This window comes from Arthrobacter sp. P1_H7 (assembly GCF_056405215.1).
Genome location: NZ_JBFUCO010000001.1, coordinates 56596 through 171938, shown reverse-complemented (window position 1 = coordinate 171938; position 115343 = coordinate 56596). Strand labels below are relative to the sequence as shown.

Below are 115343 nucleotides of genomic sequence, written 5' to 3'. Positions count from 1 at the left end.
TTTCGACGGTGAGACCGTGTGCCGGCAGCAGCGCGACCACCGCGGCGTACACCGTGTCCGCGGTCAGGGTTTCCTGCAGGCTCCGCCGCAGCGCCGGCAGCGCCCGGGACATGCCGGCGTCGAGGTCAACGTCGGTCACAATCCGTTCCACACCGAGCCCCTGGCGGGCGGCGCTGTCCGCGACCACCTTGCCAAGGGCGCGCGAGTTGCTGAAGACGGCGATGCCGGGCCCCCCGGGCAGCGGCTGGCTCGAGACGATCTGGGCGACGTCCATGAGCTCTTCGATGGTCTCGACCCGGATCACGCCGGCCTGCCGCATCATGGCGTCCAGCGCTTCCGAGGGAGCCTGGGTGGTGCGGACGGCGTGCCCCGGCGGCAGGTTCAGGCCCATGGCGTCGGACTTGGCCACAATCACGGGCTTGGTGCGGGCCAGCCGGCGGGCCAGCCGGGAGAACTTGCGCGGGTTGCCGATCGATTCCAGGTACAGGCCCACCGCCGTGGTGTCGGCGTCGTCTTCCCAGTACTGCATCATGTCGTTGCCGGAGACGTCGGCGCGGTTTCCGGCCGAGAGGAACGTCGAGATGCCGACCCGGCGCCGGCTGGAGGCCGCGTACAGGGAGACGCCGATCGCGGCCGACTGGCTGAACAGCCCCAGGCCGCCGCGGCGGGCCAGTGCCGGCGCCATCGAGGCGTTGAGGGATACGGACGGGTTGGTGTTGACGATGCCCAGGGATGCCGGGCCGATCACGCGCATGCCGTTGGCGCGGGCCTGCCGGACCAGTTCGCGCTGGCGGGCCAGGCCACGTTCGCCGTCGTCCGCGTACCCAGCGGTGGCCACCACGATTCCCTTGACCCCGGCGGCGGCGCATTCCTGGACCACCTTGGGGACCTCGTCGTACGGGACCGCGATGATGGCGAGCGTGACCGGGCCGGGGACCTCGGAGAGCCGGGCGAAGGAGAGCATGCCGGCGAGCTCCAGGGCCTCCGGGTTGATCGCATAGACCGGGCCGCTGAAGCCGCCTTCGATGATGTGCTCGAGCAGCTGGTAGCCCACGGTGCCCCATTTGCGGCTGGCGCCGATCACGGCCACGGACGCCGGGGCGAGCAGTTCCTGGATGCTGCGGGCCTCGGCGCGGTGTTCGCGGGATTCCATGACGGCCCGGGACTTGTCGGTGGGGTCGATGTTGAATTCGAGGCTGACCACGCCGTCGTCGAAGTGGCGTTTGACGTCGTAGCCGGCGTCGGAGAAGACCATCAGCATCTTGCGGTTCTCCGGGAGCACCTCGGCGCTGAATTTGCGGATCCCGTGCTCGCGGGCGGCGGCGGCGAGGTGTTCGAGCAGGATCGAGCCGATGCCGCGGCCCTGGTGGGCGTCGGCGATGTTGAAGGCGACCTCGGCCTCCGCCGGGTCATCGAGCCGGTCGTAACGGCCGATGCCGAGGATTTCGCCGCCGATGGTGATCACCAGGGCCACCCGGTCCTTGTAGTCCACCTCGGTGAAGCGCTTGAGTTCCTTGCTGGACAGCTTGGACTTGAAGGCGAAGAAGCGCATATAGATGGACTTCTGGGACTGACCCACGTGGAAGGCCTGGACGGCATCCGCGTCGGAGGGGTGGATGGGGCGCACATGCGCTGTGCCGCCGTCGCGCAGGACAACATCGGCTTCCCAATATTCCGGATATACGCCGTCCGCCGGCTGATCCACCATAGGCTTAGCCTAGTCATAAACTTACGCAGTACCCGTTCAGCACCCCTCAGAAGGATCCACCAGCCTTATGGCACGCCGCCAAACCACGCCCCCGGCAGGGGAACCCAGCCAGGATTTCACCGAGAACATCGTCGATATCGATGTCACGTCCGAGATGGAAGGCTCATTCCTCGAATACGCCTATTCGGTGATCTATTCGCGGGCCCTCCCCGACGCCCGTGACGGCCTGAAGCCCGTCCAGCGGCGCATTCTCTACATGATGTCCGACATGGGGCTGCGCCCGGACCGCGGCCACGTCAAGAGCGCCCGCGTGGTGGGCGAGGTCATGGGCAAGCTGCACCCGCACGGTGACGCCGCGATCTACGACGCCATGGTGCGCATGGCCCAGGACTTTTCCCTGCGGCTGCCGCTGATCGACGGACACGGCAACTTCGGCTCGCTCGACGACGGTCCCGCCGCCCCCCGCTACACGGAGGCCCGGCTGGCGGCCGCGGCCCTGACCCTCACCGACCACCTCGACGAGGACGTCGTCGACTTCGTTCCCAACTACGACAACCAGCTGACCCAGCCGGACGTGCTGCCGGCCGCGTTCCCCAACCTGCTGGTCAACGGCGCCACCGGGATCGCCGTCGGCATGGCCACCAACATGGCCCCGCACAACCTGGTGGAGGTCATCGCCGCGGCACGGCACCTGATCGACAACCCGGACGCCACGCTCGAGGACATCATGAGGTTCGTCCCCGGCCCGGACCTGCCCACCGGCGGCCGGATCGTGGGCCTGGACGGCATCCGCGACGCCTATGCCACGGGCCGCGGCTCCTTCAAGACCCGGGCAAAGGTGGACATCGAGCAGCTCTCGGCCCGCCGCACCGGACTGGTGGTCACGGAACTGCCTTACATGGTGGGTCCGGAGAAGGTGATCGAGAAAATCAAGGATGCCGTCAACAGCAAGAAGCTCACTGGCATCAGCGACGTCGTGGACCTCACCGACCGCAAGCACGGCCTGCGCCTGGTCATCGAGCTCAAGAACGGCTTCAATCCCACTGCCGTGCTCCAGCAGCTCTACCGCTACACCCCGATGGAGGATTCCTTCGGTATCAACAACGTCACGCTCGTCGACGGCCAGCCGCAGACCCTCGGGCTGCTGCAGCTGCTCTCGGTCTACGTGGACCACCGGATCAATGTGGTCCGGCGCCGCACCGCCTTCCGGCTGGGCAAGAAGAAAGACCGCCTGCACCTGGTCGAGGGCCTCCTGGTCGCGATCGTGGACATCGACGAGGTCATCCAGATCATCCGGTCCTCCGACGAGGTCGCCGCGGCCCGGACCCGGCTGATGTCCATCTACGATCTCTCCGAGATCCAGGCCAACTACATCCTGGAACTGCGGCTGCGTCAGCTGACCAAATATTCGCGGGTCGAGCTGGAGAAGGAGCAGGAGGAACTCCGCCGGGAGATCGCGGAGCTTGAGGCAATCCTGGGCTCCCCGGTGCTGCTCCGGGCCCTGGTGTCCGACGAACTCGGCGAGATCGCGGAGAAGTACGGCACACCGCGCCGGACCGTCCTGCTGGAATCCGAGGCCGTCTCCCCCACCGTGGCCGCCGCGGTGGGCGCAGCCGCCGGGGCCAAGGGCAAGGCCGCCCCGCTGGCCCTCGAGATCGCGGACGATCCTTGCTGGGCCATCCTTACCGTGTCCGGACAGATCGCCCGCACCGCCAACCAGGACAGCCTGGCCGAGGCCGGACCGCGGACCCGGCATGATGTTTTCTCCTCCGTGGTCAAGACCACCGCCCGCGGGGAGATCGCCGCAGTGACCTCGCAGGGCCGCATGCTGCGCCTGCAGGTCATGGACATGCCTGTGCTGCCGCCGACCTCGGGGACCCCGAACATGGCCGGCGGGGTAGCGGCCAAGGATTTCATCACGCTCCTCAAGGGTGAGTCTCTGGTGGCCTTCGCGCCGCTGGACCAGGTCCTGGCGATCGGAACCGCGCAGGGCGTGGTCAAGCGGGTGCAGCCGGACTATCCGCTGAACCGCGAAGACTGGGAAGCGATCGCGCTCAAGGACAAGGACACCGTGGTGGGCGTTGCCCCCGCCGGGTCCGACGACGACGACCTCGTCTTCATCACGCGCCAGGCCCAGCTGCTGCGCTTCAGTGCCTCCGCGGTCCGCCCGCAGGGCCGAACCGCCGGCGGCATGGCCGGGATCAAGCTGGCCGCCGGGGACCGGGTGATGTTCTTCGGGACCGCCAGCCCCGCTGACGCCGCCGCCGTCGTCGTGACCATCGCCGGGACGGAAGGTGCCCTGCCGGGCACAGCCCCCGGGGCTGCGAAGGTCACCGCCCTGGCCGAGTACCCGGTCAAGGGCCGGGCGACTGCCGGCGTGCGGGCGCACCGCTTCCTGAAGGGCGAGGACACGCTGCTGCTCGGGTGGGCTGGGCACGGTCCGGCCAAGGCTTCCTCCCTGGCGGGCGTGGCGCGCTCACTCCCCGGCGAGCATGGCCGCCGCGACGGCTCCGGAATCCCGCTGTCCCAGGCGATAGACGCCATTGGACCCAGCATGGCGTGGTCAGAGGAACCGGAAGCCGGCACCGACACGTAGGACCGCGGACAAACGAAGCCCGGCCGGCGGCGCTGTCGCGCTCCGGCCGGGCTTCGTGATCGGCATCCTTTCCGGCGACCTCAGTCCCGGCAAGGCCTTGCCTGCATCCTGTGGGCCGGCCCTAGGTCATGTGGTTGAGGCTCAGGATGTTGCCCTCGGTGTCCAGGAACCACGCGGCCGAGCTTCCGTCCGGAGTGGTGGCGATGCCGTCCTCGGTTTTTAGGCCCGGGAAATCGTATTCCTCGAAAACGACTCCCTTGGCTCGGAGTTCCGCAACGGCACCCGGAAGGTCATCGACCAGCCAGCCGATCTGCGTGTTCTTGGCCGTTCCGGCGTTGGGCGTCTGGTACAGGAGGAACCCGGTACCTCCGCCGCACTTGTACTGCAGGTTGTCCTCGGCATCCGCGTTCTCCGGTTCGAGCCCGAGCTTATCGCGGTAGAAATCCCGTGCACGGGCGATGTCCGCTGCCGGTAGCACTGCGCCGACTTGCTTGTCCTTGAGCATGGCTATTCTCTTTCCAGGCCCGCCCCCCGGAAGGAATGATACTCCTCCGCGTCCCCCACGTACCTGAGAAACGGCAACGCTGATTTCCGGGCCGGCGGGCACGGCCGGGCATGCGCGCACTCGATATCCGTGAGTGCGTGTAGCTCGAGGCTCCCGGGCGGGGAGGCCTTCGGACTCTACCGGTCAGCCGAGGCTGGCCAAAGAATCGGAATAGCAATGGTCTGAGGCGAAAGGACGCCTGTCTTGATGTGGGGCTACGGCATGAATATGGGCTGGATGTGGATGTGGGGCATACTCCTGCTCATCGGCATAGCGCTGCTCGTACTGGTCGCGGTGCGCATGTTTGCCGGAAGCGGCAGTCACGGCGGGATGCAGGGACCGCAGGGGCCCTACCCCGGCAGGAGCCGGGCCCGGCAGATCCTCGATGAACGCTTTGCCCGAGGTGAACTGACGGCGGAGCAATACCGCGAGCAGCTAAAGGTTCTCGGCGAGGACCAATAGTGCGCCCAATGAGCCGCCGGAACGCGCTCCTGCTGGGAGGCCTCGGTACGGCAGCCATAGCCGCCGGCGGCGCCGGTCTCTGGTGGACGGTCAGTTCCCGGTTCGCCCCCGTCGCGGGCGGGGATTTCACCGAGCCGAAGCAGCTGCGCAGCAGCAACGGACGGCTGCAGGTCCGGCTCGAAGCGTCCGCCGGCTCGGTGCAGCTCGGCGGCCAACAGGCCTCGGCACTTGGCTACAACGGCGGAGTCCCCGGCCCAACCCTGCGATTGCGGGGTGGGGACGTGCTCGCCGTCGAGCTGGTCAACAGCATGGCCGTCCCGACAAACCTGCATGTCCACGGACTCCACGTCTCACCCCAGGGCAACGGAGACAACGTTTTCAACGTTGTCGAGCCCGGGCACTCGTTCAGCTACGAGTACCGGCTCCCTGCAGACCACCCGCCCGGCGTGTACTGGTACCACCCCCATCATCACGGAATGGTCGCCGATCAGATTTTCGCCGGCCTGTTCGGTGCGATCATCGTCGAGGACGCACAGCCCGTGGATGTCAGCCGCGAGCGGGTCATGGTCGTCTCTGACATCACCCTGGACGGGTCCGGAACCGTCGCCGACGCCTCGCCCATGGACCGGACGCTCGGCCGGGAAGGTGAACTTGTCCTGGTCAACGGACAAAGCAACCCGAAACTTTCCGCCCGGCCGGGCGAGCGTGAGCGGTGGCGGATCGTGAACACCTGCGTGGCCCGCTACCTGCAGCTGCGCCTGGACGGGCAGCAGATGCAGCTCCTCGGCATGGATTCCGGCCGCTTCCCCACACCCCGGAACGCGGACGAGGTGCTGCTCGCGCCCGGCAACCGTGCAGATGTCCTGGTCACAGCCGTCGCGGGCGACGCCACTCTCGGCGCCATCTACTACAACCGTGGCAGCATGGCCGGCATGATGGGGCCGGCAGGGCCAGCCGCCAACGGCGCCCAGGGCACAGGGGATCTCGTGCTGGCGACTCTCTCGGTGTCCGGCGCCCCGGCCGTTCCTCCTCCGGCGGTGCCGTCCCGGCCCGCAGCGGCAGACCTGAGAACCGCGGCCGTTGCCGCGCACAGGCAGCTGACCCTAGCCGTCGGCGGCATGGGGATGGGGATGGGAATGAGTTTCACCATCAACGGCCGTGAATTCAACGCAAGCCGGACGGACACTACCGTGGCCGCGCAGACGGTGGAGGAGTGGACCCTGATCAATCCCAGCCCGATGGACCATCCTTTCCATCTGCACGTCTGGCCGATGCAGATCATCGAGGAGCAGGGTCAGACACCGGGCCCGCCCGTCTGGCGTGACGTCGTCAACATACCCGCCAACGGACAGGTGCGGGTCCGGATCAACTTCAAGGATTTCACGGGCCGCTCCGTGTACCACTGCCACATCCTGGACCACGAGGACCAAGGGATGATGGGCGTCATCGAAGTCCGCTAGCCACTGGCAGCAAGTATCCCGACGCCAGCCCGGCCAACGCTCAGCCTGTAGCCTTAACCTGAGCGACATCCAACACTGCCATCCGGAGGGAGAATGCCATGGCCGCAGCTTTCATGAGCCATGCCGCAAACGCCCTTCGCCGCGGATTCCTGCTGGTGGGCCTGCTGGTGGGCCTGCTGGCCATCGTGGCTGGATTCCTCGGGATGCACATCATGACCGGAATGCATGGCGCCCATACCACGACTGCGGTGACATCCTCCACGGAACCCGCGGGGCCGTCCTCGCGGCCGGAGACCACCCTCGCATCCCATCCGGCTGCCCATGCCCCGCACGCCGGCACAACGGCCCATGACTCCATGGCCCCGGCCGCTACGGCCACAGCGGGTCCCGAGCCGGCGGGCAACACCAAAGCTGCTGCACCGCCGACGTCGTGCGTGTGCCAATCGAGCTGCACCGACGCCGCATCGATGCACTCGGCCTGTGTGCCGTCGGCTGCCGTGACCTCCCTGGCCGCGCCCCCACCCGGCATGGCACCGGCCTCAATGCACAACCCGGCCACGCAAGACGCCGCCGCCGTCCGGGCCTACCCCTATCTCCCCGCAAGTCCTTCGCCGGGCGATCTGTCCATCAGCCGGACGTAAGAACGGATCGCGCCGTGTCGTGCCCGGCGCCCCCACTTACCCGACACGCCCCAACCCGTCCTTCCTGCGGCGCGGGCGTGTCATCCGCAGGCGTGCCACAACGCCATTTTGATGATTGAAGGACTTGCCCCGTGAAGAAAACCCTGACCATTTCTGCCGCAATTTCTGCCTTCGGCATTTCCGCCGCCATCGCCCTTGCCGGCTGCGCCGGCACCTCCGGAAGCACACCCACCAGCACCATGCCGGGCATGGGCAGCGGCGGCATGGGCATGGCATCCAGCTCAGCCCCCGCAACCGCGGACCACAACGCCGCAGACACCATGTTCACCCAAGGGATGATCCCGCACCACGCCCAGGCCGTGGAAATGAGCGACATGATGCTCAAGAAACAGGGCATGGACGCGCGGATCACCGCCCTCGCCACCAAGATCAAGGCCGCACAGGCACCCGAAATCGAAAAGATGACGGGCTGGCTCCAGACCTGGAACGAACCCGCCCAGATGGCGTCCGGCCACGGCATGGATGACGGGATGATGGGCGATGAGAACCTGAAGAAGCTCGACGCCGCCCAGGGCACCGACGCGGCCAAGCTGTTCCTGGCCCAGATGATCGCCCACCACGAGGGCGCGGTGATGATGGCCAAGACTGAAAGCAGCCAAGGCAAGAACCCTGACGCCCTCAGCCTCAGCAAGGCGATCGTGACTGCCCAGGAAGCCGAAATCCAGGAGATGACGGACCTGCTGGCCGGCCTCTAGTAGCGTCCCGGCCCCGGTTCGTCTTCGAACSGGGGCCGTCAACTGGGCGGCCACGGCCGACGCAGTCAAAGCATCGGCCGACGGCGGTGCCACTTTCTCCTCGTACCTGGGCCCCGCACCGGCTGCAGCAACGGGTCGGGATGCCTGGCGGAACAAATGCACCTACACTGCTGGAATGCCTATCATTCCGGATACCAAGGACTGGACTTGGGTCCTGTCGCGGCCCTGCCCCGAGTGCGGTTACGATGCCTCCGCTGCGACCCCGGCCACCGTCCCGGGGATAGTCATCAACATGCTCCCGCGGTGGCGTGCAGCCCTCCGCCGGCCGGACGCGACGGAACGCCCCAACGAGGCCACGTGGTCCGTCCTCGAGTATGGCTGCCACGTCCGGGACGTCTTCACGCTTTTCGATCACCGCCTGTCCCTCATGCTGTCCGAGGACGATGCCCAATTCGATGACTGGGACCAGGACAAGACCGCAATCGAGCAGGACTACGCCAGCGCCGACCCAGCCCGGGTCGGCGCCGAGCTGACGGCCGAGGGCGAGCAGATCGCCGCGTCCTTCGCGCGGGTCCCGGAGGAAGATTGGGACCGCAAAGGAACCCGGAGCAACGGCTCGGTGTTCACTGTCCTGACCTTCGCGCAGTGTTTCCTGCACGACGTCGTCCACCACCTCCACGATGTGGACGGCTGACGCGAAGAACCGGCACGGGGCGGCAGTCGCGCGGACGGCCGGCGCGTAGGCGCCGGGCCTGCGGTTTCCTAAGGCGGCCCCTACGGCGCTGCCGGCTGAAGCTCCTTGTCCCACGCCATGCTCCGGTTGACGGCCACATAGCCCATCTTGATGTAGAGCGCGAGGGCCCCGGTCGGGTTCTCCGAGTCGACGTCCAGTGAGGCCACGTCCATGCCCGCCGCCGCGAAGCGGCGCATGGCATCGGCCAAGAGTGCCTGCGCGATGCCCCGTCCACGGAATTCCCGCCGGACGCCGAGGAGCTCCGTGTAGCCTTCACGGAAGCCCCGGGTCAGGGCGGCCTCGGCGTCGTGGGTGGCCAGCTGGTACCCGGCCACGGTACCGGTGGAACGGTCCAGCACGACGCCGCTAAGGTCCGGCCGGGCCTGCGGATCGTTCACCACAAAGCCCCATCCCTCCTGGTCGCGGGGTTCGCTGCCCCAGTGGTCCCGGAATGCCGCGTTGTGCGCCAGCCGCACCGGTTCGTGCAACTCCGGCCCAAACGTGACGAGCTCCAGCCCGGGGTCCAGAGCGGTTTCAGGCAAGGCCTGGTTCAGTGGCCGGTGCATCTCGTTGTAATAGCGGACAATGCCGTAGCCGGAAGCGGCGAACAATGCGGCCTGGTGCTGGTGCTGCTGCTCCGCGTAGAGCCGCAGCCTCGGGCGAGGGACCGCGGCCCGGGCGCCGGCGGCATCGCCGGCAGTGCCCGCCCCGCCTGTCCCGGCCCCGCCTGCGTCCTCGGCGAAGCGGTCTTTGGTCCGCTGTTCCATCCAGCCCAGCAGTCCGGTGCCGATCCCGCTCCCCTGCCACTGAGGATCGACGCAGCCGGAGCCGTTCGCCTTGTCACCGTCGCGGTTCTTCGTGATCCGGCCGTAGGCCCGGGCAACGCCCTCCGGATCGAAGCCGATGATGGTGTTTGCCGCCACCGGGTTATTCTTCGACTCCAGGATCTGTTCCAGATCCGCCTGGCGCTCAAACCAGACGGGCTGCTCGACGGCGGCCGTGCGGGCGATCAGCCCGGCCCACGCGTCGAGGTCGTGGCGCTCCGCCGGCCGCCAGGACAGCCGGGAATCGAGTGCGGGCCGGGGGTGGAGCTCGCCGTTTCGGGTCATGGCAACAGGCTAATAGGCGGGCTACCCCCGCGCCAGCGCCGCCGCCGTCGCCGGACCCTCGCCAGCGGCGGCAGCGGCGGCTGCTGCGTCCAGGTCCAGCCTGGTGTCGGCGTCGTCGATATCGTTCGGGTTGTGGGTGACCAGGACAACGGTCCGGCCGCGCAGCCCGTCGCGCAATTCGGCGAGCATGCGCCTGCCTGACTCCGCATCGAGGTGCGCCGTCGGTTCATCGAGCAGGATGACATCGGCCCCGGTCATGAGCGTGCGCGCAACGGCCAGGCGCGTACGCTCCCCGCCGCTGAGGAAAGCCCCGCCCGGGCCGATCCGGGTGTCCAGGCCGTCCTCGAGCCGGGCCAGCATCGGGCCGAGTCCGACCGCGTCGAGGGCAGCCCGCATCTGCTCGTCCCCTTTGGCCAACACGGCATCCCCGGGTCCACGCTGCGCACCGTCCGTCCTGGCGGGAGCGGGCTCCGGCCGCGCCAGGAGCAGGTTGCCCCGGATGGTCGAGTCGAACAGGTGCGCCTCCTGCGGGCACCAGGCAGCGCGTCCGCTCAGGTACAGGTGGCCGCTGGCCTCCGGCAGGAAACCCAGGATCGCGGCCAGCAGAGTCGACTTGCCAGAGCCAGAGGCGCCGGTGACGGCCAGCCAGCGCCCGGGGCCGGCCTCGGCCGTGAGTCCACTAAAGACAGTTCCGCTTCCAGGCCACGCGGCAGCGAGGTCCGCGAGTTCAATCCCAGGCCTGCCGCCGGGCCGCGAAGCCACATGCACCAGTCCGCCCGTTGCGGCGTCGCCGTCCGGGTCACCGTTTGCCGCCGGCTCCAGGACTCCTGCCGCGCTGATCCGCCGCATCACGGCGCGCAGCGCCGGGTACTGCCGCACGGCCGTGGTGATGGCCGCGTAGGGGTCCACCAGGGCAAGCTGCACGAGGACGACGACGGCAACAGTCTCCGGTTCGACCGCGCCGCTAAGGGCGAGCGGGGCGGCCAGCAGGGCGCTGGCCAGGGCGGCTCCGGCGCAGGCCAGGACGGTCAGGGCCTGGCCGAGCCCCTCCGCCCATGCCGACCGCTGTGAGGCCGCCGTCGCGGCGCGGTCAGCCCGGGCAATCGCACCAAGCACGGGGGCGCTCACGCCGTTCGCATTCAGTTCTGCGCGGGCGTCCAGGGCGGCGGCAACGTGACGGAGCACGCCGGAACGGAGTTTTTGTTCGGTGCCGGCAGACATGCGGTCGGCGGCCAAGGCCAGCGCGGGGGCGACGACGATGCTCAGCAGCGCTGCCGCTCCCACGGCAGGCAGCGCCGCGGGAAGCAACAGCCCGATCCCTGCCACCGCGGCCGCGGCCACAGCTATGGCAGTCAAGGGCGGCAGCACCACGCGGGGCAAGAGCTCGCGGACCGTGTCGACGTCGTCCACCACCGTTCCCAGTACGTTGCCGCCCTGCAGGAGCCGGCGCAGGGACAGTGCCCGGCGGCTCAGCGATTCCCAGAGCCGGCCCCGGAGCCGGGTCAGGGCGGCGAACACGGCGTCATGGAGCAGCAGCCGCTCGGAGTACCGCAGGCACGCCCGGCCGACGCCGAAAAACCTCACACCGACGATCGCGGTGAGCAGGTACAGGATGGGCGGCTGTTCGCTGGCGCGGATGATGAGCCAGCCGGAAAGCCCCGCGAGGGCGACGGCGAACAGCGCCGCCAAAGTGCCCACGGCTCCGGCGCCGGCAAACCGGCCCCGTACCGGGGCCAGCAGGCGGCGCAGCTGGGCAGGGACCGAACCGGACCAGCCGACCGCGCCGGCGTCGATTGAGCTCACTGAACCCGCCGCGGCAGGTGCGGCGCCGGATTCAGGGCGGCGCGGGGCCAGACCCGGGGCCGGGCTAAGGCCCGGCCTCAGGCCTTGGCTCGGCGCCGCGGCGCCCACGAGGAACGGCGCCTGGACGGCCGCCGCCTGCACGCCCGGGTCTGCCCCGGCGGGTGCCGGCAGCAGCGGAACGGGGGCCGCACAATCACCGCCATGGTGCCCGCCGGCGCCCGGCGCCACGGCGACGAGGACGTCGGCAAGGTCCCGGGTCTGCCGGTCGTGCGCCACGAGCAGCACGGTGACCTGTCCCCGGAGCCCGGCGAGGGCCCGGTTGACCAGTGTGGCCGATCCCCGGTCCAGATGGGCGGTGGGTTCATCCAGGAGCAGTACGCGGGCGCCGGCCTCGATCCTCGCCAGCCCGCGGGCCAGCGCAACCCGCCTCAGCTCCCCCGGGCTCAGCTCGGCCGGGTGCTTGGCGGCCAGGTGCCCCGCGCCCACGGCCGCGAGGCACCGCTGCGCGGCCGCATCGGCTTCCGCGCCCACGGCAGTGCCGGCCGCGGCGGCGTCGGCTTCATCGTCGGGAACGCCGAGATACAGGCGGATCTCGTCCAGCACCGTCGAGGCCACCATGACGGGGTGCTGGGGCACCCAGGCGACCTCCGCCGTCGTGAATCCTCCGAGGCGCCCGGACACGACGGTCCCCGCGCCCGTCCCGATGGTTCCCGCGAGGACCCCGAGCACGGTGCTCTTGCCGGCGCCGCTGGACCCGGCGAGTGCCGTGATCTGGCCGGCCGCGGCGGTGAAGCTCAGCGGCCCGACGGCGGCGTCCGTGCGTCCGCCGAAGCGGACGGTCAGCCCGTCCACGGTGACGGCGGGCGGGCCCCCAGCAGGACCGGGGGCCGGTACCGGAATCAGCGGCGCGGCTCCCGGGTCCGCAAGGACCGCAGTGGTTTCGGCGAGTGCTGCCCGGCCGTCGTCGCTGGCGTGGTGTGCGGTGCCGAGCTCCCGGAGCGGCAGGTAGCAGTCGGGGGCGAGGATGAGCGCAAGCAGCCCCGCCTCAAGCGCCATGTCGCCGTGGACCAGGCGGACGCCGATGAACACGGCGACGACCGCCACGGAAATCGTCGAGATGAGCTCCAGGGCCAGGGCGGAGAGGAAGGCCGTGCGCAGGGTCCCCATGGTCCGGGAACGATATTCCTCGGACATGTCTTCCAGCGCCTGGCGCTGGGCGGAGGCCCGTCCCAGGCCCACGAGGACGGGCAGGCCTTTGGCGAGCTCGAGCATGTGCCCGGAGAGCCGGGCCAGTGCGGACTGGGCCTCCCGGACGCGTTCCTCGGTGTACCGCCCGATCAGGATCATGAACAGCGGCACCAGCGGGACCGTCAGCACGATCACCACCGCGCTGACCCAGTCGGCGAACAGGATGCGCGCCCCCAGCAGCAGCGGAATGGCCGCGCAGTTCACCAGCGCGGGCAGGAACTGGGTGTAGTAGTTATCCAGGGCATCCAGCCCCCGGGTGGCCAGCACGGCGAGGCCGCCGTCGGCGGGCCCGGCCGACCGTGTGCCGTTCCTCAGTGCCTGCTTCAGCAGTTGCGAGCGCAGCTCCTCCTTCACTCCGAGCGCCGCCCGGCGTGAGGCCACGGACTGGGCCCATACGGTCAGTGAGCGCAGCACTGCCCCCGCGGCGCCCAGAACGAGCTGGTCTGCCCAGGCGGGGTCATGAGCGGCGAGCCCGGCAAGCATCGATGCCACAGCCTGAGCCATGAGCACCAGGGAGAGCGCCTTCAGGGCGGCAATCAGTCCCAGCAGGTAGAGGGCGGAACGGGTCGCGGGGCCGGCGGGGAACGGTCTCATCAGGGAAGCTAGTCCTTCGGTGCCAGCGCTTTGGCGGCGATCGCGGGAAGGAAGCTGTGCGCCTCCGGGATGTGCGCCGCGCTCACCCGGCGCCGGAACACCCAGTACGTCCAGGCCTGGTACGCCAGGACCAGCGGCAGCCCGATGCAGGCCACGATGCTCATCAGACCCAGGGTGTAGTCCGAGGACGAGGCGTTGGAGACGGTGAGATTGAACGCGGGATTCAGCGTGGACGGAAGCACCACGGGGAAGGCGGCACCGAAGATGGACGCGCTGCCGAGCAGGAGGAATGTCCCCAGTGACATGAAGGCACGGCCTTCGGCACCCTTGCGGGCAAAATTCCACGCCAGGACTGCGGCGACGACGGCGGCGACGACGGCAGCGATGGTCCAGGCCTCGCCGCTGAGGACCTGGAGGCTCACCGCCCAGCCGGCCATGGGCAGCAGCAGCACGGGCAGCAGCCGGACGAACCAGGCCCGCGCCCGGTGGCGTACCTCGCCGTCGGTCTTCAGCGCCAGGAACCCGAGCCCGTGCAGGAGGGAGAACCCGACGACGGCGAGCCCGCCGAGCACGGCATAGCCGCTGAACCAGGCGAACGGGCCGCCCTCGCGGTCGCCGTTGGCGTCCAGAGGCAGTCCCGTAGTGGTCAGGGCCAGTGCGGCGCCGACGCCGAAGGCTGCCACGAACGACCCTGCCGAGATGGCCCAGTCCCAGCGGGCGCGCCACCGGGGGTTGTCCACCTTGCCGCGGTATTCGAAGGCGACGGCGCGGAAGATGAGCGCCACGAGGACCAGCAGGAGCGGCAGGTACAGGGCGGAGAACAGCGAGGCGTACCAGAGCGGGAAGGCCGCGAAGGTGGCGCCGCCGGCGGTCAGGAGCCAGACCTCGTTGCCGTCCCAGACCGGGCCGATCGTGTTGATCAGGACGCGGCGTTCCGTGTTGTCCCGGGCGAACCCCTTCATCAGCATGCCGACGCCGAGGTCGAAGCCCTCGAGAAAGAGATAGCCCGTCCACAGCACCGCGATGGCAACGAACCAGATGGTGGGTAGCAGTTCCATGCTGAGAATCCTCTGCGCTTTTTCGTGTGGGGTTGCTGGGTGGTCGGTTAGTGGGCGGGCGCCTAGTAGGCGAACGCCAGGACGTCGTCGTCGGGTTTGCCGGGACCGCCCCGGGGGGTGCCGTCTTCGTTTTCGTCAACGGGGGCGTGGGCGAGTTCCGGCATGGCCGAGGCCACGCCGCCGCGGATGTACTTGACCAGGAGCTTGACCTCCACCACCAGCAGCACCGCATAGATCGAGGTCAGGACCACGAGGGAGGTCAGGATCTCTCCGGCCGAGACGCCCGGTGAGACGGCCGCGGCGGTGAACATGAAGACCTGGTCGATGCCGCTGGGGTCCGGGTTGGGGGCGACGACGAACGGCTGGCGGCCCATCTCGGTGAAGATCCAGCCCGCCGCATTGGCACCGAACGGTGCGAGGATGCCGAACACCGCCAGGCGCATGAGGCCGCGGGACGCCGGCACGGTTCCCTTGCGGGTGACCCACAGTGCCAGGAGGGCGGCCAGGGCGGCCACGCCGCCGAAGCCGATCATCATCCGGAAGCCCCAGTAGGTGACCTCCATGACGGGCACGTACTGGATTTGCTGGCCGGCGCGGTCCCCGTAGATGGGGTTGTCCGGCAGCGTCGTGCCGTACTTGGCCTGGTACTCACCCAGCAGGCTGTTGACGCCCTTGACTTCGGTGGTGAAGTCGCCCTTGGCCAGGAAGGACAGGATGCCCGGGACCTCGATCACGGCCACGATGTCGTCGCAGTTCTTCGCGCCGAGGTTGCCGACGCTAAGGACCGAGAAGCCGGTGCCGTCGTGGCAGGCTGCCTCGGCGGCGGCCATCTTCATGGGCTGCTGCTCGAACATGAGCTTGCCCTGCAGATCTCCGGTGAAGGCGGTGCCCGCGAAGGAAATCATGGCGACGACGGCGCCGATCCTCAGCGAGCGGATCCAGACGGTGTGGTCACTGCGGTCCCGGCCGAGGATGCCGGCGGCCTCGCCGGGGATCACCTTGCCGTCGGCGCCGACCGTGTCGATGCCGTCGTGGCGGCGGCGCCACAGGTGGTACCAGGCGATGCCGAGCAGGAACCCTCCGGCGACCGCGAGGGCGCCGAAGAGGGTGTGGGGCACGGCGACCAGGGCGGTGTTGTTGGTGAAGACGGCCCACGCGTCGGTCATGACGGGCCGGCCGTTGACCATTTCGACGCCGACGGGGTGCTGCATCCAACTGTTGGCCACGATGATGAAGTAGGCCGAGAAGACGGAGCCAATGACGGCGACCCAGAGGCAGGCCAGGTGGACGGCGGGCTTGAGCTGTTTCCAGCCGAAGATCCACAGGCCGAGGAAGGTTGACTCGACGAAGAAGGCCAGCAGCGCTTCCATGGCCAGCGGGGCGCCAAAGACGTCACCGACAAAGCGGCTGTACTCGCTCCAGGCCATGCCGAACTGGAACTCCTGCACGATTCCGGTGGCCACGCCCATGATGAAGTTAATCAGGAAGAGCTTGCCCCAGAACTTGGTCATGCGCAGATATTCCGGCTTGCCGGTGCGGTACCAGAGCGTCTGGATCACAGCCACCACCAGCCCGAGGCCGATCGTGAGCGGCACCATCATGAAGTGGTAGACCGTGGTGATTCCGAATTGCCAGCGTGCGATTTCCAAGGCGTCCAAGGCAGTCCCTACTTTTGGCTAGGTCCGAGCAACTTCTACGTGGCGTAGAAGTAATTCTTCTACAGAGTGTAGAACACATCCGCGCCTCCCCGTAACTCAGACTCCCACGGCACGTCACGGCCTGCAATGGAAGTAGGGCCCTGACCCGCCACCCCCGGCCGACGGCCCGACACGCCGGGCGGCCGTGTTCTACTTCATGTAGAAAGAATGCGCAAAACGCGGTAAATTTGTAAACGAAGTATTCACATACACCGCTCCGGCAGGCACCAGCAGTTTCCCAGCATGACGCCGGCGCGGCAGGCATAGAAGGATGTACGCAATGGCAAGTCTCGGTGAACTGGAACGGGCAGTGATGGACCTGCTCTGGGCAGGCCAAGAAGCTGCGACAGCCAACACGTTGCGGGACCTCCTCGCACAAAGCACCCAGCCCCAGGACGGCAGCGCCGGACATGTGGGCAAGGACCTCGCGGTCACCACGGTGCTGACCGTGCTCTCGCGCCTTGAGCGGAAGGGCCTGGTGGAACGCGAACGCGGCACCCGCCCCCACCGCTACCAGGCCGTCTCGAGCCGCGCGGACCACACCGCGGAACTCATGCACGAGGTCCTCGGCTCAGCCCCGGACCGCGAAGCCGTCCTGGCCCGGTTCATTGGTTCCGTCACGGACAACGAGGCAGAAACCCTGCGCAAGCTTTTGGGCCGCAGCTAGCGCCCGATGTTCTGGACCTCATATTTTCTGGCGGTCCTGGCGATAGCATTGGCGTGGCCGGTGCCTATCCTGCTCTCCCGTGCCCAGTGGCCTGCCCGCTCCCCCTTCACAGCGATGCTGCTGTGGCAGGCGATCGCCCTGGCCGGCGGTCTGTCCATGATCGGCGCCATGCTGGTCTACGGGCTCGAGCCGGTCGGGGACAACCTGCTCTCCGGCCTGCGGGCGCTGGGGGGAATGGTCTTCCACAATGCACCCACCACAGAACTGGGCTTCTGGCACATCTTTGCGCTCTCGGCCGCGGCCCTGCTGACGGCGCACCTGGTATTTACCCTGCTGCTGACCTACTACAAGATCCAGCGCCAGCGCCGCCGCCACCGCGAGCTGCTGGACCTTCTGGCCTCACCGTCCTCCGACGGCCCGGGAACCATGGTCCTGAACGTGGAGTCGCCCGTGGCGTACTGCCTGCCCGGCGGCGCACGGTCTGTGACTGTTCTCTCCGACGGCCTCATGGCCGCCCTGGAACCGGATGAATTGCGCGCCGTGCTGATTCACGAGAACGCCCACCTGAGCCAGCGCCACCACCTCCTGCTGTGGGCCTTCGCCGCGTGGCGCCAGGCCCTGCCGTGGCTGCCCACCACCCGGCTGGCGCAGGAGTCGGTCAACTCCCTGATCGAGATGCTGGCCGACGACGTTGCGCTCAAGACGGAGAGCAAGGCGACCCTGATCAGGGCGATTGCCATTGTGGCCAGCGGGTCCCCGGCCACCCCGGCGGTGCGCATGGCGTTCGGCGAGCCTCGCCTGTCCGACGTCGACCCCAGCCAGCCCGGCGCCACCGGAGGCAGCGGCTCGGCGGGTACGACGGCGTCCCGCGTCAGCCGCCTGCTCTCGCCGCAGCCGCCGCTGTCGGAACCGCTGCGCGCCGCCGTCCTGGCCTGCTGCGTGCTCCTGCTGGCCGTGCCGACGGCCCTGTTGCTGGTCCCCGGCCTGCTCGGCTGAGGCCGGCCCCCGCCGACCCGGTCCGCGCGGACCTGATCTTCCCGCCCAGACGCCGGACTGCCCCGCCACAGGAGCGGCGGAGCGGCCCGTTTCGCGGCCGGTTCGGCTGCCGGCGCCGCTATTTCAGCAGCTTGCTGGCCTTGTATTGGAGGTCGACGTTGCCGGATCCGTTGCCCTTGGACGTTCCATTGATCGCCGAGGTGGTCATGGCGAAGGTCAGTGTGGAGTGGGCGATCGCGTCGGCCATTTGCTCCAGCACAGTCCTATTGACGTTGCCGATGGTGTCGCAGGCCTGGTGGTAGCAGGAGTCGTGCGCGACGTTCGGTGTCCCGCCGAACACCGCCGCCTCCTCCGCGGTCTTGAGGTCTTCCGCGCCGGTGAACAGGCCACCCGCCGGAATCCCGTTGTTGATGAACCCGGAGTAGTCCGAGCGCCCGTCGAACTGCGTCGGCGCAGTAGGCAGGTTCTGGGATTTGAAGTAGTCCAGGAAGACCTTCTCGACGAGCCCGGAGCCATTGGGGCCCTTCGTGCCGAAGGAGGAGCCGTCGCCGTCGTAGACGAACCGCACAAAGTTCGGCGAGCCGACCATGTCGAAGTTGAGGTTGACCGCGTGGGCCTTGATCTGGCTCGCCGTCAGCTGGGAGGTGTAGAAGTCGGAGCCGACAAGTCCGGGTTCCTCCCCTCCCCAGAAGGCGAAGCGGACCCTGTTCACGGGGGTCTGGCCCGACGCCTTCAGCCGGATCGCCGTCTCGAGGATGGCGGCTGTCCCGGTGCCGTTGTCGTTGATGCCCGGCCCTTCCGGCACGGAATCCAGATGCGCCCCGACCAGGACGGTGCGGTCCGCCCGTCCGCCGGTGTCGGCCAGGATGTTGAACGAGGTCAGCTTGGTGACGGTGGAGTTCACGGCGAGGTGCATGCTGACACCGGTCAGTCCGGCGAGTTCGGCGCCGGTGGCGAAGCTGGTGCTGACCACGGGGATACCTGCCTGAGGCGCGTCCAGCGTGCCGCCGAAGAGGGCAAAGCGCTCGTCCGCCGGGTCCACATTGCCCTGGTTGAAGATGATGACGCCGGCCGCCCCGGCCGCGGCGGCGTTGTCCGCCTTGATCCGGAAGGTGCAGGTGCCGCGCTGGATCAGGGCGATGTTGCCCGCCGTGAACCCGCCGAAGTCGGCTGCCTCGCAGCCGCTTGTGGAGGCCCGGTCGCCGGCCAGGTTGATGTCGACGGCGCTCAGCGGGGCCGTGACGTTGCCGGAACCGGAATAGTTCATATCGAGGAAGCCGTCCGGGGCGTCATAGGCGTAGGTTCGTGGGGATGGCGAGAGACGCTGCAACGATGCCGAAACGGTGTCGTAGCGCTCGTAGGGGAAGGTTTGGCGGACCGGGGAGTAGCCGGCGGCCCGCAACTTGCGCTCGATGTACCGGGCGGAGGCCTCGTATCCCGGCGTGCTGGCAGCGCGGATACCGCCGTTGGCGTCCGCGACGGCCTGGAGCGCCGCGAGGTGCTTCATGATGTTCGTTGCCGACACGGCGGCACGCAGGGGTGCCGTGTTTGTTCCGTTGTCAGCGAGTGCGGGCGGCGCAAGGCTGGCCGCCAATCCGATCGAGGCGGCGATGGCCGCGCGGCGGATATTCCGGCGTTGCTTCATAGGGATCTCCTGGATTCGGCTGCGGAATCCATTCCGGGCGTCCTTGCCCGCATGGGTGAGATGAAGCTATCGGAAGCACCTTGGGCAAAGGTTGGGAGAACCGGACGCCGGCGAAGCCGCCGCGACGGCAGGGATTTCCGCCGACGGGACTTCCGGCCGCACCCGTGCCGCCGGCGGGGCGTCAGGCGTCGATGCGCTCCCGGTCCAGGTTGGCGGCGCCGGCAATGATGAAGTCCTTGCGGGGCGCCACGTCCGAACCCATCAGCAGGTCGAAAGTCTCTTCGGCCTGCTTGGCGTTCTCGATCCCGACCTTGCGGAGCGTCCGGTGGCGCGGGTCCATGGTGGTTTCGGCCAGCTGCTCGGCATCCATTTCGCCCAGGCCCTTGTACCGCTGGATCGGCTCCTTGTAACGCTTGCCCTCCTTGGCGAGCCGCGCCAGCAGGACGTGGAGCTCAGCTTCGGAGTAGGTGTAGATCATCTCGTTGGCCTTCTGGCCGGCGTTGACAACCTCCACACGGTGCAGCGGCGGCACGGCGGCGAAGACGCGGCCCTCGTCGATCATCGGGCGCATGTAGCGGAAGAAGAGCGTCAGGAGCAAGGTCCGGATGTGGGCGCCGTCGACGTCGGCGTCGGTCATCAGGATCACTTTGCCGTACCGGGCGGCGCTGATGTCGAACGTCCGGCCGGAACCGGCCCCCACCACCTGGATCAGCGCCGCGCACTCGGCGTTGGAGAGCATGTCCCCCACCGAGGCTTTCTGGACGTTGAGGATTTTGCCGCGGATCGGCAGCAGCGCCTGGAAGTCGGAGGACCTCGCCAGTTTGGCGGTGCCGAGCGCGGAATCACCTTCGACGATGAACAATTCGGAGCGTCCGACGTCGTCGGTGCGGCAGTCGGCGAGCTTGGTGGGCATGGAGGAGGTCTCCAGCGCATTCTTGCGGCGCTGGGTTTCCTTGTGGACCCGTGCCGAGATGCGGGACTTCATCTCGCTGACGATCTTTTCCAGCAGCAGCGCGGATTGGGCCTTGTCGTTGCGGTTCGCGGAGGTCAGCTTCGCGGTGATCTCCTGTTCCACCACCTTGGCCACGATGGCCCGGACGGCCGAGGTGCCCAGGATTTCCTTGGTCTGGCCCTCGAACTGCGGTTCGGCCAGCCGGACGGTCAGGACCGCGGTCAGGCCGGCGAAGATGTCGTCTTTTTCGATCTTGTCGTTGCCGGCCTTGAGCTTGCGGGCATTGGTCTCCACGGCCTTGCGGAAGGTCTTGAGCAGGGCCTGTTCGAAACCGGACTGGTGGGTGCCGCCCTTGGGCGTGGAAATGATGTTGACGAAGGTGCGGACCGTGCTGTCGTAGCCGATCCCCCAACGCAGCGCGACGTCGACCTCACAGTCGCGCTCGACCTCCGCGAGCTGGCTGTGGCCCTTTTCGTCGAGGACGGGGACGGTTTCCTTGAATTTCCCGGCACCGTGGAGGCGCCAGATATCCGTGACGGCGGGGTCGGCGGCGAGGAAGTCGACAAATTCGGAGATGCCGCCGTCGTGGTGGAAGACTTCCTCATGCGGGCCCGATTCGCCGGGCGTGCCGGCAATCCTGCGTTCATCCCGGACCGTAAGCTTCAGTCCGGGAACCAGGAACGAGGTCTGGCGGGCACGGGCAGCGAGGTCATCGTAGGAAAATTTGGCGTCGGGCGTGAAGATTTGCCGGTCCGCCCAGTAGCGGATCCGGGTTCCGGTCACGCCGCGCTTGGCTTTCCCCACGACGTCGAGCACAGAGCCGTCGATGAAGGGTTCGAAGAGGGTCGCGGGGTCCGGCTTGGTGCCCGGATCCTTGAACCGGCCCGGCTCCCCCCGGCGGAAGGACATTTTGTACGTCTTGCCGCCGCGGTCGACTTCGACGTCGAGGCGGGCCGAGAGCGCGTTGACCACCGAGGCGCCAACGCCGTGCAGGCCGCCGGAGGCGGTGTAGGAACCGCCGCCAAACTTTCCGCCGGCGTGCAGTTTGGTGAAGACGACCTCGACGCCGGTCAGCCCGGTTTTCGGTTCGACGTCCACGGGGATGCCGCGGCCGTCGTCGTGGATCTCGACCGAGTTGTCCGCGTGGAGGATGATTTTGATGTCGTGGCCGAATCCGGCGAGGGCCTCGTCGACGGAGTTGTCGATGATTTCCCAGAGGCAGTGCATGAGTCCGCGGGAGTCCGTGGAGCCGATGTACATGCCCGGGCGCTTACGGACGGCCTCGAGGCCCTCCAGCACGGAGAGGTGCCGGGCGGTGTAATCAGAACTGGGTGCCACGGGTCGTGAACTCCTTACAGGATCGGGACAGCCACCGCAGCGTGCGCAGGCGGCAGTCACAGAATTTGACGCTCTTCCTAGGTTAGTCGGACTCCGGGTGATCCACCGTTTGCCACTCCCCGCAGCGACTCTCCGGCCACTCGCCGTTACTGAGACGTGATACGCGGACAGCGAAAGTAGGCCATCCGTGCCATGGTTTGGCCCCGAATGCTGGTTATATAGGTATACCGATCTACTAAGGAGGCCGAACATGACAACAGCAGTTGCGGACCGCACACTGACCGCCGCAGACCGGTGCGATCGTTGCGGAGCACAGGCATATGTCCGAGTTGTTCTCGGTGCCTCCGGCGGTGAGCTTCTTTTCTGCGGCCACCACGCACGCGCCGTAGAACCGACACTCAAGCCGCTCAGTTCAGACTGGCATGATGAGACTGACCGCCTTCACCAGAAGGCCCCGGTTCCGGTCGACTAGACCGCACCGGTTTCGGCCCAGCATCCTTCAGGGTTCCGGGCGACCTGGGACCATTGCATCAGGGCCCCTCCATACCGGAGGGGCCCTGATTCGTTAAGTGCCGTTTCGCCAGGTGCCGGTTCGGTTAAGTGCCGTGCACCCGGCTGCGGCGGCCAAAAGCAACGCGGGGTCACTTCCGGCCCATTCCTGCAGTGAGGATGGGCCCGGAGTGACCCCGCGTTGCTGAGAACTTTTGCCTGGCCTGTGACCAGTGGCGCTTAGTCCAGGTAGTCGCGCAGGACCTGTGAGCGCGACGGGTGCCGCAGCTTGGACATGGTCTTGGATTCGATCTGGCGGATGCGCTCGCGCGTCACACCGTAGACCTTGCCGATTTCGTCTAAAGTCTTCGGCTGGCCGTCGGTAAGGCCGAAGCGCATTGCGACCACGCCGGCTTCGCGCTCGGAGAGCGTGTCCAGCACCGAGTGCAGCTGTTCCTGCAGCAGGGTGAAGCTCACGGCATCCGCGGGAACCACGGCTTCGGAGTCCTCGATGAGGTCACCGAATTCGGAGTCGCCGTCCTCGCCAAGCGGGGTGTGCAGCGAGATGGGCTCGCGGCCGTACTTCTGGACCTCCACGACCTTTTCCGGGGTCATGTCGAGTTCGAGGGCCAGCTCCTCCGGGGTGGGTTCGCGGCCGAGGTCCTGCAGCATCTGGCGCTGGACGCGGGCCAGCTTGTTGATGACTTCCACCATGTGCACCGGGATGCGGATGGTGCGGGCCTGGTCGGCCATGGCGCGGGTGATCGCCTGGCGGATCCACCAGGTGGCGTACGTGGAGAATTTGAAGCCCTTGGTGTAGTCGAACTTCTCGACCGCACGGATCAGGCCCAGGTTGCCTTCCTGGATCAGGTCCAGGAACAGCATGCCGCGGCCGGTGTAGCGCTTGGCCAGCGAGACAACGAGGCGGAGGTTGGCCTCCAGCAGGTGGTTCTTGGCGCGCTTGCCGTCGTGGATGACGAATTCGAGCTCGCGCTTGAGTTTCGGATCCATGGTGCCGTCGTCGGCGGCGATCTTTTCTTCAGCGAAGAGACCGGCCTCGATCCGCAGGGCCAGGTCGACTTCCTGCTCGGCATTCAGCAGGGCGACCTTGCCGATCTGCTTCAGGTAGTCCTTGACGGGGTCGGCGGTGGCGCCGGCAGACATAACCTGCTGCACCGGGGCGTCGTCGTCGTCGGCGTCAGAGTAGACGAAGCCGGAGCCGGTGGTGGCCGCGGCCTTGCCGGCGACTTCCTCGCCTTCTACTTCGTCGCCGAGCTCGGCGGCGTCGGGCGTGATGTCGTCGAGATCCTCTTCGGCGTCGACGTCATCGTCAGACGTACTGGCAGAGTTGCCGGCGGCTTCTGCCGCGGCTTTCGCGCCGGGCTTGGGCCCGCGCTTCTTGGGCTCAGGCTTGGCGACTCCGGTTACGGTGTCGCCACCCTCTGCGGAAGCGGCGTCCTTGACAGCCTTGTTGGCTGCGCGCGTGGCGGCGCGCTTGGCGTTGGTCGCCGCCTTCTTCTCCTCAGGGGACAATTCGGCCTGGTCGGCGGGTTCCTTCTTCGCGGAAGACGGGGTCACTGAAAACCTTTCTAGCTGCGGTCTGCGGAATCACCATACGGGCAACACCACTATGACCCTGTCAAGTCCGTGTTCAACATCAGGTGCAACCACGACCAGCAGAGCCACTTAGTAGAACTGCTGGGGCGGCCTTAATGTTCCCTGTTTCCAAGGGACATTTAGGGCACTTGATACACGGACCCAACCGGGTCTCGGCAACCATTGTCTCACGGTTTTCAGGCCGGGTGCCTTTCGCGACGCCGGGTCGTCGATATCGCGGCGGCTTCGCCCGCCGCGTCAGGACCTCATGCCGCGTCCGGGGCAAACTTCTGCCAGGCCGCCTCCCGCCTGGCAGCCCAGCCGCAAAGGGCGCCGCGCCGGCCAAGCTCTGCCAGCAACTCTGCGAGCCTGTACCCCGGGTGGCCCTGCAAGGCCTGCCGGTAGAGCGCGTCGGCGTAGGAGCCCCGGCCACGGCACCATTCGATCCAGCCCCGTGCCGTCACGGCGGCTGCCGTTGGCTCCCCGTCACCAAGACCGCCGAGCCGTTCAAGGACCCGCTCGAGGCCGACCATCAGGGTCCAGTCCGGGACCGACGGCGCCAGTCCGAGCAGGACTTCCCCGTAACCGGGAACAGCCTCGGCAGCCGGCACGGCGCCAGCGGTGGGGCCGCCGCTGGCGGATGCGTCCGGCAGTGGCATCCGCGGCACGGACCTGGAACAGGAAGTGCGGCCGGACATTGGACCCGGCAGAGGGCTGGGCGTCGGTCCGGGCCGTGAGGCGGGCATGTTTCCAGGCAAGATGGCGGACCCGGGGTCCGGGTCGAACATGCCGAAGTCCTCAGCGCCGCGTTCGGCCGCGGACCGTCCGGCTGCGGTCATCACCAGCACCGCGTCCCGCCATGACGGAATGCACAGGCTGGCCCGCAGGTAGCCGGCGAGTTCCGGCGACAGCTGCAGGGACCGGCCCGCGGTCCTGGGATCGGGCGCCCCGGAGCCGGTGGCCCCGGCGTCGAGGACGGCACCCTTGGCCGCGTCACCCGGGGTGGGGACAGGAACCTGCTCCGGGCCAATGGCGGCCTGCAGGGCCATCGTCCAGACATCGAGGACCTGGTCGAATTGGGCCCGGTCCCGCCGTCGCGGGGCGAATTGCTCCGCCCAGCCGCACTCGGCAAGGCTCACCGCGGGGTCGACGGGCAGCGCCGCCGGGGTGGTCCCTTGAGCGCCGGGGACGGCGCCGACGCTGCTGCCGCGGTAGACCATCTCGGCGTTGAGCCTGCTGTTCCTGATCTGCTCGACCGGCCGGCCGGGCACCCCACAGCATTCCGGGTCGCTGCAGTGCGCGTTGCGCCAGAACTCAGTACCGATAATCCAGGCGTCCCTCACGGGCAATCCGGCGGCCTCGAGGGCAAGCTCGAGTTCCTTGAGCAGGGCCGCCCACGGATTGCCGTCTCCGGCGCTGTCAGTGTCCGTGCCAGCGTCAGCATCGGCATCAGTGAAGAGGGCCAGCAGCGAACCGTCCGCCGCGTCGTCCGCCTGCAGATAGGTCACGACATTTCGCGCGAAGCCGGCCAGCGTATCCCTGCCTGAGCCGCCTCCTAGTACAGGGAGGTCGACCCGCAAGGTGGCTCCAAGGCGTTTGCCTTGCAAGGTCATGGCCACGAGGCTGTGTTCCGGCCAGTAACCGAGGGAGTGCGGGATGAAGCTCAGGATGTCTTCGGGGCCGGTGATTTTCAGGTGATCGGGAGCTGTCATAAGCCCAGCTTCGCGGCGGCCGGGTTCCCGGCGACAGTACCGGACTGCGCTATGTGGATAAACGATCGTGAATAGGCGCATGACACACGAACGCCGGAGGGCTCCCCGCAGCACCATCCGAACCTGCCAAACGAACGGCTCAGGGCGTGCGGCGGCGCTCCGCGACCAGCCTGCGCTGCTCGGCGAGGGACTTGAGCAGGGGCGGAACCATGACTCCTTGGGCCGCCATCTGGCGCCGGACCTTCCGCCGGGTCACGATGATGGCAGCTGCTCCCCCGGCCAGCAGCAGGAACTGCACGCTCAGGGCCACGCGGAACGGATCCAGGCCATAGAGCTCCCCCTGCGAGAACCCGGTGGCATGCAGGACGTCGAGCACCAGCCCGATCAGGTAGATGGACACCAGTGCGGCGATGAAGCCGCCCACGTTGACGATCCCGGTGGCGGTGCCGAGCCGGTGGGCCGGGTTGAAGGTCCGGGCGAAGTCGAAGCCGATCATGGAGCCGGGGCCGCCGACGGCGAGGGTCACCACGAGCGCGGCCAGGAGCCAGAGTGGTGCGCGTCCCGGCACCAGCAGGACCGCTGCCCAGGCCGCGGCAGTGCATCCGGAAATGAGCAGCACCATGGTGGAGCGCCGCAGCGGATGCCTTGCAACGAATCTGCCCATCAGGGGTCCGGCGGCGATGGCGGCGGCGACGTACAGCGCCATGAGGGCCGAGACCGTGCCGCGGTCCAGCCCCTCGGCCGAAATCAGGAAAGGGTAGCCCCACGTCATGGCAAAGACCGTGCCGCTGAACTGGACGGTGAAGTGGCTCCACAGCCCGAGCCGGGTCCCGGGTTGCCGCCAGGCGTGTCCCAGCGAAATGCCGGTGGCGCGCAGCCCCTGGGACTGTGCCGGTGCGGAGTGCCCGGGCGGAAGGTCCTGGAGCAGGATCAGGACCAGCACGACGGCGAGACCGGACATCGCGGCGAGGGTCAGGAAGGCCGGAGTCCACCCCGCGGAGTGCAGGATCATGGCGAACGGCACCACGCTGAAGAGCTGGCCCAGCTGGCCGGACATGCCGGTCAGCTGCGTCAGCAGCGGGACGCGCCCCGGGGCGAACCAGAGCGGGATGAGCCGGATTACGGAGATAAACGTCATGGCGTCACCGGCGCCCACCAGGACGCGCCCCAGGACTCCGCCGGGAATGTTGTCGGCAAATGCCAGCTGAAGCTGGCCGAGTCCCATCAGGACACCGCCGCCGGCGAGCATGGCGCGGGAGCCGAACCGGTCCACCAGAATGCCCACGGGAATCTGCAGCGCCGCGTAAACCAGCAGCTGCAGCACGGTGAAGAAGGAGATCTCCGCGGCACTGGCGTGGAAGCGTTCCGTTGCCTCCAGGCCGACCACCCCGAAAGAGGTCCGCTGGCTGACCGCCACGAGATAGGCGAAGATCCCGACGATCCAGATCAGCCAGGCGCGGGGAGAGGTCACTCCCCCATTATGCCCGGTTCATGATAAATAGTATTTATTCGCCGGGTTCTTTACGGGCCAGGTACGCCTCGACGGCGGCACCGAGGGCGTCGGCGTTGGGGAGCTGGTCGTTCTCGTCTGCCAGCAGCGACCTCCGGACCGTCCCCTCGGCCTTTTCGTCATATCGGGTCTCCAGCCGCGAGACCACCTGCTGGACCTCCTCGGATGCCTCGATCTGCTCGGCAATCTGCCGGCCAACCTCGCGTCCCGCCTCCCGCAGCCGGTCGGTCGGCAACATGAGCGAGGTTGCCGCGCCCAGGTACTCGAGTCCGGCAACGGCGGCCGTGGGGTATTCGGCTTCGGCCAGGTAATGCGGCACGTGGATCACATAGCCGGCGATGTTCCGGCCGGCTTCCGTCAGCCGGAGCTCCAGGATGTGGCCCACCGCGGCCGGCACCTCCACTGTGGGCTTCCAGACAGAGATTCCCTCGATCAGCTCCGGCCGGTTGCCGTGCACGGTCACACCGACCGGCCGGGTGTGGGGAACGGGCATCGGGATCGAGTGGATCCAGGTGACGAGGTTGACGTCGAGCTCTTCGACGAGGCCGACGACGGCGCGCGCGAAGCGCTCCCATTGCAGGTCCGGCTCGAACCCCGCGAGGAGCAGGAACGGGCTGCCCAGTCCGTCGACCAGCCGGTAGAGGGCCAGGCTCGGTGCCTGGTAGTCCTGCAGGTGGTCTTCGACGAAGCTGATCTGGGGGCGCCGGGACCGGTAGTCGATCAGCTGGTCGGCGTCGAACTCGGCGATCATCTCGGCATCGAGCGTGTCCAGCAGTTCAGCGGTGATTTGCCGGACCACGTGGCCGGCGTCGGCGAAGCCGGTGAACCCCATGACGAGGTTGAGTCCGCGCAGTTCGGTGCTGGAGAACAGCGCGTCATCACGGACATAAAGCGACTGGGGATCCAGCAAAGAGCCGGAAATCCGTTCAATCACGGCGTGTTCCTTTCACGATGGCGGCGGTGGGACAAGCGGGGCGCGGTCGGGTCATCCGAGGACGGTGCCAGGCAGAACCGCCAGTCAGGCAGATCCTGCCGGCCAGTGCCATGGAGCACTCACCGCACGGCAACGCCTTTACCGGTACAACGCCCCGGCGCCCGGGCTAATTCCTGCCCGGTGTGTGCTCCAGCTCTCATTCGATTGAATGTCCGCACGGTCGAGAGACTACGATCGGTGGTGGCCCCAGGGCTTGTTTTGCTGACACCGGGTTGCGTCCCACACCGACGGCGCCCCGGGATCCGTGGCAGGGCGCCAAACATGCAGTTCCTGCCGAATATCACCGAGAACCATCACAGAGAATTGAGGACTGTCCTCGTGGTCAAGAATAGTGAAGTCAAACTTAGTGCAGTCGCGGGGGATTTGAAGAAGTCCCCCAGCGATGCCCTCGTCATCGGCGTCGGACAGGGTCCGGACGGTCCGGTCCTGCTCGAGAATCCGCTGACGGCCAAGGCCGCGGAGGCCCTGGCGGAATCACTGAGCGTTCTTGGCATCACGGGCGCGGCGGACCAGGCCCACCGGCTGCCCGGCCTGCCCGAGGCGGGCGCCACCATCCTGCTGCTCGCCGGCGTCGGCAAGCTGTCCGCGAAGCAGCCGCTCTCCGAGGAGGCGCTGCGCCGCGCCGCCGGCTCGGCCGTCCGCCAGCTGGCCGGCGTCACCACCGTCACCCTGGCCCTGCCGACGACGAACCTGGCCGAGGTCGCGGCGGTCGCCGAGGGCGCCGCGATGGGCGCCTACTCCTACACGGAGTTCCGGTCCTCGAAGGACGGGCTCAAGGATCCGGTGAAGAACGTCGTCATCCGCACCGACTTCGCCCCGGACAAGGCCCTGGCACCCGTGCTGGAGCGCGCCGCCCTGATCGGCAAGGCCGTCAACGCCACCCGCTCGCTGGTCAACCAGCCGCCGAGCCACCTGTACCCCGAAACGTTTGCCGACGCCGCCAAGGAACTGGCCAAGGGCCTGCCCGTCAAGGTGACCGTCTGGGACGAGAAGCGCCTGGAGAAGGACGGCTTCGGCGGCATCCTCGGCGTCGGCAAGGGCTCCACCCGCCAGCCGCGACTGGTCAAGGTCGAATACGCCCCCGCCAAGGCCACCGCCAAGATCGCGCTCGTGGGCAAGGGCATCACCTTTGACACGGGCGGCATCTCGCTCAAGCCGCACCTCGGCATGGGCGACATGAAATCCGACATGGCCGGCGCCGCCGTCGTGCTGAACACCGTCCTGGCCCTCGCCGAACTGGGCCTGCCGGTCAAGGCGACCGCATGGCTGTGCATCGCGGAGAACATGCCTTCCGGCGCCGCGCAGCGTCCCGCCGACGTGCTGACCATCTTCGGCGGCAAGACCGTCGAGGTCCTGAACACTGACGCCGAGGGCCGCCTGGTCATGGCCGATGGCATCGTCGCCGCCAGCCAGGAATTCCCGGACGCGATCATCGACGTCGCCACCCTCACCGGCGCCCAGCTGATTGCCCTCGGTGACCGCACCGCCGGCGTCATGGGCTCCGACTCCGTGACCGGCGCGCTCAAGGCCGCGGCAGACCGCGCCGGCGAACTCGTCTGGCCGATGCCGCTACCCGAGGAGCTGCGCCCCAGCCTGGACTCGCAGGTCGCGGACATCGCCAACATCGGCGAACGCCACGGCGGCATGATGACGGCCGCAGTGTTCCTGCGCGAGTTCGTCGGCAAGAGCAAGGACGGCGAGCAGATCCCCTGGGCGCACATTGACATCGCCGGACCGTCCTTCAACAACGGCAGCCCCTACGGTTACAACCACAAACAGGGCACCGGCAGCACCGTGCGCACCCTGGTGGCCTACGTCGAGGACATCCTCGCCAACGCCGTCTAGCGCGCACGGCAGCTTTGTGGCCGGGGCGGCGATGCCTTCCCGGCCACAAAGCCGCGTGACACTGGACACAAGCGCTCCACAAACGCCATGGCAAGGTGGAGCATGTATTACTGGTTCGCTAAGGTAAACCTTGTTTCCCAGAAGCAGAACCAAATGAAGTAGTCACCAATGAAAGGGAACCGGCCGGCCCAATCACGGCAGGCAGGTTCCAAGACCAGATGATGCGTACTCTCGTGTCATCGTTCACGCGAGGGAGCGTTTTAGTGGCCGATCAGGCAACTGCGCAAGAATTCGACATCCTGGTACTCGGCGGCGGCAGCGGCGGCTACGCCACCGCCCTCCGTGCTGTCCAGCTTGGCCTCACCGTCGGCCTCATCGAAAAGGGCAAGCTCGGCGGCACGTGCCTCCACAACGGCTGTATCCCCACCAAGGCCCTGCTGCACTCGGCAGAGCTGGCCGACCACGCCCGCGACTCGGCCAAGTACGGCGTCAACGTGACCCTTGACAGCATCGACATCACCGCTGTCAACGCTTACAAGGACGGCATCATTGCCGGCAAGTTCAAGGGCCTGCAGGGTCTGATCAAGGGCAAGAAGGGCATCACCGTCATTGAGGGTGAAGGCAAGCTTCAGGGCACCGACACCGTCGTCGTGAACGGCACCGCGTACAAGGGCAAGAACATTGTCCTCGCGACCGGCTCTTACTCCCGCACGCTGCCGGGCCTGGAAATCGGCGGCAAGGTCATCACCTCCGACGAAGCCCTCACCATGGACTACATCCCCAAGAGCGCGATCATCCTGGGCGGCGGCGTGATCGGCGTCGAGTTCGCTTCGGTCTGGAAGTCCTTTGGCGTCGACGTCACGATCGTCGAAGGCCTCCCGTCGCTGGTTCCGAACGAGGACGCCACGATCGTCAAGGCCTTTGAGCGCGCCTTCAAGAAGCGCGGCATCAAGTTCTCCACCGGAGTCTTCTTCCAGGGCGTCGAGCAGAACGACGACGGCGTGAAGGTCACCCTCGTGGACGGCAAGACCTTCGAAGCCGACCTCCTGCTCGTCGCCGTCGGCCGCGGCCCTGTCACGGCAAACCTCGGCTACGAAGAGGCCGGGATCACGATCGACCGCGGCTTCGTCATCACCAACGAGCGCCTGCACACCGGCGTCGGAAACATCTTCGCCGTCGGCGACATCGTCCCGGGCGTGCAGCTGGCCCACCGCGGCTACCAGCAGGGCATCTTCGTCGCCGAAGAGATCGCCGGCCTGAAGCCGGTCATCGTCGAAGACGTCAACATCCCCAAGGTCACCTACTCCGAGCCCGAGATCGCCACTGTCGGCTACAGCGAGAAGGCCGCCAAGGAGAAGTTCGGTGAGGACCAGATCCAGACGCAGGAATACAACCTGGCCGGCAACGGCAAGAGCTCCATCCTGGGCACGTCCGGCCTGGTCAAGCTGGTCCGCCAGAAAGACGGCCCCGTGGTCGGCGTCCACATGATCGGCGCCCGCATGGGCGAGCAGATCGGTGAAGCCCAGCTGATCGTGAACTGGGAAGCCTACCCGGAGGACGTGGCCCAGCTGGTCCACGCCCACCCCACCCAGAACGAATCCCTGGGCGAGGCGCATCTGGCGCTGGCGGGCAAGCCCCTCCACGGCTAGCAGCTCCGCCCGCACCACCGCAAGAACTCTGTGCTTGGTGCACCCGGCCGGAAATGCCGGGTGCACTAAGCTCAACCAAGGCAGCAATCATCCGCACTAAAGATCAATAAGGAGAACGGGGACGACATGTCTGAATCCGTTAACTTGCCCGCCCTCGGTGAGAGCGTCACCGAAGGAACCGTCACCCGCTGGCTCAAGCAGGTCGGTGACCGGGTAGAGGTGGACGAGCCGTTGCTCGAAGTCTCCACCGACAAAGTAGACACCGAGATCCCCTCTCCGATCGCCGGCGTGATCGAGGAAATCCTCGTCGCCGAGGACGAGACCGCTGAAGTTGGCGCCCCGCTGGTCCGCATCGGCTCCGGCGACGCCGCCCCGGCCGCCGCGGAGGCTCCGGCCGCCGCGCCCGCCGAAGAGGCCCCCGCGGAGGCACCGGCCGCCGAAGCTCCCGCCGCCCCCGCTGCCGAGGCACCGGCTGCCGCTCCCGTTTCTGCTCCCGCGGGTGAGGGACACGACGTCACGCTGCCGGCCCTGGGCGAAAGCGTCACCGAAGGCACTGTGACCCGCTGGCTGAAGAGCGTCGGCGACAGTGTAGAGGTCGACGAGCCGCTGCTCGAGGTTTCCACCGACAAGGTTGACACCGAAATCCCGTCCCCGGTTGCCGGAACCCTCCTGGAAATCCGCGTCAACGAGGACGAGACGGCCGAGGTCGGCTCCGTCCTGGCCGTCATCGGCTCCGGCGCCGCGGCACCTGCCGCACCGGCGCCCGCCGCTGCACCCGCACCGGCACCGGAAGCCCCCAAGCAGGAAGCTCCCGCCGCCCCGGCAGCAGCCCCGGCCCCGGAAGCACCCAAGCAGGAAGCCCCCGCTGCTCCCGCTGCTCCGGCTCCGGCTGCAGCCCCCGCCGCGCCGGCAGCTCCGGCACCTGCGGCAGCAGCTGCCGCACCGGCAGAGTCCGGCTACGTCACTCCGCTGGTCCGCAAGCTGGCCAACCAGCAGGGTGTCGACATCGCGGCCCTGACCGGCACCGGTGTCGGCGGCCGAATCCGCAAGCAGGATGTGCTGGCAGCTGCTGAGGCAAAGGCGGCACCGGCCGCTTCCGCGCCGGCGGCGACAGCAGCGGCCCCCGCCGCATCTGCGCCGGCCGCAGGCGCAGCATCCTCGCTGCGCGGCACCGTGCAGAAGGCCCCGCGCATCCGCCAGGTCATCGCCCGCCGCATGCGCGAGTCACTGGACATCTCCACGCAGCTGACCCAGGTCCACGAGGTCGACATGACCAAGGTGGCCAAGCTGCGCGCCAAGGCCAAGAACTCCTTCCAGGCCCAGAACGGCTCCAAGCTGACCTTCCTGCCCTTCATCGCCAAAGCTGTCGCCGAGGCCCTGAAGCAGCACCCGAAGGTCAACGCCTCGTACGACGAGGACAAGCAGGAGATCACCTACCACAACGCCGAGCACCTGGCGATTGCGGTGGACACCGACAAGGGCCTGCTGGTTCCGGTCATCTCGGACGCCGGCAACCTGAACCTGGCCGGCCTGGCCGGCAAGATCGCCGACGTCGCCGACCGCACACGCAACGGCAAGATCGGCCCGGACGAGCTCTCCGGCGGCACCTTCAGCATCACCAACATCGGTTCAGTGGGCGCCCTGTTCGACACCCCGATCATCAACCAGCCGCAGGTTGCCATCCTCGGTACCGGCGCGATCGTCAAGCGGGCCGTGGTGGTCGCCGACGAGAACGGCGATGACTCGCTGGCCATCCGTTCGATGATGTACCTCTCCCTGACGTACGATCACCGTCTGGTCGACGGCGCCGACGCGGGACGCTTCCTGCAGACGCTGAAGGCACGCCTTGAGGAAGGCGCCTTCGAAGCTGACCTCGGCCTCTAAGGTCTAAGAGCACACCAACGGCGGCGGCGGKGCGGGCTCCGGTGGGAAACCACCGGGTGCCCGTGCCGCCGCCGTTTTTGCTGTTCCTTCCCGGCGCCCGCGGCGGGTCCTACTACGGTGCGTAGAAGACTCTGGCTACACTGATGCCATGAACATCGTCTATAACGTCATGGTCTTCCTGCACATCATCGGCGCCGCCATGATTGTCGGCATCTGGATCGGCCAGATGAAGAAGCCCACCGTCCACCCGCGCCAGTTCGACGGCGCGATGCTGCAGCTGATCACGGGCATCATCATGATGGGACTCATCCCGGCCCTGGACATGAACGCCAACTACGCCAAGCTCGGCGTCAAGCTCGTCATCGCCCTGATCGTCGGCGTGCTGGCCTTCATTGGCCGCCGCAAGTACAAGAAGGGCGAGCCGATCAGCAAGGGCCTCGCCAACAGCGTTGGCGGCCTGGCACTGCTCAACGTTGCGATCGCGACGCTGTGGCAGTAACCGGCTGACTGCACCGGCCATGACGGCGCCGCTCCCCCGCCGGGGTGCGGCGCCGCCGTCGTTAAGCCGCCGTCGTAAAGGCCGCCGCCGTTAGTCTGGCTTCGTTAGGCCGGACTGTCACTCGCCGGCGATGCAGAATTCGTTGCCCTCGGGATCCTGCATGACATCCCAGTGGAAGTCGCCAATGTCATTGCCCTCCACGAACCCGGCACCGAGGGACTCGGCGCGGGCACGCAACGCCGCAGGGTCCGGCCCATGGATGTCCAGGTGCAGGCGTCGCCTGCCGCCCGTGGGTTCCTGGACCTGTTGGAAGGCCAACTGCGGGGCTCCGGGGCCGGCGGGCTCCAGCCAGACGAACTGTTCGAAGCGCGACGAGACCGCCGTGCCCAACAGCTCAGCCCAGAACTGCGCCAGGCCCTCGGCGTCGACGGCGTTGACCATTATCGTGGCGATGCGGGCAGGCGTCGGCGCAGGCGCTTGCGCATCTTCGGTAATTTCCATGACGCCACTGTACGGACAACCGCTGTCAGGACAACACTGTGCACGGGTCACAATCCACTGACAGCGGAACCCCTGTGCGGCGGGCGCACGGAATCCCTAGGATTGATCACGGCAGGCTCCGGCATCTCGCCGGACCCCTGATTCACAACGACGTCGAGGAGTGGACATGGCAACAACACGCACCGCACACACAGTATGGAATGGCGACCTGATGACAGGCGCCGGCAACACCACCCTGGACAGCTCCGGGCTGGGCAACTTCGACGTCACCTGGAAGGCGCGCGCCGAGGCCGCCGAGGGCAAGACCAGCCCCGAGGAGCTCATTGCGGCAGCACACTCCGCGTGCTTCTCCATGGCGTTCAGCAACGGCCTGGCCCAGGCCGGCTTCACGGCCGAGGAGATCAACACCAAGGCCGACGTGACGTTCCAGCCCGGCACCGGGATCACCGGCAGCCACCTCACCGTCGCCGCGCGGGTCCCCGGCATTTCCGCAGACGACTTCCAGCGGCTGGCCGGGGAAGCCAAGGTCGGCTGCCCCGTCTCCGCCGCCCTGACCGGCATCGAGATCACCCTCGACGCCACCCTGGCCTCCTAGCTCCTGACCCGCCAACGGCGAAGGCCCCCGTTCCCTGCTGGTCAGGGAACGGGGGCCTTCGCACTTTAGCGGTGTGCGCCCGGCAGGCGCAGCGGCCTAGCTGACGGGCCGGCGTGCAGGCAGCGGTGCGGGCCGGACCCGGCGGTAACCCTCGCGCAGCGGCGGACGGTCCGTGGGCAGTTCCTGGATCATTTCCTTCAGCGCCCCGATTCCATACTCCAGCTGCGGGTCGGTTCCGGCGGCGTAGGCGTGCGGCGGGAAGGTCACCTCAATATCCGGGGTGACACCGAAGTTTTCCACGCCCCAGCCAACGCCACCGGCGAACCAGGTGGCGTAGCGCGGCTGGGTGACGCCGGTGCCGTCGGCCAGCGCGAAGCGGTTGTCGATCCCGACGACGCCGCCCCAGGTGCGGGTGCCAATGACGGGCCCGATCCCCCGCAGCTTGGAGACCTGCGTGATGATGTCGCCATCGGAGCCGGCGAACTCATCAGTGAGGATGATGACCGGTCCGCGGGGAGCGTGGTGCGGGTACGTCCGCGGCTTTTCCCCGCGCGGCATGCTCCAGCCGGTGACCTTTCGCCCGATGAGCTCGGCCACGAGCTGGGAGGTGTGTCCGCCGCGGTTCCGCCGGACATCGACGATCAGGCCGTCCAGGGCCGTTTCGGTGTCGAGGTCGCGGTGCAGCTGGGCCCAGCCGTTGGCCATCATGTCCGGGATGTGCAGGTAGCCGAACGTCCCGTTCGAGGCTTCCCGGACGGTCCGCCGGTTGCCGGAGACCCATTCCTGGTAGCGCAGGCGCTCCTCGTCCTTGACCGGGACCACGGCCACGCGGCGCTGGGCGCCCGCGGCCGCACCATGGCCGGCGCCGTTGCGCAGGGTGAGTTCCACGGCGCGGCCGGCCGCTCCGACGAGCTGCACTGCCGGGGTCCGCGTTTGTGTCAGCTCGACGCCGTCGATGGCCAGCAGGACGTCGCCCGGTTTGGCGTCGGCGCCGGGCCGGGTCAGCGGCGAAGTGGCCATCGGGTCAGAGGACTCCCCCGCGAGGATGCGGGTGATTTCCCATCCCTCGCCGGTGAACTCCAGATCCGCGCCGAGGCGGCCCTGCGGGCTGCTGCCGTTCTCGACAGCGGCCATGGGGCGGACGTACGCGTGGGACGTGCCGAGCTCGCCGTGCAGCTCCCACAGCAGGTCCACAAGGTCGTCATGGGAGCCGAGGCGCTCGACCACCGGACGATAGCGGGCATGGACGGACTCCCAGTCCTGGCCGGCCATGTCCTCAGTCCAGAAGAAGTCACGCTGGAGCCGCCATGCCTCGTCAAAGGCCTGGCCCCACACACTGAGCGGGTCCAGCTGCACCCGGATGCGGCCAAGATCCACCTTGACCAGCTGGCCGGAGTCCTCGTCGGCCTTGGCGGCGGCCGGCGCAACGCGGATCTGCTTGTCCTGGATGAATACGATCTTTTCGCCGTCGCCGGAGAGCCGGTAGCTGTCCAGGGCCTCAACGATCGTGGCTGTGCGGCGCTTGGCCAAGTCGTAGCGGACCAGGCTCGGCGCCGCACCCTTGTCCTCAAGGCTGGCCCGGCCCTCACCGGTGGTGCCGGCGAGCTCGCTGTCCAGCCAGAGCAGGGCGCCGGCGACGGCGGTGAGTACGGCGTAGTTACCTTGCGGCACCGGGACCCCGATGACGCGGTGGGCCAGGCCCTCGGCGTCGACCCGCACGGACGGCACGGTTTTGGCTGCTGACTGCGGCCCGGGCGCAGCACCTGCCGTTCCGGCGGCGCCTGCCGCAGCAGCGGCGGCGTCGTCAGCGGAGAGCTGGAGGTCGATGCTCGGACCGAACGGCGACGGTGTGTCGGCGGCGAGGGCAACGAGGTACGGCTTGATCGGGCTCGGGAAGGACAGATCGAAGGAGTGGCCGTCGTAGACCGGATCGAAACTGCGGTTGGAGAGGAAGGCGAGGTATTTGCCATCCGGGGTGAACGACGGTGACTCGTCGCGGAACCGGCCGTCGGTGACATCAATGATCGCCGTGCCGGTGCCGCCGTCGATGCGGGTGATCCGGAGCCGGCTGCGGGACCCGAAGGACGTGACCGGCTCGGACCAGCCGAGCCACGCGGAGTCCGGGGACCACGTGAATCCCTCGATGCTGCCCTCGCCGATGCTGCTCAGCTGGGATATGGTGCCCGCGCGTGTGTCGGCAAGGTAGATATCACCGAAGGCGGTGCCGACAGCCAGCCAGCGCCCGTCCGGGCTGGCTTCGATGGCGCTGGCCCGGCTGGGCTTGGGGAAGTCGATCCGCGTCAGCTCATCGGAGGCAGGCGCTGCCTCCACGGCGGTGCCCGCACCGGCCCGGTCGGGCTGGGAGCCGGAGATGGAGCCGGATGCGTCTGCAGCAGCCGCGGCCGGGCCCGCCGTGACCGGGCTGGATACGGAGCCGCCGGCAGCGGCGGGGGTTGATCCTGCGCCAGTCAGCGCGGCGGCGGACACCGGCTTCGGCAACTGTATGCCGGCGTCTTCGGAGGTAGCGTTGGACTGGGCAGCGGGCTCGACAGGGGCCTGCGCGGCGGCCTGCGGAGCCTTCGATGTTGCCGCAACCGCGCGGGCCAGAGGCGCCGCAATGGCTTTCAGGTACAGGGCCTCGACGCCGTCGTGGTCGGCGACATAGGCGATCCGGCCCTCGCCAAAGGGCCGCGGCAACCGTGCCCGCACGCCCGGTGTGGCTTCGAGGACGCGGGAAGGGCCGTCCTTGTGCCGCAGCCAGTGGACGGTTCCGTGGGATTCGACGGCGCTGGACGCGCCCGTGCGGTCCGGTACGACGTCGCCAAGGTGCTTCGAGGGCTTCAGCGGGGCGGGGCGGCGCGCTTGCGAGGCGGAGCCGAGCACAATGTCGAGCTTCACGGCCTCGGCGTCGAGGCTGGGAAGCAGCCAGAGCTCGCCGGCCGATTCGAAGATGACGCGTTCGCCGTCGGTGGCGGCGTGGCGGACGTAGAAGTCCTCGTGGTCCGTGTGGCGCCGCAGGTCGCTGCCGTTGGGCAGCACGGAGTAGAGGTTTCCGTAGCCCTCGTGGTCGGACAGGAACGCGATCCGACCCTTGACCCACAGGGGGTCCGTGAGGTTTCCGTCCAGCGCGGCGGCGAGCCGGACGAATTCACCGTTTCCGTCAGCGTCGATCCACAGCTTGCCGGCGGCGCCGCCGCGGTAGCGCTTCCACCAGGCGGGCTCACGCGACAGGACGCTGGCGAGCACCACGGGGCGTTCGTCGCCGACGACGGGGCCATAGGCCACGGACTCGACGGGGCCGAACGGGAGTTCCTGCGCCCAGCCGCCGGTCACGGGGAGGCTGTAGGCGTGGGTGTGACGGCTGTCTGACTGGCGGAACGCGCTGGTGACCAGGACGTCGCCGTCGGGCGTGAAGCCCTTGACCCGGGTGGAAGGGTGGCCGAAGTAGCTCAGCTGGCTGTAGCCGCCGCCGTCGACGTTGGCAGTGACGACTTCCGGGGCAGTCCCCTGCACGACGGTCCAGACAAGGCGCTTGCCGTCGGGGGTGAAGCGGGGGTTGCGGGCCGGCAATTGCAGGGAGGACACGCGCCAGGCGCGGCCCCCGCCCACGGGTGCAATCCAGACGTCGTCCTCGGCCACAAAAGTGACCAGATCGCCGTGCAGATGCGGGAAACGGAAGTAACTCGAGGGGGTCATCGTTCGATCATAGCGACAACGGCCCTTACGGCCCGGGAGGTTTCGCGGCCGTGCCGGGCATGGTGAGATGGATCATGCGAATCCTCATTGCCGGGGCCTCCGGGCTGATCGGAACGGCCCTTTCGGGCGCACTGCGCAGCGAAGGGCACGACGTCGTCGCACTGGTCAGGCGTGCCCCCGCGTCCCCAGCCGAGTTCCAGTGGAACCCGGCCGCCGGCCGGATCGACGACACCGCGCTGAAGGGCGCGGACGCGGTGGTCAACCTCTCCGGCGCAGGAATCGGCGACCGGCCCTGGACCAGGGCACGGGTCAATGAACTCAGCGCCTCCCGGCTGGGGGCTACCCGGACCCTGGCCGCCGCCATGGCGCGGACCGACTCGCCGCCCGCGGTGTTCCTGAGCCAGTCGGCCTCCGGTTACTACGGCAACGCCGGTGCCGCGGTGCTGCGCGAGAACGCGCCGGCCGGCACCGGCACCCTGTCCCGGATCTGCGTCGACTGGGAGGCCGCGGCGCATGAGGCACCTGCCGGGGTCCGGGTGGTCACGCCCCGCACCGGCGTCGTCCTGAGCCGTTCCGGCGGCGCACTGGGCCGGTTGTTGCCGCTGCTGCGCCTCGGCGTCGGCGGCCCGCTGGGCAATGGCCTGCAGTTCTGGCCGTGGATCACTTTGCCCGATGTGGCCGCCGCCTTTTCCTTCCTTCTCTCCGCGCCCGTGTCCGGACCGGTCAACGTCTGCGCCCCCGAAGCCGCCGACGTGAATTCCCTGATCGCGCAGCTGGCCACGGCCCTGCACCGGCCGGCGGCGTTGCGGGTTCCCGCCCCGGTGCTGCGGCTGGTGATGGGCGATCTCGCCGAGGAACTGCTGCTCGCGAGCCAGCGGCTGGAGCCGGCCGTCCTGGCGGAGAACAGCTTCGCCTGGCAGCACCCGTCACTCGCCGGGGCCGCCGCCTGGGTGGCAGGGCGCGGCTAGCTGTTCAACGCCGCGTACTTCTGGAGGAAGAGGGCCAGGGACTCGGCCAGGGCCCTGATCTCCCCCGGATCGACGCTCTCGTTCGGTGCATGGATCAGGGCGAGCGGCTCCTCGACGCCGAGCAGGATGATCTCCGCGTCCGGGTAGGTGTCGGCGAAGACGTTGCAGAGCGGGATCGATCCCCCTTGCCCCAGGGTTGTCATCGGCCTGCCGTAGGCCTGCGACATCGCGGCGCTCATGGCTTCAAAGGCCGGGCCGCCGACTGCCGCTTGGAATGGCGACCCGATGGCCTCGAGATCCACCGCGACGTGGACATCCCAAGGCGCGGCAGCCCTGAGGTGGCTGACCAACGCCGTGTGGGCGTCGGCGGCAGCCGTTCCCGGCGGCACGCGCAGGTTCAGGCGGGCCGAGGCCCGCGGCACGATCGCCGCCGTCGAGCCCGTTACGGCCGGGCAGTCGATGCCGAGCACGGTGACGGCGGGCCGCGCCCAGAGCATGTCGGACACGCTGCCGTCCCCCAGCAAGGAGACTCCCTCAAGCACACCGGCGTCGGTGCGGAACTGCTCTGGCGGATAGGGCGCGCCGGTCCAGGTCTGGGCGTTGTCCAATCCCGGGATCGTCGTGTTTCCTTGCCGGTCCCGCAGTGATGCCAGCATGGAGATCAGTGCGGCGAGCGCGTCGGGGGCCGCGCCGCCAAACATGCCGGAGTGAAGCTCTGACGCCATCGTTTCCACCGTCACCACGACATTGACCATCCCCCGCAGGGTCACGGTCGCGGCGGGGTGGCCCACCGCGGCGTTGCCGGTGTCGCACACCAGGATGGTGTCGGCACGGAGCAGATCAGGGTGGCTCGCGACGAATGCCTCGAGCCCACCGGTGCCCTGTTCCTCCGACCCCTCGACCACCAGCTTCAGGTTCACCGGTACGTTGTTGCCGAGAGCCCTCAGTGCGAGCAGGTGGGCAAGGATGTTTCCCTTGCAGTCGGCGGCGCCCCGGCCATACCAGCGCCCGTCCACTTCAGTGAGCTCGAAGGGCGGGGTCCGCCATGCGGAGTCATCGAGGGGTGGCTGGACGTCGTAGTGCGCGTAGAGCAGCACGGTGGGCGCATTCGGATCGGGTCCCGGCCTGGAGCCGACCACCGCGTCGGAGCTGTCCGGGGTCCGTTCGAGGTGCACGTCGGAAAATCCGAGCCCTGCGAACTTGTCCAGCACCCACTGGGCAGCCTTGGCACATTCCTCGGCGGGGAACTGCCGCGCATCCGCCACCGACCGGATGGCCACGAACTCGGCGAGCTCCTCCCGTGCCGGATGCATCAGATCGGTGATGCGGGCGCGCAGGTCCACGGCTCACGCACCACCTGTGTGGTACGTCTTGAGGTTGTCGATGAACTCCTGGAACTCAGCGAGCTGGTCCGGGCAGTAGACCTTGATGATCGCGAGTTGGCCTACGGCGATCCGGGCGTTTGCGATTACCGGCCTGTATCCAGGCCCGGTCGCCCCGTTCGTCAGCTGGCTCAGGAACGTGGCCCGGCTCAGCGCGCCGTTCGGGTTCGCGCAAACCGCGCCGCCGTCGTCACCGAGCACCCGGGCTATCTGCTCGCGCGAGGGTGCCGTCCCGCCGGCTGATTCGATCGCCGCTATCAGTTGATCTGCCTTCGCCAGGGATTGTTGGGTCTCCCTCGCTGACCTGAACGACAGCAGAGCGACGACGGCGAACACCACGAGCAGGATCATGGCAACGATGTATACGACCGAGCGGCTGCGCTTGGTAGAGGACTCCTGATGCGTGCTCATGACGTAGGTTCCTCCGTCTGCGCTTCTTGGGCGGGCAGCTTCCACGAGGGCTTGCGGAACTTGTAAAAGAGGAATGGCACGAGCAGGCCCAGTCCCAGTGCGCCGCCGGCGACGATCAGGAAATAGACGGCCGGATCGCCGTTGCCGAACTGCGACGGCGGGACGAACCCGACGAGTAGGGCGGCCAGGGAGGCGGTAAATCCAACCCCGCAGAGTCCGACCAACATCGGCGCCCGGAAGCCGCGCGCGTGGTCCGGGTCGTTGCGGCGGAGCCGGACCGCGGCCACGAACATCAGCAGGTACATGATCAGGTAGACCTGTGTGGTGATCACCGAGAAAATCCAGTACGCGCTGGAGACATCCGGGATCAGCGCGTAGCCGAGCGCGATCACGGTGGTGACGAGGCCCTGGACGACCAGGAGGTTCTGCTGGACGCCGTTCTTGTTCAGCTTTTGCAGGAAGGGCGGGAGGTAACCTTCCTCCCGTGAGATCAGCAGCAGGCCCTTGGACGGACCGGCCAGCCAGGTGAGCATGCCGCCGAGGGCGGCGGCGACCAGCATGATGCCGAGGATCGGCGTCAGCGCCTGCAGGTTGAAGGAGGCCAGCACCGCGTCGAAGGCCTGCATGACACCGGCGGTGAGGGAGAGTTCATCGGCCGGGACGATCCAGCTGATCGCCAGCGCCGGCAGGATGAAGATGAGCAGTACGAGCCCCATGGCCAGGAACATCGACTTCGGGTACTCCTTGCCCGGGTTCTTCAGGGAGGACACGTGCACCGCGTTCATCTCCATGCCGCTGTAGGACAGGAAGTTGTTCACGATCAGCACCAGGCTGGCCAGGCCCGCCCACTCGGGGAAGAAGTTCGCCGCGGTCATCGGAGCGGCCGACGGATTGCCCTGGCCGAGGTAGACGGCGCCCAGGATCACGAGGAGGGCGCCCGGGATCAGGGTGCCAATGATCAGGCCACCGCTGGCGAGGCCTGCTACGCCCTTAGTGCCGCGGGATGAGACATACACGCCGGACCAGTAGGCGACCACGATCACCAGAGCCGTCCACACGCCGTTGCTGGCCAGCGCCGGGTTGATGACGTAGGCGAGCGTGCTCGCGACGAATCCCAACAGGGTCGGATAATAGAAGATCGTCATCGCGAACTGGCACCACACCGCCAGGAAGCCCATCGGTTTGGAAATTCCGGACGATACCCAGTTGTAGATGCCACCCTTCCAACCGGACGCCAGTTCAGCGGACACGAGGGACGTGGGCAGCAGGAAGACGATCGCGGGAACCACGTAGAGGAAGACTGAAGCGAGGCCGTAGACGGCCATGGTCGGGGCCGCGCGGAGACTGGCCACCGAACTCGTGGTCATCAGCGCCAAGGCCAGCCAGGAGATCCACACGGCCGGAGGTGCCTTTGGCCGGGTCACTGCCTGTTCACTCACGTAAGCCACACCCTCAGGTGCCCCGTGGTCTGCGCCACGGGCCAGGCGGAGCTAAACCGCCTGGGGCGAGTAGTCGACGGTTTGAACATGCCCACTGCCCCCTTATCACACAAAGTGCTCGATGCCTACAGCTTGGCCCCTAGAACTTGCAGGGAATAGTTCCCAACTCCTCTGTTCGCCGGGTCACCGGGGTGCTAATTTGCATGACCTCGGTTGCTTTTCCAGGGCAGGTCGGTGACCGGGGCCAGGATGACCACCGGGCGGCACCCTAGCCGGCTTCGCGCCCCGGGGGCAGAACGTCCTGGATCCGCCAACGCCCGTCGACGGGCACCAGGACAAGGTGAAGCTGCTGCGCGGAGCCTGCGGGTACTTCAGCCACTGTGGCGCCGTTCCCATCGACCTCCCGGTACGCGCACGGCTCAGTGGTGATGGCCACCACGGCCCGGGCGGCGTTGCTGTCCGCGGTGGTTTCGATCCGGGACAGGGAGGTCGAGAATCCGGCCAGGACATGGCCGGAGGCGCTGAGCTGGGTCCTGATCCGGCCGTCGGAGGCGGCGGCCGCTGACTCCGGGGCGTTGACGGCATCGAGCAGGCTGAAGTCGCCGGAGCTCAGTGCCAGCGAACGGAGCCGGGCCAGGCCGCGGACTGCCTCCACCGGGTCGGCTGAGGCCAGGAGTGCCTCAAGATCGGGAAGGATGGCGGTGGCCCCGCCGTCGGCGGCGGAGGGCAGCGGTTCGCCGGCCGGACCCTCCGACGGGGCCGCCGGTCTCTCGGGGCCCACGGGACTTCCTGCCTGCCCCGGCACATCGTGGCCCGGCACGAACCCTGGAAACAGCCCGGCGACGGCGCCGGAGGCCAGCCCGCCGCCGGCCAGCAGCCAGGTGCCGGCGAGCAGGATTGCAGCTGCGAGACCGGGAAGCAGGGCCCGCCGCGCGGGGGTTCGGCGGAGCCCGCGGTGGAGTCCGGCCCGGACAGTGCCTGGCCGCCGGCCCGGGCCGGGGTGCACGGCCTTGCGTGTGAGCAGTTGGGGGATGACCGTGGGGTGCACGGAGACCGACAGGTCGACGGGCTCCGCCCGGGCGCTGCGGTAAACCATTGCGGCAAATTCCGCCGCCGCGGGACGCTGCCGCCGCTCCCCACCCAGGCCCGCCTCGAGGGCCGCCACCAACGTTGCCGGCACCTCCGGCGCGAGCAGGCTCAGCGGTGGACGTTGCGCCCCCGGCTCCGGAGCCCGCCCGGTGAGGCAATACCAGCCCAGGGCTGCCAGGGAGTAGATGTCGCGCTCGGGCTGGAGCCCGGCCCGCACAGCGTCCACGGGGGCGGGATCCCGGAATCCTGCCGTGCCGGCCTCTGAGACAGGAGCGGCGTCGGCCACCATGCGCCCGACGCCGAGATCGGCCAGCAACGGTTTTCCCTCGGCGGTAAAGAGTACGTTGCCGGGGGCCACGTCACCATGGGTGAAGCCTTGGCCGTGAAGGTATGCCAGGGCCTGCGCGATGGGTGTCAGGACCGTCACCGTTTCTCCCGGGCCCAGGCGTCCCCGGCTCCCCACGAGCGTCGCCACTGAGCCGCCGGGCGCGTAGTCCAGCACAAGCCCGAGGCTGCCGCCGCCGGACTCGTGAGCCGGCAGGCGCACCACGGCGTGCGCGCGGACCAGATGGCTGTGTTCCAGGGCGGAGAGGATCCGGACTTCGCGCCGCATGACGTCCTCCGCCTCGGATTGCTCTGGTGCGGTGCGGCCTGCATCGAAGCATTTCAGGGCGAATTCCCGGCCCGTGGACCTTTCGGTGGCGAGCCAGACCGTGGCGCTGCCGCCGCGCCCCAACAGGCGTCCGACGTCGTAACCGGGAAACTCGGGGACCGCACCGGCGGCCGGCGGGAAATCTTCCATACCCAAGGAATAGTCGATTGCGCGGAATCGTGCAGAAGTTATCCACAGGCATGAGAGCTTAAGCACACAAACGGGCGGTGGGTGCGGCGGGGTCTAAGCTTGATGCCATGACTCTTGAGTTCAAACAGCTGGGTCTCGCCCCGGACTTCATCGATTACACGCGCGGATGGGACATCCAGCGCGAATTGCATGAAAAGGTCCTCGCGGGCACCGCGCCCAGCACTGTACTGCTGCTCGAACACGCCGCGGTTTATACCGCCGGCAAGCGCACCGAAGACCACGAACGGCCCTTTGACGGAACCCCCGTTGTGGCCGTGGACCGCGGCGGCAAGCTGACCTGGCACGGCCCCGGCCAGCTCATTGGCTACCCCATCATCAAACTCCGGAACAAGGCCGGCATCCGCGACTACGTGGAGCGGCTGGAAGCGGTCATCATCGCCGTGCTGGCGGACTACGGCATCGCCGCCGTCCGGATCAAGGGCCGCGCGGGCGTCTGGATCGAAGAGGACGAAAAGGGTCCGGACCGCAAGATCGCGGCCATCGGCATCCGCGTCCACGAAGGCGTCACCATGCATGGCTTCGCGATCAACTGCAACAACGATCTCGCCCCCTACGGCCAAATCATTGCCTGCGGGATCAGCGACGCCGGAGTCACCACGATCACCCAGGAACTTGGCAGGGACGTCACCCCGGCGGACCTCGTGTCGCGGATCACCGAAGAACTGCGCAACAATGAACAAGCCCTAGTTGCAACCCCAGAAGGAGCTCTACTGTGACACTGGCACCAGAAGGCCGGAAGATGCTGCGCATTGAGCAGCGAAACGCGGCCACACCGGTGGAACGGAAGCCGGAATGGATCAAGGCCAAGGTCCAGATGGGCCCCGAGTTCGTCCAGCTCAAAAACCTCGTCAAGAAGGAAGGCCTCCACACCGTGTGTGAAGAGGCCGGCTGCCCCAATATCTTCGAATGCTGGGAAGACAAGGAAGCCACCTTCCTGATCGGCGGCTCCGAATGCACCCGGCGCTGCGACTTCTGCCAGATTGACACCGGCAAGCCCTCCCCCGTGGACATGTTCGAGCCCACCAAGGTGGCCCGCTCGGTCCAGGCCATGCAGCTGCGCTACGCCACCGTCACCGGCGTGGCCCGCGACGACCTCGCCGACGAGGGCGTCTGGCTGTACGCCGAAACGGTCCGCAAGATCCACGAACTGAACCCGGGCACCGGCGTCGAACTGCTGATCCCCGATTTCTCCGGCAAGCCCGAGCACATCGAGGCGATCTGCGACTCCAAGCCCGAGGTCTTCGCCCACAACGTCGAAACCGTGCCCCGGATCTTCAAGCGGATCCGCCCGGCCTTCCGTTACGACCGCTCCCTGGACGTCATCACCCAGGGCCGCAAGCTCGGCATGGTGACCAAGTCCAACCTGATCCTCGGCATGGGCGAGACCCGCGAGGAAATCTCCGAGGCGCTGCGGGACCTGCACGAGGCCGGCTGCGACCTCATCACCATCACCCAGTACCTCCGCCCCTCCGAGCGGCACCTGCCAGTGGACCGCTGGGTCAAGCCGCAGGAATTCGTGGACCTGCAGAATGAAGCCGACGAGATCGGCTTCCTGGGCGTCATGTCCGGACCCCTGGTGCGTTCCTCCTACCGCGCCGGCCGGCTCTGGGCCACCGCGATGCGCAAAAAGGGCTGGGAAATCCCGGCCGAACTCGCGCACATCGAAAGCTCCGGAAGCACCCGCCAGGAAGCCAGCTCGCTGCTCGCGGCACATTCCTGAACCCTGCTCTGACACCCTTCCGATTAAGGGCCGGCACCGGATGACTCCGGTGCCGGCCCTTGGCCGTCCATCACGTAGAATTAAGGAACTATGGCGAATTCCCCTGATCCCAGCAACTCCAGCCCGGCTTCCGAAGCTCCGAAGCGCGGTCTTTTCTCCCGTAAGCCCAAGGAAGCAAAGGCCAAGAAGCCGAGCCGGCTGAAGCAGATCGGCGAGGTCTTCCAGATGACCCGCCGCCACGATCCCATGGTTCCGTGGCTCATGTTGCTGGCGTTCCTGGGTGTTGTTGCGCTCAGCCTCCTGGTCGGTTTCCTGCTCAACAACTGGATCACCGGCCTGATCATCGGCATCGCCCTGGGTGCCCTCGCGGCCACGCTGATCCTGTCCCGCCGCGCCGAGCGCGCCGCGTTCGCGCAGATCGAGAACCAGCCGGGCGCCTCAGGTGCCGCGCTGGGCACGCTCAAGCGCGGCTGGATCACCGAGGACCAGCCCGTCGCCGTGAACCCCCGCACGCAGGACGCCGTCTTCCGCGCCATCGGCCGTCCCGGCGTAGTTCTTGTCAGCGAAGGCCCCAGCAACCGGGTCAAGCCGCTGGTCGACGCCGAGCGCAAACGCCTTGCACGCATCCTCCCCAACGTCACCATCCATGTGATCGAAAGCGGCCGCGGCGAGGGCCAGGTGCCGCTCAGCCAGATCGCCAAGAAGATGAACAAGCTCAAGGGTGAACTGACCAAGACCGAGGTCAGCGCCGTGTCCAAGCGCATTTCCTCGCTTGGCGGCCGCCTGCCCATCCCGAAGGGCATCGATCCCTACAAGGCCCGTCCGACCCGCGGACGCTAGCCGGGCGGCAGTACCGCGCCCGCATGACAGAATTGCCCGCAGTACAGAATCGCCCCGGTTCACGGCCACGTCAGGCCGCCAGCCGGGGCGTTTCTTGTACCGCCCTTTTACGGCGCGACGGCGGTCCGCCCGGACGCTATGAACCGGACACCGCCACACCGGACGCAAGAACTCAGGAGACACGCATGAAACTTCCCTCGACCGCCACGATGATCCGCATTTTCCGGGGGCTGGCGATCGCCGAAGCGTTCAGCTGGGCCGCGCTGCTGCTCGGCATGGTGCTCAAATGGGTCACCCGGACGACGGAACTCGGCGTGGAGATTGCCGGTCCGATCCACGGGGCGTTCTTCATCGGCTACGCGATTGCGGCGCTGAGCCTGTGGGCGATGCTGCGCTGGCCGTTCCGGGTGGCCCTGCTCTCGGGGCTCTCCGCCGTCTTCCCCTTCGCGACGGTTTGGTTTGAGCGCTGGGCCGGGCGCCACGGATACCTGGCGGCACGGTCCGGAGAGGCTGCGCCTACGCCGGCCCAGGAGACGGCGGGGGTCTAGCTCCGCCCAGCCTCGGGTTTTTGTGCGCCCTCGGCGCCATCGCTATGCCCGCCCATCTGACGCACATGGCCAATATGCGTGGCGGTTAGCGGCCGTTCGTGGCAAACGGACGAGAAGCCCGCCGCGCCCCAACACCATCGCTGTGCCCATCTGACGCACATGGCCGCTATGCGGGGCGGTTAGCGGCCATTCGTGGCCAGCGGACGAAGAACCGCCGCCGAACGTGGCGGTTAACGGCCATTCGTGGCCAACGGACGAGAGCCCGCCGCGCCCCGTTGCCATCGTTGCCCATCTGATGCACATGGCCGCAATGCGGGGCGGTTAGCGGCCATTCGTGGCAAACGGACGAAGAACCGCCGCGCCTGGTTGCCTGGCACCGCCGTCGTGCATCCGGCAACGGATTGCTACATCCGGACGAGCACCGTATTCATGGCCTTGTCGTGGAGGCCGCGCTGGTCCGGGTCGAAGATGACGGCAGGGATAACGAGGCACAGCAGCAGGGTGCGCACCAGGGCCGCGAGTGGACCCGCCGGGCCGCCGCCCGGCCGGACCACGTGGATCCCCACGATCCGGTGGCCGATGCTGTAGCCGAGGGTGCCGATGAGCAGGATCTGTTCGATGGCAAACACGGCGAGCGTGGCCCAGGAGTCGCCGCCGAAGGCGAAATTGCTGATCAGCAGCGCGATGCCCCAGTCAATGCAGATCGCCAGGATGCGCCGGCCGGCACGGGCGATCGATCTTGGCCCGGACTCGGGCAACCCGAGCCGCTCCCCCGGGTACCTGGAGATGCCGGATGTGTCCGGGCCGCTGAGCCATGAACCGATGTCTTTGCGATCAACCACCCTCCAAGCTTATCGGCTCTGGCCTGTCCACAGTGTGGGCGGTAGGGTGTCACACTGTGGACCAGATAGGCCACAGTGTGGACTGGCGACTACCGTTTACGTGTCAGGTCATTCTGTAACCTCCCCGAAACAATGCGGACACTGCGGGGAAATCCCGCGTCCTTAGGGTGGTAACAGTTGCTAGCGACTGCGAAGCGGGGAAGCTTTTTTGCCTTCCCCGCTGTTGGACTGCGCTGGACAAATGTGCCTGACGGCCAGATCTTTCATATGCGTAAGGAGCATAGATGTTCAAGACTGCGGACGAAGTCCTCAAGTTCATCAAGGACGAAGACATCAAATTCGTCGATATCCGCTTCACCGATCTCCCTGGCGTTCAGCAGCACTTCAACGTGCCCGCCAAGAGCGTTGACGCCGACTTCTTCGTCAACGGCCAGCTTTTCGACGGATCTTCGATCCGCGGTTTCCAGGGCATCGCCGAGTCTGACATGCAGCTCATCCCGGACGTCACGACGGCGTTCATCGACACGTTCCGCATGGAGAAGACCCTTGCACTGAACTTCTCGATCGTGAACCCGCGTACCGGTGACCCGTACCACCGCGATCCCCGCGGCGTGGCCGAGAAGGCTGAGGCCTACCTGGCTTCCACCGGCATCGCCGACACCGCGTTCTTCGCTCCCGAGGCCGAGTTCTTCGTCTTCGACAACGTCCAGTACCAGTCCTCCCCGCAGGGCAGCTTCTACAAGATCGACTCCGAGGAAGCACACTGGAACTCCGGCCGTGAGGAAGAGGGCGGAAACCTCGGCTACAAGACCCCGGTCAAGGGCGGTTACTTCCCGGTCTCCCCCACCGACAAGCAGGCCGACCTGCGCGACGCCATGTGTGTTGCCCTGGACGAGGCCGGCCTTGAGGTCGAGCGCAGCCACCACGAAGTCGGCTCCGCCGGCCAGGCTGAGATCAACTACAAGTTCACCACCCTGACCCACGCGGCTGATGACCTGCAGAAGTTCAAGTACGTCATCAAGAACACCGCCGATGCCTGGGGCAAGTCCGTGACCTTCATGCCGAAGCCGGTCTTCGGTGACAACGGCTCGGGCATGCACTGCCACCAGTCGCTGTGGACCGGCGGCGAGCCGCTGTTCTACGACGAGAAGGGCTACGCCGGCCTGTCCGACACCGCCCGCTGGTACATCGGTGGCCTGCTGAAGCACTCCTCCGCCGTCCTGGCCTTCACCAACCCGACGGTGAACTCCTACCGCCGCCTGGTCAAGGGCTTCGAAGCCCCGGTCAACATGGTTTACTCGCAGGGCAACCGCTCCGCCGGTATCCGTATCCCGATCACGGGCTCCAACCCGAAGGCCAAGCGCATCGAGTTCCGCGCTCCGGACCCCTCCTCCAACCCGTACCTGGCGTTCGCTGCCCAGCTGATGGCCGGCATCGACGGCATCCGCAACCGGATCGAACCCCCGGCTCCGATCGACAAGGACCTCTACGAGCTCCCGGCCGAAGAAGCCAAGGACATCCCCAAGGCTCCGGGCACCCTCGAGGAGGCCCTGGATGCACTGGCCGAGGACAACGAGTTCCTGCAGGCCGGCGGCGTCTTCACCCAGGACCTGATCGACACCTGGATCGAGTACAAGTACGAGAACGAGATCCGTCCGCTCTCGCTGCGCCCGAACCCGTACGAGTTTGAGCTCTACTACGGCGTTTAGTCGCAACACGCGGCTACGCACCGCACAGTGCCACGAGAGTCCGCCCGGCCTGCCACATACGGCAGCCCGGGCGGACTCTTTTTGCGTTGAGGGCGACGCGGTTGACGACGGCGAGGACGACGGTGGCGGTCAGCCCGGCCCCGGCCCGGCCCCGGCCCCCTCTGAACAGGCGCCCGCAGAACACGCACCCGCTGAACACGCACCCGCCCCGGCCCCAGCCGGACAGGCTCCAGCTCCGGCACGGCCCGGGAAACAGACCATCCGTCAGGTCAAGGCCGTCCAGCCAACAACCCGGAATGCCGCCGCGCCGACCATCGTTCCTGTGCGTGCCAGCGGTGGTTTCGTCCAGCCGCAGGCAGCCTCGCAATCTGAGTCGCAGGCCGCCGACGCTGCCGGCCCGGCCACGGCAGCTGCCCCGGCCGACGCCGCGTCGGCGAAGCCGGCACCGGCTGCCACGGCCAGCCCGGCACCGTCCTCCGCGCCCCGACCTCCCGTTGCCACGGCGCAACTGGCCAGTACCGACCGCTCAAACCCGCTGCCGCTGCTTTTCTCCATCGCCGGTGTGCTGATCGTTGCGGGCCTGGTCTGGGTTATCCGACCGCTGCGTGCCTCGGTGATCCGAATTGTGGCCCGCAAAGGCCGTTAGGACCCGCGAGATACCTTCGGCATTCCGGTCGCGGCCTAGGTCTGGCTAATGCATAGTTCAGCGCTTCCACACCTCAGCGCTTTCCGTACTTCTTGTGCACGGCCTGCTTGCTGACGCCAAGGCACACCGCAATGGCCTCCCACGACAGTCCGGCCTGCCGGGCACGCAGCACTACTTCGGTTTCCGTGCGCGCCAGCTCTTTGTGAAGCTCCGCCACGGCGTAGAGTGCCTCGGCCGGCCCCTTGCCGTCCATCGAGCCAATCAATGTCTGCATGACGCACCTCCTGACGTCAACATTAGTTGACGCCAGGAGGTGCGTCAACCATCGTTGACAGCAAGAAGCCGGCGTAATGCCCCAACAGGGTCAGGGATCTCGGGTCCATGGGAAAAGAGCATCCGGTCCGGTTCCAGCAAGCTCAGTCTCAGAAGCGACTCTTCGGCTGTCGTCGAGTCCGCTGTAAACTTCTCCGGCGGCCGTCGCATAACTCCTCCGGCTGTCCCAACAGCGTCCCCTACGAACAGCATTCCGTCGTCGTGCAGCAAGCTGATATGTCCTGCGGTATGGCCGGGCGTCTGCACGATTTGAAGACTACGGACCCTGTCACGTTCCACGAGCGGGCGCACCGGCACCGCGGAACGAATCTGGGAAACGTCCGCCGCACCGGCCCAGATCGCGGCCAGGGGGCTCCGTTCCACGACTTCGCCGAGGCCGCCGACATGGTCCGGATGCCAATGGCTGAGGACGACGTCCGTGATGTCACTCCATGCTGCTCCGACACGGTCCAAGGCCGCCGCAATCGCATCCATGCTTCCTTCCGGGCCCGTATCGATCAATAGCAACCCCGCCGCGTGCGGCACAAGGAAACAACGTACGTCCACCGTCAACTCAACCGGCCCTGCCAGCCCGGCGGGGATGTGGAGTTCCTGGATGACCGGTTCTACCTGCATCTGCGAGCGACCCATCATGCACCTTTCTAGTGGCTGATCATGACCCCATACTGGAGCACACGTCGTCCCAGTCAAGGTGTGCTTCCGGTCAGAATGCCCGGTACATGACGCGCTGCGGGCCGGGGTCGCCGCCTTCGTAGCGGCCGCGGTCCTCGAATCCGGCGTTGCGGTAAGCGGCTTGACCGCCGGGGTTCAGTTCGTTGACGGAGAGTACGACACCGGTCTGGCCGCTGCCGAGGCCCGCCGTCAGTTTGGCTGCCTCCCGCACGGCGGCCTCCGCGGCGAGGGTGCCGAGGCCCTTGCCCTGCTGCCGCCGGTCGATCAGGAAGCCCCGCAGGAGCCAGGCGGTGTGGTCCTCGGCCCAGCCCGCGAGGGTCGCCGCTCCGGCCTGGAGAGTCAGGACTCCCACGGCGGCCCCGTTCGCATCCACGGCGAACGGGTGCCGGGACTCTTCCTCGAGCCCGATCAGCATCATCCGCAGCGGGTCCCCCACGAACTTCTGCTGCCCCTCGCCGAGCTCCAGCAGCGCGATCTCCCCAAGCTTGATGGCGCGGGCGTCGTCGTCGAGGTTCTTCAAAGGCAGCAGCCATACGTGTCCGGACATGTAGACAGCGTACCCGCGCCGCCGGTACCCCCGCCTACAGGAAAGCGGCTACAGGACTGCAGCTACAGCGCAGCGTCCTTGGGTGGTCCGGCCGGATCCATCCAGAAGACTTCCCAGAGATGGCCGTCCGGGTCCTGGAAGCTGTGCGTGTACATGAAGCCGTAGTCCTGGGCTTCCTCCGATGCCGTGCCCCCGGAGGTCAGGGCGGTGCGGATGACCTCGTCCACGGCCTCGCGGCTCTCAAGCGAGAAGGACATGATGACCTCCGCGGTGCCGGCCGTAGCGGCGACGGACTTCGAGGTGAAGGTCTTGAAGTAGGACTCGACGAGCAGCATCACGTACGCGCCGTCGTTGACGATCATGCAGGTGGCGTTCTCATCGGTGAAGTCGGGGTTGAAGGAGAATCCCAGCGCCGTGAAGAATTCAACGGTCTTATCGAGATTCCGGACGGGAAGGTTCACCAAAAGTTGCCTGGCCATTGGCCCAAGGTAGCACCGCCCGCAGCAAGTGTCAGTAGGCCCTGTCAGCGCCCGGCAGGCCGCCGCCGGGCGCTATTGGCCGTAGAAGACCCGCTCGAATACCGCCCGGGCGCGCCGGCTCAACCGCAGGTAGTCCTCCTCCAGCGCCGCGGCGTTGCCTTGGCCGTAGCCGCACCAGCGGGCCACCGCCTCTAGGTCGCGGCGGGACGAGGGCAGCAGGTCCGAGGGCCGGCCGGTCCAGATGACGTTGGCCGAACGGATCCTGCTCGCCAGCCGCCAGGCCCGGAGGAGGATGACGGTGTCCCCGGCGTCCATCAGGTCCAGTGCCGCGGCCGCCTCGAGCGCGTCCACCGTGGACGTGGTCCGCAGCTCCGGGTGCCGGCCGGCGTGCCGGAGCTGGAGCAGCTGGGCCAGCCATTCGACGTCGCTCAGCCCGCCCCGGCCAAGCTTCAGGTGACGGGCGGGATCGGCGCCGCGCGGCAGGCGCTCCGCCTCGACCCTGGCCTTGACCCGCCGTACCTCCCGCACGTCCTGGTCAGACAAAGACTCCGGGTACCGGATGGTGTCGATCAGCGCCACGAAATCCTCGGCCAGGGCATCGTCGCCGGCCATGGGGCGCGCCCGCAGCAACGCCTGGGCCTCCCAGACGAGGGACCACCGGCGGTAGTACTCGGCATAGGACTCCAGGGACCGCACCATGGGCCCGCTCTTGCCCTCGGGGCGCAGGTCCGCGTCCACCGCGAGCACCCGCTCGGCCAGGATCGCCGGTTTGAGCGGCTGGGTCAGCAGGCTGGAGAGCTTGCCCACGATCTGCAGGGCCTGAGCCTGTGCCTCCTCTTCCGGCACGCCGGGGAGTCCGCGGTGGACGTACATGACGTCGGCGTCCGAGCCGTAGCCGATCTCCCGGCCGCCCTGACGGCCCATCGCGACGACCAGCACGTGGGTCTTCAGCGGTTCCTCGGCGGTGATGATTGTCTCCGCCACGCGCAGCGCCCCCAGGACGGCGGCCCGGTCGGTGTCGGCGAGGGCTTCCCCCACCTGGTCCTGGTCCAGCAGCCCGGCGCTGTCCGCGATGGCGACCCGGAGGATTTCCCGGCGCCGGATCAGCCGGATCAGCCGCATGGCGCTCTCCGGGTCCGCGTGCCGGGACATCTTCGAGGTGATTTCAAGCCATTGGGATTCGAAGCTGAGCGGCACCAATTCCTTGTCCGTGCCCAGCCACGCCACTGATTCGGGCGAAACCTCCAGCAGGTCCGCGATCAACCGGGAGTTGGCGAGCACGTGGCAGAGCCGCTCAGCCGCGGCCGTCGAATCCCGGAGCATGCCCAGGTACCAGTGTGTTGTGCCGAGGGCCTCGCTCACCCGCCGGAAGGCGAGCAGCCCGGCGTCGGGGTCCACGCCGTCGGCGAGCCAGTCCAGCAGGATGGGCAGGAGCTGGCGCTGGAGTGCGGCGCGCCGGCTCACGCCGGCGGTGAGGGCCTCGATGTGCCGCATGGCGCCGGGGGGATCGAGGTAGCCGAGGGCGGCGAGACGGCCCTGGGCGGCTTCCGGGGTCAGGCGGGCCTCTTCGCTGCTCAGGGTGGCGACGGTATTGAGCAGGGGCCGGTAGAAGATTCGCTCGTGGAGTTCCCGCACGGAGCGCTTGGTTTTTCGCCACGCCGCGACCAGGGCGTCCGGCTTGGGCCGCTCGGCGGAGAACGGTCCCAGGACCGCCTTGGCGAGGGAACGCAATGACGCTTCGTTCACCGGCATGAGGTGCGTCCGGCGCAGCTGGAACAGCTGGATCCGGTGTTCGAGGAGCCGCAGGTAGCGGTAGTCGCGGTCAAACTCCGCGGCGTCGGAACGGCCGATGTACCCGCCGGCGGACAGCGCGGCGATGGCCGAGGTGGTGTCACGGCGGCGCAACGATTCATCGGACTTGCCGTGCACGAGCTGCAGCAGCTGGACGGTGAATTCGACGTCGCGCAGTCCGCCGCGGCCCAGCTTGATCTGCCGCTGTTCCTCCTCGGCTGGAATGTGCTCGGTGACGCGGCGGCGCATGGCGCGGACGGATTCGACAAAGCCCTCCCGCCCGGCCGAGGACCAGATCAGGGGCGTCAGGGCTGCTTCGTAGCGGGCTCCCAGGGCGGTGTCTCCGGCGATGGTCCGGGCCTTCAGGAGGGCCTGGAATTCCCAGCTCTCGGCCCAGCGCGCGTAATAGCTCTCGTGCGAGGCGAGGGTCCGGACCAGCGGCCCCGACTTTCCCTCGGGCCGGAGGTTCGCATCCACTTCCCACAGCCCGGGTTCGCGGCTCGTGGACATAATCGCGCGCGAGATCCCGGAGGCGAGGACGGTGCCGATGGTCGTGGCCCGGGTCTCCTCCAGCGCGCCGGAATCGATCACGTAGATGACGTCGACGTCGGAAATGTAGTTCAGTTCGCGGGCACCGCATTTGCCCATGCCGATCACGGCGAGGCCGACGTCGGCCACCTCCGCGGCGTCGAACTTCTCCGCCGCCTCGGCCCGGGACACGGCGAGGGCCGCCTCGAGGGCGGCGCCGGCGAGATCCGCCAGTTCCGCACCCGCGGCGGGCATGAAGTCCAGCGGATCGGCCGCGCACAGGTCCTTGATGGCCAGCTCCACGAGCCCGCGCCGGTAGGCGGTGCGCAGGGCCGCGTAGGCTTCCTGACCGCTCAGGGCGGCCACCGGCCGGGCCGACTTGGGATCGGCCCGCACCGACTGCAGCAGCCGGGTGCGCAGGGCCACGGTGTCGGCGGGCAGCGGTTCCGGGCTGACCCGGACGTCGAAGGCGTCGAGGTGTTCGGGGTGGCGGATGAGGAACTCGCCGAGCGCCTCGGAGGCCCCCAGGACCCGGTACAGCGGTTCGCTGCTTTCCGGGTCCGCGACGGCAAGCTTGCGCAGCTCCGGGTGCTTCTCGATCAGCCGGACCAGGGACTGCAGGGCCGTGTCCGGGTTGGCCGCCAGCTGCAGCCCCGCGAAAAGGGCATCCTGGTCCAGTCCCTCCAGTTCCCGGGCCGCCAGGAACCGCTCGCCCTTGTCCAGATCGCTGAAGCCGGCGGCAATGAGGCGTCGTGCCAGGCTCATCGGGGCAACCTACAGAATGCCGAGATTGCGCTGCAGTTCGTAGGGCGTCACCTGGAGGCGGTAGTCCTGCCATTCTGCACGCTTGTTGCGCAGGAAGTGCTCGAACACCTGCTCGCCGAGGATCTGCGGCATGAGCTCCGAATCCTCCATGGTCCGGATGGCGTCATGCAGACTGGCCGGCAGCGGGTCGTGTCCCATGGCGCGGCGTTCCGCCGAGCTCAGCGACCAGATGTCGTCTTCGGCCGCGGCGGGGAGCTGGTAGCCCTCCTCGATGCCCTTGAGGCCGGCACCGAGGAGCACGGCGTAAGCCAGGTAGGGGTTGGCGGCGGAGTCGATGCCACGGTATTCGATCCGCGCGGACTGGCCCTTGCCGGGCTTGTACAGCGGGACGCGGACCAGGGCGGAGCGGTTGTTGTGGCCCCAGCTCAGGTAGCTCGGCGCCTCTCCCCCGCCCCAGAGCCGCTTGTAGGAGTTGACGAACTGGTTGGTCACGGCCGTGAATTCGGGGGCGTGCTTGAGGATGCCGGCAATGAACTGGCGCGCCGTCTCGGATAGCTGGAACTCGGAACCGGCCTCGTAGAAGGCGTTGGTGTCCCCTTCGAAGAGGGAGAAGTGGGTGTGCATGCCGGAACCCGGGTGGGCGGTGAAGGGCTTTGGCATGAAGGTGGCATACGTGCCCTGCTGCAGCGCGACTTCCTTGATGACCGTGCGGAACGTCATGATGTTGTCCGCGGTCTGCAGGGCGTCGGCGTAGCGCAGGTCGATTTCGTTCTGGCCCGGTCCGGCCTCGTGGTGGCTGAATTCCACGGAGATGCCGACCGATTCGAGCATGGTCACGGCGGTCCGGCGGAAGTCCTGGGCCACGCCGCCCGGGACGTGGTCGAAGTAGCCGCCCTCGTCCACGGGGACGGGTGATCCGTCCGGGCCAGGTTCCTGGGACTTGAGCAGGTAGAACTCGATCTCGGGGTGGGTGTAGCAGGTGAAGCCCATGTCCGCGGCCTTGGCCAGGGTGCGCTTGAGGACGTTGCGGGGGTCCGCGGCGGAAGGTTCGCCGTCGGGTGTCAGGATGTCGCAGAACATCCGTGATGTGGCCTCCGTCTCGCCGCGCCACGGCAGGATCTGGAACGTGGCCGGATCCGGCTGGGCCAGCATGTCGGATTCGAAGACGCGGGCCAGGCCTTCGATCGAGGAACCGTCGAATCCGAGTCCTTCCTCGAAGGCGCCTTCCACCTCGGCCGGGGCCAGGGCCACGGACTTGAGCGATCCCACGACGTCGGTGAACCACAGGCGCACAAACCGCACGTCGCGCTCTTCGATCGTCCGCAGGACAAACTCTTGCTGGCGGTCCATACTGGCCTCTTTCCGGTTCTTCCATCCGCCCCAGGCCCGGCATTCATGGGCCCCGCGGCTGCTCACGGTTCACTTTACTAAGCATTGCCACCGATTACCGAAGCCGGACCCCCGCGTAACACACCGTTAACATACGGGCGGTCGAATTCGCGGCGCTCGGCGGCAGTGCGCCGTCGCACGGACCGCCCGCGTGATGTGATTCACGGCACACGAAGGCGTCTCCCGGTAGCTGCGGCACTTCGTCTCGCACTACGCTCGTGGCATGGCCTCAAGTAACAGCTCCGATTCCAGCACGCCCGCAGAACTTGCGGCCCCCTACGGCAGCGGCCCGGCAGCGGCTTCAGCGGCCGCCTCATCGGCCACGTCGGCCGGTGGCACCGGCGGGACCGCCGACGGCGGCACCGGCGGGACTGCGGAGGCGGCCCGGAAACCGGCGGCCAGGATCCGTACGCATCATCTCCAGGCGGCCAAGGTGAACGGTGAACGCTTCGCCATGCTCACTGCGTATGACCAGTACACCGCAGAAATCTTTGACCAGGCAGGCATCGAGGTGCTCCTGGTCGGCGATTCGGCCTCCAACAACGTCTTCGGCAACGAAACCAGCCTTCCCGTGACGGTGGACGAGCTCCTTCCGCTGTGCCGGGCCGTCGCCCGCTCCGCACGGCGGGCCCTGGTGGTCGCTGACCTGCCGTTCGGCAGCTACGAGGTCTCCACCCAGCAGGCTGTTGCCACCGGAGTCCGGTTCCTGAAAGAGGGCCTGGCCCACGCCGTCAAGATCGAAGGCGGAAAGTTCTACGCCGAGACCGTCCGCGCCATGGTCCAGGCCGGCATCCCCGTCATGGCTCACATCGGTTTCACCCCGCAGAGCGAACACTCCCTCGGCGGCTACCGCGTCCAGGGCCGCGGCGATGACGCCCAGCGGTTGATCGACGACGCCGTCGCGCTGGCCGACGCCGGCGCGTTCAGCGTGCTCATGGAAATGGTCCCGGCCGCCACGGCAGCCGCCGTGGATGCCGCCGTCGACGTCCCCACGGTCGGCATCGGCGCCGGCAGCGCCACCACCGGACAGGTCCTGGTGTGGCAGGACATGGCCGGTTTGCGCGGCGGAAAGATGGCGAAATTCGTCAAACAGTACGCCGACCTCCGCACGTCGCTCAGTGACGCCGCAAAAGCCTACGGCGACGACGTGCGCTCAGGCCAGTTCCCCGGCCCGGAACACTCCTTCTAGTTCCGCTCCAGCGGGCCCCTGACCTTCCGGATCCGGGGACTCTTTTGCAAGACCTCATCCTTCACGGGCGATGCGTTGCGCCTCAGGTGCGGGCAGGCTGACCAATAAGGTCTGCATTAGGACCTCAAGATGTTCCGCCGGCCCGGACGGTTTCATGCGCTAAGCGCAAGGTCAGGCTGCGGCGGACACGATTCGAGGAGTATCGATGGACACGAATAGCTTCTGGGACGTTCTGCTCTGGAGTTTCTGGTTCTTCATCTGGATCGCTGCGCTGATGGTGTGGTTCCGCTGCCTGATGGACTTGTTCAGCGACCACGAGCTCAGCGGCTGGGCCAAGGCCGGCTGGGTTATCCTGCTGATCTTCGTTCCCTGGCTCGGCGCCCTCATCTACCTGATCGCCCGGGGCCGGAGCATGACCGATCGTCAGATGAAGATGCTGGCCCAGCAGCAGGCTGCCCAGCAGGAGTACATCAAGCAGGCCGCAGGCTCGACGGCCAGCCCGGCCGGCCAGATCGCCGATGCCAGGGCGCTGCTTGATTCCGGAGCCATCAACCAGACCGAGTTTGATTCTCTCAAGGCAAAGGCCTTGGCCTGACACGAAAACGGGCACGCCCGACATGAGAATCACCTGGCTTGGTCACTCCACGGTGGTTCTGGATCTCGACGGGGTTCGGATCCTGACCGATCCGCTGCTCCGTTCCCATGCCGGGTTGCTCCGACGCCTGGCACCGCGTCCGGACCCGGTCTCGTGGGACCGACCGGACGCGGTGCTCCTCTCCCACCTGCACCACGACCACGCCGAGTTGCGCTCCCTGCGCATGCTGCGCGGGGCACCGCTGATGAGCGCGCCGGCGAACGTGGCCTGGCTGCGTCGCCGAAAGCTGGCGCACACAGTTTCCTTGGGCGACGGCTGGACCCCGGTCGGCAGCGGCGTCCAGATTCGCCAGGTGCCGGCCGAGCATCACAGCCGGCCAATGCCGCACCGACCCAACGACGCCAATGGCCAACTCGTCCGCGGCCAATCGGGCATCGTGTGGATCGCGGGTGACACGGGCTTGTTCCCGGAGATGGCCGCGCTCCCCGCCATGGCTGGAGGGCCGATCGATGTCGCCCTGGTGCCGGTCTGGGGGTGGGGGCCGAGGCTCTCGGCGGGACACCTGACTCCGGAGACCGCCGCCCGGGCTGTCGCGATGAGCGGCGCACGGTTCGCCCTACCGGTGCACTGGGGGACGATGCACCCTCCGTTCGTCACCTACTTTGCCCGGAGCTGGCTCGAGCGGCCCGGCCACCGGTTCGCCACTGCCGTGGCGGAACAGGCTCCCGGCTGCACGGCAGTCGTCCTCGCTCCCGGCCAGTCCTGGGTCGCGCCCTCGTAAGCCGTGTAAGCGGAGGGCCTCGGACTGGGCCGGCCGCTGGGGATCTCCAACCAGTCGCTTAGTCGCGGGACGCCGTCGTGGCGCGCTGGCCGCAGGACTCGAGCATCGCGACGAGCACCTGGTGGAGCTCTCCGGCCCCCTCGATCCTCTCGGGCAGCCCTGCCATGAGATCGGCCGGGCCCATTAGCATGGCGCGGTCCTGCCAACCGCCCAGGCCGCCGTGGGATCCCACGAGGCCTTCGAAGGCAGCAACGTCGCCGGTCACGGGATCCACTGTGCTGTTGACGTAGAGATCCGGCGCCTCGGGGTGCATCAGCGCGAGCTTCAGCACCCGCGCCGCATGCGGCCCGAAGCCGGCCAGCGGGTCGGTGCCTTCCACTGCCCCGCTGGTGATGTTGAGGCGCCCACCGCTTCCGATGGCCCACGCCCGGCCGTCGTCATCGATGCCGGCGACGAACCCGACGCCGGGATGGCCCGCCAGGCCGGGGACCAGGGCCGGCCACCGATGTTCGAGGGCCTGGAGAGTCAGGCGCCGGTCACCCCGCAGGTACACCAGGCCCAGGTTGCCCGAGCCCAACACGACTACCGGATCCTCTGCGGCGTCGCCCGGAGCTGGCGTCTCTTGTGCCTTGGTCAGCACCTCGTCGGCACGGCCGGCGAGTTTCCCGGACAACCCGCCAGAGGCGACGTCGCCGGCGATGGAGTCCGCGCGCCCGAGTCCCTCGACGGATGCGTCCACGTTCTGAACGTGTTCCTGCATCAGTTCCGCGCACAGATCGCCAAGCGTCTGGTCATACTTGTCCGCAAACGGCGTGCCCTGGGACTGGCCGTGGTCCGAGAGCACCACCAGCCGGTAGCGGCGGGGAGCGGTCCCGGCGAGCTCGGCCAAGGCGCCGAGCGTGCGGTCCAAGCCATCCAGGGCGGCGAGCGACTCGGGTCGGAACATGCCTGCGTGGTGGGCGATCTCGTCGTAGTCAACGTAGTCGACGTAAATGCTCTTCGTGCCGCGACGCAGTTCCTCTGCCACCAGGGCCGTGTTCAGGTCCCGCAGCAGACCGTTGGTGACTGCCCGCAGCAGGGCGAAGGTCCAGTCCCGCCGCACACGCGGGTTGAGGTCACGTTTGATCTGTCTCCGGGATTGCCAACGCTCCTTGAAGATCTCCCCGACGGTCCGCGTGAAGCTGCGCATGAAGCCGTTCGGCGTGGCGAAAAACCAGGCGAACGCCCGGCGGGTCTGGGTGGAGCCGCGCCGGACCTCCACCCGGCTCATTGTCAAAAACGAGCGGGGCGCGTCGCCGGTGAACAGGTTGGAGATGGAGACGCCGCCGTCGCAGAGCAGGCCCTGGCCGGTGCTGTGCCTTTCCTCGATCACCCGGGCGTCGGCCGGACGGTTGGCTACCAGGACGCGTTGGAGCTCACGGTCATACCACCGGAAGGCCGGGATCCCGTCGACCGTGCCGTGCAGAATGCCCATCTGGCTCGCCGGCGTGGTGCAAGGCAGCTGGGGAGTCCATTCACGGAACTGATAATCCCCCGAGGCCAGCCAGCGCCGGAGATGGGGCACTCCCCCGGACTGGACCGCCCACTGCAGCACCGGGAAGGGGACCCCATCGAGCTGGACGAACAGGATACCGTCAACCTCCGGATCGGTCACCGTTTCCTGCCGGCGTGCCCTTCCGGCCAGCGAGGTGATCAGGCCGTCATCGGTTCCGGCTGTGGTGGCCCAGGAGATGAGTGTGCCCACGACGGCACTGACCCAGGTAGCGGCGATGGCTGTCAACGGCGTCGACTCGATGCCCGGCACCAGACGGATGGCGACGTACATGATCAGGGCCTGCCCCACCAGGGCGGTAAGAAGCACTGCCACCCAGCCCACCCTGGCCGAGATCTCCACCAGCACGGGGCGCAGGACCAGGCCGACGAGGCCGGCTGCCGCCGCCACGGCGGCGTATGACCACCAGCTGGCCGCAGAGAACCCCGGCAGCAGGGCGCCGGTGATAATGAGGGCTACAGTCGAGGCAGCCCAGGCAAGGGCGAGCCTGGCGAGATCTGAGATTCGGGCGCCGCGGGTGCGGGCAACGCGCGTCGGCATTTTCCCAGTATGGCGGGCGGCAACCGGCCGGCACTCACCCGCACAGGGTGAGAATCACGGTCTGGGAAAAATCAGTCAGCGTGTGCGATGTCCGGTCCGCGGTCGCCGGCGGACGTTCCCGCGGGCGCAGCAGGCGGGAACGGGCTTAGTCGTCCTCGTCCTTGTCCCACGCCTCGTTGCGCGCCTTGACCTTTTCCAGGGCGTGTTCGGCTTCCTCACGGGTCTTGTACGGTCCGATCAGCTGGCTCCAGTCGGACATCGCGTCTTCCTCGATCTCGTGGGTGTTGACGTTGTACCAGTATTCGGGCATCGGGGCTCCTTTATGGCCCGGAGCGTGTCCGGGGTTGAGTGTCCAAGCTGCAGTCCGGCCACTATTCCGGCCGTACTGCCCTCCTATGGGGCGTTTGTATTTTCCGGCTGTATTTTCCGGGCTGCGCCCGGCTACTTATATGATCAATCTATGCCTTCTCTAGCCTCAACTGCACCCATCGGCACGCTGGTCCCGGGGACAGTGAGCCCGCAGCTTCCCGTACCGCCGTCCATCCCGCGTCCGGAATATGTAGGCAAGCCGGCTCCTGCAAAGTTCACAGGGTCCGAGGTCAAGTCGGCAGAGACCATCGAGAAGATCCGGATCGCCTCCAAGATCGCTGCCCAGGCCATCGTGGAGGTCGGCAAGCACATCGAACCCGGCGTCACCACCGACCAGCTGGACCGGGTGGGCCATGAATTCTTGCTGGACCACAACGCGTACCCCTCCACCCTCGGCTACCGCGGCTTTCCGAAGTCCCTGTGTTCCTCACTCAACGAGGTCATCTGCCACGGAATCCCGGACAGCACGGTGGTCCAGGACGGCGACATCCTCAACATCGACATCACGGCCTTCATCGGCGGCGTCCATGGCGACACCAACTACACCTTCCTGGTCGGCGACGTCGACGAGGAATCCCGCCTCCTCGTCGAGCGCACCCGGGAATCGCTGAACCGCGCCATCCGGGCCGTGGCACCCGGACGCGAAATCAACGTGATCGGCCGGACCATCGAGTCCTACGCAAAACGCTTCGGCTACGGCGTGGTCCGCGACTTTACCGGGCACGGGGTAGGCGAAGCCTTCCACACCGGGCTGATCATTCCGCACTATGACGCGGCCCCCGCATACAACACCACCATGGAAACCGGTATGGTGTTCACGATCGAGCCGATGCTGACCCTGGGCACCGTTGACTGGGATATGTGGGCCGATGACTGGACCGTCGTGACCCGCGACCGCAAGCGCACCGCCCAGTTCGAGCACACCCTGCTCGTTACGGAGTCCGGCGCCGAGGTCCTCACGCTGCCCTGACCGTTTGCTCCACACGCTAGTTCCCGGAACCACCTGCTCTTTCACCGCCGGCCCCGCCCGGCCACTACAGCCCGCCCCTGCCACGAACGGAACGACATTGGCCAAGAAGGACGAAAAGTCGAAGAAGAACGCCCCCCTGATCGGCATTGACATCGGCGGGACCGGAATCAAGGGCGGGATCGTGGACCTGAAGAAGGGGAAGCTGATCGGCGACCGCGTGCGCTTCCCGACGCCGCAGCCCTCCACCCCTGAGTCCGTGGCCGAAGTCGTCGCGCAGGTTGTCGCCGAGCTCTCTGCCCGTTCCGGTGCCCCCGACCCCAGCAGCCCGGTGGGGGTCACCTTCCCCGGCATCATTCAGCACGGCGTGGTCCATTCGGCCGCGAATGTGGACAAGTCATGGCTGGAAGCCGACATCGATGCCATGCTCACGGCGCGCCTCGGCCGCCCTGTGGAGGTCATCAACGACGCCGACGCCGCCGGACTCGCCGAGGCCCGCTTCGGTGCCGGCGAGGGGGTCGCCGGCACCGTGCTGGTGATCACCCTTGGCACCGGCATCGGTTCGGCGTTCATCTTCGACGGGAAACTGGTTCCCAACGCCGAACTGGGCCACCTGGAAATCGACGGCTTCGACGCAGAAACCAAGGCCTCGGCCGTGGCCCGTGAACGCGAGGGCCTCAGCTGGGAACAGTACAGCGTGCTGCTGCAGCGCTACTTCTCCCACGTGGAGTTCCTGTTCTCCCCCGAACTCTTCATTGTGGGCGGCGGCATCTCCAAGCGTGCGGACGAGTACCTGCCGCACATGAAGCTGCGCACGCCGATCGTCCCGGCCGAACTGAAGAACGACGCCGGGATCGTGGGCGCGGCCATCGAGATTGCCCTCAAGCACAAGTTGGCCAAATAAAGGCCCCTTGCGCTGTAAAAGCCAATTGAGCTATCACTCCGGGTCGTTCTGAACGCTGGGAACGACCCGGAGTGATAGCTCAATTTTTTTGTGGAGCGGTGAGGTGGAGCCGGTGGTGGCTGCGGCTTCCCCTCCGCTGCCACCACCGGAGTCTGTGGCGGATCCTAGGACGCGGTCACCAGGACAATCAGCAAATCTACGACGGCGCCTGAAGCGGCCGTTTGTCCGGGCTCTTACCGTCCCGGCCCTTGGTCTCGGCCTCATGGCGAAGCAGGGAAATCGCCGCTTCGAAGTCCTCCAGCGATTCGAAGGCCTGGTAGACGCTGGCGAACCGCAGGTAGGCGACCTCGTCGAGGCGCTGCAGCGGCTCCAGGATCGCCAGCCCGACTTCGTGGGCCTCGATTTCGGCGGCGCCGGAGCCCCGGATCGCCTCCTCGACTTCCTGCGCCAGCAGGGCGAGATCGTCTTCGGTGACCGGGCGTCCCTGGCAGGCCTTGCGGACGCCGTTGATGACCTTGCTGCGGCTGAACGGCTCGCCGACCCCGGAGCGCTTGATGACGGTCAGGCTCGTGGTTTCCACGGTGGTGAACCGGCGGCCGCATTCGGGGCACTGCCGGCGGCGCCGGATGGCGGAGCCGTCGTCGGCGATCCGGCTGTCCACGACCCGCGAATCAGGGTTTCGGCAGAACGGGCAATACATGTCGGTTCCTCCCCTGTCGCAATCCGGCCCTGTCGCAATCCGGCCGTGTCCGTGCTGTATCAGTGCCAGTTTACGACTAGATGTAGCTGAATAACAAGCCTGTAATTACTACATGTAGTGGTTTGGGGGCCGGCTACCGGGCGGCGAACCGCACCGTGACGGCCTCACCGTGCGCCGGCAGGTCCTCCGCACCGGAGAGGCTGACGATGTGGCCGCTGACCTGCTCCAACGCGGCGCGGCTGTAGTTGATGACCTGGATGGCGCGCAGGAACGTGGTCACGTTCAGTCCGGACGAGAATGCCGCGGTGCCGCTGGTGGGCAGCACGTGGTTGGAGCCGGCGCAGTAGTCGCCCAGGCTCACGGGACTGTAGTCCCCCACGAAGATGGCACCGGCGCTGCGGATCCGGCCGGCCACCCGGGCGGCGTCGGCGGTCATGATTTCAAGGTGTTCCGCGGCGTACGCGTCGCAGGCGGCAATGCCCTGCTCCAGGTCCTCGACCAGCACCACCCCGGACTGCGGGCCCGAAAGTGCCTCGCGGACCCGGCCGGAGTGCTTGGTGGCAGCTGCCTGCCGCTCTAGCTCCACGCGGACAGCGGCGGCAAGGGCCTCGGAGTCGGTGAACAGGACCGAGGCGGCCTTGGGGTCGTGCTCCGCCTGGCTGATGAGGTCCGCGGCCACGAGGGCGGGACTGGCGGTGGAGTCCGCGAGGATCGCGATCTCCGTGGTGCCGGCCTCGGAATCGATCCCGACAACCCCTTTGACCAGGCGCTTGGCGGTGGCCACGAAGATATTGCCGGGACCGGTGACGACATCCACGGGGTCGATCCCGGGGAGGTGGCCGCCGTCGGACGCGTCGGCCGGGATGCCGTAGGCGAAGGCGGCGATGGCCTGCGCCCCGCCGATCGCGTAGACCTCCTCGATGCCCAGCAGGCAGGCCGCAGCCAGGATCGTGGGGTGCGGGAGGCCGCCGAAGTTCTTTTGCGGCGGCGAGGCCAGGGCAATCGATTCGACGCCGGCGGCCAGGGCCGGGACCACGTTCATGATCACCGAGGACGGGTAGACCGCCAGGCCGCCTGGGACATAGAGCCCCACACGCGCTACCGGCACCCAATTCTGGCTGACGACGGCGCCCTCGCCGAGTTCGACGTCGATGTTCGCCGGGCGCTGGGCGTCGGCGAAGGCGCGGGCCCGCTTGATGGATTCCTCCAGGGCCGCGCGCACGGCGGGATCCAGGTTCTCGAGGGCGGCACGCAGCGCCTCGGCCGGGACGCGGGGATGGGTCTGCTCGACGCCGTCGAAAGCCAGGGCCAGCTCCTGCAATGCGCCGAAGCCCCGCGTGCGGACGGCGGAGATGATGTCCAGGACCTTGCCCTCGGCGTCGGCCATCGTCCCGGGCTGTGCCCGGGGCACGGCTGCGCGGAGTCCGGCGAGGGACAGGTGCGCACCGCGCACGTCCACCGTGCGGAAGTTGAGGGCGGCGGTCATCGGGGTCACGGGGCTGTCAGGAGTTAGGCTCACCCGATCATTTTACGTGCCCCGCCGCGGCGGGGTTTGCCGCCGTTGCCCGGGAAGAGGCTGTTCAGGAAGATGGCCAGGGCGATCGCTGCCGGCCAGATGGCGAGGACCGCATAGGAGCGCAGGGAGAAGGCGACGCTGGCGCTGGCCGAGGTATCCGCCGGCGCTCCCCACCATTGGGCGCTGAGCACGCCGGTTCCCCAGGCGATGAGCGCACCGGCAGCGCCGGCGAGGACCACCAGGATGACGGCGCCGGGGCCCGGCTGTTGGTGCTTGTTGCCGGCGACGAATGACCCGGCGATGCACCCTGCGAGCAGGCACAGCCCCGCCAGCACAAGGTCCCGGGGCAGCCAGGTGGCGGTGTTGGTGCCGGCGGCGAGGTCCGGGTTTCCGGTCAGGACATTCAGGCCCGACGGCGCCAGAAGCCACCAGAGCAGCCCCACCGGGATGCCGGCGGCCGCGATGACGGCGGCCTTCCGCCATGTCCCGCCGGGTCCGGGCTGCCGCTCGGAATGCGCAGGCTGTGCGGGTTCCCCGGCGTGGTGGACGGGGCCGTCTATCGCGGACTGTGTCATGCAACAAACGGTAACAAGGATTCCCGCGGCGCATGACGCCGGCGGGCAGCACATGACGGGAGACGTAAAGAAAATGCCGCACTCGATTCCCCTGCGCAATACGCTGGCAGAGTAGAAGTACGACACGCACGTGCAGCAGGGAGTTGGATCGCAGTGGCCACAGATGAAGGTATTTTCGAGGGAACATTCAGGGAAATGTTCCGCCGGCACGCGGCGGGCGTGGCCATCATCACGGCCAACCACAACGGTGTCCCGTTCGGATTCACGGCGACCTCCGTGGCCTCGCTGTCCGCCAAGCCGCCGCGCTTTACGTTCAACATGGCCAGGACCTCCAGCTCGTGGCCGGCCGTGGCGAACACGACCTACATTGGCGTGCACATGCTCGGGCTGGAAAACCAGGAGCTCGCCGACCGTTTCGCCCGGGCCGGCAACCGGTTCGACGGCGACCACTGGGAGCTCGGACCCCACGAGGTGCCCGTGCTCAAGGGGGTCAGCGGCTGGCTGATCGGCAAGGTCCAGATGCGGCTCTCCTTCGAGAACAACGCCGTCGTGGTGGTCGAGGTGGTGGAGGGCCAGGTCGGCGACGACGGCGTTCCCCTGCTCTACCACTCGGGTGCCTACAGCCAGCCCGTTCCGCTCGACTACGAGATCTGACAGACGCCTCAGCGGGCCACGCATTAAAACTTCCCCGGTGGTGCATCCGGCGACGGCCTTTGGCCGGTAGTAAGGGTGTAAGCACAACCACCGCCCCCCCCAAGTGGGGCCCCGATGAGGAGTTGGAAATGCGCAAGACACTCTCTGCAGCCACCGGAGCAATGACGCTGCTGGCAGCAGTGGCCCTGGCCTCCCCGGCCCAGGCCGGGACCTGGCACCACAGCGACGAGGGAACGGCAAAACTCTCCGTTCTCCACGGCGTTCCGGGCCTGACCGTGGACGTCTGGGTCGACGGCAAGCTCACCCTGGATAACTTCACACCGGGCACATTGGCCGGGCCGTTGAACGTCCCCGACGGAGACCACAAGGTCGCCATCACCGGTGCCGACGCCACCAGCGCCGACCACCCCGTGATAGGTCCGGTCACGGTGGACCTCGAAGCAGGTCGGGACTACACAGCGGTCGCGCATCTGGCCGCCGACGGGAAGCCCACGGCCACCCTTTTCACCAATAGCACTTCCGCCAGCCCGGATGGAAAGGGCAAGCTGACCGTCAGGCACGTCGCTGCGGCCCCCGCCGTCGATGTCCTGGCCGGTGGGAACGCGGTCATTGAGGGACTCACCAACCGGCATCAAAAGACCCTCACCCTCAAGGCCGGCACCGTCCCGGCCTCGGTCGCAGCCGAGGGAACCACCGACCCTCTGATCGGCCCGGCCGACGTCAAGGTCACTGCGGGGAAAAACACCATCGTCTACGCCTGGGGAAGCGTCGCCGACAACAACCTTGGGGTCGCCGTACAGGTAGTGGACTCCTCATCGCGCGGACACAAAGGCCACGACGAGTAAGCCTTCCGGAGCTCCAGCAGGCATCCTGTTTTCTCGCCCGGTGGGGTCGCATCAACCGCGGCCCCACCGGCACGCGCACAGTGACAGCCCGGAGGGCTGACCCGGTTCGAGCATGGCGGAGTCCCCGCGGGAGCGGCATAATGTGGTCCAACAGGAGCCATTGCCGCTCAAAGGAGCACCTGATGGAGGCTGCCGCATCGCACGATTGGGACTCCGGTCTCGATCACGCATTTGCCGGCGGCGACGAACGCGTCCTCGCGGAGGCGTACCGCCGGTTTAGTCCGCTCGTCTACACGCTGGCGCTGAGATCCCTGGGAGAGCGTGCCGCTGCCGACGACGTCACCCAGGAGGTCTTCATTCGGGCCTGGAAATCACGGACCACTTTTCGCCCGGAGGCGGCGCGGCTGCCGGCATGGCTGATCGGGATCACCCGCAATGCAATTTCCGACGCCTTGTCCGCTCGCTCCCGCCAGCGCCATCTCGAACAAGCGGCCGCTCTCTTGGTCGTTGTCCCCGCTTCCCGCCCGGATGCCGGGGACGTCGAAGAGGTCGCCGACCGCCTGACGTTGGACGAAGAACTGGAGCACTTAGGGGATCCACAGCAAGCAATAATGCGGCTGGCGTTCTATGAAGACCTGACTCACGACCAGATCTCGTCGCGCCTCAACCTGCCGCTCGGCACTGTCAAAAGCCACATCCGGCGCAGCCTCACCCGCTTACGCACCCGCCTGGAGGTGGAACATGGAACACCTTGACGCCGAACTCCTCAGTCTGCTGGCCCTTGGCGAGCCCCTGGGCACGGACGCCGACGCCGACCACCTCGCCAGCTGCCCCATGTGCAGCGAAACCCTCCGAGGCCTGCAACATGCCGTGCACGTTGCCACCCTCGACACCGCAGGCATCGAACTCGAGCTACCCGGCAGCCAGAACTGGGCCGCCATCCATCAGGCCCTCGGCCTCTCGCCGGCCCTCGCAACGGATCCCCTGAGCCAGCCCAGCTCAGGGCCCCCTGCCCCGGAGAAACCAGCCGCACCGGAGAAACCTGCCGCGGGGCAGGCGCGCCCGAATCACGGCGACAGCACAAAGCCGGCACCGATCCCACTGCGGCCCAGCGCCAAAGATGGGCATGGCCGTCCCGGTCTGTGGATTATCGCGGCTGCGGCCGGAATCGTTCTTGGCACGGCCGCCGGATGGACCGCCGCCGGAGTGCTCGGACGCACCGGCACTCCCGCACCCACCTCCACCCAGTCGGGACCCGCTTCGACAGTCGTCGCCCAAACGCCCCTGACTCCGCTGCCCGCACATACCGGGAGCGGAGATGCCCGGGTGGAGCAACTCCCCGATGGAACCCGGCACCTGATCATCCGGCTCTCCAACGACCACATCACCGGATTCCGGGGAGTGTGGGTCGGCTCTGCCGACCTGTCCAGAATGGTCAGCCTGGGTGTCCTCGACAATGAATCCGGCAGCTTCACCATCCCGGACGGCATTGACCTGGCCCAGTACCCCATCGTGGACGTCTCCAACCAGCCATACAACGGGAACCCGGCCCACTCCGCCGACAGCATCGCCCGGGGAACGCTCAACCCGAAAAGCTGATCCTCGGATACCATGCGTGAACCCTGGCGGGGCGGGAGGGACTCAGGGCGCCCTGGCTCGCTCAGCCTTGCATGGCGGCCAGCAACCCCTGCATGTCAGTTATCCAGGCAGGTCGGGCCGAGCAGCACCTTCAGATCGCCGAACAGTGACGGGCTCGGGTTGACGCGGAGGTGCACCGGGAGGCCCATGACTTCCACCCGGGTGTCGCCTTGCAGGTGCAGCCGGACCTCCGAATTTCCGCGGTGGGTGCGCAGCACGTCGCCGAGCTCGGTGACCACGGCCTCGGTGGCCTTGTGCGTGGCCATGGTGATCACCACGGGCCCGTTCTGGCTGTCGCTGAGGTCCGGCACGGAGAGTTCCATGCAGTTCAAGGTGACGGCGCCGTCGTCGCGCCGCTGCAGGCGGCCCTTGACTACCACGATCAGGTCCTCCGCGAGCACCGAGGCGATGGGGCCGTAGACCTGGCCGAAGAACATGACCTCCATGGAACCGGCGAGGTCCTCGATTTCGGCGCGGGCGTAGGCGTTGCCGCTGGCCTTGGCGATCCTCCGGCTGAGCGAGGTGATCATGCCTGCGATGGTGACGATCGAGCCGTCCGGCGGACCGTCTTCGGCGATGATCGAGGTAATCGACCGGTCGGCGTGCTGGCTCAGGAGCCCTTCCAGCCCCTGCAACGGATGATCGGAGACGTAGAGGCCGAGCATGTCGCGCTCGAACGCCAGTTTGTCCTTCTTCTCCCATTCCGGCAGGTCCGGGATCTCGGTGCTGAGCGACGCCTCCGGCTCCTGGTCCTCAAAGCCGGCGAAGAGGTCGAACTGGCCGATCGCCTCGTTGCGCTTGAGGGTGATGACGGAGTCGATCGCTTCTTCATGGATCATGGCCAGGGCACGCCGGGGGTGGCCCAGCGAGTCGAAGGCGCCGGCCTTGATCAGGGATTCGATGGTGCGCTTGTTGCAGACCACCGCCGGGACCTTCAGGAGGTAGTCCTTGAAGGAGGTATAGGCGCCTTCTTTTTCGCGCGCCGCCACCATGGCCTCGACGGCGTTCACGCCGACGTTGCGGATGGCGCCCATGCCGAAGCGGATGTCGGTGCCAACAGGGGTGAAGTTGAGGGCTGACTCATTGACGTCGGGCGGCAGCACCGTGATGCCCATCCGCCGGCATTCGTTGAGGTAGATCGCCGATTTGTCCTTGTCGTCGCCCACCGAGGTCAGCAGGGCTGCCATGTACTCCGGCGCATAGTGCGCCTTCAGGTACGCGGTCCAGTAGGAGATCACGCCGTAGGCGGCTGAGTGCGCCTTGTTGAAGGCGTAGTCGGAGAACGGCAGCAGGATGTCCCAGAGGGTCTTGACCGCGGCCATGGAATAGCCGTTGTCCTGCATGCCCTGGGAGAAACCGGCGAACTGCTTGTCCAGCTCGGATTTCTTTTTCTTGCCCATGGCGCGGCGCAGGATATCGGCCTGGCCCAAGGTATAGCCGGCGAGCTTCTGCGCCACGGCCATGACCTGCTCCTGGTACACGATCAGCCCGTAGGTCCCGCCGAGGATTTCGGACAGCGGTTCCTCAAGCTCCGGGTGGATCGGGATGACTTCCTGGATCTTGTTCTTGCGCAGCGCGTAGTCGGTGTGCGCGTTGGCGCCCATGGGTCCGGGCCGGTAGAGGGCCAGCACGGCGGAGATGTCTTCGAAGTTGTCAGGCTTCATCAGCTTGAGCAGGGAGCGCATGGGGCCGCCGTCGAGCTGGAAGACGCCGAGCGTGTCTCCCCGGGCCAGCAGCTCGTAGGACGCTGTGTCATCCAACTCGAGCGTTTCGAGGTCGAGGTCGATGCCGCGGTTCATTTTGATGTTTTCGAGTGCATCGGAAATGATCGTCAGGTTTCGCAGCCCGAGGAAGTCCATCTTGATCAGGCCGAGGCCTTCGGACGTCGGGTAGTCGAACTGGGTGATGACTTGGCCGTCCTGGAAGCGGCGCATGATCGGAATCACGTCAATGATGGGGTCCGAGGACATGATCACGCCGGCGGCGTGCACGCCCCATTGCCGCTTCAGGCCCTCGATGCCCAGCGCCGTCTCGAAGACCTTGGCGGCCTCCGGGTCGGTGCTGATCAGCTGGCGGAAGTCGCCGGCTTCGCTGTAGCGCTTGGACTGGGGGTTCTGGATGTCGGCCAGCGGGATGTCCTTGGCCATCACGGCCGGGGGCAGCGCCTTGGTCAGTGTTTCGCCCATGCTGAACGGGTAGCCCAGCACGCGCGAAGAGTCCTTGAGGGCCTGCTTGGTCTTGATGGTGCCGTACGTGACGATCATCGCCACGCGTTCGTCGCCGTATTTGCGCGTGACGTAGTCGATCACTTCGGAGCGGCGCCGGTCATCGAAGTCGACGTCGAAGTCAGGCATGGAGACGCGGTCCGGGTTGAGGAAGCGTTCGAAGATCAGGCCGTGGTGCAGCGGGTCAAGGTCGGTGATGCGCATGGCGTAGGCCACCATGGAGCCAGCACCTGAGCCACGCCCGGGACCGACCCGGATGCCGTTGTTCTTGGCCCAGTTGATGAAGTCGGCCACCACCAGGAAGTAGCCCGGGAAGCCCATGGAGGTGATGACTTCGAGCTCATAGTCGGCCTGCTTGCGGACCTTGTCCGGGATGCCCTGGGGATAGCGGTAGTGGAGTCCCTTGTCGACTTCCTTGACCAGCCAGGACGTTTCGTCCTCCCCCTCCGGGCAGGGGAACCGGGGCATGTAGTTGGCCCCGGTGTTGAATGAGACTTCGCAGCGTTCGGCGATCAGGAGCGTGTTGTCGCATGCCTCCGGGTGGTCGCGGAACAGCTCGCGCATTTCCTGCGGTGACTTCAGGTAGTAGCCGCTGCCGGAGAAGGCGAAGCGCGAGCCGCCGTTGTCGTAGGTCGGCTCCAGGAGGGTGGAGCCGGACTGGATGGCCAGCAGGGCCTCATGGGCCTTCGCGTCGTGCTCGTGCGTGTAGTGCAGGTCGTTGGTGGCCACCAGCGGCAGGTTCAGGTCCTTGGCCAGGCGCAGCAGGTCGCCGGTGACGCGCCGTTCGATGTCCAGGCCGTGGTCCATGAGTTCGCAGAAGTAGTTCTCCGCACCAAAGATGTCGCGGAACTCCGCCGCGGCTTCCAGCGCCTCGCGGTACTGGCCGAGCCGCAGCCGGGTCTGGACCTCGCCGGACGGGCAGCCGGTGGTGGCGATGAGCCCTTCCGAGTACGTGTTCAGCAGCTCACGGTCCAGCCGGGGCCATTTGCCGAAGACCGAGTCCAATGAGGCGATCGAAGAGGCCCGGAAGAGGTTTCGCATGCCCACGTTGTTGTAGCTGAGCAGGGTCATGTGCGTGTAGGAGCCACCGCCGGAAATGTCGTCCTTGCGCTGGTGCTCCTCGCCCCAGCGCACACGGGTCTTGTCCGTGCGGGCGGTCCCGGGAGTCACATAGGCTTCGACGCCGATGATGGGCCTGATGCCCTGATCGGTTGCGCGCTTCCAGAAGTCGAAGGCTCCGAACAGGTAGCCGTGGTCCGTCGTTGCGAGGGCCGGCATGCCGAGCCGCTCGGTTTCGTCGAACAGCTCACCGAGCCGGGCGGCACCGTCCAGCATCGAGTACTCGGTGTGGTTGTGGAGATGGACAAACGAGTCGTTGCTGGAAGTCACCGGACCATTCTAGTGCCGCGCCGCGACGGCGGCGTGCAGCCACGGCGGTGGGGACAGAACCTCGGCGGCGGGCGCCCCGGCAGAATGCCTGTGGATTCAGGCCGCCCGTGCCGTGCGGCTCAGGCGTTTCCGGACTCCAGGACCTTCAGCGCGTACTGCAGGTCCTGCGGGTACTCGCTGGCGACGGTAACCCGCTCCCCTGTCCGCGGGTGGTCGAAGGACAGTTCCCTGGCGTGCAGCCACTGCCGGGTCAGCCCGAGGGTGGCGGCCAGCCGCGGGTCCGCACCGTAGGTGAGGTCGCCGGCGCAGGGGTGGCGCAGGGCCGCGAAGTGCACGCGGATCTGGTGGGTGCGGCCCGTTTCGAGGTGCACCTCAACGAGTGAGGCCTTCCCGAAGGCTTCCAGGACCTCATAGTGCGTCACCGAGTCACGGCCGTCCTCAGTCACCGCGAACCGCCAGTCATGGCCCGGGTGCCGGCCGATGGGCGCGTCGATGGTGCCCGCCAGCGGATCGGGAAGGCCCTGGACGACGGCGTGGTAGACCTTGTCCACGGTGCGTTCCTTGAAGGCGCGCTTGAGCACGGTGTAGGCATTTTCGGTCTTGGCGACCACCATGACGCCGGAGGTCCCGACGTCGAGCCGGTGGACGATGCCCGCGCGCTCCGGGGCGCCCGACGTCGAAATCCGGTAGCCGAGCCCGGCGAGGCCACCTACCACTGTGGGTCCCACCCATCCCGGCGAGGGGTGGGCGGCCACGCCGACCGGTTTGTCGATGACGACAAATTCGTCATCGTCCAGCAGGATCAACAGGTCGTCCACTACTTCCTCCACGATTTCCAAGGGGTCCCTGCGGTCCGGCACCACGACCTCGAGTACGGTGCCCAGGGTGAGCTTGAGGGATTTCCCGACCTTCCCTGCGTTGCTGGTGACGTTGCCTTCGGCGATCAGGACGGCGGCCTGGGAGCGGGAGATGTCCATCAGCCTGGCCAGGCCGGCATCCACGCGGGAACCGGCGAGGTCCTCCGTGACGGTGAAGCGGTGGTGCCCGGCAGGTGCGGTGCCGGCTTCGCCGGCCATATCGGCCGCCATGTCAGCGGCGTTTCCAGCTGCGTTTCCTGAGGCAGTTTCAGACATCGTTAGCCACCGTATCCTTCGTTTGGCGCGAGCCATCCAGGGAAATCCCGCGGAGCGTGAGCAGGCAGATGATCACGACGGCGGAGACGACCGCGGAGTCGGCAATGTTGAAGATCGCGAAGTTTGGCAGCTGGATGAAGTCCACCACATGGCCCATCGCGAAAGACGGCTCGCGGAACAGCCGGTCCGTCAGGTTGCCGAGTGCGCCGCCGAGCAGCAGCCCGAGCGCCAAGGCCCACCAGAGCGAGCCGAGCTTGCGCAGCTGCAGCAGGATCGCGACAGACACGGCCGCCATGATGATCGTGAACACCCAGGTGACGTTCTCGCCGATCGAGAACGCCGCCCCCGAGTTGCGGATGTAGAACCAGTGCAGCAACGGCGGAAAGACGGGGATCCGCTCGCCCTCGGTCATGGTGGTCGTGACCCAGAGCTTGGTCAGCTGGTCGAACACGTAGGCGAAGACCGCGAAGGCAGCGAACAGGACAAACAGCTTTGCCCGCCGCGGCCGGGCGCGCACGGGCTGTGCCGCCTCGACGGGCTGCATGGCGTCTGGTGATGGTGCGTCAGTCATAGGGCTTTCGATCGGGAGCCAGTGCGGGGACCGGGGTCAGGTACCGGCAAGCGCCGGGCACCTGGTCCGGTGCCGGCACGTAGCGGGAAAAGGGAAAAGCCGGCGGCCGAGGAATCCTCAGCCACCGGCTTTTAGAATACTTGGTTTTTGCCCTAGCTGGCTTCGCCAACCTCGGGAGCCGCAACGGAGCCGCGGGCGTCCAGGTCGCGCAGCTGGCCTTCAATGTAGGCCTTCAGGCGTGAGCGGTAGTCGCGCTCGAAGCCGCGAAGCTGCTCGACCTTGCGCTCCAGGACGGAGCGCTGCTGCTCGAGGGCACCGAGGATCTTACGGGACTTTTCCTGCGCATCGTTGACGAGGCTGCTGGCCTCGATCTGGGCTTCAGCGATGATCTTGTCCCGCTGCTGCTCGCCGTCGGCGATGTGCTTGTCGTGCATCTGCTGCGCCATGGCGAGCAGGCCGGCGGCGGACTCCGATGCCGGGGTGGCCGCGCTGCGTGCCGGTTCGACAACCTGGGCGGCCTTGGCAGCCTGCTCGGCTTCCTTCTTCTTGGCGGCTTCTGCGGCCGCCTTTGCCTTGGCCTCAGCCTCGGCCTTGGCGGTGTCTTCCTTCTCGGCCTTGACGGGCGCCGGGACCTTTTCCACCACGGGTGCGGCGGCTGCGGAGCTGGCAGGCGTGCCGGCGCCGGATTCGGCGAGCTTCTTGCGCAGCTCGTCGTTCTCCTGGTTCAGGCGCCGAAGTTCGACGACGATCTCGTCCAGGAAGTCGTCAACCTCGTCCTGGTCGTAGCCTTCGCGGAACTTGGTCGGCTGAAAGCGCTTGTTGACAACGTCTTCTGGCGTCAAAGCCATCTGGTCACCTCGTTGGTCTAGTTAGTCAGTAGGCCTTCCGGCCGTCAAAACTACGGTACCTAAATATGGTCTGGTTCCTCTAATTCAACACCGCAGTGTCAAACCGGAGTTTTCTTTCAGTTTGGGCCTTGGCCCGGGCAGGTCGCTGCCCGCTGCGGCGGCGGCCTATGCTGCGATCGGCTGGGCGTACACCAGGCCCTTGACGACCCACATCGCCACGCTCACGGCAACGAACAGCAGCAGGAAGCCGATGTCCAGCGACATTCCGCCCAGCCGCAGCGGCGGAATGAGCCGGCGGAGCAGTTTGAGGGGCTTGTCCGTGACCGAATACACAGCATGGGCGGTCACGAGTGCCAAACCGCGCGGCCGCCAGCTCCGGGCAAACATCTGCACCCAGTCGTAGACCAGGCGGATGATCAATGCCACGAAAAAAAGCAACAGAGCGATATAGACGAGCCCCAAAACAATTCCCATGAGCTAACTCATATCTCCATGTTCATTCCGGATACCGAAGTGTCCTAAGGAAAGTGTTACTTCTATTTCAACACGGATAATTCCGCACGGATGCCAGGCAGGTGTCCCCGCCTGGCATCAGTACCGAATATTCGGGCCTAGCTCTGGTTGAAGAAACTTGCCTGCGTCTCGCTGACCTTCTTGTCGTCGCCAATGACTTCGATGTACGACGGCGAGAGCAGGAAGACCTTGTTCGTCACCCGTTCGATGCTGCCGCGGAGGCCGAAAACAAGACCGGCGGAGAAGTCCACGAGGCGCTTGGCGTCAGCCTCGCCCATGTCGGTGACGTTCATGATGACGGGGATGCCGTCGCGGAAGCTTTCGCCGATGAGCTTGGCGTCGTTGTACGACCGCGGATGGATGGTCGTGATTTGCCGGAGTCCGGTGGTCTCTTCGCGGCTCGATGCCGCACGCTTGATGGGTGTCACAGGTGCGCGATATTCCTCTTCAGCGGCGTGAGGCTCTTCCCGGGGGACCTCGCGGACGGGCGCCGGCGCACGTCGTTCCTCGCGGTCCTGCTCCATGGATTCGTCCTCATCCTTGTGCGGTGTGGGGTGCTCAGACTCGTAGTGTTCGTCGCCGTCGGCGAGCCCAAGATAGATCATTGTCTTGCGCAGAGCGCCAGCCATGGTCGACTCCTAATCTTGTCCGTAAGCGGGCCGCTTAGTGACTAGACAGCCTTGGAATCCCCGCCATTACCTTCCAATACGTCGAACTTACCGCAGGGCCGGACGCGGACCGAGAATATCGGAGCCAATGCGCAGGTGTGTCGCCCCGAAGCGGACGGCCTCTTCGAGGTCTTGGCTCATGCCGGCGGATATTCCTGTGGCCTCCGGAAATTGTTCCGCCAGCCGCCCGGAAATGCCTGCCAGCTTTTCGAAGGCAGCCGTCGGGTCCGCCCCGAGCGGGGCAACGGCCATGACGCCGGCGAGCCTGAGTCCGGGGGCGGCGGCCAGCTGCTCGGCCAGTGCGGGGACGTCGCCGGGGGCTGCGCCGCCGCGGTGCGCCCCTTCGTCCTCGTCCAGGCTGACCTGGATAAAACAGTCCAGCGGCGGCCGGCCGGTGCGGTCGCTTTCGACGGCCATCGCCTTGGCCAGGGCGGAAGCCACAGCTTCCCGGTCCACGGAGTGCACGGACGCGGCGTACTTCACCACGGATTTGGCCTTCTTGCTTTGGAGCTGACCGATGAAGTGCCAGCTCAGGCCCAGGTCCTGGAGCTGCGCCGCCTTTTCCGCGGCCTCCTGGTCCCGGTTCTCCCCGACGTCGGTGACCCCCAGCGACGCCAGCCGCCGGACGTCCTGCGCAGGATGGAACTTGGTGACGACGATCAGGCGCGGTGGCGCCGCCTGCCGGCCCGCGGCGGCCACGGCGGCGTCGATCCGGCGGCGGACGGCCGCGAGGTTCGTGTCCAGTTGGGCCAGGCGGGGGCCTTCCAGCGCGTCCGTCCGGTTCTGATGATGCTCCCCCGGCGCCGTGGCGGGATTGACGGCGTTGACGGCGTTGGTGTCGGGGCCCTGCGCCGGCTCAGTCATGGCCATGCGCCCTTTTCCCGTCAGTCCCGTGTGTCCCGTCCGTCCATGCAAGCCCGGCGAAGCGGCCGGTGTGGCTGTTGCGGCGGTAGGAGAAGAGGGTGTCGTCCTCGAGGGTGCATCCCCCGGAGTATTCGATCGCGACGCCGGCAGCTTCCAGCTGGCTCCGCACCCCGGCCGGCAGGTCCAGGCCGGGGGTGCCGGTGGAGGTGGTGCACCAGGTGGCGGGCACGGCCGCGGCAACGTCCGCCCGCAGCTTGTCGGGGACCTCGTAGCAGCGCCCGCAGACCGAGGGCCCCACCCAGGCGCTGATGCGTTCCGCGCCGAGCTCCCGGAGGCGGGCGACGGCGGCGGGCACCACTTCGGCGGCGACGCCGGGCCGTCCGGCGTGGACGACGCCCAGCACCGGCGCCCCGGCCGGGTCCTCGCCGACCAGGACCACCGGCACACAGTCCGCCACCAGGACGGCCAGCGGCTCTGTCAGGGAGACCATGGCATCGGCCGTGGGCGCGGCCGGACCTTGGCCGGCGGCGTCCGCGGCCGTGGACCCAACGATGGTGGCGACGTCACTGCCGTGGACCTGGTTCATGTACCGGAACGAGCGCCCGCCGAGCCCGGCGGCCGCTTCGAGCTCCGCGCGCCGGCGGCGGACCGCCACGGGGTCATCACCGACATGCAGTGCCAGGTTCCCGGCCCCGGCGTCGGTGAAAGCCACCCATACGCCCGGCCGGACTTCAGCCCGCCAGCAAAACAATCACAACACCGCCATCAACATGTCCGGAATACCTGCGTTCATACAATCCACCGTAACCCGCCGCAAAGCAGCATGGCACCGCCGGACGGCGGTGCCATGCTGAAGCGGGGCTATTTACTTGAGGAAGTCCGGGACATCCAGGTCATCGGAGTGCCGGCCGGACAGGTCCGGCTCCACGACGGCCGGAAGGTCGACGTCAAAGCCCGAATCGGCCGGCACCGCAGAGGGACGCTGCTGGCCCCAGCCGCCGTAGCCGGAAGCGCCGACAGTGGCGTGCAGCGGCTGGACCGGGGCGGAGGCAGGTGCCTGCGCCGGGGCGGGGGCGGCGGACGTGGGCCGCTGCGGCGCAGCCGGCAGGGACTGGTCCATGGACGGTGACGTGGCCTTCACGTCGTCGAAGCCGGCGGCGATGACGGTGACGCGTGCCTCGTCGCCAAGGGCGTCGTCGATCACGGCGCCGAAGATGATGTTCGCCTCCGGGTGGGCGACTTCCTGGACCAGGCGGGCTGCCTCATTGATTTCGAACAGGCCAAGGTCCGAGCCGCCCTGGATGGACAGCAGCACACCGTGCGCGCCGTCGATCGATGCTTCCAGCAGCGGGGAGGCGATGGCCAGCTCCGCAGCCTTCACGGCGCGGTCTTCGCCGCGGGCGGAACCGATGCCCATCAGCGCGGAACCGGCACCCTGCATGACCGACTTGACGTCGGCGAAGTCGAGGTTGATCAGGCCGGGGGTGGTGATGAGGTCCGTGATGCCCTGGACACCGGAGAGCAGGACCTGGTCGGCGGAACGGAACGCGTCCAGGACCGAGACGTTGCGGTCGCTGATGGAGAGCAGGCGGTCGTTCGGGATCACGATCAGGGTGTCGACTTCATCGCGCAGGGCGTCAATGCCGGCCTCGGCGGAGCCGGCCCGGCGGCGGCCTTCGAACGTGAAGGGGCGCGTCACGACGCCGATGGTCAGGGCGCCCAGGGACCGGGCGATCCGGGCGACGACGGGGGCGCCGCCGGTGCCGGTTCCGCCGCCTTCGCCGGCGGTGACGAAGACCATGTCTGCTCCCCGGATGACCTCTTCGATTTCATCAGCGTGGTCCTCCGCGGCCTGCCGGCCAACTTCAGGGTTCGCGCCAGCACCGAGTCCACGGGTCAGCTCACGCCCGACGTCGAGCTTGACGTCGGCATCGCTCATCAACAATGCCTGGGCATCGGTGTTGATGGCGATGAATTCGACGCCGCGAAGACCGACCTCGATCATGCGGTTGACTGCGTTCACGCCACCGCCGCCGATGCCGACGACCTTGATGACGGCCAAGTAATTCTGCGGAGCTGCCACGTTACGTGTCCCTTGTTCGTGTACTAATGCGAAAACTGATCGAGTCCTGCTTGAAGCTTTGAACCTTAACCTTCGACTTGAAGGTTATAGTTATGTCAAGTAACTCATGTCTGTGACGGTATTTCCTATGCAGGGGACATTCAATAACCGGCGCCGCGTGTCGCGCGAATACCGGGCAAATAGCCCCTGTAAGTAGTCCCGCGGGCACCTGGACGTCCGCTGGACATCCGGACCGCGGCGGATCTGATCGCCGGCTACCGCGTGACAGGGTGCCGGGGCACGCTGACATCGTAGACCTTCACCGGGTTCTTCGGGTCGGCCGGGACCTTCAGGAGGGCAGATAGAACCCGGGCCTTCAGCTCCTTCTCCCCCGCGTTGCCCCACACAATTGTCTGCCCGTCGACGAGTTTGAGTTCGACGGCGTCGGCAGACGCGGCAGAGGCGTTGGAGAGCCGCGCCAGCACATCGGCCGGCAGGGCCCCCAGCACCGCCGTGATGGCCTGGAACAGGTCCTTCGGCAGCGTTCCGCTGCCGCCGTCGATCACCGGCAGCGATACCGACGCGGCATCGGCGGTGGTGCTGAGCTGGACACCGTCGACGTCCACCAGCTGGAACGTTTTGCCCTGCTTGACCAGGGCCACGGGAACGCGCTCGGTGACGTGCACCTGCAACGTGGCGGGCGGCAGCGCCTTCGCCGTGACGCCCTTGACTTGGACCAGCGGCTTGAGCAGGGCCGTGACCTCCTCCTCGCTGATCTGCGGCAGCGGCTTGCCCTGAAGGGGCGCGAGGGCGGCCTGGACCTGGTCCGGGTGCAGCATTTTTGTGCCCTCCACCGTGACCGTCCGCAGGGCCAGCACAGGTGAGTAGACGGCGGCCGCGACGATGCCCGCCATCACCACGGCCACGATCCCGATGGTGCTGAGCAGGATCCGCCGGCGGCGCTTGCCCTTGGGTTCGGGGAAGGAGAGCACCTTGCCGGGCCCGTTGTCCGGTGTGCCCTGCAGGTTCTGCGTATTGCGGACCGGACCGCCGGCAGTTTCCGCGGCGGTCTTGGACGCCGAAATGACATCCGTGCCCGTTCCGCCGGACGGCGGCCGGGAGCCGGTTCCGGCATTAGTGCCGGCGCTGGTTCCGCCGGTGCCTGATCCCCCGCGGTAGGTGGGGCGCCTGGCGCTAGGCACCGGCGGCCTCGGCCGTCAGGGCCTCGACAACCAGCGGCCCGTAGGCCGTGACGTCACCGGCGCCGGCGGTCAGCACGATATCCCCCGGTCCGGCGGCCGCCAGCAGTGCCCGCACAGCCTCCCCGTCGGGTCCGACAAGGCGGCCGCCTGGGCCCAGGTGCTCGGCGATCAGCCCGCTGGTGACGCCTGGAATGGGATCCTCGCGGGCAGGATAGATGTCCAGGACCAGGGCCGTGTCCGCCGTGTTGAGCGCTTCGGCGAACTCGCGGGCAAATTCGCGGGTCCGGGAAAACAGGTGCGGCTGGAAGAGCACATGCACCTTGTGCTGCCCGGCGACCGCCCGTGCCGCGGACAGCGCGGCGCGGACTTCCGTGGGGTGGTGGGCATAGTCGTCGTAGACGCGGACGCCGCGGCCTTCCCCCTTGAACTCGAAACGGCGCGAGGCGCCGGAGAAGTGGGCCAGTGCCGCCGCAGCGGTGTCCGGCGCGACGCCGAGTTCGATCGCCACGGCGAAGGCTGCGGCAGCGTTGAGCGCGTTGTGCCGGCCCGGAACCTGGAGTTCGACGCCGAACGTGCCCGCCGTCGTCGAGATCGCCATCCGGCCAGGTCCCGCGTCGTGCAGCCGGATGGCGGCGTCGTCGGCCGTTCCGTACAGGACCACGCGGGTGTTGCCGCGGGCCAGGGTGCGCTCGGCCAGCGCCCTGGCTCCGGGGTCGTCCGCGCACGCCACCAGGACGCCGTCGGCCGGGAGCAGGGCCGTGAAGCTGTCAAAGGAGGCATAGACGGCCTCGGCGGTGCCGTAGAAGTCCAGGTGGTCCGGCTCGACGTTGGTCACCACGGCGATCGTGGGGCGGTAGTTCAGGAAGGAGCCGTCCGACTCGTCGGCCTCGGCGACGAAGATCCCCGCCGTTCCGTGCGCCGCGTTGACCCCGAGCGCCGGGACGTTGGCGCCGATCGCGAACGAGGGGTCCAGTCCGGCGCCCTGCAGCAGCACCGTGATCATGGAGGTCGTGGTGGACTTGCCGTGCGTTCCGGCGACTGCCACCACGGTGTCATCCGCCATCGTGGCGGCCAGCGCCTCGGAGCGGTGCAGCACCGGGAGTCCGGCGGCMCGGGCCGCCGTGAGCTCGGGGTTGTCGGGCCGGATCGCAGAGCCGGCGACCACCGTCTGGGCGTCTCCCAGGTTGCCGGGAGCGTAGCCCACGGCGATCCGCGCCCCGGCGGCGGCGAGGTCCGCCATGACGGGCAGCGACTTGGCGTCGGAGCCGCTCACCGGGATGCCGCGGGCCACCATGATGCGGGCAACGGCGGACATGCCGACGCCGCCTATGCCGATGAAGTGAACGCGGCCGAGGGATTCCAGGGCACGCGTGCCGTGTTGGGGCTGGGTCATTGCTCTACTGCTTCCTGCCGTGCTGGTTCGTGCCCTGCTGTTTCGGACGCTGCCGGTTCCCGCTGTGCTCGTTCGAGGACGCGACTTCGAGGATGAGATCGGCCATGCGCCGGTCCGCGTTGCGGATGCCGAGCTGTTCGGAGCTCGCGGCCATCCGGGCCAGCCTGTCCCTGTCCTGCAGCAGGGGAATGATGTTGCCGCTGATCCAGTCCGCGGAGAACGCCTTGTCATCGACGATCAACGCGCCTCCAGCGGCAACCAGGCCCGCGGCGTTCAGGGCCTGCTCGCCGTTGCCGATGGGCAGGGGGACGAAGACGGCGGGCACGCCCACGGCGGCCACCTCGCAGACCGTGGCGGCTCCGGCGCGGGCCAGCAGCAGGTCCGCCGCGGCGTAGACGGTTTCCATGCCGTCCACGTACTCCACCTGCCGGTAGCCCGGCGCGGCGAGCGGCTTGCCGTCGGCGTCGTGGACGGACTTGCCGCGGCCGGTGATGTGCAGGGTCTGCACTCCGGCGTCGGCGAGGGCTCCCACGGCCGCGGCGAGGGACCGGTTGATGCTCTGGGCGCCCGAGGAGCCGCCGGTGACGATCAGCGTCGGCCTGTCCGCGTCCAGGCCGAGCGCCTGCCGTGCACCGGCCCGGGCAGCCGCGCGGTCGAGGCCGGAAATTTCGGGGCGCATGGGCATGCCGACGTGCCGGGCGGCGCGGCCCAGCTTGGTCGCGGCGAAGGCCACCGCCACGTGGGCGCCGAGGGCTGCGCCGACGCGGTTTGCCAGGCCGGGACGGGTGTTGGCTTCGTGGACCACGATCGGGATTCTCCGGCGCCGGGCCGCGAGGTACATCGGCGTGCACACGTACCCGCCGACCCCCACCAGGACGTCGGCGCCTGCCTCATCCAGGATGGAGCCCGCCTGCTTCACCGCACCGGCCATCCGGGCCGGCAGCCGCAGCAGGTCCGCGGAAGGCTTGCGCGGGAGCGGGACACGGCTGATGGTGGCGAGGTCCAGGCCGGCCGCCGGGACGAGCCGCGCTTCCATTCCCCCGGGGGTCCCGACAGCCAGGAGCTGCACTCCGGGGCGGGACTGCCGGAGGGCGCCGGCGATTGCCAGCAGCGGGCTGATATGGCCGGCGGTTCCGCCGCCGGCAAGGACCACGGACAAGGGCGACTCGGTGTTCATGAAGGGCTGTTTACGCTTTCGTACGGTTCTTGGCGGCAGAGTTCTTGGCGGGGTTCTTGCTTGCGGGAGGCTTGGCGGGGTTCTTGCCTGCGGGGGCCTTGGGACGGGCTGCGGGGTTCTTGCCTGCGGGGGCCTTGGGACGGGCTGCGGTGCGGGCGGCGGATCGGCTGGAGGCGGTGCTGGCAGCGGACCGGCTGGCGGCAGTCTTTGCGGCCCGGGCAGCGCGGGCCCTCCGCACGGAATTGGCGAACGCGGCCGGGCCGAACTTGAGCATCTTCTTCGGCTGCATGCCGGGTTCCATCTGGGCCCGGGCCAGGGACAGGACGACGCCGATGGCACACAGCGACATCAGCAGGGCGGAGCCGCCGTAGGAAATGAAGGGCAACGGGACACCGATCACGGGTGCGAGCCCGGTGACCACGGCCATGTTGACGCTGGCCTGGCCCAGCAGCCAGACCATGATCGTGCCGGCCAGGACGCGGTGGAAGACATCGTGCTGGGCGACGACCACCCGGTAGATGGCGGTGCCGAGGATGGCGAACAGGACCAGGACGACGAGCGTGCCGACCAGTCCGAGTTCCTCGCCGATGATCGCGAAAATGAAGTCGTTGTGCGCTTCCGGAATCCAGCTGTACTTCTGCCGGCTCTGGCCCAGCCCGACGCCGAACCAGCCGCCTGACGCGAGCCCGTACAGACCGTTGGTGGACTGGTAGTTCAGGTCGGAGCCGTCGGCGCAGGTCTGGCCCGTCCATGACAGGATGCGGCACATCCGGTTCGGGCTCGTGACGGCGAGGATCGTCGCGCCAAGGGCCAGGACCGCCCCGGCGAAGCCGAAAAGGTAAAGCCGCACGCCGGCGAAGAACAGCGCGGCGGCCACGATGATCATCACGATCATGGCCGTCCCGAGGTCGTTTCCGGCCAGGATGAGGCCCAGGACCGCAATGGCGCCCGGGAGCACGACCGGAATGAGCGCGTGGCGCCATTCGTGGAGGAGCTTGGCTTTGCGGTCAAGCACCGTGGCCATCCAGAGCGCAAGGGCAAGCTTGGCGGCTTCGGAGGGCTGGAAGGTGAACGGTCCGACGTCGATCCAGTTCTGGTTGCCCAGGGCGCTGCGTCCCACGAGAAGGACCAGGCCCAGCAGGGCGATGGCCAGGAATATGAGTGGCCAGGCGAAGCGCCTGAGCCAGACGACGTTCACGCGTGAGAGGACAAACATCGCGAAGACGCCAATCGCGGCGAATCCGCCCTGTTTGAGGGCGGCGGAGTACGGAGACTCCCCCGCGGCGATCGCTTCCACGCTGGAGGCTGAGAGGACCATCATGATGCCGATCGCCGTCAGGGCCAGGGTGGAGCCAAGGATCAGGTAGTACGTGGATCCGTTGCGGGACTTGCCGGTGCCTTCCAGTGCGGACCAGAATCCGCGGTTCCAGGCACGCACCCGGGCCGCGGGCGTGACGGCGGCCCTGCCGGCCGTTGACGGGGCCGCCGAAGGCGTCTTAGTGCCGCTGGTGGCCCCGCCGGCGGCGGGTCGTGCCGCCGTCGTACGTGTGGGCGTGCTGACCATTGTTACTCCTCGCTGGTCTGAGCCTGCCCTTCCACGAGCTCGCGGACAGCTTCGATGAAGGCATCGCCACGGTGAGCATAGGAAGAGAACTGGTCCATGGAAGCAGCCGCCGGGGCCAGCAGCACGGTGTCCCCGGAGGCGGCCAGCTGCGCCGCCGAGGCAACGGCCTCGGCCATCACAGTCTCGCCGAAAATCGGCGAAGGGCCTGCGTCGGCTTTGGCCGTACCGGCAGTCTGCACGTCTTCAGTCTCGCCCTTGCCCTGCCCGATCACGGGGACATCCGGCGCGTGTCGCTTCAGGGCGGCCTGCAGATCGCTGGAGTCCGCGCCGATCAGGACTACGGCCTTGAGCCGGCTGCCCTGTTCCTGGATCAGGGAGTCGTAATTCACGCCCTTGGACAAGCCTCCCGCGATCCACACCACATTCTGGAACGCGGACAACGAGGCGGCGGCGGCATGCGGGTTGGTGGCCTTGGAATCGTTGATCCAGAGCACACCCTCATGCCGGGCCACCAGCTGGATCCGGTGGTCTCCCGGAAGGTAGTTCAGCAGGCCCTGGCGCACAGCCGATGGCTCCACCCCGTAGGCCCTGACCAGGGCGGCGGCTGCCAGCGCGTTGGCCACCATGTGACGCGGAGCCACCGGCCCCAGGTCGGCGATCGAGGCGAGTTCGGCCGCGCTGTCTTTGCGCTCTGCGATGAACGCCCGGTCCACCAGCAGCCCCTCCACGACGCCGAGCATGCTGATGGCCGGCGTCAGTGTGGTGAAGCCCACGGCCCGGCAGCCTTCCACCACGTCCGCGTCCTCGACCATGCGTTCGGTCTCGATCTGCTCGGCGTTGTAGATGCAGGCCTTCTGCGTGTTCGCGTAGACCTTGGCCTTGTCGGCCAGGTAGGAGGCGTAGGAGCCGTGCCAGTCCACGTGGTCTTCAGCGACGTTGAGGCACACGCTGGCCACCGGTGACACCGAGTGGCTCCAGTGCAGCTGAAAACTGGACAGTTCCACCGCGAAGGCGTCGTAGTCCACGGGGTCGCGCAGAGCGTCCAGGATAGGGGTGCCGACGTTGCCTACGGCGATCGCCTTCAGTCCGGCGGCCTGGAGCATGGACTCGGTCAGGCCCACCGTGGTGGTCTTGCCGTTGGTGCCGGTAATGGCCAGCCAGTCGGCGGTCTTGCGGCCCTCGCGTTCGCGGAGCCGCCAGGCGAGCTCGACGTCGCCCCACACCGGAATGTGCGCCCGCGCCGCTGCGGCGAGCAGGGCCTGGTCCGGGCGCCAGCCCGGGGACGTGACCACGAGGTCCGGCTTCTGCCCGTCGATCTTCGGGACGGACTCCACCGCCTCCTCGCCCAGCAGGACGTCCACCGCGCCGACGATCTTGAGCGTGTCGGCCTGGGCCAGCGCCTTGGCGCTGGTGGCGGCATCCACCACCACCACGCGGGCGCCGAGTTCAATGAGGGTATCGGCGGCGGCGAAGCCGGAGACGCCGATGCCGGTGACCACGACGCGCAGGCCGGACCAGTCGGAATCCCAGGTGGTGAGTACCTGCAGCCGGGGCGAGGTGGTGAGCGGGGCGGGGATGGGGCCGGTCACAGCAGCACCACCCATTCGGCGTAGAAGATGCCCAGTCCGGCGGCGACAAACAACCCGGACAGGATCCAGAACCGGACCACCACCGTGACTTCTGCCCAGCCCTTGAGCTCGAAGTGGTGCTGCAGCGGTGCCATCTTGAAGAACCGTTTGCCCTTGGTGAGTTTGAAGTAGCCCACCTGGATGATGACCGAGAGCGTGATGAGGACGAAGAGCCCGCCGATGAAGGCCAGCAGCAGTTCGGTGCGGGACAGGATGGCGAAGGCGGCGACGGCGCCGCCGATGGCAAGGGAGCCGGTGTCACCCATGAAGATCTTCGCGGGCGAGGTGTTCCACCACAGGAACCCGACCATCGCCGCGCTCAGGATGGCGGCCAGCAGGGCCAGGTCCAGGGGGTCGCGGACCGAGTAGCAGCCGCTGCCGGCCTGCCGCGGGGATCCGCAGGCCTGGTTGCTTTGCCAGATGCCCATGAGCGTGTAGGCCCCGAACACCATGACGGAAGCGCCGGCGGCCAGGCCGTCGAGGCCGTCGGTGAGGTTCACGCCGTTGGTCGCGGCCGTGACGATCAGGTTGGACCACAGCACAAACAAGATGGCGCCGAGCACGGTTCCGGCGAACGCGAGGTTGAGCCACGGAATATCGCGCACCAGCGAGATCTGGGTGGAAGCAGGGGTCAGGCCCGCGGCATTCGGGAAGTTCAGCGCCAGCACGGCAAAGATGATGCCAACGGCGCCCTGGAGGATCAGCTTGGCCTTGGCATCCAGGCCCAGGCTGCGTTGCTTGGAGATCTTGATGAAGTCATCCAGGAACCCGACCAGCCCCATGCCCACCATGAGGAAGAGCAGGAGCAGCCCGGAGGCGCTTGGCCCCGGTGAGTGCGGGTTCATCATCCACATGATCAGGTGCGTGAGCCCATAGCTGACCAGGACCGCCACGACCACAACGGTGCCGCCCATCGTGGGCGTGCCCCGCTTGGTGTGGTGGGAGGTGGGTCCGTCGTCCCGGATGAATTGGCCGTAGCCCTTGCGGACCAGGAAGCGTATGAACAACGGGGTGCCCACAAACGCGAGGAGCAGCGCCATTCCGGCGCCCATCAGCAGTGCAATCACAGCTGTGCACTCCCTTCGTTGGCGGTTGCGGCAGTTCCCTCAGCAGGTCGCTCGGGAGAGTCTTGAGTGGCACGTGGGGGTAATGCTATCCGATCCCCCAAGTGGCGCAGCCCGATGCCGTTCGATGATTTGAACAGGACCAGGTCGCCGGGCTGGAGCTCGGCTTGGAGAAGGTCGTAGGCCTCGTCCGCAGTCTCGGCGAAAACGCATTCGTCGCCCCAGGAGCCCTCGTTGACGGCTGAGACATAAAGCGACCGCGCCTCCCGGCCCACCACGACGAGCCGGGAGATGTTCAGCCGCACCACCTGGGTGCCGACTGCCATGTGCTCGCGGATGGAATCCGGGCCCAGTTCCAGCATGGCGCCCAGGACCGCCCAGGTGCGGCGGCCCTGACCCAGCTCGGCCAGCGTGCGCAGTGCTGCCCGCATGGACTCCGGGTTGGCGTTGTAGGCGTCGTTGATGACGGTCACGCCGTCGGGACGCTCCGTGCGCTCCATCCGCCAGCGGCTGGCGGCGGTCTGGGCGCTGAGCGAGGCCGCGATCTGCGCGCCGGGGATGCCGGCCGCGTGCGCCGCGGCCGCAGCCGCAAGAAGGTTGGCCATGTGATGGGCGCCGATCAGCTTGGCGGCGACGTGGTGCCGGGTTGCTTCCTGCTGTGCCGTGACGTCGGCGGGGAGGTAGAGCTCAAATTCCGGGTGGCCGTCGGCGTTCAGTTCCACATCCGCGGCCCTCACCACATCGGATTGGGCCACATTGGACTGGGCCACGCCGGTCTGGACGCTGTGGTCCTGGCCTGTGCCGGCCGCGCGTGAGGTGTAGCCAAGCACGCGGGCCCGGGTCCGGGCGGCCATCGCGGCGACGCGGGAGTCGTCCAGGTTCAGCACGGCGGTGCCCCCGGCCGGGAGCGCCTCCACGAGTTCGCCCTTGGCGACCGCGATGTTGTCGACACCGCCGAACTCCCCGGCGTGGGCGGAGCCGACGCCGAGGACGACGCCGATCTCCGGCCGGACCATGTCCGCGAGGTATTCGATGTGGCCGATGCCCGTGGCGCCCATCTCGATGACGAGGTAGCGGGTGTCGAAGTCGGCCTTGAAGACTGTGAGCGGCACGCCGATCTCGCCGTTGTAGGACCCTTGCGGCGCAACTGTGGCGCCGTCAGCGCCGGCGGCCGCGAAGATTCCGGCGAGCAGGTCCTTCGTGGTGGTCTTGCCGGCGGAGCCGGTGATGCCGACCACGGTGAACGCGGCGCCGGCCGCGGCGCGGCTGGCCCGGATCCGGCGGACGGCTTCGGCGGCCAGTGCGCCCATGGCGAGGACGGCGTCCTCAACGACGACGGCAGGATAGCCCGTGCCGGCGGGGTCGGCGACTTCGCGCTCCACGAGCGCCAACACGGCGCCCCGGTCAAAGGCGGCGCCGACGAAGTCGTGTCCGTCGGCGTTCTCCCCCGGTTTGGCCACATAGAGGGAACCCGCCGTGGCCTCGCGGGAGTCGGTCACCACGGAGGCGGGGGTAATTCCCGGTTCCGCGGCGAGCCGGCCGTTGGTTATGTCGGCGATTTCCGCCGCTGTAAATGCAATCATCTCGGTTTAGGACTCTATCCGGTGGTCTTCGAGAACGGTGAATCCCCGTGCTGTCAAGGCGTTCCGAAGCTCCACCCGGTCATCCAGTGCCAGGTTGACTCCCTTGACTTCCTGCCACACCTCGTGCCCGCGCCCGGCCACGAGGATGGTGTCCCCGGCTCCGGCGAGCTCTACGGCCTTCAGGATGGCGGCGTCGCGCGGGAAGACCTCCAGGACTGTGCAGTCCAGGCCTTCGTCGTCCTTGGCCGCCAGGGCCCCGGCAAGGACGTCCGCGCGGATGGCCGCCGCGTCCTCGTCGTGGGGATCGTCGTCGCTGACAATCACGGTGTCCGCCAGCCGGGCCGCGATGGCCCCCATGGCGGGGCGTTTGCCCTGGTCCCGCTGTCCGGTGGCGCCGAAAACGATGATCACCTTGGATCCGGGTTCCGGGGACCGGACGGCTTCGAGGGCACGGGCCAGGGCGTCGGGGTTGTGCGCGAAGTCCACCACGGCGGCCGGGGCCGTGGACACGAGCTGCATCCGGCCGGGCACGGCGACGGTGAAGGGGTCGGCGGCGTCGAGGGCGGCCTGCACGGCGGCCGGCTCGTGGCCGCCGGCGAGGACCATCACTGTGGCCAGTGCGGCGTTGGCGACGTTGAAGCCGCCAGGCAGTCCGGTGTGGACGCGCAGCTCGGCGCCGTCGCGGTGCCGGAGGACGAAGTCGGAGCCGAGGCCCCGCGGAACGGTCCGGACGACAGTCCAGTCCGCGGTCCGGTCGGCGGTGCCGTCGGTGTCCGCCGGCCCGTTGCCGTCAGTCCCGGCCGTGGCCAGGGTGGTGACTGGGATTTCGGCGGCGGCCGCGAGCTTCCGGCCCCAGTCATCGTCGATGGTGACCACGGCGGCGCGGGCGCGTTCCGGCGTGAACAGCCGGGCTTTGGTCTGGAAGTATTCCTCCATGGTCCCGTGCAGGTCCAGGTGGTCCTGGGTGAGGTTCGTGAAGCCGGCGACGTCGAACACCACCGCGTCGACGCGGTGGAAGGACACGGCGTGCGAGGAGACTTCCATGGAGGCGGCATCGAGCCCGCGTTCGCGCATGAGCGCCAGCAGGGCATGCACATCCGTGGATTCGGGAGTGGTCAGCAGGCTCGGGATCGGTTCCCCGCCGGCCAGGATCTCAATCGTCCCGATCAGCCCGGTCCGCTTGCCCAGCGCCCGCAGGAGGGCATTGATGAAATAGGTGGTGGTGGTCTTGCCGTTGGTGCCTGTCACCCCGAAGAGGGCCGGTGCCCCGGCTCCGTCGGGCCTGCTCTGGTAGATGAGTGCGGACAGCCGGCCGACCACGCTGCGCGGCTCGTCGGCCAGCAGCACCGGGACGGCGATGTCGTGGCCCAGGGCCAGCAGGCGCGCCCCGGCGTCGTCTGTCAGGACCGCCACGGCGCCGGCGTCGACGGCCTGGGACACGAAGTCGGCCCCGTGCCGTGTGGCGCCCGGCAGGGCCACGTACAGGTCTCCCGGGCGGACCGACCGGGAGTTCAGGGAGATCCCGGTGACCGGGACGGAGCCGGACGCCCCGGGAACGGCGACGCCGATCGCCGCCCCGATGGCTGCCAGCGGCACTGCGGCAACCGCAGTGGGCCGGAAGCCCGGGGTGGAGTCATGGCCGGACGGCGCGGAAGCATCGGGGTCGGTGAGCTCTGACAAGTGGATCTCCGTTGTGGTGCTAGTGGATCGGGCACTGAACTAATCGGGCACTGAATGAATCGGGCACTGAATGAAATCGGGCAATGAACTGATCGGGACCCGGGGGATCGGGCCCTCGCACGCAGACGTGTTCCGGCGCGCAGGCAGTGGGTGTGGCGCCGGCTGGTGACTTCCGGGCGCCGGGTGGAACAGGCGCTACTTGGCGTACTGCGGCAGCCGCGCGGGTTCGCCGGTTGAGGGCTGGACGTTGAATGTGCGCAGCGTCTGGCTCATCACCGAACGGAACACCGGTCCGTTGGTGATTCCGAAGATGCTTCCCTTGGGCCGTTGCAGAACCACCTCAACAATAAACCGCGGATCGTCCATGGGCGCCATTCCGATGATGGAGGCTGTATAGCCGCAGAACCCTGATTTGCCGTCGTCGCAGGGTGATTCGGATGTGCCCGTCTTGGCGCCCACCCGGTACCCGTCGATCGCGGCTTCCTTGATCTCGCCCTCGGTTACGGCGCTCTCAAGGATGTCGCGGACCTGTTTGGCGGTCTCCTTGGAGACGACCTGCTGCGGGGCCTTGGCCGGGACTTTTTCCTCGGCACCGTCGTCCGGATTGATGTAGCTGTCGATCAGGCGCGGCTGGAGCATCACGCCGTCGTTGGCGATGCTCTGGTAGGCCCGGACGGTCTGGAGGGTGGTTTGGGCGACGCCCTGGCCGAAGAGCACGGTGTATTGCTGGCGTCCGTCCCACTGGTCGGCCGGGGTCAGGATGCCCTTGGATTCGGCCGGCAGACCGACGTCGGGGGCCTCGCCGATGCCGAACTTCCGCAGCCAGTCATAGCGCTGGTCCTTGCTCAGGCGCTGGCCCACCATGACTGTGCCGGTGTTCATGGAGTAGCCGACAATCCCCGCCAGCGTCCGTTGCTCAGTGCCGTGTTCGAACGCGTCGCTGAAGGTCTGTCCGTCCACGGTGTAGGTCGGTGGAATGGTGAACCTGTCCAGCGGGCTGGACTTCCCTTCCTGGATCGCGGCTGCGGCCGTGATCATCTTCTCCACCGAGCCGGGCTCGTAGGCGGCGGTGACGGCCCGGACCCCGCGGTCCTCGGCGGCAACCTTGCCGGGGTCGTTCGGATCCGGGGAGTCGGTATCGGCCATGGCGACGATGTTGCCGGTCTTGGCGTCCAGGACCACAATCACGCCCCACTCGGCGCTGAGCTTGTCCTTCTGGCTTTGGATCGCCTGCTGGGAAAAGTACTGCAGGTCCGAGTTCAGGGTGAGTTTGATGTCCTTGCCGTTCACCGCCGGCGTCAATTGGTCCACGCCCACGGGGATGCGCAGTCCGTCGGCGCCGATTTCAAACAGGCGCTTACCCGGTGTCCCTTTGAGTATCTCGTCCTGGGTCTGCTCGAGGCCCGCCTGTCCGGTGCTGCCGTCCTTGAGGAATCCGACAATTCCGCCGGCCACGGCGCCGTTGGGATAGACCCGCTTGCTGGTGCCTTCCGTGCTGACTCCGGGAATCTGCAGCTTGGACACCTTGTCCTCCATGTCCGGCTTCAGGTCCTTGGCCACGATGTAGTAGCGCTGGGTTCCGGTCAGGGCATCGCGCAGCGTGCCGCGGTCCATGCCGAGCACGGCGGCGAGTTCGGAGATCCCTTGGTCCCGGGTGACCTTGACGAGCTCGTCCTTGCCGTTGATGGTCTCGAACCGGCGGAAGGACTCGGTCTTGGTGTTGACGGTCTGGTCCACCACGACGTTGTAGCGGATGACGCTGCTGGCCAGGACCGTGCCGGAGGAATCGAGGATGCTGCCGCGCTCCGCGGGCAGCACGGTCGGCGTGAGCCGGTTGTTGAGGGCGGCCTCAGCCATGCCTCCGATGTCCAGGCCCTGGACCATGAACAGCTTGCCACCGACCACCAGCAGGAGCGCCAGCATGATGCCGAGCCCCACGCGGAGCCGCCGGGTGGCGTTTGGGGCTTTCGCCTTGCTTGCCCTGCCGGAGTTCTTCGCCACGGTGAGTCCTTGCTGCTTGCCTTGCTGGTGGTCAGTGAACGTTACTGCCCCGGCGTCTTCTGTGCGGGGGCGGGCACCGATCCGCCGTGGAGCTCCACGGCAGGGGCGGCGGGTTTCGGTGCGGGTGCGGGCTTCGCAGCTGCCGGCGCCTTAACCGTGTCCGCAGGTTTGGTGTCGGCCTGTTTGGTGTCCGCCGGCTTGCGCTGGGCGAGAGGCTCGTTCTCCGTGACCGGCGGGACCACCGTGAGCTGCCCGGCGACGGCCGGTGCGGCGATGACGGCGCCCGGGGCATCACCCTTGACCGCCGGTTTGGCCTTGCCGGTGACGCTGAGGGTCGAGAGATCGATCTGGCCCTTGGCGACGGAAGCCACCATGCCCAGTTCCGTTGCCTTGGCCGCGAGGTTCTGCGGGGCGTCGAAGTTCTGGACCTGCTGGGTGAGGTCCTGGTTCTGCTTGGTCAGGGTGGTCTGCTCACTGCGGAGCTGGACCAGCTGGTACTGGGCAGAGGAGACGGAGATGTTCAGGACCAGCACGGCCATGAGGGCAATCGCCAGGAGCCCGAAGCAGAGGACCACGAATGGTGCGCGGCGCTTGCGCGGCACGGAGCGGACCACCGAAAGCGGGGTGCGTGCCTTGCGGGGCTGGTCAAGGCCGGGGCGGAGGCCGGGCAGGGCACGGGCAGTGGCGCCCTGGGCAACGGGGTAGCTGTTGACGGCTGCGGTGCTCATGCGGCTCTCCTGGCTTTGATGCGTTCGACGGCGCGCAGCCGGGCGGAAGCTGCGCGGGGGTTTTCGGCGATTTCAGCGGCGGTGGGTACCTCGGTGCCCTTCGTCAGGGTCTTGAGTTCGGCTTTGTGCTCTTCGAGCTCGACCGGGAAGCCGAGCGGTGCGGAGGACTTCGATCCAGCCTGGAAGAAGCCCTTGACGATCTTGTCTTCCAGGGAGTGGTAGGACATGACCACCACGCGGCCGCCAAGGGCGATGGCCTCGATCGCTGCCGGGATGGCGCGCTCGAGGACGTCCAGTTCCTCGTTGACCTCGATCCGGAGCGCCTGGAAGGTGCGTTTCGCGGGGTGGCCGCCGGATTTGGCGGCACCGGCTGGTACCACGGCCCGGATCTGGTCGACCAGTTCGCCGGTGGTGGTGAAGGGCTTTTCGGCGCGCGCAGCCACGATCCTGTTCGCGATGCGGCCGGCGAACTTCTCTTCGCCCCATTTCCGGATGATCCGGACGAGTTCTTCTTCGCTGTAGTTATTGACGACGTCGGCGGCCGTCTGCCCGCGGCTGGTGTCCATCCGCATGTCCAGGGGCGCGTCGAAGGAGTAGGCGAAGCCACGCTCCCGCTCGTCCAGCTGGAGCGATGAGACGCCAAGGTCCATGAGCACACCGTGGACTTCGGTGAAGCCCAGGTCCTCGAGGACGTCCGGGATTTCGTCGTAGACGGCGTGCACGAGGTCGGTCCGGTTCTCGAAGGGCGCCAGCCGGGCCCCCGCCAGCGCCAGGGCTTCCTCGTCGCGGTCGATGCCGATCAGGTGAAGGTCCGGGAAGCGCTGCAGGAGTGCCTCGGAGTGCCCGCCCATGCCGAGCGTCGCGTCGATCACCACGGGGGTCTCGCCGCGGCTCCGGGCGGCCTCGATGCCGGGGGCCAACAAATTGATGCACCGGTCCTTGAGGACCGGTACATGGCGTTCGGACGTCGGCTTCGCCTGGTCGGGATCCGTCATGCCTTCGTCCTTTCGTTGGCCTTGTTAGTTCTGCGCTTTGCTGGCTGCGCGTTGCTTGGTACTGCTCTTACGCAACGTTCCTTGGTCCAGATCCCCATCCGCGCCTATCCTGCGCCGGCCTGGCTCCGGGGAAGTGAGCCAGGACAACAACCGGATGGGCGGCTGGAGATCTCGATCAAGGAACGTTGTTTGCTGGTGGATCAGTGGGGGTTCAGAGAATCCCCGGGATGGCGTCGTCTGTTTCCGAGAAGGCGGTTTCCTTTTCGGCCAGGTACTCATTCCAGGCCTGGGCGTCCCAGATCTCCGCGCGGGATCCTGCGCCAATGACGGCGAGTTCCCGGCCAAGACCTGCATACTCCCGGAGCGCCGGCGGAATCGTCACGCGCCCCTGCTTGTCAGGTACCTCGTCCGAGGCTCCAGAGAGGAAAACACGGATGTAGTCACGTGCCTGCTTGGAGGAAATTGGAGCCTCCCGCATCTGCTCGTGAACCCGGCCGAATTCCGCCTCACTGAAGACGTAGATGCAACGCTCCTGGCCTCTTGTGAGAACCAGCCCGCCGGCAAGTTCCTCTCGGAACTTCGCGGGGAGGATAATTCGACCTTTTTCATCCAGACGCGGCGAATGTGTGCCGAGAAACACGGCCCACCGCCTGTCTGTTTTAGGAAGTCCAACGTCCCCTGTGCTGCCACTACCCTCTTACGCCCTCCACATTACTCCACATCGCTCCACAGTCAACGACACGCCCGGGATGTCTAGACAAATCTGCGGATGTTTATTCCCTTTCTTCCCAGCATTTGCAGGGAATCGAGACTGGTGGGGGAAAGTGGAGCGAATTTGCCTGCTTGCCTCACGCCGCGCACCGATTGAGGGCGCACGCCGGCGCCGGAGCGAAATAGTTCGGCGCCGTCGTCCTTTTTGCGGCCCCACCGCAGCCAAATCCCAGCAAGGCTGCAGCAAACGCGTGGCAAATTGCCGCGTTAAATGGCGAAAGACCCGCCGAAGCGGGTCTCGCGCCGCTCCCCGGCGGACCGGTGGCGGGATGTGGAGGACTTTAGGGGGCCATCACAGGGCGGCTCAGGACTCGCCGCCGTGCCGTTCGTCCCAGCGCTGCTCAAGGTTGCTCATGAACGAACTCCTGGGCTTGCCCTGCTTGCGGCCGCCCGTTGCCCGGGCCTTGCCGACCGCAGAACTGCGCATAGTGGCGAAATAGACTCCGGCGCCCATCACCACAAAGCCGAGGACCCCGACAAAGATGTTTTGCATCGACACCCCGACCAACAACAGCAGCACGCCCGCGAGAGTCGCGAGCACGCCGATGACCAGGTGGCGGGTGGACCATGAGCGCCCGGGGACCGATCCCATCGAGCTTGCAAACTTTGGGTCGTCCTCATGCAGCTGCTTCTCAAGTTGCTCCAGCAACTTCTGTTCGTGTTCCGAGAGCGGCATCACGACCTCCTCAAGTCTGCCAACGTCCGGGCATGACGTGGCCATTGCCCTAATTGCCTAACGCCCGGGATTCCGAAGTGGTTCCCCCGTCACCGCCATTGGTGAAAAGGGTCAATTCAGCTCTCCCGCGCCGGTCTCAGCTGGCTAGGTCGCCCGAACGGTCGATCCAGTAGTCCTAAACCTAGGTATTAATAAGGATAGATTGTCGCGGCCTGTTCTGAAAGACAGTCTTAAGGCCCTTTCGCCGCCGGAACCCTTGGGAACAGGCGGCCCCGCCAAGGGTTTCGGCCGCGCTCACTCGGGGGCACCCCCGGAATCCAGGAGCCGGGCCGGAAGAACGGACTTGTTGCCGAATTTCCGGGCGACAGCATCGAGGGCTTGTTCGGCGGCCCGCCAGTTGTCGTCCCGGCGGTCAAGGCTGAGCTGAAGCGGGGCGTCGGCGGCCTCTTCCAGCTGTTCGGCACGGATGCCGACCAGCCGGACTGTCATGGGCCGCTCCCCCACCGATTCCAGGAGCTGCACCGCCACCGCGTAAAGGAGTTGGGCGCTGTCGATCGGTGTGCTCACGGTGCGGCTGCGGGTAATGGTGGAAAAGTCGGCGTAGCGCAGCTTGAGCGCCACGGTGCGGGCGTGCATGCCGGCGCCGCGGAGGCGCTCCGCTGTCCGGTGCGAAAGGCGCAGCAGCTCCCGGTGAAGCAGTGCGTCATCCGCGGTGTCCGTGGCGAATGTCTCCTCGGCTCCAATACTCTTTTCCAGGCGGACCGGCGTCACGGGCCGCGGATCGATGCCCCAGGAGAGCCGGTAGACGTGCTCCCCCGATGCGCCCAGCAGCTTGCGCAGCGAGGGCAGCGGCGACGCGGCGACGTCCGCCACCGTCCTGATGCCCCGGCGGGCCAGCACCTCCACGGTCTTGCCGCCGACTCCCCAGAGCGCACTGACGGGAAGGCTGTGCAGGTAGGGGACGGTTTCCTCCGGCCTGATGAGCAGCAGCCCGTCCGGTTTGCAGCGGGTGGACGCGATCTTGGCCACAAACTTGCTGGCGGCTATGCCCACCGACGCCGTAATGCCCAGTTCCCGGAACACGCGCGCCCGGATGAGTTCGCCAATCTCCCGCGGCGGACCGAGCCGACGGATGGCTCCCCCGACATCCAGGAACGCCTCGTCCACGCTGAGTGGCTCGACGAGGTCGGTGATGGAACCAAAGATTGCCATGATCTGGCCGGACACCTCGTAGTAAAGCTTGTGGCGGGGCTCGATGATGACAGCCGAGGGGCACATGCGCGCCGCCACCACCATGGGCATCGCTGATCTGACGCCGAATGCGCGGGCTTCATAGGACGCGGAGAGCACCACGGAGCGGTCCGCCGGATAGCCCACAATCACGGGCTTTCCCTTCAGCTCGGGCCGGCTGCGCAGCTCCACGGAGACAAAGAAGGCGTCCATGTCCACATGCATGATGCTGCTGCGCCGCAGTTCCACCAGGGAATCCCCGCCCGGGCTGCCGGGGGGCTGGACCCGGGGCTGCGCATTCGGGCGCCCGTGGGGGTGCATATTCGTCTGCGCTCCCTGCTGATTCTCTGCGTCCGGCCCCACGTCTTCAATCCTATGCCCGGGGACTGACTAAACTGGAGGCTGATTCCGCTTCAACCCCAGGAGGAAAGTCCCTGTGAAGGTATTTGGACAGCGCAAACGTGCCGCAGCCGCCATCGCGGCGGCGGGCGCGCTATTGGCCTTGGCCGCATGCACGCCTGCCGGCACCGGGAGCCCGGCGGCGTCACCGGCCTCGACCCCGGACGCCTCTGCGCAGTCCTCCACCACGGCTCCCCCCAGCCCTTCCGCGGAGCCCGGCACGTCAGCCACAGTGGGTGCCCTGGTGCCCGGTTTCCCGCAGAAACTCCTGCCGCTGATGCCCGGGGCGCAGGTGGTTTCGAGCAGCTTCGACAAAACCACCGTGCCGGCAACCGCGGCACTGGTCGGCAGCACCACCGCCCCCGCTGCCGATGTCCTGGCTTTCTACACCAAGGGGCTCCAGGCGCAGGGCTTCAGAGCCGTACCCGGTGAAACTGTCGGCGCCCTGCCTTCCAAAGATTTCCTGCGGGGGGACAACGAAACCGTGAACATCTCCGTTATGCAGACGACAGGGGTGTCCACGTTCACGATCGGCGCGAACGTCGCTGCCGAGTCCGTCAAGTGAGTCTCGCCGAACAGCTGCGGCTCGAGCAGGCGGATTTCGTGGCCGCCGTCGCCGGCAAGCTCACCGAGTTCCTGACCAGCCGCCAGGCCGTCATGTCCTCGATCTCCCAGGACATCGATCCGCTCATGGGCTCGATCTCGAATCTGGTCACGGGCGGAAAGCGCCTGCGGGCGCTCATGTGCTACTGGGGGTGGCGCGGAGCCGGCGGGGAAGCCGGCGCCGCCGAGGTGGTCACCGCCGGCTCGGCCCTGGAGCTGTTCCAGGCCGCGGCCCTGATCCACGATGACATCATTGACCGCTCGGACACCCGCCGGGGCGGCCCGAGCGTCCACCGCAGGTTCATTGAACTGCACGAGGCGCAGGGCTGGGCGCTGGACAGTGAACGGTTCGGCCACGCGGCAGCGATCCTGACCGGGGATCTCTGCCTGTCCTTCAGCGAGGAATCGTTCACGGAGATCGGACACCGGGCCGCCTCCGGAAGCCCGGCACGGCTGATCTTCAACCTCATGCGCGCGGAAGTGATGGCCGGGCAGTACCTCGACATCCTGGAAGAAGTCGCCGGGCCCAGGCGGGACCGCGCCGGGGCCGTCAGCCGGGCCCAGTCCATCATCCGGTTCAAATCGGCCAAGTATTCCACCGAACACCCGCTCGCCCTCGGCGGCGCCCTGGCCGGCGCCGGCGACGAGCTGCTGCGCGGCTATTCCGCCTTCGCCCTGCCGCTCGGCGAGGCGTTCCAGCTGCGGGACGATGTCCTTGGCGTCTTCGGTGACCCTGTCACCACCGGCAAACCTGCCGGGGACGATCTCCGTGAGGGCAAGCGCACAGTCCTGGTCGCCTTCGCCCTGGACCAGGCCACGCCGGCCGAATCAGAGTTCATCGACGCCAAGCTGGGCAGCCCCGATCTCAACGACGCGGACATCGAGGAGATCCGGCGGATCATCGTGGACTGCGGTGCACTCCAGGCCACGGAAGTACTCATCGAGGAGTTCGGCAAGGCCGCCTTCGCCGCCCTGGATCTCCTGCCACTGGAGGAGCTGCCCAAGACCGCGCTCCGCAGGTTGGCAGAGGCCACGGTCAGCCGCGCCGCCTGACCCGGCCCCCAAGGCAAAAGCCGCCGGCGGAAACGCGGCGGGCCGTGCACGGCGCTTGCGCTGTGCACGGCCCGTAATGGCACGTCCGGGGATGCTGCCGGCGCAGTGTTGCTGCCGGCGTGCTCTTACCAGGCCAGTGACTGGGCCCTGCGGCGGATTTCGGTCTTGCGCCCTTCCCGCAGGGCGTCAATGGGCCGGCCGCGGAGGGAGTCGTCCGGCGTAAAGAGCCAGTTGATCAGTTCCTCATCCGAGTACCCGGCGTCGGAGAGGACAACAATGGTGCCTTTCAGGCTCTCCACGGCATGCCCGTCCTGGATGAATGCCGCAGGCACGGACCGAATGCGCCGGTCACCGATTCTCACGGCCGCCAGCGCACGCTCGTCCAGCAATGCATGGACCTTGGTGATAGATACGTTCAGAAGCTGTGCGACATCGGGCAGGGGCAGCCATTCGCCCACGAGGCTTTCTACATTACTCACGCATAAAGATTGCCACGCCCGGTGCCCCGCCGCCTAGTCGGCATCCGCAGAAATGACGCCGCGGCCATGGCCCGTCCCGCCGCGCCGGAATGCCGCCCGGCAACACCGGAGGACTCCGCAGGAACGACTTTCGGGCGACACTCCACCGGAAACGGGATTGCGGAATGTCAAACGGTTCTTGTGCTAATTGCCAATTCATGAGACATTCACATAGATCACATTTGTAACAGAAATAACTTTTGTCACACTGGTAACACCAGTTCTACCGGCCTGACCGCAGCGTTGCCGCTGAGAAGAGGATCTTTCCAATGACAACCTCACGTTCGCCACAGCTCCGTCCGGGGCGCAGCCTGCCGCTTATTGCGGCGACGACGGCGGCGCTTCCCGCCGTCGTGCTTTCCTCCCTGGCGATCGCCCAGCCGGCCGCAGCCGAACCGCGTGTGCGTTCGGTCCCGGCAACCCTCGCGGCCGCCATGCGCGCCCAGGCAAAGGCTGACGCGGCGACATCCCTGAAGGCGGCAGTGATCCCGGCCGCCTCCGTCCCGGTGACGCTTCCGACCGCCCTGCGGCCCGCGCAGCCGGCGGCTCCGGCCGTCTACACGATCGCCCGCGGCGACACCATCAGTGCCATTGCCGGCCGCTACGGCCTGGACACCTTCGCCGTGCTCAAGCTGAACAACCTGCAGGCGAACACCATCATCTACCCGGGGCAGCAGATCAAACTCACGGGCTCGACGCCGGCCCCGGCGGCGCCCAAACCGTCCGCACCGGCGAAAACCGCCCCTGCGACGTCTGCTGTGACGTCCGCCTCGGGCGGGGGCCGCGTGTACGTCGTCAAGCCCGGCGACACCCTGAGCGCCATCGCCACCCGCCACGGCGTTGGGCTTTCGGAGATCTTCAAGTGGAACGGGCTCGGCATGAGCTCGGTGATCTATCCCGGCCAGAAGGTCAAGGTCGGCGGCGGTTCCAGCACGCCGGCTCCCGCCGCACCCAAGCCGTCGGCGCCCGCGCCGGCCAGCTCCGGCTCCTACACCATCAAGGCCGGCGACACCCTCTCCGGCATCGCGGCCCGCAACGGTGTCAGGCTCTCGGACGTCCTCTCGGCCAACCGGCTGACGATGTCGAGCATCATCTACCCGGGCCAGAAGCTCGTCATCCCCGGCGCGTCGACCATCGCACCGGCCTCGAGCACGCCTGCCACCACCACGCCCCTCGTGCCCAGCACGTTCCTCGGGTTCAGCTACCCGGCCGCCGTGGTGAGCTCGGCCAACCAGAACAAGGCGCTGCTCAACGCCTCTCCGGTGCCCAGCCGCCAGCAGATGAAGTCGATCGTGGCGGACACGGCCCGGCGCATGGGCGTGGACGCCAGCCTCGCACTGGCCTTTGCCTTCCAGGAATCCGGCTTCGACCAGCGTGCAGTGTCACCGGCCAATGCGATCGGCACCATGCAGGTCATCCCGTCCTCCGGCGAATGGGCCTCCGATCTGGTGGGCCGCAAGCTGAACCTGCTGGATCCGTACGACAACGCCACGGCAGGCATCGCGATCATCCGCCAGTTGGTCCGCACGAGCCCGGATGTGGACACTGCGATCGCCGGCTATTACCAGGGCCAGTACTCAGTGAGCCAGAACGGCATGTTCGAGGACACCAAGGGCTACGTCGCCGCCATCAAGGCCAACCGGCAGCTGTTCCGCTAAATTGTTCGGCTGAATACAGACTCCAGCACAGGCTCCCTTACGGCGGAGCGTGACGCTACGGGCCCGGATCGCATGTTGATTCGGGCCCGTTTCTGTCCAGCGACTACGATTGTAAGGTGCAGGAATACGTGTCGGATGCTCTCGTAGGGAACCTGGTGGACAACCGCTACCAGGTTCAATCCAGGCTTGCCCGCGGCGGGATGTCCACCGTGTACCTCGCCACGGACCAGCGCCTTGAGCGTGATGTCGCGCTGAAGGTGCTCCATCCCCATCTGGCCGACGACCCGCAGTTCCTCGACCGGCTCGGCCGCGAGGCCAAGGCTGCCGCCCGGCTCTCCCACCCCCACGTCGTGGGCGTCCTGGACCAGGGCGAGGACGGCCGGCTCGCCTATTTGGTCATGGAGTTCATCAAGGGCCACACGTTGCGGGACGTCCTCAATGACAAGGGCGCCCTGTCACCGCGGTTGGCCCTGGCGCTGATCGATCCGGTCGTCGAGGGCCTCGGCGCCGCGCACGCCGCCGGCATGATCCACCGGGACATCAAGCCCGAAAACGTCCTGATCGCCGACGACGGGCGGATCAAGCTCGGCGACTTCGGCCTGGCACGCGCTATCTCGACGTCCACAAGCACCGGCGCCCTGATCGGGACTGTCGCCTATCTCTCCCCCGAACTAGTCTTGGGGAAGCAGGCAGATGCCCGCAGCGACATCTATTCGGTCGGGATCATGCTCTACGAAATGATCACGGGCAGGCAGCCGTTCGAAGGCGACGTGCCCATCCAGGTCGCCTACCAGCACGTCAATTCCACTGTGGGGGCGCCGTCGCTGGTGGTGCCCGGCCTGGCTGCGGAGATCGACGAACTCGTCCAGTGGTGCACCGACCGGGACCCGGACAAGCGCCCCGTCGACGGCAGCGCCCTGTTGTCCGAACTCCGCCACATCAGGACCAACCTCAGCGACGCCGAACTCGACCTCCAGCCGCCGGCGGCTGTCCGCAGCGCCCTTCCGGCCGTGGCAGCACCGCCAAACCGGCCGCCCGGCGGTGCCCGCCCGGCGTCGGACGGGCGCGACGCACAGGACACCGCCCACGTGCTGCCCCCCACCGGTATGCCTACGGAACTGCAGACTGAGGTGTACGGCAGCCTCGCCCGGCCCACCGAGATGATCTCCCGCACCAGCGGCAACCCGACCACCGTCATGTCCGGCGCCCCGCGGCGTCCGGCCTACGGGCCGCTGTCCACCCCGGACGAGGCGGCCTACGACGGCGCCGCCGGGTACGACGATCCAGCAGAAGGTGCGGTTGCCCCCAGCAAACGCGCCCAGCGCAAGCTGGACCGGGACGAGGAGAAGGCTCGCCAGCGCGCCGCGGCCACGCCCACCAGGACCCTGCACGAGGGCAACCCCCGGCGCCGCGGCTTGCTGTGGATCGTCCTGCTCGTCGTCGCGGCGCTGCTCGCCGCCGTCGCCGGCTGGTTCTTCGGTATGGGTCCGGGCTCACCTGGAACCATTCCCCCGGTGGCGAACAAGACGGTTGCCGAGGCCCAGGACCTGCTCCGCACCGCCGGCTTCCAATCCACCGTGAAGGATGTTTTCGACGACGACATCTCACCCGGCCTCGTGGTCGGCTCGGAGCCGACCGCCGGCGAGGTCATCCGCAAGTTCCAGCCCGTGGCCCTGGCCGTGTCCAAGGGCCCGGAACTGTTCCCGCTGCCGGAACTGACCGGCAAGTCCCTGGACGAGGCCAAGACCACGCTCAACGGCGCCCAGATGGCTTTGGGCCCGATTACCGAGACCTTCGACGAGAAGGCGCCGGCCGGGACTGTCCTTGCCCAGGCTCCGCGCAGCGGCAACCCGGTCAGGCACGGGACGCCCGTGGGCCTCACCGTCTCGAAGGGCCCGCAGCCCATCCCGGTCCCGGATGTCCGCGGGCAGGCGCAGGACGCAGCCGTGAGTGCCCTGGAAGCCGCCGGCCTGAAGGCCGTGGTCGCACCCGAGCCGGTCAACGACCGGAACGTCCCGAAGGGCGCGGTGCTGGCGCAGGACCCGGCCTCAGGCAACCTGACCAAGGGCGGAACCGTCACCCTGACCATCTCCAGGGGCCCGAAGCTCGTCGAGGTGCCCAATTTCATCGGCAAACAGGTTAAGGAAGCCCGGGCGGCACTCGAAGAACTTGGCTTCGTGGTTAAGGTCGATGAGTATTTGGGCGGATTCTTTGGAACAGTCCGCGTCCAGGATCCGGTGGATACGGCCGTCCCGGAAGGCTCGACTATCACCCTGACCGTGGTCTGACCATACACGGCGCCCGCCCAGGGGCAGACCCGCTCCACATAAAAGCTCCGCCCGGCTGCTGCAGCCGGGCGGAGCTTTTTTTGGAGTTTTTAGACAGGCAGCGTTCGGTCAGAAGCGTTCGGTCAGGAGCGTCTCGTCAGACGCGTTCTCTAATTCAGCGCCTCAGCGCTTGGAGAGCGCACCGGCTACCAGGAACGCCATTTCGAGCGACTGCATGTGGTTCAGGCGCGGATCGCAGACCGACTCGTAGCGGTCCAGGAAGGCTTCCTGGTCGATCGGGTCGGCTCCGCCCAGGCATTCGGCGACGTCGTCGCCCGTCATCTCCACGTGCAGGCCGCCGGGAACGGTGCCGAGCGCGTGGTGGACTTCGAAGAATCCGCGCACCTCGTCAATGACGTCGTCGAAATTGCGGGTCTTGTAGCCGTTGGGCGAGGTGACCGTGTTCCCGTGCATGGGGTCGGTGACCCAAAGGACCTGCGCCCCGGAGGCGGTGACGCGCTCGACGATAGCCGGCAGCTTCTCGCGGATGTTGCCCGCACCCATGCGGGTGATGAAGGTGAGCCGGCCGGGCTCCCGGTTCGGATCCAGCTTGTCGATCAGGCGCAGGGCGTCGTCGCCGCTGGTCGAGGGGCCGAGCTTCACGCCGATCGGGTTGCGGACGCGGGAGAGGAAGTCAACGTGTGCGTGGTCCAGCTCGCGGGTCCGCTCCCCGATCCACAGGAAGTGCGCCGAGGTGTCGTAGGGCAGCCCGGTGCGCGAATCGATGCGGGTCAGGGCGCGCTCGTAGTCCAGCAGCAGGGCCTCGTGGCTCGCGTAGAATTCCACCCGCTTCAGGGCCTCGAAGTCGGCCCCGCAGGAGGACATGAACTTGATGGCGCGGTCGATGTCCCGGGCCAGGGACTCGTAGCGGGCATGCGCCGGGTTTTCGGTGAAGCCCTTGTTCCACTGGTGCACCAGGCGCAGGTCCGCGAAGCCGCCCTGGGTGAAGGCGCGGATCAGGTTCAGCGTCGAGGCGGAGGTGTGGTAGGCCTTCAGCATCCGGCTGGCGTCATGGGCGCGGGAGTCGGGCGTGAAGTCGTAGCCGTTGACGATGTCGCCGCGGTAGGCCGGCAGGGTGACGCCCTCGCGCGTTTCATCGTTGGAAGAGCGCGGCTTGGCGAACTGGCCGGCCATGCGGCCCATCTTGATGACGGGCATGGCCGCGCCGTAAGTGAGGACGACGGCCATCTGCAGGATGGTCCGGACGCGGGCACTGATCTTGTCCGCCGTCGCCGCTTCGAAGGTCTCGGCGCAGTCGCCGCCCTGGAGCAGGAACGCCTTGCCCTGCGCCGCGGCGGCGAGCCGTTCGCGAAGGATGTCCACTTCGCCGGCGAACACGAGGGGCGGGAGGACGGAAAGTTCTTTGACGGACGCCTCGAACACAGCCGGGTCCGACCAGGTGGGCTGCTGCGAGGCCGGGAGCTCCCGCCAGTTGTCCAGTCCGGGATAGTTGGCGGCTCCGCTCTGGGCGGTGCTGGTCAGCGGGGAAACTGGTTTCTCAGATAGCTCGGTCACTATCTAAGGATAGTTGCCCCGCCGCGGTTCGGGGGCCCTGCCTGTCATTGGCAGCACCATTGCCGTCACATGACACCCGCGGCCCGCTTAACCGGTACCGGGAATCTCCGGCCCGGCTTCCCCGGCGGCAGTTTCATGCGGGCTTTCGTTCGGGGTTTTGTTTGGGGTTTTGTTTGGGGTTTCTCCGGCGGCCGCATCCTGCACTTCGTCAGGGCCCGCAGGGGCTTTGTCCGGGGCCGCGTCCTGGGCTTTGCCCGCCAGGCGGAGCTTCACGGCGGCGGCGTACTCGTCCACGTACTCCTGGCCGGAGAGCCGCATGAGTTCATACATGATCTCGTCGGTCACCGAACGCTGGATCAGCCGGTCATCCTCCATCCCGTAGTAGCGGCTGAAGTCGAGCGGCTCGCCAAAGATCATGCCGATGCGGCGGATGTTGGGCACGCGCTTGCCGATCGGCTGGACTTTGTCTGTTCCGATCATTGCCACCGGGATGACCGGGACGCGGGCCTGCAGCGCAAGGCGGGCAACGCCCACCTTGCCGCGGTAGAGGCGCCCGTCGGGGCTGCGGGTCCCCTCGGGGTAGATGCCCAGGAGGGAGCCGTTCTTGAGCACGTCCATGCCGGCGTTGAGGGACTGCGCGGACGCGGCGCCCCCGGACCTGTCCATGGGGAGCTGGTTGGTGAGCCGGAAGAAGGCTGCGGTCAGCCGGCCCTTGATCCCGGTGCCGGTGAAGTACTCGGATTTGGCCAGGAACGCGACCGGCCGCGGCACCATGACCGGCATGAAGATGGAGTCCGAGAAGGAGAGGTGGTTCGAGGCAAGGATCGCGGCGCCCTCGGCAGGGACGTTGTCGAGGCCCTTGACCCAGGGCCGGAACAGCAGCCTCAGCACCGGTCCCAGGACAAACGTCTTCGTGAACCAATAAAACACTCGGTGACCTCTCCGGAAGGCGTCTGGCCGGCCGCCCAAATCGGGTCCGGCCAGGCTTCAATGGACACCTTACTCTAGTGAGTTTTGGCGCCAAGGGTGACACGATGGGCTCATGACTGAAAGCAGCACTCCCCCTGCGCCCGCCGCTTTCAGCTACCCCGGCCACGGACCCAACGCCCGGACCGGCGTGGCCATCTGCCACGGCTTCACGGGCAGCCCGCTCAGCGTCCTGCCGTGGGCCCGCCACCTCGCCGCCCAGGGCTTCGCCGTATCGGTGCCCCTCCTGCCCGGGCACGGCACCCACTGGCGCGACCTCGCCCGGCAGGGCTGGCAGGACTGGTACAGCAGCTTCGAAACGGCGTACCTGGACCTGGCCGCCCGGACCGATGACTGCTACGTCGCCGGGCTGTCCATGGGCGGCACGATCGCCCTGCGTACCGCGGCCCGCCACAGCGTGGCCGGTGTGGCCGCCGTCAACCCCGGCCTGAGCTTCTATGACCGCAGGGTCCGGATCGTGGGACTGCTCAAGTACTTCCAGCGCACCACCACGCCCATTCAGGAGGAGAATTCCACGGCTACCACCACCGATGACGGCGACTACTCCCTGACGCCGCTGGCCGCAGTCCACCAGCTGCGCCGGCTGTTCGGCGCGACCCTCCGGGACCTGCCGGCAGTCCGCGCCCCGGCGCTGGTCTTCAAGTCGGACACGGACACCGTGGTCCCGCCGTCGTCCCTGGCGCTGCTGCGCAGGCGGCTCGGGTCCCGGGAACTCACAGTGGTTCCCCTCCCGCGCAGCGGGCACGTTGCCACCCTGGACGCCGATGCGCCGCTACTCTTTGAAGAATCAGTGCGCTTCTTCCACCAGCACACCCACGCTATTTCGCCGCCCCGCGCCCCCTCGGAGACCCCATGAGCATCCTCCCGGACCACTCGCCGTTCAGCAGCCCGTTCACGGGAACCATCCCCCGGACCGGCGTCGTGGTGTCCCACGGCTTCACCGGCAGCCCGCACGGTGTGCGGGACTGGGCGTCGTCCCTGGCCAGTGCCGGGTTCGCCGTCCGGCTGCCCCTGCTGCCGGGGCACGGAACGAGCTGGCAGGAGCTGGCCAAGACCCGCTGGCAGGACTGGCATGCTGCCCTGGACGCGGCCTACCTGGAGCTTGCGGAAGAATGCGACGTCGTAGTCGTGGCGGGACTGTCCATGGGCGGCGCCCTGGCGTTGCGGATTGCGGCCACCCGCCCCGTGGCGGGGGTTGTAGTGGTCAACCCCGGCCTCGTCATCGATGATCCCCGCGCCCCGCTGGCCGGCATCTTGAAGTTTGTCCTCAAGAGCACCCCGGCGATCGCCAATGACATCCTCAAACCAGGCATGGATGAGTGCGCATACCCGCGCACTCCGGTGGCCGCCGCACACGAGCTCAACAAGATGTTCAAGGACACCGTGCGGCTGCTGCCCCGCGTCACGGCTCCGGTCCGGGTGTACCGTTCCACTGTGGATCATGTGGTGTCCGAATCCAGTATGGAGGCCCTGCGCCGCGGGTTGACCAACGCCCCGCTCGAGGTGATCCGGCTGGAAAACAGCTACCACGTCGCTACCATGGACAACGACGCGCCCGAGATCTTCCGTGGCACGGCCGAATTTGTCCGGTCCGTTGCAGCCGCAGCCAGTCCGGGCGCCGCCCGCGCCAGCCGGAAGGACACGGCCAATGACTAAACCGGACCCCGGAGTCCCGGACCCCGAAACCCCTGACCCCGACGACGCCGGGACGGCTGCGCCTGACGCAGGCGCAGCCGGCGTCCAGCGCCCGGGCACCACACCGCCCCCTGAGGCACAGGACCCGGCCGCCCCGGACGCACAGTCCGCCGATGACGACGCCGTGTGGCTGGATCTGGTCGCCAGGCTGGAAGGAGTCGGGGCAGGCGAGGACCAGGCAGTTGGGGGAACCGACAGCCCGGCCGGCGGAACGGACAGCGCCGCCGGAGGCGCCGGCGCTGGATCCGGTCCCGGCTCCGGCGCTGGATCCGGTGCTGGCTCCGGCGCGAATAGGTCGTTCCGCGATTTTGACCCGCTGGGTCTCGCCGGCGTCGCGCCGATCGAGCTTTCCGCCAAGGAGCGGCTCGCCCCCGCCCCGGGGAACCCGGCTGCGGGCAGCAGCGAGGCACCGGACACCGCACCCGGCCCCCGGGACTATGAGGCCGACGACGACGACGGCGCGTTTATCCCGGAGGAGCCGCCCAGCCTGGCCGGTGCAGATCCCTTGACCGTCCTTGCCTGGCTTGGCGCGGTGGGCGGCCCGATTGCGCTCGTGTTCTCGGCGATGTTCTGGCGGTCGGCCCCGACGCTGGCCATCGTGGGCATGGTGGCCGCGTTCGCGGCCTCAGTGGTGTTCCTGATCATGAAACTGCCGGGCGAGAAGGACGAGCACGACGACGGGGCGCGCATTTAGTCCACCCGGTCATGGCGCCAGCCACTGCGCTGGTTGTTTGAGGGGCTTACTGAGGCACGCTACTGCGTGTGCATGCGGCTGCTGACGCGGGAGAGGTCGGCGGCGCCGATCAGTCCGGCATTGGGGCCCAGGGCCGCCAATTCGATCTCCGCCGCGGGGCGGAAGCCGCGCCCGGTGAGGTTCCGCGCGAAGGCCTTCCGGGCCGGCGCGACGAGCAGCTCGCCGGCGTCGCACAGCCCGCCGCCGATCACGAACTTGCCGGGGTCCAGTGCCGCTGCGAGGTTCGCCAGGCCAAGGCCCAGCCATTCCCCGACGTCCTCGAGGAGTTCGCGGGAGGTCTGGTCCCCGGCCTTGGCCAGCTCCGTGACGATCACGCCCGTGATGCGTCCCACGTCGCCGTCCACGGCCTTGAGCAGTTCCTGGGCAACCGGAGAATTCGCGGCGGCCAGTTCCCGGGCCTCGCGGCCGAGCGCATTGCCCGAGGCGTATTGTTCCCAGCAGCCGCGGTTGCCACACTCGCAGCGGTGCCCGCCCGGCATGATGATCTGGTGGCCGAACTCCCCCGCCACACCGAAGCGGCCGCGTTCGAGCCGTCCGTCCATGACCATGGCGCCGCCGATCCCGGTGCCCAGGGTGATACAGACCAGACGGTTCTGTCCCTGCCCGGCGCCGAAGCGCCATTCCGCCCAGGCGGCGGCGTCGGCGTCGTTGGTCAGCAGGACAGGGCGGCGCAGCAGCCGCTGCAGGTTCTCGCGCAGCGGTTCATTGCGCCAGGCCAGGTGCGGGCTGAAGAGGACAGTGCCGCCGTCGAGGTCCATCCAGCCGGCGGCGCCGATTCCGACCGACCAGATCCGGTGCCCGGCGCCCAGCTCTGCAACCAGTTCGACAATGACCTGTTCCACGGCGCGCGGGTCGTTGCCCGGCGTTGAACGTTTCGCCTGGCTGAGGATCCGGCCCTCGGCATCGACCACGCCGGCAGCAACCTTGGTTCCCCCGATGTCGACGCCGATCGCCAGGCCCTTGCGGCCCAGCCGCAGGTGTGAGCGGAGGTCGTGCCCGGCCGTGGCGGCCGCGGCCCCGGCCAGGGTCCGGCTCCGCCAGGCGGCGGTCCGGCGGCGCAGGCCGGGCTGCCGGCCGGGTGATGGTGTCTGCATGGTGCCCCATTCTATTCGCCGGGGCCGCCACAGCCGCGAAGGCCCGGCAGCATGACGCCGCGGCGGAGCCCGCAGCATCCCCGATTGGCGGAACCGCGGGGCCGGCCGTAAAGTTACTGGCCAGTAGGTGTCGCAGAACACACCTTCGGGGGACCGCATACTAGGCTTAGCGGTACCCGTTGCGGGCCTATGGATACCTAAGGAGCTGTCGTGCGAGAAATCATTGTCCCGCCCCTGGTGAATGTCGATCCGGACACCAACGTCACCGATCTCGTGGTGCGCCAGGCGGCCAAGGCCTCCAACCCTGCACTGTTCTCGCGGCTCGACGCAGCCGGCCAGTGGCAGGACGTCCGCGCCACGGAATTCCTGGCCGACGTCTCCGCCCTCGCCAAGGGCCTTATGGCCAGCGGCGTGGCCGCCGGCGACCGGGTGGGCATCATGTCCCGCACCCGGTACGAATGGGCCCTGATCGACTTCGCCATCTGGTTCGCCGGCGCCGTCTCGGTCCCGATCTATGAAACCTCCTCCCCCTCCCAGGTGGCCTGGAACCTTGGCGACTCCGGCGCCGTGGCCGCGTTCGGCGAATCGGCGCACCACGAGGACATCATCCGGCAGGCGGCCACCTCCGAGGGGCTCACCGCCCTGGCGCATGTCTGGCAGCTCGAGGGCGACAGCCTGGACGAGGTCCGTGCGGCCGGAGCCGGCATCAGCGATGCCGAGCTCGAAGCACGGCGCAGCCAGGCGTCCCTGAAGGATGTCGCCACGATCATCTACACCTCGGGCACCACCGGCCGGCCCAAGGGCTGCGAGCTGACGCACGGCAACTTCGTGGAACTGTCCGAGAACGCCCTGGTCACGTCGCTCGGCACGATCGTCCACGAGCAGGCCCGGACCATCATGTTCCTGCCCATGGCCCACGTCTTTGCACGCTTCATCTCCGTGCTGGCAGTCGCCGCCGGCGTCACGGTCGCGCACACACCGGATATCAAGAACCTGCTGCCGGATCTGCAGAGCTACAAACCGACCTTCATCCTCGCTGTCCCGCGCGTTTTCGAGAAGGTCTACAACTCCGCCCTGACCAAGGCCGAGGACGGCGGCAAGGGCGCCATCTTCCACCGCGCCGCGGACACCGCCATCGAATTCTCCCGGGCCCGGCAGGCCGGCAAGGTGGGGCTCGTGCTGAAGCTCAAGCACGCCGTGTTCGACAAGCTCGTGTACAGCAAGCTCCGGGCCGCCATGGGCGGGAATGTCTCGCATGCCGTTTCCGGCGGCGGACCGCTCGGTGAACGGCTGGGCCACTTCTTCCAAGGCATCGGCATGCAGATCCTGGAAGGGTACGGGCTGACCGAAACCACGGCGCCGGTCACCGTAAACACCCCGGACCTGATCAAGATCGGCACCGTCGGCGCCCCGATTCCGGGCAACTCCGTCAGGATCGCGGACGACGGCGAGATTCTCGCCAAGGGCGTGTGCGTCATGCGCGGCTATTACAAGCGTGATGACCTGTCCGCCGCGACCTTCGAGGACGGCTGGTTCCGCACCGGCGACATCGGCCAGCTGGACGAGGCGGGGTTCCTGACCATCACCGGGCGGAAGAAGGAAATCATCGTCACTGCCGGCGGCAAGAACGTCGTCCCGGCCCTGCTGGAGGACCAGATCCGGGCGGACGCGCTCGTCTCGCAGGTGCTCGTGGTCGGTGACAACCGCCCGTTCATTGGTGCCCTGGTGACCCTGGATGAAGAAGCCCTGCCCGGCTGGCTGGGCCGCCACGGGCTCCCGGCCTCGACCTCGCTCGCTGAGGTTGCCGTCAACCCCACAGTCAAGGCCGCCGTCCAGGAGCTCATCAACCACGCGAACCAGTCCGTGTCCCAGGCCGAGGCCATCAAGTCCTTCCGGATCGTGCCGGCCGATTTCACCGAGGCCTCCGGCCACCTGACGCCCTCCATGAAGGTCAAGCGGGCCCAGGTGCTCAAGGACTTCGAAAACGTGATCGAGGAAATGTACAGCGCCAAGCGTCCCACCCTCGCCTAGAGCAGCCTCGCCCGCCCGCCACCAGAGCAACGCGGGGTCAGATACGGCCCATCCGGTGCCCCCGGATGGGCCGTATCTGACCCCGCGTTGCTTTCGTTCGGGAGGCAATGTCCGGCAGAAACACAAGGGTCCTTCCGGCTTCCGCCGGAAGGACCCTTGTGTGGTGATGGGGTGCGGTTTGCTGCGCTGCCGCTATTCGACGACGAGCAGCAGATCCCCGCCCTGGACCTGTTCGATCCCGGCGACGGCGAGCCGCGCGACGGTGCCGGCCACCGGCGTCGTGATGGACGCCTCCATCTTCATGGCCTCGATCGTGGCCACCGTGTCGCCGGCTTTCACGGTGTCCCCGGCCTTGACGGTCAGCGTGACGGCACCGGCGAACGGCGAGGCAACCTGGCCCGGCTGGGAGGTGTCGGCGCGTTCGGCGGCCTTGACGTTGCTCACCACTGAACGGTCGCGGACCACCACGGGCCGGGACTGGCCGTTGAGGGTGCACATGACCGTGCGCATGCCCTTCTCGTCCGGCTCGGAGACGGCCTCGAGCGAGGCGATCAGGCGAACGCCCTTCTCGAGCTCGATCTCGTGCTCCGCGCCCCGCTGCAGCCCGAAGAGGTAGTCGCGCGTATCCAGCACCGAAAGGTTGCCGTAGGACTCCACGCTCTTCAGGTAGTCCTTGGTGGGACCGGCGAAGAGCAGGCGGTTGAGGGTGCCCCGCCGGGCCTTGGAATCGCCGTTGAGCGCGGCGCTGTCCTCGGCGCTGATCTCGACGTCGCGGACCTTGACGGTGCGGCCCTGCAGTGCCTTGGTCCGGAAGGGCTCGGGCCAGCCGCCGGGCGGGTCACCGAGCTCGCCGGAGAGGAAACCGATCACGGAATCCGGGACGTCGTACTTTTGCGGGTTCTCGTTGAAGTCCGCGGGATCGGCGTTGAGGCCCACCAGGTGCAGGGCGAGGTCGCCTACCACCTTGGACGACGGGGTCACCTTCACTAGGCGGCCGAGGATCCGGTCCGCCGCGGTGTACATGTCCTCGATCGCCTCGAACCGCTCGCCCAAGCCCAGCGCCATCGCCTGCTGGCGCAGGTTGGACAGCTGGCCGCCCGGAATTTCGTGCTGGTAGACCCGGCCTGTGGGCCCCGGCAGTCCGGACTCGAACGGCGCGTAGACCCGGCGGACGGCCTCCCAGTACGGCTCGAGGGCGCAGACGTTCGCGAGGCTGAGGCCGGTGTCGCGCGGCGTGTGGGCCAGTGCGGCGACGAGGGCCGAGGCCGAAGGCTGGCTGGTGGTTCCGGCCAGGGAGGCCGAGGCCACGTCCACGGCGTCCACGCCGGCATCCACGGCCGCGAGGAGCGTGGCCAGCTGGCCGCCTGCGGTGTCGTGGGTGTGCAGGTGGACGGGGAGGTCAAACCGCTCCCGCAGCGCCGAAACCAGGCGTGCCGCGGCAGCCGGACGCAGCAGTCCTGCCATGTCCTTGATCGCGAGGATGTGCGCCCCGGCGTCGACGATTTTCTGCGCCAGCTCCAGGTAGTAATCCAGGGTGTAGAGCGTTTCTTCCGGATCCAGCATGTCCGCGGTGTAGCAGAGGGCGACCTCGGCGACGGCGGTGCCGGTCTCGCGGACGGCCCGGATGGCCGGAGCCATCTGGTTGACGTCGTTGAGGGCGTCGAAGATCCGGAAGATGTCGATGCCCGTGGCGGCGGCCTCGTTGACGAACGCCACCGTGACCTCTTCCGGGTAGGGCGTATACCCGACGGTGTTGCGGCCGCGGAGCAGCATCTGCAGGCACAGGTTCGGCATGGCCTTGCGCAGGGCGGCGAGCCGGTCCCAGGGGTCTTCGCCGAGGAAGCGCAGGGCGACGTCGTAGGTCGCCCCGCCCCAGGCCTCGACCGAGAGCAGCTCCGGGAGCAGCTTGGATTCTGCCGGACCGGCCGCCACGAGGTCGCGGGTGCGTACCCGGGTGGCGAGCAGGGACTGGTGCGCGTCGCG

Annotated in this window: 96 protein-coding genes (2 of these 96 only partly in view); 38 read left to right on the top strand and 58 right to left on the bottom strand. The window is 67.6% G+C overall.

Annotated features, from left to right (window positions below):
• On the bottom strand, window positions 1-1708 hold the 5' portion of the coding sequence (locus AC1DXI_RS00755; protein WP_476937032.1) for a bifunctional acetate--CoA ligase family protein/GNAT family N-acetyltransferase. Its footprint begins 1004 nt before the window's first position; only the first 1708 of its 2712 coding nucleotides appear in the window; its start codon is at window positions 1706-1708; its stop codon lies off the left edge, out of view.
• 67 nt (window positions 1709-1775) lie between these two features.
• Here AC1DXI_RS00755 and AC1DXI_RS00750 point away from each other — a divergent pair, with 67 nt between their 5' ends.
• The gene (locus tag AC1DXI_RS00750; protein WP_476937031.1) at window positions 1776-4304 is read left to right on the top strand and encodes a DNA gyrase/topoisomerase IV subunit A; all 2529 of its coding nucleotides are present in this window, start codon (window positions 1776-1778) and stop codon (window positions 4302-4304) included.
• Window positions 4305-4425: 121 nt separating this feature from the next.
• Here the strand turns inward: AC1DXI_RS00750 and AC1DXI_RS00745 are convergent, their stop codons facing one another.
• Window positions 4426-4809 (bottom strand): VOC family protein, encoded by a 384-nt coding sequence (locus AC1DXI_RS00745; protein WP_476937030.1) that lies wholly within the window; start codon window positions 4807-4809, stop codon window positions 4426-4428.
• A 243-nt stretch (window positions 4810-5052) separates the two neighbouring features.
• Between AC1DXI_RS00745 and AC1DXI_RS00740 the strand changes: the two genes are divergently transcribed.
• The 5 genes from AC1DXI_RS00740 (at window position 5053) to AC1DXI_RS00720 (ending at window position 8860) form a co-directional block, all read left to right on the top strand.
• A complete protein-coding gene (locus tag AC1DXI_RS00740; protein WP_476937029.1) occupies window positions 5053-5310 on the top strand; it encodes an SHOCT domain-containing protein in 258 nt (85 codons plus the stop codon).
• A gap of 8 nt (window positions 5311-5318) precedes the next feature.
• Window positions 5319-6770: a multicopper oxidase family protein gene (locus tag AC1DXI_RS00735; RefSeq protein WP_476937028.1), complete on the top strand. Its 1452-nt coding sequence runs from the start codon at window positions 5319-5321 to the stop codon at window positions 6768-6770.
• A 98-nt stretch (window positions 6771-6868) separates the two neighbouring features.
• On the top strand, window positions 6869-7411 hold the full coding sequence (locus AC1DXI_RS00730) for a hypothetical protein (protein WP_476937027.1): 543 nt from the start codon (window positions 6869-6871) through the stop codon (window positions 7409-7411).
• Window positions 7412-7542: 131 nt separating this feature from the next.
• Window positions 7543-8166, top strand: coding sequence for a DUF305 domain-containing protein (locus AC1DXI_RS00725; RefSeq protein WP_476937026.1), 624 nt, complete (start codon window positions 7543-7545; stop codon window positions 8164-8166).
• Window positions 8167-8341: 175 nt separating this feature from the next.
• A complete protein-coding gene (locus tag AC1DXI_RS00720) occupies window positions 8342-8860 on the top strand; it encodes a DinB family protein (RefSeq protein WP_476937025.1) in 519 nt (172 codons plus the stop codon).
• Between the two features lie 80 nt (window positions 8861-8940).
• On the opposite strand, the gene AC1DXI_RS00715 is transcribed toward AC1DXI_RS00720, so the two are convergent.
• The 4 genes from AC1DXI_RS00715 to AC1DXI_RS00700 form a co-directional block, all read right to left on the bottom strand.
• Window positions 8941-10008: a GNAT family N-acetyltransferase gene (locus tag AC1DXI_RS00715; RefSeq protein WP_476937024.1), complete on the bottom strand. Its 1068-nt coding sequence runs from the start codon at window positions 10006-10008 to the stop codon at window positions 8941-8943.
• Between the two features lie 21 nt (window positions 10009-10029).
• On the bottom strand, window positions 10030-13653 hold the full coding sequence (cydD, locus tag AC1DXI_RS00710) for a thiol reductant ABC exporter subunit CydD (RefSeq protein ID WP_476937023.1): 3624 nt from the start codon (window positions 13651-13653) through the stop codon (window positions 10030-10032).
• Between the two features lie 8 nt (window positions 13654-13661).
• On the bottom strand, window positions 13662-14711 hold the full coding sequence (gene cydB, locus AC1DXI_RS00705; protein ID WP_476937022.1) for a cytochrome d ubiquinol oxidase subunit II: 1050 nt from the start codon (window positions 14709-14711) through the stop codon (window positions 13662-13664).
• Window positions 14712-14773: 62 nt separating this feature from the next.
• The gene (locus AC1DXI_RS00700; RefSeq protein ID WP_476937021.1) at window positions 14774-16369 is read right to left on the bottom strand and encodes a cytochrome ubiquinol oxidase subunit I; all 1596 of its coding nucleotides are present in this window, start codon (window positions 16367-16369) and stop codon (window positions 14774-14776) included.
• A 319-nt stretch (window positions 16370-16688) separates the two neighbouring features.
• Here AC1DXI_RS00700 and AC1DXI_RS00695 point away from each other — a divergent pair, with 319 nt between their 5' ends.
• Window positions 16689-17075: a BlaI/MecI/CopY family transcriptional regulator gene (locus tag AC1DXI_RS00695; protein ID WP_018772400.1), complete on the top strand. Its 387-nt coding sequence runs from the start codon at window positions 16689-16691 to the stop codon at window positions 17073-17075.
• A gap of 6 nt (window positions 17076-17081) precedes the next feature.
• The gene (locus tag AC1DXI_RS00690; RefSeq protein WP_476937020.1) at window positions 17082-18071 is read left to right on the top strand and encodes a M56 family metallopeptidase; all 990 of its coding nucleotides are present in this window, start codon (window positions 17082-17084) and stop codon (window positions 18069-18071) included.
• Window positions 18072-18189: 118 nt separating this feature from the next.
• Here the strand turns inward: AC1DXI_RS00690 and AC1DXI_RS00685 are convergent, their stop codons facing one another.
• Together AC1DXI_RS00685 and AC1DXI_RS00680 are read right to left on the bottom strand one after the other, a co-directional pair.
• Entirely contained in the window at window positions 18190-19716 is a 1527-nt protein-coding gene (locus AC1DXI_RS00685; protein WP_476937019.1) for a M20/M25/M40 family metallo-hydrolase, read from the bottom strand.
• Window positions 19717-19897: 181 nt separating this feature from the next.
• Complete coding sequence (locus AC1DXI_RS00680) at window positions 19898-22006, bottom strand: DNA gyrase/topoisomerase IV subunit B (RefSeq protein WP_018772397.1); 2109 nt, start codon at window positions 22004-22006, stop codon at window positions 19898-19900.
• A gap of 250 nt (window positions 22007-22256) precedes the next feature.
• On the opposite strand from AC1DXI_RS00680, the gene AC1DXI_RS00675 reads away from it, so the two are divergent.
• Entirely contained in the window at window positions 22257-22478 is a 222-nt protein-coding gene (locus tag AC1DXI_RS00675; protein ID WP_026266251.1) for a DUF7455 domain-containing protein, read from the top strand.
• Between the two features lie 257 nt (window positions 22479-22735).
• On the opposite strand, the gene AC1DXI_RS00670 is transcribed toward AC1DXI_RS00675, so the two are convergent.
• The 4 genes from AC1DXI_RS00670 to AC1DXI_RS00655 all read right to left on the bottom strand — a co-directional run bounded on the left by AC1DXI_RS00670 (window position 22736) and on the right by AC1DXI_RS00655 (window position 28247).
• A complete protein-coding gene (locus AC1DXI_RS00670; RefSeq protein ID WP_018772396.1) occupies window positions 22736-24073 on the bottom strand; it encodes an RNA polymerase sigma factor in 1338 nt (445 codons plus the stop codon).
• A gap of 284 nt (window positions 24074-24357) precedes the next feature.
• Complete coding sequence (locus AC1DXI_RS00665; protein WP_476937018.1) at window positions 24358-25803, bottom strand: DUF4192 family protein; 1446 nt, start codon at window positions 25801-25803, stop codon at window positions 24358-24360.
• A gap of 139 nt (window positions 25804-25942) precedes the next feature.
• Window positions 25943-27274: an MFS transporter gene (locus AC1DXI_RS00660; protein WP_018772394.1), complete on the bottom strand. Its 1332-nt coding sequence runs from the start codon at window positions 27272-27274 to the stop codon at window positions 25943-25945.
• A 34-nt stretch (window positions 27275-27308) separates the two neighbouring features.
• Window positions 27309-28247 carry a proteasome assembly chaperone family protein gene (locus tag AC1DXI_RS00655; RefSeq protein ID WP_018772393.1) on the bottom strand — a complete coding sequence of 313 codons (939 nt, stop codon included), beginning with the start codon at window positions 28245-28247 and terminating at the stop codon, window positions 27309-27311.
• Between the two features lie 378 nt (window positions 28248-28625).
• Here AC1DXI_RS00655 and AC1DXI_RS00650 point away from each other — a divergent pair, with 378 nt between their 5' ends.
• The 4 genes from AC1DXI_RS00650 to AC1DXI_RS00635 all read left to right on the top strand — a co-directional run bounded on the left by AC1DXI_RS00650 (window position 28626) and on the right by AC1DXI_RS00635 (window position 34184).
• Complete coding sequence (locus AC1DXI_RS00650) at window positions 28626-30152, top strand: leucyl aminopeptidase (RefSeq protein ID WP_476937017.1); 1527 nt, start codon at window positions 28626-28628, stop codon at window positions 30150-30152.
• Between the two features lie 263 nt (window positions 30153-30415).
• Window positions 30416-31801: a dihydrolipoyl dehydrogenase gene (gene lpdA, locus AC1DXI_RS00645; RefSeq protein ID WP_018772391.1), complete on the top strand. Its 1386-nt coding sequence runs from the start codon at window positions 30416-30418 to the stop codon at window positions 31799-31801.
• Window positions 31802-31927: 126 nt separating this feature from the next.
• Window positions 31928-33685, top strand: coding sequence for a 2-oxoglutarate dehydrogenase, E2 component, dihydrolipoamide succinyltransferase (sucB, locus tag AC1DXI_RS00640; protein ID WP_476937016.1), 1758 nt, complete (start codon window positions 31928-31930; stop codon window positions 33683-33685).
• A gap of 148 nt (window positions 33686-33833) precedes the next feature.
• Window positions 33834-34184 carry a hypothetical protein gene (locus tag AC1DXI_RS00635; RefSeq protein ID WP_018772389.1) on the top strand — a complete coding sequence of 117 codons (351 nt, stop codon included), beginning with the start codon at window positions 33834-33836 and terminating at the stop codon, window positions 34182-34184.
• A gap of 117 nt (window positions 34185-34301) precedes the next feature.
• On the opposite strand, the gene AC1DXI_RS00630 is transcribed toward AC1DXI_RS00635, so the two are convergent.
• Window positions 34302-34685, bottom strand: coding sequence for a VOC family protein (locus AC1DXI_RS00630; RefSeq protein ID WP_476937015.1), 384 nt, complete (start codon window positions 34683-34685; stop codon window positions 34302-34304).
• A 166-nt stretch (window positions 34686-34851) separates the two neighbouring features.
• Between AC1DXI_RS00630 and AC1DXI_RS00625 the strand changes: the two genes are divergently transcribed.
• Window positions 34852-35280 (top strand): OsmC family protein, encoded by a 429-nt coding sequence (locus AC1DXI_RS00625; protein ID WP_090581955.1) that lies wholly within the window; start codon window positions 34852-34854, stop codon window positions 35278-35280.
• Between the two features lie 96 nt (window positions 35281-35376).
• On the opposite strand, the gene AC1DXI_RS00620 is transcribed toward AC1DXI_RS00625, so the two are convergent.
• The gene (locus AC1DXI_RS00620) at window positions 35377-38976 is read right to left on the bottom strand and encodes a S41 family peptidase (RefSeq protein ID WP_476937014.1); all 3600 of its coding nucleotides are present in this window, start codon (window positions 38974-38976) and stop codon (window positions 35377-35379) included.
• Window positions 38977-39050: 74 nt separating this feature from the next.
• Here AC1DXI_RS00620 and AC1DXI_RS00615 point away from each other — a divergent pair, with 74 nt between their 5' ends.
• Window positions 39051-39944, top strand: coding sequence for a TIGR01777 family oxidoreductase (locus AC1DXI_RS00615; RefSeq protein WP_476937013.1), 894 nt, complete (start codon window positions 39051-39053; stop codon window positions 39942-39944).
• On the opposite strand, the gene AC1DXI_RS00610 is transcribed toward AC1DXI_RS00615, so the two are convergent.
• From AC1DXI_RS00610 to AC1DXI_RS00595, 4 genes are all read right to left on the bottom strand, one after another.
• Window positions 39941-41287 (bottom strand): M20/M25/M40 family metallo-hydrolase, encoded by a 1347-nt coding sequence (locus AC1DXI_RS00610; RefSeq protein ID WP_476937012.1) that lies wholly within the window; start codon window positions 41285-41287, stop codon window positions 39941-39943. The two genes, AC1DXI_RS00615 and AC1DXI_RS00610, sit on opposite strands and share 4 nt — an antisense overlap.
• 3 nt (window positions 41288-41290) lie before the next feature.
• Window positions 41291-41737 (bottom strand): hypothetical protein, encoded by a 447-nt coding sequence (locus AC1DXI_RS00605; RefSeq protein WP_476937011.1) that lies wholly within the window; start codon window positions 41735-41737, stop codon window positions 41291-41293.
• Window positions 41734-43176 carry a glutamate/gamma-aminobutyrate antiporter GadC gene (gadC, locus tag AC1DXI_RS00600; RefSeq protein WP_476937010.1) on the bottom strand — a complete coding sequence of 481 codons (1443 nt, stop codon included), beginning with the start codon at window positions 43174-43176 and terminating at the stop codon, window positions 41734-41736. Before gadC ends, AC1DXI_RS00605 begins: the two co-directional genes overlap by 4 nt.
• A 268-nt stretch (window positions 43177-43444) precedes the next feature.
• Entirely contained in the window at window positions 43445-45067 is a 1623-nt protein-coding gene (locus AC1DXI_RS00595) for a serine/threonine protein kinase (protein ID WP_476937009.1), read from the bottom strand.
• A gap of 107 nt (window positions 45068-45174) precedes the next feature.
• Here AC1DXI_RS00595 and lipB point away from each other — a divergent pair, with 107 nt between their 5' ends.
• From lipB to AC1DXI_RS00575, 4 genes are all read left to right on the top strand, one after another.
• Window positions 45175-45843 carry a lipoyl(octanoyl) transferase LipB gene (gene lipB, locus AC1DXI_RS00590; RefSeq protein WP_018772383.1) on the top strand — a complete coding sequence of 223 codons (669 nt, stop codon included), beginning with the start codon at window positions 45175-45177 and terminating at the stop codon, window positions 45841-45843.
• Window positions 45840-46847: a lipoyl synthase gene (gene lipA / locus AC1DXI_RS00585; protein WP_018772382.1), complete on the top strand. Its 1008-nt coding sequence runs from the start codon at window positions 45840-45842 to the stop codon at window positions 46845-46847. The genes lipB and lipA overlap by 4 nt, the downstream gene beginning before the upstream one ends.
• 90 nt (window positions 46848-46937) lie before the next feature.
• Complete coding sequence (locus AC1DXI_RS00580; protein ID WP_018772381.1) at window positions 46938-47687, top strand: DUF4191 domain-containing protein; 750 nt, start codon at window positions 46938-46940, stop codon at window positions 47685-47687.
• A 185-nt stretch (window positions 47688-47872) separates the two neighbouring features.
• On the top strand, window positions 47873-48235 hold the full coding sequence (locus AC1DXI_RS00575) for a DUF3817 domain-containing protein (RefSeq protein ID WP_476937008.1): 363 nt from the start codon (window positions 47873-47875) through the stop codon (window positions 48233-48235).
• 404 nt (window positions 48236-48639) lie between these two features.
• Here the strand turns inward: AC1DXI_RS00575 and AC1DXI_RS00570 are convergent, their stop codons facing one another.
• Entirely contained in the window at window positions 48640-49077 is a 438-nt protein-coding gene (locus AC1DXI_RS00570) for an RDD family protein (RefSeq protein ID WP_018772379.1), read from the bottom strand.
• Between the two features lie 284 nt (window positions 49078-49361).
• On the opposite strand from AC1DXI_RS00570, the gene glnA (AC1DXI_RS00565) reads away from it, so the two are divergent.
• Together glnA (AC1DXI_RS00565) and AC1DXI_RS00560 are read left to right on the top strand one after the other, a co-directional pair.
• Window positions 49362-50786, top strand: coding sequence for a type I glutamate--ammonia ligase (gene glnA / locus AC1DXI_RS00565; protein ID WP_018772378.1), 1425 nt, complete (start codon window positions 49362-49364; stop codon window positions 50784-50786).
• A 322-nt stretch (window positions 50787-51108) separates the two neighbouring features.
• Entirely contained in the window at window positions 51109-51432 is a 324-nt protein-coding gene (locus tag AC1DXI_RS00560; RefSeq protein ID WP_476937007.1) for a hypothetical protein, read from the top strand.
• 73 nt (window positions 51433-51505) lie between these two features.
• Here AC1DXI_RS00560 and AC1DXI_RS00555 read toward each other — a convergent pair whose 3' ends face one another.
• The 6 genes from AC1DXI_RS00555 to glnA (AC1DXI_RS00530) all read right to left on the bottom strand — a co-directional run bounded on the left by AC1DXI_RS00555 (window position 51506) and on the right by glnA (AC1DXI_RS00530) (window position 57897).
• Window positions 51506-51706 carry a transcriptional regulator gene (locus tag AC1DXI_RS00555; protein WP_079553982.1) on the bottom strand — a complete coding sequence of 67 codons (201 nt, stop codon included), beginning with the start codon at window positions 51704-51706 and terminating at the stop codon, window positions 51506-51508.
• A 44-nt stretch (window positions 51707-51750) separates the two neighbouring features.
• Window positions 51751-52398, bottom strand: a complete 648-nt coding sequence (locus tag AC1DXI_RS00550; RefSeq protein WP_476937006.1) for an MBL fold metallo-hydrolase — start codon at window positions 52396-52398, stop codon at window positions 51751-51753.
• A 70-nt stretch (window positions 52399-52468) separates the two neighbouring features.
• Window positions 52469-52984 carry a GNAT family N-acetyltransferase gene (locus AC1DXI_RS00545; RefSeq protein ID WP_476937005.1) on the bottom strand — a complete coding sequence of 172 codons (516 nt, stop codon included), beginning with the start codon at window positions 52982-52984 and terminating at the stop codon, window positions 52469-52471.
• A gap of 62 nt (window positions 52985-53046) precedes the next feature.
• On the bottom strand, window positions 53047-53463 hold the full coding sequence (locus tag AC1DXI_RS00540) for a VOC family protein (protein WP_476937004.1): 417 nt from the start codon (window positions 53461-53463) through the stop codon (window positions 53047-53049).
• Between the two features lie 72 nt (window positions 53464-53535).
• Window positions 53536-56547 (bottom strand): bifunctional [glutamine synthetase] adenylyltransferase/[glutamine synthetase]-adenylyl-L-tyrosine phosphorylase, encoded by a 3012-nt coding sequence (locus AC1DXI_RS00535; RefSeq protein ID WP_476937003.1) that lies wholly within the window; start codon window positions 56545-56547, stop codon window positions 53536-53538.
• Between the two features lie 9 nt (window positions 56548-56556).
• Window positions 56557-57897 (bottom strand): type I glutamate--ammonia ligase, encoded by a 1341-nt coding sequence (gene glnA, locus AC1DXI_RS00530; RefSeq protein WP_018772372.1) that lies wholly within the window; start codon window positions 57895-57897, stop codon window positions 56557-56559.
• A gap of 262 nt (window positions 57898-58159) precedes the next feature.
• Here glnA (AC1DXI_RS00530) and panB point away from each other — a divergent pair, with 262 nt between their 5' ends.
• From panB to AC1DXI_RS00515, 3 genes are all read left to right on the top strand, one after another.
• A complete protein-coding gene (gene panB / locus AC1DXI_RS00525) occupies window positions 58160-59125 on the top strand; it encodes a 3-methyl-2-oxobutanoate hydroxymethyltransferase (protein ID WP_476937002.1) in 966 nt (321 codons plus the stop codon).
• Window positions 59126-59330: 205 nt separating this feature from the next.
• The gene (locus tag AC1DXI_RS00520) at window positions 59331-59720 is read left to right on the top strand and encodes an SHOCT domain-containing protein (RefSeq protein WP_028275861.1); all 390 of its coding nucleotides are present in this window, start codon (window positions 59331-59333) and stop codon (window positions 59718-59720) included.
• Window positions 59721-59742: 22 nt separating this feature from the next.
• Window positions 59743-60501 carry an MBL fold metallo-hydrolase gene (locus tag AC1DXI_RS00515; RefSeq protein ID WP_476937001.1) on the top strand — a complete coding sequence of 253 codons (759 nt, stop codon included), beginning with the start codon at window positions 59743-59745 and terminating at the stop codon, window positions 60499-60501.
• Window positions 60502-60559: 58 nt separating this feature from the next.
• Here AC1DXI_RS00515 and AC1DXI_RS00510 read toward each other — a convergent pair whose 3' ends face one another.
• On the bottom strand, window positions 60560-62593 hold the full coding sequence (locus tag AC1DXI_RS00510; protein WP_476937000.1) for a phage holin family protein: 2034 nt from the start codon (window positions 62591-62593) through the stop codon (window positions 60560-60562).
• A 145-nt stretch (window positions 62594-62738) separates the two neighbouring features.
• On the bottom strand, window positions 62739-62903 hold the full coding sequence (locus AC1DXI_RS00505) for an SPOR domain-containing protein (RefSeq protein ID WP_018772367.1): 165 nt from the start codon (window positions 62901-62903) through the stop codon (window positions 62739-62741).
• A 150-nt stretch (window positions 62904-63053) separates the two neighbouring features.
• Here AC1DXI_RS00505 and map point away from each other — a divergent pair, with 150 nt between their 5' ends.
• Window positions 63054-63932, top strand: coding sequence for a type I methionyl aminopeptidase (gene map / locus AC1DXI_RS00500; RefSeq protein ID WP_370120002.1), 879 nt, complete (start codon window positions 63054-63056; stop codon window positions 63930-63932).
• Window positions 63933-64029: 97 nt separating this feature from the next.
• Complete coding sequence (gene ppgK / locus AC1DXI_RS00495) at window positions 64030-64833, top strand: polyphosphate--glucose phosphotransferase (RefSeq protein WP_476936999.1); 804 nt, start codon at window positions 64030-64032, stop codon at window positions 64831-64833.
• A gap of 196 nt (window positions 64834-65029) precedes the next feature.
• Here ppgK and nrdR read toward each other — a convergent pair whose 3' ends face one another.
• The 3 genes from nrdR to AC1DXI_RS00480 all read right to left on the bottom strand — a co-directional run bounded on the left by nrdR (window position 65030) and on the right by AC1DXI_RS00480 (window position 67624).
• Window positions 65030-65533, bottom strand: coding sequence for a transcriptional regulator NrdR (gene nrdR / locus AC1DXI_RS00490; RefSeq protein WP_018772364.1), 504 nt, complete (start codon window positions 65531-65533; stop codon window positions 65030-65032).
• A 133-nt stretch (window positions 65534-65666) separates the two neighbouring features.
• On the bottom strand, window positions 65667-67019 hold the full coding sequence (hisD, locus tag AC1DXI_RS00485) for a histidinol dehydrogenase (protein WP_476937041.1): 1353 nt from the start codon (window positions 67017-67019) through the stop codon (window positions 65667-65669).
• A gap of 29 nt (window positions 67020-67048) precedes the next feature.
• The gene (locus AC1DXI_RS00480; RefSeq protein ID WP_476936998.1) at window positions 67049-67624 is read right to left on the bottom strand and encodes a hypothetical protein; all 576 of its coding nucleotides are present in this window, start codon (window positions 67622-67624) and stop codon (window positions 67049-67051) included.
• Between the two features lie 195 nt (window positions 67625-67819).
• Here AC1DXI_RS00480 and AC1DXI_RS00475 point away from each other — a divergent pair, with 195 nt between their 5' ends.
• From AC1DXI_RS00475 to AC1DXI_RS00460, 4 genes are all read left to right on the top strand, one after another.
• Entirely contained in the window at window positions 67820-68278 is a 459-nt protein-coding gene (locus tag AC1DXI_RS00475; RefSeq protein ID WP_018772361.1) for a flavin reductase family protein, read from the top strand.
• Window positions 68279-68406: 128 nt separating this feature from the next.
• Window positions 68407-69123 (top strand): DUF4397 domain-containing protein, encoded by a 717-nt coding sequence (locus tag AC1DXI_RS00470; RefSeq protein ID WP_476936997.1) that lies wholly within the window; start codon window positions 68407-68409, stop codon window positions 69121-69123.
• 182 nt (window positions 69124-69305) lie between these two features.
• Window positions 69306-69878: an RNA polymerase sigma factor gene (locus AC1DXI_RS00465; protein ID WP_018772359.1), complete on the top strand. Its 573-nt coding sequence runs from the start codon at window positions 69306-69308 to the stop codon at window positions 69876-69878.
• Window positions 69865-70722: an anti-sigma factor gene (locus AC1DXI_RS00460; protein ID WP_476936996.1), complete on the top strand. Its 858-nt coding sequence runs from the start codon at window positions 69865-69867 to the stop codon at window positions 70720-70722. Before AC1DXI_RS00465 ends, AC1DXI_RS00460 begins: the two co-directional genes overlap by 14 nt.
• A 95-nt stretch (window positions 70723-70817) precedes the next feature.
• Here AC1DXI_RS00460 and dnaE read toward each other — a convergent pair whose 3' ends face one another.
• From dnaE to dinB, 23 genes are all read right to left on the bottom strand, one after another.
• Complete coding sequence (gene dnaE, locus AC1DXI_RS00455; RefSeq protein WP_018772357.1) at window positions 70818-74375, bottom strand: DNA polymerase III subunit alpha; 3558 nt, start codon at window positions 74373-74375, stop codon at window positions 70818-70820.
• 119 nt (window positions 74376-74494) lie between these two features.
• Entirely contained in the window at window positions 74495-75463 is a 969-nt protein-coding gene (locus tag AC1DXI_RS00450) for an RluA family pseudouridine synthase (protein ID WP_476937040.1), read from the bottom strand.
• A 37-nt stretch (window positions 75464-75500) separates the two neighbouring features.
• Window positions 75501-76079: a signal peptidase II gene (gene lspA, locus AC1DXI_RS00445; protein WP_476936995.1), complete on the bottom strand. Its 579-nt coding sequence runs from the start codon at window positions 76077-76079 to the stop codon at window positions 75501-75503.
• A 152-nt stretch (window positions 76080-76231) separates the two neighbouring features.
• Window positions 76232-76927, bottom strand: coding sequence for a DivIVA domain-containing protein (locus tag AC1DXI_RS00440; protein ID WP_018772354.1), 696 nt, complete (start codon window positions 76925-76927; stop codon window positions 76232-76234).
• A 165-nt stretch (window positions 76928-77092) separates the two neighbouring features.
• On the bottom strand, window positions 77093-77401 hold the full coding sequence (locus AC1DXI_RS00435) for a YggT family protein (RefSeq protein WP_018772353.1): 309 nt from the start codon (window positions 77399-77401) through the stop codon (window positions 77093-77095).
• Between the two features lie 137 nt (window positions 77402-77538).
• Window positions 77539-78069, bottom strand: a complete 531-nt coding sequence (locus tag AC1DXI_RS00430; RefSeq protein WP_026266243.1) for a cell division protein SepF — start codon at window positions 78067-78069, stop codon at window positions 77539-77541.
• 87 nt (window positions 78070-78156) lie between these two features.
• Entirely contained in the window at window positions 78157-78972 is an 816-nt protein-coding gene (locus AC1DXI_RS00425; RefSeq protein ID WP_476936994.1) for a YggS family pyridoxal phosphate-dependent enzyme, read from the bottom strand.
• Window positions 78965-79723: a purine nucleoside phosphorylase YfiH/LACC1 family protein gene (locus AC1DXI_RS00420; protein ID WP_476936993.1), complete on the bottom strand. Its 759-nt coding sequence runs from the start codon at window positions 79721-79723 to the stop codon at window positions 78965-78967. The genes AC1DXI_RS00425 and AC1DXI_RS00420 overlap by 8 nt, the downstream gene beginning before the upstream one ends.
• A 114-nt stretch (window positions 79724-79837) precedes the next feature.
• Entirely contained in the window at window positions 79838-81055 is a 1218-nt protein-coding gene (ftsZ, locus tag AC1DXI_RS00415) for a cell division protein FtsZ (protein ID WP_026266241.1), read from the bottom strand.
• Between the two features lie 254 nt (window positions 81056-81309).
• Entirely contained in the window at window positions 81310-82236 is a 927-nt protein-coding gene (locus AC1DXI_RS00410) for a cell division protein FtsQ/DivIB (protein WP_476936992.1), read from the bottom strand.
• Window positions 82229-83629 carry a UDP-N-acetylmuramate--L-alanine ligase gene (murC, locus tag AC1DXI_RS00405; protein ID WP_476936991.1) on the bottom strand — a complete coding sequence of 467 codons (1401 nt, stop codon included), beginning with the start codon at window positions 83627-83629 and terminating at the stop codon, window positions 82229-82231. Before murC ends, AC1DXI_RS00410 begins: the two co-directional genes overlap by 8 nt.
• Before the next feature lie 4 nt (window positions 83630-83633).
• Complete coding sequence (gene murG, locus AC1DXI_RS00400) at window positions 83634-84806, bottom strand: undecaprenyldiphospho-muramoylpentapeptide beta-N-acetylglucosaminyltransferase (RefSeq protein ID WP_476936990.1); 1173 nt, start codon at window positions 84804-84806, stop codon at window positions 83634-83636.
• Window positions 84807-84816: 10 nt separating this feature from the next.
• Window positions 84817-86370, bottom strand: a complete 1554-nt coding sequence (gene ftsW / locus AC1DXI_RS00395) for a putative lipid II flippase FtsW (protein ID WP_476936989.1) — start codon at window positions 86368-86370, stop codon at window positions 84817-84819.
• A 2-nt stretch (window positions 86371-86372) separates the two neighbouring features.
• On the bottom strand, window positions 86373-87974 hold the full coding sequence (murD, locus tag AC1DXI_RS00390; RefSeq protein ID WP_476936988.1) for a UDP-N-acetylmuramoyl-L-alanine--D-glutamate ligase: 1602 nt from the start codon (window positions 87972-87974) through the stop codon (window positions 86373-86375).
• Window positions 87956-89065 (bottom strand): phospho-N-acetylmuramoyl-pentapeptide-transferase, encoded by a 1110-nt coding sequence (mraY, locus tag AC1DXI_RS00385; RefSeq protein ID WP_018772343.1) that lies wholly within the window; start codon window positions 89063-89065, stop codon window positions 87956-87958. Before mraY ends, murD begins: the two co-directional genes overlap by 19 nt.
• Window positions 89062-90645, bottom strand: coding sequence for a UDP-N-acetylmuramoyl-tripeptide--D-alanyl-D-alanine ligase (locus AC1DXI_RS00380; protein WP_476936987.1), 1584 nt, complete (start codon window positions 90643-90645; stop codon window positions 89062-89064). Before AC1DXI_RS00380 ends, mraY begins: the two co-directional genes overlap by 4 nt.
• Before the next feature lie 6 nt (window positions 90646-90651).
• Window positions 90652-92325 (bottom strand): UDP-N-acetylmuramoyl-L-alanyl-D-glutamate--2,6-diaminopimelate ligase, encoded by a 1674-nt coding sequence (locus tag AC1DXI_RS00375; RefSeq protein WP_476936986.1) that lies wholly within the window; start codon window positions 92323-92325, stop codon window positions 90652-90654.
• 195 nt (window positions 92326-92520) lie between these two features.
• Window positions 92521-94326: a peptidoglycan D,D-transpeptidase FtsI family protein gene (locus AC1DXI_RS00370; RefSeq protein WP_476936985.1), complete on the bottom strand. Its 1806-nt coding sequence runs from the start codon at window positions 94324-94326 to the stop codon at window positions 92521-92523.
• Between the two features lie 41 nt (window positions 94327-94367).
• Window positions 94368-95054 carry a cell division protein FtsL gene (gene ftsL, locus AC1DXI_RS00365; protein WP_476936984.1) on the bottom strand — a complete coding sequence of 229 codons (687 nt, stop codon included), beginning with the start codon at window positions 95052-95054 and terminating at the stop codon, window positions 94368-94370.
• Entirely contained in the window at window positions 95051-96049 is a 999-nt protein-coding gene (rsmH, locus tag AC1DXI_RS00360) for a 16S rRNA (cytosine(1402)-N(4))-methyltransferase RsmH (protein WP_018772338.1), read from the bottom strand. Before rsmH ends, ftsL begins: the two co-directional genes overlap by 4 nt.
• Window positions 96050-96260: 211 nt before the next feature.
• Entirely contained in the window at window positions 96261-96689 is a 429-nt protein-coding gene (gene mraZ, locus AC1DXI_RS00355) for a division/cell wall cluster transcriptional repressor MraZ (protein ID WP_026266240.1), read from the bottom strand.
• Window positions 96690-97124: 435 nt separating this feature from the next.
• The gene (locus tag AC1DXI_RS00350; RefSeq protein WP_026266239.1) at window positions 97125-97496 is read right to left on the bottom strand and encodes a DUF3040 domain-containing protein; all 372 of its coding nucleotides are present in this window, start codon (window positions 97494-97496) and stop codon (window positions 97125-97127) included.
• A gap of 294 nt (window positions 97497-97790) precedes the next feature.
• Window positions 97791-99047 (bottom strand): DNA polymerase IV, encoded by a 1257-nt coding sequence (gene dinB, locus AC1DXI_RS00345; RefSeq protein WP_476936983.1) that lies wholly within the window; start codon window positions 99045-99047, stop codon window positions 97791-97793.
• A gap of 115 nt (window positions 99048-99162) precedes the next feature.
• Here dinB and AC1DXI_RS00340 point away from each other — a divergent pair, with 115 nt between their 5' ends.
• A complete protein-coding gene (locus tag AC1DXI_RS00340; protein ID WP_476936982.1) occupies window positions 99163-99690 on the top strand; it encodes a hypothetical protein in 528 nt (175 codons plus the stop codon).
• The gene (locus tag AC1DXI_RS00335) at window positions 99687-100781 is read left to right on the top strand and encodes a polyprenyl synthetase family protein (protein ID WP_476936981.1); all 1095 of its coding nucleotides are present in this window, start codon (window positions 99687-99689) and stop codon (window positions 100779-100781) included. The genes AC1DXI_RS00340 and AC1DXI_RS00335 overlap by 4 nt, the downstream gene beginning before the upstream one ends.
• 125 nt (window positions 100782-100906) lie before the next feature.
• Here AC1DXI_RS00335 and AC1DXI_RS00330 read toward each other — a convergent pair whose 3' ends face one another.
• Window positions 100907-101260 (bottom strand): Rv2175c family DNA-binding protein, encoded by a 354-nt coding sequence (locus tag AC1DXI_RS00330; protein WP_026266238.1) that lies wholly within the window; start codon window positions 101258-101260, stop codon window positions 100907-100909.
• Window positions 101261-101568: 308 nt separating this feature from the next.
• Between AC1DXI_RS00330 and AC1DXI_RS00325 the strand changes: the two genes are divergently transcribed.
• Together AC1DXI_RS00325 and AC1DXI_RS00320 are read left to right on the top strand one after the other, a co-directional pair.
• Complete coding sequence (locus tag AC1DXI_RS00325; protein WP_476936980.1) at window positions 101569-102957, top strand: lytic transglycosylase; 1389 nt, start codon at window positions 101569-101571, stop codon at window positions 102955-102957.
• A gap of 116 nt (window positions 102958-103073) precedes the next feature.
• Window positions 103074-105245 carry a Stk1 family PASTA domain-containing Ser/Thr kinase gene (locus tag AC1DXI_RS00320; protein WP_476936979.1) on the top strand — a complete coding sequence of 724 codons (2172 nt, stop codon included), beginning with the start codon at window positions 103074-103076 and terminating at the stop codon, window positions 105243-105245.
• Window positions 105246-105407: 162 nt separating this feature from the next.
• Here the strand turns inward: AC1DXI_RS00320 and AC1DXI_RS00315 are convergent, their stop codons facing one another.
• Both AC1DXI_RS00315 and AC1DXI_RS00310 read right to left on the bottom strand, forming a co-directional pair.
• Window positions 105408-106802 carry a class II 3-deoxy-7-phosphoheptulonate synthase gene (locus AC1DXI_RS00315; RefSeq protein ID WP_476937039.1) on the bottom strand — a complete coding sequence of 465 codons (1395 nt, stop codon included), beginning with the start codon at window positions 106800-106802 and terminating at the stop codon, window positions 105408-105410.
• Window positions 106803-106886: 84 nt separating this feature from the next.
• Window positions 106887-107729 carry a lysophospholipid acyltransferase family protein gene (locus AC1DXI_RS00310; protein ID WP_476936978.1) on the bottom strand — a complete coding sequence of 281 codons (843 nt, stop codon included), beginning with the start codon at window positions 107727-107729 and terminating at the stop codon, window positions 106887-106889.
• Window positions 107730-107841: 112 nt separating this feature from the next.
• On the opposite strand from AC1DXI_RS00310, the gene AC1DXI_RS00305 reads away from it, so the two are divergent.
• Genes AC1DXI_RS00305 through AC1DXI_RS00295 form a run of 3 tightly spaced genes read left to right on the top strand, consistent with a single transcriptional unit; the run spans window position 107842 to window position 110175 of the window.
• The gene (locus AC1DXI_RS00305) at window positions 107842-108642 is read left to right on the top strand and encodes an alpha/beta hydrolase (protein WP_476936977.1); all 801 of its coding nucleotides are present in this window, start codon (window positions 107842-107844) and stop codon (window positions 108640-108642) included.
• The gene (locus AC1DXI_RS00300; RefSeq protein WP_476936976.1) at window positions 108639-109442 is read left to right on the top strand and encodes an alpha/beta hydrolase; all 804 of its coding nucleotides are present in this window, start codon (window positions 108639-108641) and stop codon (window positions 109440-109442) included. Before AC1DXI_RS00305 ends, AC1DXI_RS00300 begins: the two co-directional genes overlap by 4 nt.
• Window positions 109435-110175, top strand: coding sequence for a hypothetical protein (locus tag AC1DXI_RS00295; RefSeq protein WP_476936975.1), 741 nt, complete (start codon window positions 109435-109437; stop codon window positions 110173-110175). Before AC1DXI_RS00300 ends, AC1DXI_RS00295 begins: the two co-directional genes overlap by 8 nt.
• Before the next feature lie 59 nt (window positions 110176-110234).
• On the opposite strand, the gene AC1DXI_RS00290 is transcribed toward AC1DXI_RS00295, so the two are convergent.
• The gene (locus tag AC1DXI_RS00290; protein WP_018772324.1) at window positions 110235-111329 is read right to left on the bottom strand and encodes an ROK family glucokinase; all 1095 of its coding nucleotides are present in this window, start codon (window positions 111327-111329) and stop codon (window positions 110235-110237) included.
• Window positions 111330-111539: 210 nt separating this feature from the next.
• On the opposite strand from AC1DXI_RS00290, the gene AC1DXI_RS00285 reads away from it, so the two are divergent.
• On the top strand, window positions 111540-113360 hold the full coding sequence (locus AC1DXI_RS00285) for an AMP-dependent synthetase/ligase (RefSeq protein ID WP_476936974.1): 1821 nt from the start codon (window positions 111540-111542) through the stop codon (window positions 113358-113360).
• Between the two features lie 192 nt (window positions 113361-113552).
• Here the strand turns inward: AC1DXI_RS00285 and AC1DXI_RS00280 are convergent, their stop codons facing one another.
• Window positions 113553-115343, bottom strand: partial view of a pyruvate carboxylase gene (locus AC1DXI_RS00280; protein WP_476936973.1) — the 3' portion only. 1605 nt of this gene lie beyond the right edge of the window; 1791 of the gene's 3396 nt are visible here — the last part of the coding sequence; the start codon falls outside the window, past its right edge — the gene reads right to left on this strand; the stop codon is at window positions 113553-113555.

Coding starts and splice junctions, on each gene's coding strand:
- AC1DXI_RS00750 (WP_476937031.1), top strand. CDS start 1,776: ATGGCACGCCGCCAAACCACGCCCCCGGCAGGGGAACCCAGCCAGGAT.
- AC1DXI_RS00745 (WP_476937030.1), bottom strand. CDS start 4,809: ATGCTCAAGGACAAGCAAGTCGGCGCAGTGCTACCGGCAGCGGACATC.
- AC1DXI_RS00735 (WP_476937028.1), top strand. CDS start 5,319: ATGAGCCGCCGGAACGCGCTCCTGCTGGGAGGCCTCGGTACGGCAGCC.
- AC1DXI_RS00730 (WP_476937027.1), top strand. CDS start 6,869: ATGGCCGCAGCTTTCATGAGCCATGCCGCAAACGCCCTTCGCCGCGGA.
- AC1DXI_RS00720 (WP_476937025.1), top strand. CDS start 8,342: ATGCCTATCATTCCGGATACCAAGGACTGGACTTGGGTCCTGTCGCGG.
- AC1DXI_RS00715 (WP_476937024.1), bottom strand. CDS start 10,008: ATGACCCGAAACGGCGAGCTCCACCCCCGGCCCGCACTCGATTCCCGG.
- cydD (WP_476937023.1), bottom strand. CDS start 13,653: ATGAGACCGTTCCCCGCCGGCCCCGCGACCCGTTCCGCCCTCTACCTG.
- cydB (WP_476937022.1), bottom strand. CDS start 14,711: ATGGAACTGCTACCCACCATCTGGTTCGTTGCCATCGCGGTGCTGTGG.
- AC1DXI_RS00695 (WP_018772400.1), top strand. CDS start 16,689: ATGGCAAGTCTCGGTGAACTGGAACGGGCAGTGATGGACCTGCTCTGG.
- AC1DXI_RS00690 (WP_476937020.1), top strand. CDS start 17,082: ATGTTCTGGACCTCATATTTTCTGGCGGTCCTGGCGATAGCATTGGCG.
- AC1DXI_RS00685 (WP_476937019.1), bottom strand. CDS start 19,716: ATGAAGCAACGCCGGAATATCCGCCGCGCGGCCATCGCCGCCTCGATC.
- AC1DXI_RS00675 (WP_026266251.1), top strand. CDS start 22,257: ATGACAACAGCAGTTGCGGACCGCACACTGACCGCCGCAGACCGGTGC.
- AC1DXI_RS00665 (WP_476937018.1), bottom strand. CDS start 25,803: ATGACAGCTCCCGATCACCTGAAAATCACCGGCCCCGAAGACATCCTG.
- sucB (WP_476937016.1), top strand. CDS start 31,928: ATGTCTGAATCCGTTAACTTGCCCGCCCTCGGTGAGAGCGTCACCGAA.
- AC1DXI_RS00635 (WP_018772389.1), top strand. CDS start 33,834: ATGAACATCGTCTATAACGTCATGGTCTTCCTGCACATCATCGGCGCC.
- AC1DXI_RS00630 (WP_476937015.1), bottom strand. CDS start 34,685: ATGGAAATTACCGAAGATGCGCAAGCGCCTGCGCCGACGCCTGCCCGC.
- AC1DXI_RS00625 (WP_090581955.1), top strand. CDS start 34,852: ATGGCAACAACACGCACCGCACACACAGTATGGAATGGCGACCTGATG.
- AC1DXI_RS00620 (WP_476937014.1), bottom strand. CDS start 38,976: ATGACCCCCTCGAGTTACTTCCGTTTCCCGCATCTGCACGGCGATCTG.
- AC1DXI_RS00615 (WP_476937013.1), top strand. CDS start 39,051: ATGCGAATCCTCATTGCCGGGGCCTCCGGGCTGATCGGAACGGCCCTT.
- AC1DXI_RS00605 (WP_476937011.1), bottom strand. CDS start 41,737: ATGAGCACGCATCAGGAGTCCTCTACCAAGCGCAGCCGCTCGGTCGTA.
- AC1DXI_RS00595 (WP_476937009.1), bottom strand. CDS start 45,067: ATGGAAGATTTCCCGCCGGCCGCCGGTGCGGTCCCCGAGTTTCCCGGT.
- lipB (WP_018772383.1), top strand. CDS start 45,175: ATGACTCTTGAGTTCAAACAGCTGGGTCTCGCCCCGGACTTCATCGAT.
- AC1DXI_RS00580 (WP_018772381.1), top strand. CDS start 46,938: ATGGCGAATTCCCCTGATCCCAGCAACTCCAGCCCGGCTTCCGAAGCT.
- AC1DXI_RS00575 (WP_476937008.1), top strand. CDS start 47,873: ATGAAACTTCCCTCGACCGCCACGATGATCCGCATTTTCCGGGGGCTG.
- glnA (WP_018772378.1), top strand. CDS start 49,362: ATGTTCAAGACTGCGGACGAAGTCCTCAAGTTCATCAAGGACGAAGAC.
- AC1DXI_RS00555 (WP_079553982.1), bottom strand. CDS start 51,706: ATGCAGACATTGATTGGCTCGATGGACGGCAAGGGGCCGGCCGAGGCA.
- AC1DXI_RS00550 (WP_476937006.1), bottom strand. CDS start 52,398: ATGATGGGTCGCTCGCAGATGCAGGTAGAACCGGTCATCCAGGAACTC.
- AC1DXI_RS00545 (WP_476937005.1), bottom strand. CDS start 52,984: ATGTCCGGACACGTATGGCTGCTGCCTTTGAAGAACCTCGACGACGAC.
- AC1DXI_RS00540 (WP_476937004.1), bottom strand. CDS start 53,463: ATGGCCAGGCAACTTTTGGTGAACCTTCCCGTCCGGAATCTCGATAAG.
- AC1DXI_RS00535 (WP_476937003.1), bottom strand. CDS start 56,547: ATGAGCCTGGCACGACGCCTCATTGCCGCCGGCTTCAGCGATCTGGAC.
- glnA (WP_018772372.1), bottom strand. CDS start 57,897: ATGGACCGCCAGCAAGAGTTTGTCCTGCGGACGATCGAAGAGCGCGAC.
- panB (WP_476937002.1), top strand. CDS start 58,160: ATGGCCTCAAGTAACAGCTCCGATTCCAGCACGCCCGCAGAACTTGCG.
- AC1DXI_RS00520 (WP_028275861.1), top strand. CDS start 59,331: ATGGACACGAATAGCTTCTGGGACGTTCTGCTCTGGAGTTTCTGGTTC.
- AC1DXI_RS00515 (WP_476937001.1), top strand. CDS start 59,743: ATGAGAATCACCTGGCTTGGTCACTCCACGGTGGTTCTGGATCTCGAC.
- AC1DXI_RS00510 (WP_476937000.1), bottom strand. CDS start 62,593: ATGCCGACGCGCGTTGCCCGCACCCGCGGCGCCCGAATCTCAGATCTC.
- AC1DXI_RS00505 (WP_018772367.1), bottom strand. CDS start 62,903: ATGCCCGAATACTGGTACAACGTCAACACCCACGAGATCGAGGAAGAC.
- map (WP_370120002.1), top strand. CDS start 63,054: ATGCCTTCTCTAGCCTCAACTGCACCCATCGGCACGCTGGTCCCGGGG.
- nrdR (WP_018772364.1), bottom strand. CDS start 65,533: ATGTATTGCCCGTTCTGCCGAAACCCTGATTCGCGGGTCGTGGACAGC.
- hisD (WP_476937041.1), bottom strand. CDS start 67,019: ATGACCGCCGCCCTCAACTTCCGCACGGTGGACGTGCGCGGTGCGCAC.
- AC1DXI_RS00480 (WP_476936998.1), bottom strand. CDS start 67,624: ATGACACAGTCCGCGATAGACGGCCCCGTCCACCACGCCGGGGAACCC.
- AC1DXI_RS00475 (WP_018772361.1), top strand. CDS start 67,820: ATGTTCCGCCGGCACGCGGCGGGCGTGGCCATCATCACGGCCAACCAC.
- AC1DXI_RS00470 (WP_476936997.1), top strand. CDS start 68,407: ATGCGCAAGACACTCTCTGCAGCCACCGGAGCAATGACGCTGCTGGCA.
- AC1DXI_RS00465 (WP_018772359.1), top strand. CDS start 69,306: ATGGAGGCTGCCGCATCGCACGATTGGGACTCCGGTCTCGATCACGCA.
- AC1DXI_RS00460 (WP_476936996.1), top strand. CDS start 69,865: ATGGAACACCTTGACGCCGAACTCCTCAGTCTGCTGGCCCTTGGCGAG.
- AC1DXI_RS00450 (WP_476937040.1), bottom strand. CDS start 75,463: ATGGCGGCCGATATGGCCGGCGAAGCCGGCACCGCACCTGCCGGGCAC.
- lspA (WP_476936995.1), bottom strand. CDS start 76,079: ATGACTGACGCACCATCACCAGACGCCATGCAGCCCGTCGAGGCGGCA.
- AC1DXI_RS00440 (WP_018772354.1), bottom strand. CDS start 76,927: ATGGCTTTGACGCCAGAAGACGTTGTCAACAAGCGCTTTCAGCCGACC.
- AC1DXI_RS00435 (WP_018772353.1), bottom strand. CDS start 77,401: ATGGGAATTGTTTTGGGGCTCGTCTATATCGCTCTGTTGCTTTTTTTC.
- AC1DXI_RS00430 (WP_026266243.1), bottom strand. CDS start 78,069: ATGGCTGGCGCTCTGCGCAAGACAATGATCTATCTTGGGCTCGCCGAC.
- AC1DXI_RS00425 (WP_476936994.1), bottom strand. CDS start 78,972: ATGACTGAGCCGGCGCAGGGCCCCGACACCAACGCCGTCAACGCCGTC.
- murG (WP_476936990.1), bottom strand. CDS start 84,806: ATGAACACCGAGTCGCCCTTGTCCGTGGTCCTTGCCGGCGGCGGAACC.
- ftsW (WP_476936989.1), bottom strand. CDS start 86,370: ATGGTCAGCACGCCCACACGTACGACGGCGGCACGACCCGCCGCCGGC.
- murD (WP_476936988.1), bottom strand. CDS start 87,974: ATGGGTGGTGCTGCTGTGACCGGCCCCATCCCCGCCCCGCTCACCACC.
- AC1DXI_RS00380 (WP_476936987.1), bottom strand. CDS start 90,645: ATGATTGCATTTACAGCGGCGGAAATCGCCGACATAACCAACGGCCGG.
- ftsL (WP_476936984.1), bottom strand. CDS start 95,054: ATGAGCACCGCAGCCGTCAACAGCTACCCCGTTGCCCAGGGCGCCACT.
- rsmH (WP_018772338.1), bottom strand. CDS start 96,049: ATGACGGATCCCGACCAGGCGAAGCCGACGTCCGAACGCCATGTACCG.
- AC1DXI_RS00350 (WP_026266239.1), bottom strand. CDS start 97,496: ATGCCGCTCTCGGAACACGAACAGAAGTTGCTGGAGCAACTTGAGAAG.
- dinB (WP_476936983.1), bottom strand. CDS start 99,047: ATGCACCCCCACGGGCGCCCGAATGCGCAGCCCCGGGTCCAGCCCCCC.
- AC1DXI_RS00325 (WP_476936980.1), top strand. CDS start 101,569: ATGACAACCTCACGTTCGCCACAGCTCCGTCCGGGGCGCAGCCTGCCG.
- AC1DXI_RS00305 (WP_476936977.1), top strand. CDS start 107,842: ATGACTGAAAGCAGCACTCCCCCTGCGCCCGCCGCTTTCAGCTACCCC.
- AC1DXI_RS00300 (WP_476936976.1), top strand. CDS start 108,639: ATGAGCATCCTCCCGGACCACTCGCCGTTCAGCAGCCCGTTCACGGGA.
- AC1DXI_RS00295 (WP_476936975.1), top strand. CDS start 109,435: ATGACTAAACCGGACCCCGGAGTCCCGGACCCCGAAACCCCTGACCCC.
- AC1DXI_RS00290 (WP_018772324.1), bottom strand. CDS start 111,329: ATGCAGACACCATCACCCGGCCGGCAGCCCGGCCTGCGCCGCCGGACC.